Here is a 111,363-nt window from a genome sequence, read left to right as displayed (position 1 = left end):
GGCGCCGAGCCGGTCCATCGCGGGCCCGACCACGAAGGCGATCACGATGCCACCGATGGTCGTCATGGACGCGGCGGTCGCCAGAGTGCCGGCGGAGTAGCCGCGATCGGCAAGGATGGTCGGCATCCAGCTCTGCAGGCCGTAGAACATCGCCAGGTTGATCGCGAAGACGACCCACAGCAGGACCGTGCCAAGCAACTGGCGGCCGGAGAGCAGCTCGGTGACCTTGACCCGCTTGCCAAGGTCGGCGCTTTCCGCCTCGACCTGCGGCTTGTTCGTCTCCGGCAGCGTCCGGTCGATCCGGCGGCACAGGGCGTACGCCTTGGCGTTTTCCCCGCGGCGCAGCATGTAGGAGATCGACTCGGGCAGCTGCCAGACCAGTACGAGGAGCAGGACCAGGGGCAGCACGGCGCCGGTGACGAAGACCGAGCGCCAGCCGTGGGCGGGGATGAGCCAGTCGGCGGCATAGTTGGCGACCACGAACCCGAGTGAGAAACCGCAGTAGATCGCCAGGACCAGGCTGGCCCGCAGCCGCTTGGGGCTGTATTCGGCGGTGAGCGCGATGGTGCTCGGGGTGGCCGCGCCGAGGCCTATTCCGGTGATCACCCGCATGATCATGAGCTGGTCGGGACTCTGCGCCCACACCGAGAGCAGCGTCGAGAGCGAGAAGACCGCAACTCCCGCCATGACGAGCCGCTTGTGGCCGAACTTGTCGGAGAGCGGGGCCAGCAGCAGGTAGCCGATCATCAGGCCGACGAGTGCGGCTGAGAAGATCGTGGCCATGGTGCCCTTGGACACACCCCAGTCCTGGGTGATGGCCGGGGCCATGTAGTTGATCGCCTGGGTGTCGAACCCGTCGAGCAGCATGACCAGCCCGCACAACAGCACGGTACGCAGCTGGAAACCGCCCGGGCGGCGCCCGTCGATGAAGCTGGGGAGCTGAAGCGGCCCCCGCAGGCCGGGTACGGCGGCGGACGGGGATGAAGTGGTTTCGGACATAATGTGCTCCAGATGGAGAAGGGTTACTCGACGCCGGCGGGGGCGCCCACGGCCGAGACGAACGCATCGGAGTGGAACCGGTCGGGAGCCACATCGCGCTCGCGCGCCAGCTCCTGGGCGGCGGTTCGGGTCATTGCTTCGCTGCCACAGGCGTAGATGTGGTGGCTGCTCAGGTCGGGATAGTTCGCGATCGCGGCTGCTTGTACCCAACCGGTGGCACCTTCCCAGCCGGTGTGCGGCCGGGAGAGCACGGGGGTGAACCGGAACCAGGGGTAGCGCCGGGTCCACGCTTGGAGGGTGGTGCGGGCGTAGAGATCCTCGAGGGTGCGGGCGCCCCAGTACAGGTGGACTGGGCGGGTCAGGCGCCGGGCGATGTGGTCGAGGATGATCGACCGCATGGGTGCGTACCCGGTGCCGGTGGCGAGCAGGAGGAGGGGCTCGTCGCCGTCCTCGACGAAGAACTCACCGAAAGGCGCCTCGATCTCCACGGTGTCGTGGAACTCCAGATGCTGCAGGATCCGGGCTGAGAACACGCCGTTGGGTTCGTGCCGGACGTGCAGCTGGGCGAGGTCGTTGTGCTGGGGTGCATTGGCCAGCGAGTACGACCGGGTATCGCCGTCGTCGAGGATGACGTTGAGGAACTGGCCGGCCTGGAAGGGCGTCCGCCGGCCGATCGGGTAGCGCAGGTCGAGAACGGTGACGCCGGGGGCGACCTGGCGGCGCCGATACACCGTCGTGGTCAGCCGCTTACGCACCGGCGGGGTCCGCGCCGCGATCAGGCGCGGCGCGATCTCGATATCGCCGGTCGGCTGCGCCCGGCAGAGCCGGACCTCGGCCGGGCCGCAGACGGAACCGCTGCCTGGCATGTCCAGCGGGCCTGCGGTCACCAAGCCGAGGCAGGTGTCGCACACGCCCTTGCGGCAGGAGGACGGAATCGCCCAGCCGGCCGTCTCGGCGGCGTCCAGGACGTTCTGCCCCGGCTCGCAGCCGAAGGCGATATCAGAGTCGCGGACACTGATGGTGAAGGTCATCTCAGCCCTCCTAAACGGTCGGATCGAGCAGCTGGAGAGCTGCGAGAACGGCGCCCGGGTCGGCACTGCCCTGCCCGGCGATGTCGAAGGCGGGACCGTGGCCCACGCTGGAGAACGGCGCACCGGCACCGATGGTGACTGCGGCCGCAATACGTCCGGCCAGGACCTTGACCGGGATGTGCCCCTGGTCGTGGTACATGGCCAGGTACGCGTCGTGGTCGCGGGCGCCGCCGAGCAGGATGTCGGCTCCGGTCGGGCCCTCGGCGGTGACGCCGCGCTCGCGGAGAGCGGCCACCGCAGGCTCGGTGACCAGCTTGTCGTCGTCGCCGAACAGGCCGTCCTCACCGGCGTGCGGATTGATCCCGAAGACGCCGATCCGGGGATCGGCGATACCGGCTGCCCGCAGCACCCGGTGCAGCGCCAGCCCGGCGTCGGTGACCAGCTCGGGAGTGAGCCGCGCCAGCGCGTGGGGCAGCCGCTCGTGCAGTGTGACGTGCGCGATCCGCAGACCGCCGCCGACCAGCATCAGGAAGACCTTCTCGAGCGGGATGCCGGTGAGCTCCGCGATCAGCGGCGGGTAGCCGGTGAAGGCAATCCCGGCCCGGTGGACGGCGGTCTCCGAGTGCGGGCAGGCGACCACACCGGCGTAACTGCCGTCCATCGCCAGCCGTACCGCTGCGGCGGCGTACGCGATGGTGGCGGCGCCCGCGGGCGCGGTGACCTGACCCACCGCCAGGTCACCGGGGGCCAGGGCGCCGACGTCGACCAAGTCGCACACGCCGCGCTCGGCGGCCGCACCCGGCTGCGCCGCGCGCAGCGCGAGCCCCGCGCGCTCGGCGTACGGTTCGAGTACATGACGGTCGCCCACCACGACCGGCGCCCGGTCACCGAGCTCGGCGACCGCCGCGAGCGCGATCTCCGGCCCGATCCCGTTCGGATCGCCGGTGGTGAGCAGCAGCCTGGGCGTCCCGGTCACAGCGGCAGCACCAGTAGTGTGTCGGTACGGGAGCTGTCGCAGACCACGATCCGCTTCTTGATCAGGGCCCTGCCGTCCTCGAAGACGTACTCGTCGAGATAGCGGCCGCTGGCGAACATGTCGGTCGGCCCGTTCCCGGTGATGCGGATGACCAGGAACGAGGTCTCGCTGGTCGCGCCGGCCTCGCTCTCCTCCAGTACCGCGGGCTGGCCGAGCATGTGCCGGTAGGCGTGCGGCTCGTAGATGTTGGCCTCCTTCAGCGCGGAGACCCGGTCTTTGAGCATCGCCTTGCTGTTCGCCCAGATGATCCCGGCCGGCAGCCCGCGCCGGTGGTTGTCCGCCGTGGTGACCTTGTAGAAGGCGTCGTCGGCGAAGAACTCCGGCCAGTCCTCGATCGGGCCGTCATCGATGGCGCGGACGTAGTGCCCCTGGGCCCGGCTGATCAGATTGTGTGCATCCATCAGGCCTGCGCTCCCTTGCCCGCGCCGACGGTGAAGCCCATGGCCTCGCGGTAGACCTTCCAAAAGCCGCGGATCGAAGCCTCGGTGACCCGACTCTCGCTGGAGACCGCCTGGTCACCGCCCATCTGGACGGTCGCGCACTCCTTGCTCGCCCCGGCGATGCCCCGCTGCACGAAGCCGCCGATGGCGCCGTCCTCCATGGAGACATAGCCGGCCGGACCGACCAGGTTGGACTGCTTGAGGCGGATCAGCTGCTGCTCCTCGGTGTCGTCTTCGAAGCCGAGGTAGGTCCAGTGGAGGTCGGTGGAGTCGACCCCGGTCGGCAGCACCTGGCGTACGGCGACGGAGTTCTGGATCTGCTGGAGTACGAAGCCGGGCGAGACCGAGAGGATCTGCAGCGTGATGTCGTCCCCGACCTCGCTGAAGCTGTCGACCAGCGACGGGTCTTCGAGCTGGTACTCGGAGTCGGAGCGGATCTTCTGGTCCTTGTAGTGCTCCCCGGCCTCCGCCTCTCGGTTGATGGCCGACCAGCTCACGTGGTGGCCGCCGTTCTCCGAGACGATGATGCCGCCCTTCTGGTTCAGCTTGTTGAGCCCGAAGGTGGTGAAGAACAGGTGCAGGATGCTGGCGTGGTAGGAGTCCTTGACGTTCTCCATGTACAGCTTCCAGTTGTTCGGCAGGCTCTGGGTGAACCGGCCCAGCACGACCGGCTTGCGGCCGCCGAGGACCCGCTCGATCCGATCGAGGATCTCCTGGCCGAGGTACTCCTCGATCTCCGGCACGTCGTTGTCCAGGCTGCCGAAGACCAGGCCGTGCACATTGGCCAGCCGCAGCCGACGGGGGCTGTGGGCGGCCTTGCAGAAGTCCGGCGCCATGCCGCCCTTGCCGTTGATGCCCTCTTCGAAGGCGACACCGGTGAGGTCGCCCTGCAGGTTGTACGTCCAGGCGTGGTAGACGCAGGTGAAGTCCCTGGCGTGGCCGTAGTGCTCCATGGCGATCAGCGAGCCGCGGTGGGCGCACCGGTTCTCGAAGGCGTAGATCTGGCCGTCGTGGTCGCGGGTCACGAGCACCGGCTGCTCGCCGATGAAGGTGGCGCAGAAGTCGCCCGGTTCAGCCAGCTCGGCCTCGAGACAGAGGTAGTTCCACATCGGCCCGTGGAAGATCCGCTCCTGCTCGGCCCGGTAGACATCCTCGTCCTGGAAGACCCAGTACGGCACCTCGGTCAGGGACTCGGGCCAGCTTCGCTCCGAGATCCCGGCCGGCGCCGGAGCACCCGCCCCCGTGTTCCGCGCGCTCATGCGTACACCTCCAGCAGTCTTGACAGCTTTCGTTCGCTATGCGAACATGTGATTGTTTTCCGAACGCGCCGCCAGTAGATGTGCCAGCGGTCACATCTGTCAAGAGGGGGGCCACATGGCCGTCGAAGGAATGGCAGGGCTTGCCAAGGGACTCGCGGTCCTCGAGGCATTCGGGGACGGCGCTCCCCGGCTCACCATCAGCGATGCGTCCCGCGCCACCGGCCTGAGCCGGGCAACGGCACGCCGCTGCCTGAACACGCTCACCGAGCTCGGCTACGTGACCTTCGACGGGAAGTTCTTCGCGCCCACTCCCCGCGTACTGCGCATCGGCGCCACCTACGGCGAGTCCGCCTCGCTTCCTCAACTCGCCCAGCCGCACCTCGCCGCCATCCGCGACGCAATCGACGAGTCCGCCTCAATGGCCGTGCGCTACGAGAACGAATCACTGTTCATCGCGCGCAGCGAAGGCACCCGGCTCATCGACAACGGCATACGTGTCGGCGCCCGACTCCCCCTCTACGCCTCCTCCACCGGACAGGTTCTGCTCGGCGCCCTGGACGCAACCGAGTTGGCCGACTACCTCGCCGCCGCTCCGTTTCCCGCACGTACCCCGGAGACCCCCACCACGGCCGCCGCAGTCGAAGACCGCGTCCGGGCTGCCCGCGCCGCAGGCATGGCGATCAACTGCGAGGAGCTCGCCCTCGGGCTACTCTCCATCGCCGTACCGGTCCACGATCCGGCCGGGCAGCTGGTCGCCGCCATCTCGGTCAGCGCCTCGAGCTCCCGCGTCACCGTCGATGAACTCCGCGACCGGGTTGCCCCGGTGATGCAGCAGCACGCCGCATCGCTCGGCCGGCAGTTGTAAAAGACAAGATCCAGTCAACCTGTCAGTTTGTCGACGGCAGCCACACTCTGGGGTGAACTCGGCCGGTTCGTCGACGACGTCGGCCTGCGGAGGCTCTCTCGTACCCCGGGCATCTCCATCCACCTCGTCCTGCGTGCCCTGGTCCGCTTCGGCCTACCCTGCACCTTGCGCTGGCCACGGCCACCCGCATCCCCGCCACAGTATTCGGCGTGGACGAGAGCCTGGGCACCCTGCACGTGGGCAAGCTCGCGGACTTCGCCGCTGTCGCGGGGAACCCCTTCGAGGACTTCAACGGCCTCATCAAGATCACTACAGTCGCAGTCGGCGGAGAAGTCTTTGAAGTGCCCAAGCTCATCGACGCCTACGGTTCATAGAGCCGGACAGTGCCATCGCGGAGTGGGACATGTACTTCGAGGAGCCCGCGGCCGAGCTCCCGCCGATCGAGCAGCTCCTTGCATGGCCGTGGCCGGAGTGGGTCACTGCCCCCTTGAACGATGGTGTTGAGGTGTTCGCTCTGCCGCCGCGGTTGATCCGGGCATTGGCCGACGCCACCTCCGTTGAGCTGGAGGAGCTGGCAGATCGCTGGACCGCGAGGCTCAGGTCCGCCGACGGGGACGAAATGACCGACGATGATCTGCTGGCGGTCCTGCAGACAGTGTCCCGGCTTGCGGCGTCTGCGGTGACCACGGGCGGCGGCCTCTACAGCTGGAGCTTCTGACCGTCCGGTGAACCTCTTCTTGGGCGGCGGCGTCGCCGTTTCTGGCTGGGCGAGCCAGGAAAATGACACGGCGCTGGGAATCCAGCACATGACATGGCGTGGGAAGTCCAAGAACCGTCGAGGTCAGAGGTGCGGCAGATGACACGGGTCGCGGGAACCTACACCTCTTTTCGGCGCTGGCCCACACCGGCCGGGGCGATGAAGCTGCCGCAGGTGCCGCTTGCGTCCGTTGCCGGCTGAGTTGTGGTCCGGCCTGTCGGGGCCTGCCATCGAGTGTGGAGCGGTTACGGACTGCACCATCCTCATCGAGCCGGTCACGTTTCTCCTGATGGCGCTCGGGCGCCGGGGCCAGTGGGGTCCCCTCGCTCAGGGCCGCATCCTGGTCGGGGGGCGCAAGCCCTGGCTCGCTCCGCGTTTCCCGGCTCTGTTCAAGGCGCCCTGAGCGCGACGGGCCGCGGCGGCCCGACGGTGGCCGGCTGCCTGTGGTCGTACGGGCTCGGTGGTCACCCGGGTTCGGTGGTCACCCGGGTTCGGGGGCGGTGACGGCCGGGGCGGCGCCGAGGAGGCCGAGGAGGGTCTCGCGGTGGAGGTCCGCGATCGGGCCGAGGAAGTCCGGGTGGCGCAGCAGGGGGGCCGCGCGGTGGTCGCGCGGGCTGGGGATGGTCAGCCGGCGCGCGTCGCCCACGCTGTCGGGGCCGTGGTGGGTGGCGGCCAGGCAGGCGGCGGCCAGGGCGGCGAGGTCGGCGTCGGCCAGCAGGCAGGCCGCCCAGCTGACGACGGTCTCGTCGACCTGGGTGCGCCAGGCGTGGGTGGCGTCCGTCAGCGGGGGTGCGTCGGCGCCGGTGACGAAGTCCAGCCGGCCGGAGCCGCCGGGGCCGAGCAGGTCCAGCAGTTCGGCGTCCAGCGCGGTGGGGTAGCGCAGGGCGGCGGCGATGGTGGCCGCATGGCCTGCCTGGGCTTCGGCCAGGGCCTGGTTCAGCGGGCCGGTGGCCGGGGGGAAGGCCGCCAGCAGCCAGCGTGCGGAGGCGGCGATGACGGGCGAGAGCGCGGTGGGCATGGTGGACCGTCCTGTGCGTATGCCCGCCTGTCCTGGGTGTTCCGGTGTGGGTGATCCGGTCGCGGGCACTGCGCGCCCGGGCGGGGAGGTGCGGACAACGGTACGGCGGCCTCCCCCGGGGGCGACAGGAGCTGCGTCACAGCCGGGGATCACCCCCTGGCCTTCGGCACTGGCTCCCCACTCCTTCACCGGGGACGCCCGGGTCAGCCGGGCGCAGGTGACGTCGATGGTCGCCACCTACGTGTGGGGGAAGGGAAAGAGCGGCTCCCCCGGCGGCAGCGGACCAACCACCCTCCACAAGATCCTGGCCGCTGAGCACCTCCCGGACGAGGCGCTGGCCGGTGCGGTCACCGCGTTGAGCGAGCGCGGCGCAGAGGCGGCCTATGCGGGGCTGCGTGGCCGGATTCCCGGGTTCGGGGCGTCCTTCTTCACCAAGTTCCTGTACTTCGCGGGCAAGACGGTGAAGCCGGCGCACGGCCCCGGTCCGCTCATTCTCGACCGTGTCCTGGCCCGGCGGATGCGCTCCCTGGCCCGGGCGGTCGGCCAGGAGACGGGCCACGACCCCGACGGCTCGGTCGCTGCCTGGGTCTGGAGGGACCGGGACTGGTCGCCCCACCGCTACCAGGTCTACCTCTCCTTCATGCACGCCGCCGCCCGCCAGGCAGCGGCAACGGGCCACTGGCCCTCCAGCGCCTCCCCCGACCTGCTCGAGTACGCACTGTTCAGCGGCGCATGGGAGTAAGCCGCCTGCCGCCGCGGCCGCAGCCGCTGTGCCCGCCCGGGCGTCGCGCCGGTGACGGCGTGCTGCCCGCCGGGGTGAGCAGGCGCCGTCGCCGAGGTGGTGGGCGAGGGCGGAGGACATCACCCACCCGCTCGCGTCGCGTCCGGCGGATCACGGTCGGGCGCTTGTGTGGTGCACGTGATGGGGGGTGGCTCGTAGGCTGATGGTGCTCGGGGCCTGCTGCGGAGGTTCGTCATGCCCCGAACGATCTGGTCCGGCGCCATCAGCTTCGGCCTGGTCACCGTGCCGATCCATGTCCAGTCGGCGACCGAGGATCACTCGGTGCGGTTCCACCAGTACCACCTCGCCGACATGGGCCGCGTCCGCGTCCGAAAGATCTGCGAGCTCGAAGACCGAGAGGTGCAGCAGTCGGAGATCGGCAAGGGCTACGAGTACTCCAAAACACAGGTCATCCCCATCAGCGACGCCGAGCTGGCCAACCTGCCCCTGCCGACAGCGAAGGCCATCGAGATCGACGCGTTCGTCCCGCTGGAGACGATCGACCCGATCCGGCTCAGCGAGGGCTACTACCTCTCCCCCGACGGGCAGGTCGCCGCCAAGCCGTACAAGCTCCTCCGCCAGGCCCTCGCCCGCTCCGCCAAGGTCGCCGTCGCAAAATGGGCATGGCACGGCCGGGAACGCCTCGGCATCCTCCGCGTCCGCGACGACGTCCTCGTCCTCCACCTCATGCGCTGGCCCGACGAGATCCGCGACTCTGCCGAGCTCGCCCCGCCGGCCGTCGACATCGACGACACGGAGATCGAGGGCGCGCTGGCGTTGATGGACACCATGAGCCGCGACGACCTCGAAGGCGAGGAGTTCCGCGACACGTACACGGAGGCCTTGGAGCAGATCATCGAAGCGAAACGCGAGGAGAAGCCCCTGCCGGAGGCGCCGGAGCCGGAGAAGCCGGGGAAGGTCCTGGACCTGATGTCCGCCCTGAACGCGTCCGTCGAGAAGGCGAAAGCGTCTAGGGGCGAGCACGCCGAGGTCCATGAGATGCCGAAGCAGAAGACCACGGCCAAGAAGACAGCGAAGAAGACGGCCGGCAAGAAGACCACGGCGAAGAAGACCGCGGGCCGAAAGCCGAAGACCGCCTGAACCACTCCTCGCCCGCTCCCGTGTCACCCCTCCCGCACCCGCTCCCTACGCGCCGCCTCCAGAACCACCCCGGCGGGCCGCCAAGGGGGTCGCGTGCCTCGGTGCAGCCCGGCGAGCTGGGTGTCGTGGGTGAGGGCGGCGGGGTCGGCGAGGTGGGCCGCGCAGCAGGTGGTGCTTGCGGTGCCAGTCGGCGCCGTGGGGCAGGCGCCAGGTGGGGTCGAGGGCGGTCAGGGCGTTGGCGCGGGCCTGGTCGAGGGTGTTCTTGGCGGCGAGGTGGCGCTGTTCGGCGAGCCAGGCACCCTCCGGGGTGGCGGCGGGAGCGGCGAGGTGACCGTGGCTGCGCAGGTAGTCGGCGGCTGCGGCGAGGCGGGCGCGCCAGGCGGCGTCGTGCTTGTCCCAGATCATGCGCAGCGCGTCGAGTTCGGCCATCCAAAAGATGTCGACCTGAGCGATCTTCGGGAAAACCAGAGGTCAGATCCCATTTCCTGGCCCATTGCCATGCATGCGGGTGCCCAGGGCGTCAAACGAGCATCACGGCCGACAGTCCGTCCCTTCAACCCGGTCGCTTCAGCCTTCGCCAACACCCTGCTCGACGCGACCGGCGTCCGCCTCGACCAACTCCCGCTCACTCGCGACCGGGTCTGGCCGGGGCTGCGAGACGCGGGCCTGACGGATCGGTAGGTGAGCGACTCGTGGTGGAACGCTCCCGTCGGCCGGCCTGCTGCACCATGATCGCGTCGCCCACCCGGACCGTCCCGGCTTCAAGGACGTCCAGGTAGACACCGAGGCACGAGAGCCGCCCCAGGTCGAACGCGGGGACGCGGTGCTCGCGGGCGACCCCGCGCATGGTGCCGGGATCCGCCGGGAGTTCGTGGACGGTCGAAGTACGCGTCAGCTGACCCGAAGACCGACCGCCAGCGTCAGTTCAAGGACCCGGTGTGGCGATGCGAGATCCGGAAACAGCTCCCGCAGCTGCGACATCCGGTACCGGACGGTCTGGGGATGGACGAACAACGCCGCCGCCACCTCATCCCGCCTGCCCTGGTGCAGCAGCCAGGCCCGCAACGTCTCCTCCAGCCGCCGCGCGGTTGCGACAGGCAAGGACCGCAACGGTGCGAGGGCTCGGGCACGCAGGTCTGCGAACGCGTCCATGTCGGCGCTCAGCACCAGCTCGGGCAGGTGGTCCTCGGTGTCGCGAATATCAGAGGAGAGGGAGCGCGCGCGTACGGCTCGTGCGTACGAGGCGGACGCGCGAGTCCATGGCCGGGCCGGGCCGACCACGGCGGTGCGGTCGGTCAGCTGCCTCAAGAGATGTGATCGGTCGGCATCGGGGACGAGCAGCACACCGGTGGCGTCCGCCAGATCGTCGAGGACGAGGGTGTTCGGATCGAGCGTGCGGTAGGCAGGCCGGGCCTGGGCGGCGGGCAGCAGGACCGCGGTCAGCGAAGCCGGAGGCTGCCACCCGGCCCGTTGAGCAGAGACAAGCAGCACGTCCGGGCTCGCGCCGGCGAGGAGGTCGCGGGCCAGGTGTTCCAGGTGGCGCTCGTGGTCCCGGCCCCGGGCGGCCAGTTCGTCGGCGTGGCCCGCGGCGCTCGCGGCGGAGAGCTCGTCGATGTAGGCGAAGGTCAGCTCGGCGAACTTGGCGACCTCGGCGGCGGGCAGACCTGCGGATACGGCACCCGCTGCCAGGCACCGCCAGGCCACGCGGGCGCCGACGCGGTAGGCGCTGAGCAGGGCGTCCATCGAACGGCCGTCGCGTACCTCGCCGCGGCCCAGCTCGTAGGCCGCGTCACCGCCGTCGCCGCCTGTGGCGTTCCCGCTCGCGAGATCCAGGTAGTGCCCCAGGGCGGTGCGGACGGCTCGGCGGATGGTGGCGCCCATGTGGCCCGACAGGGCGTTGGCGTAGGGAGGGACTTCGTCGATGATCGCCTGGACGACCTCGTCGGCGGTGGTCTTCAGCGCGGTCCTCAGTGCGGTGACCGTCGTCTCGTCCAGGGCCAGTTCGCTGGCCCTCCGGATTGCATGGCTCATGTTTTTGTTCCCTGCGAACAATTTCACCGACCAGATTCACGTCCTACGGTCAGGACTTTACGCCCTGAGACGTAGCAAGCTGGAGTCATGACGAGTACAGCCCTGCGCAGCAGGGCGTGGAAACTGCTGGAGATGGTCACGACGCCGCTGCTGCCGTCGGACTACCTCGACCTGGTCAGCCCGCTGCGTGCGGGCGCCGACCTGCGGGGGCGCATCGAGGCCGTACACCCCGAGACCGGTGACGCCGCGACTGTCGTGATCAGGCCGGGGCGGAGCTGGCGCGGCCACACAGCCGGTCAGTACGTGCGGGTCGGGGTCGACGTCGACGGGGTGCGCCTGTGGCGTGCCTACTCCATCACCTCGCCGACAAACCGCCAGGACGGCTGCGTCACGATCACCGTGAAGGCGATCCCGGACGGCAAGGTCAGCAACCACCTGGTCCGCAGGGCGAAACCGGGCACGCTGATCCAGCTCGACCAGGCGACCGGTGATTTCGTGCTGCCAAAGGCCAAGCCCGCCAAGGTGCTCTGCCTGACCGCCGGCAGCGGCATCACACCCGTGATGGGCATGCTGCGCGACACCGAGTTCGACGACTTCGTCATGGTCCACTGCGCACCCCAGCCGCAAGACGTGATCTTCCGCAGCGAGCTGCACGACCTGGTCGCGGCCGAGAAGCTGCGGCTCACCGAGGTGCACACCGCCACAGACGGCATGCTCGACATCGCCCGTCTCGACGAACTCGTGCCCGACTGGGCCGAGCGCGAGACCTGGGCTTGCGGGCCGGCGGGCCTGCTCGACGCCGCCGAAAAGCACTGGAGCGAGCACGGCGTACAAGAGCGCCTGCACACCGAACGCTTCCGCCCCAGCATCGTCGTCGCCGGCGACGGAGGCGAGGTCACGTTCAGCGCCACCGGCAAGACCGTCGACGCGGACGGCGCCACGCCGTTGCTGGACATCGGCGAGGAGGCCGGCGTGCTCATGCCCTCCGGGTGCCGTATGGGCATCTGCTTCGGCTGCATCACGCCGCTCAAGGCGGGCGCCGTCCGCGACCTGCGTACCGGCGAGATCACCGAGGCCGAGCCGGGCGTCCTCATCCAGACCTGCGTGTCCGCCGCGGCGGGCCCCTGCGACATCGAACGGTAGGAGCACTTTGACCGCCATCGACCCCACCGACCACCTGACCGCGGAGCAGATCGAGGACCTCGGCCGGGAGCTGGACGCGATCCGCGACGAGGTGATCGCCGGCCGCGGGGAGAAAGACGCCGCCTACATCCGTAAGGTCATCTCGGCGCAGCGCAAGCTGGAGCTGGTCAGCCGGGGCGTGCTGCTGTTCTCGATCTTCCCGCCGGCGTGGCTGCTCGGCACCGCCGGTCTGTCCGTGGCGAAGATCATGGACAACATGGAGATCGGCCACAACATCCTGCACGGCCAGTGGGACTGGATGCGGGACCCGAAGATCCACTCCACCACCTGGGAATGGGATCACGTCTCGCCGGCCGACCAGTGGAAGCACTCGCACAACGAGCTGCACCACACGTACACCAACGTGATCGGCAAGGACAACGACCTCGGCTACGGCATCATGCGCGTCGACGAGGACCAGAAGTGGCACCCGTTCCACCTCGGCCAGCCGCTGTGGAACTTCATCAACGCCTGCTTCTTCGAGTACGGCATCGCGGCGTACGACCTGGAGCTCGGCAAGAACCTGAACAAGCGCCGCCGCAAGAACCCGGAGTTCCGCGCGCGGGCCAAGGCCGTGGGCCGCAAGATCCGCAAGCAGGTGCTCAAGGACTACGTGATCCACCCGCTGCTGTCGGGCCCGTCGTTCCTCCCCACGCTCGCCGCCACGTTCACCGCGAACCTGGTCCGCAACATCTGGTCCCACTCGGTGATCATGTGCGGGCACTTCCCCGAGGGCGTGCAGGTCTTCGAGCGCCGGTCCATCAAGGGCGAGACACGCGGCCAGTGGTACCTGCGCCAGATGATGGGCTCGGCGAACATCAGCGGCAGCAAGGCCATGCACTTCATGACGGGCAACCTGTCGCACCAGATCGAGCACCACCTGTTCCCGGACCTGCCGAGCAACCGGTACGCCGAGGTCGCTGTGAAGGTGCGCGCGCTGTTCGAGAAGTACGAGCTGGAGTACGTCACCGGACCGCTGCCCAAGCAGGTGTTCTCCGCGTGGCGCAAGGTCTTCCGGCTCTCGCTGCCGAACAAGAAGCCCGAGGTCAAGACGCCGGACCGCGAGGAGGTGCTCGTCGCGGCCTGATTCCCGGTACTGGTTCAGATCTTTCGGCCGTACCGGCGGCACCGCCGGGTTCGGTGAGATCCGTAGCGGACGGTGGGCGACCGCGACATCAGACCGTACGACACAAGATCCGCGGCAGCCCGGTGTCCGGCTGCGCTGCCTGACGTGCGCCAGGAGCTCAGCACACAGCCCACGGCGAGGCGTTGTAGTGCGCTGCCCTGTCCTGGTCGGCGACGGCAGCAGCTTCCCGAGCGCCGCCCACCTGGCCTCCCACGCCAGCCTCGCACCGGCCACCAAATCCTCGGGGACCTCCATACACGGCGCACGCACCCCCAGGCAACCGACAGCTCACACGCGCGATATTCCTCTCCGCGTTCAGCCGCCCTCCACGACCCCGCCTCCCGCACCTACTACGACCGCTGCCGAGCCCGAGGAAAGACCCACACCCAGGCCCTCCTCCGACTCGCCCGGTAAGTGATGAGGCAGCAGGCGACACGACCACCGATCGCTCCCGGGCATGACGGGTGGGCAGGTGCGCTCGCAAATCCGGCGCTCCTCCGAGAGCAGCACAGGAACAAGGACCGCGTAAGGCCGCCGACCGCATGGTGCGTGCCAGTGCAGCCGATCTCACGGCCCGTAGCCGCACCGGAGCGCTCCGGTGCGGCTACGTCGTCTCACGGCTCCGCACAGATGTCCCGTCAGACGTTCCCCGGCGGGTTCGCCGTATCACCCGCTACGGCACAGCTGTCACGAGATGGGCGGATCCTCCCGGAGGAGAGGGCCCTGACCTGCGGTTTCATGCCCGAGCTGGAGTAGCTGCACGCCCATGGACGGTCTCTACAACCTGGCCCTGGTCAACAAGTAAGAAAGACACATAAGGCTTGCGGACGGGCGGCACCGATGCCGGTGGCGCCGCCCGAGCCGCACCACGTCCTTGCCCGGCAACCCGTCTTGAAGGCAGGCAGGAGCGCCTCCGCGGACATGGCTGTGCCCCAGGGCCCGCGCCAGGAACTGACGTCTCATCAGCACGAGCGTCACGTGAGCGTCAGGGCTGCCCTGCGCGGCCCAGGCGACGACCGGAGGCACCACACGCCCGTCTTCCCGGCAATGACCGGAACAGCAGGTCAGAGGCGGTCGTACGACATGCGGCGTGCTCCACCCCTTGCACCCAGGCAAACAGGTCGACCCAACCCGCCAAGACCGACCTCATCCGCAAAAGAGCAGGTCAGGAGCACTTCTGGGCGGGCTCGAGAATCGCAACGCGGTCCCAGACTGCGACGGCCGACTGCCACTCGTACCGCGCGGTCAGAAACGCCCATGCAAAGACCGCAGCGCCTCAAGCTCGATCGTCGTCATTGTCGCCCGGTCGTCGAACGGCGGAAACCGCATGCGGAACGCTCCGACCCCGGCAGCTGCAAGACACTGTTGGCGAATCCAGGCAGTTGTGTCCACGGGATCTGCGGGGCATGAGGAAACCTGTGTCGGTTCAGCACTCGTCGGCAAAGGGGGCCAGCTTGCGCAGCCTGTTGGCCCGGTGGTCCGTGTGTGCGAGTACGGGGTTGTCCTCGGCCGATAGGCGCCGTGACGGTGTGTCAACGAGGGCGGGAGGTCCAGGCCTTGTTCGAGGGCTTTGAGACCAGGCGAGTCCAGGTCGATGAAGCATCGATTTTCGTTCGCTACGGCGGCGAAGGGCCGCCGGTGGTGCTGCTGCACGGCCATCCCCGGACATCTGCGACCTGGCATCGCGTCGCCCCGTTCCTCGTCCGACGCGATTTCACCGTGGTCTGTCCCGATCTCCGGGGATACGGCCGATCCAGGGGTCCGGCGCCTACCGCAGACCACGCGGGATACTCCAAGCGGGCCGTCGCTGGTGACGTGGTCGAGGTGATGCGCTCCCTCGGCCATGCCCGGTTCGCGCTCGCCGGGCACGACCGAGGAGGTAGTGTCGCGCTGCGTCTTGCCCTCGATCATCCCGACGCGGTCTCGCGGGTGGCGCTGATCGACTGTCTGCCCCTCACCGAGCACCTGTCCCGCATCACGACCGAGTTCGCCACGCAGTGGTGGCACTGGTTCTTCTTCGCCCAGCCGGACATCCCCGAGCGGGTCATCAACGCCGATCCGGACAGCTGGTACTGCGGTGACCCCCAGAGCATGGGGCGGGAAAACTATGACGAGTGGCGCGCGGCCACGAGAAACCCCGACGTGGTGCGGGCGATGCTGGAGGACTACCGGGCCGGTCTCACCGTCGACCGGCGGCACGAGGAGGACGACCGCGCGGCAGGGACACAGATCCAGTGCCCGGCGCTGATCCTCTGGTCGCTCCGGGACGACCTTGAGGATCTGTACGGCGACCCGGTGAAGATCTGGCGGCAGTGGGCACCGGACGTACGCGGCCACGGCATCGACTCCGGGCATCACGTGGCCGAAGAGGCTCCAGAAGCGCTCGCATCTTCCCTTACGGACTTCTTCGCCGGACGACCTGAGTGAGAAACCGCTGGGCCGCCTCCCGCAGAGCACCGTAGGGAAGTGCTCAGCGCACGAGCTCTACCCAGCCGGCCGCAGGGCTGCCAGATGGGAAGTGCGGGTGCAGGCCCTTGGGGTGCCGGTCCACCAGGCGTGGAGTCGGTGGAAGTTCATAGCGGTGGCAGTGAGCTGATGTTGTAGCCGGGCCTTGGCCACGCCGCGATACCGGCATTGCCGCAGACCGAAGGTCCGAACGCCCCAACGCCCGAACGCCCGAACGCCCGAACGCCCGAACGCCCTGGGAGATGGTGCCCTCGACACCGGCCCGGTGTGCATACTGCTCCTTCCACTCCTTAGAAGTCATCTCAATTGGTGGCTGATGACGTAGTTAGTCGCTGGCAGGCGTGCTGTGGGGACAGTTGAATGTCGTGGTGAGCGACTACTGGACACCCGCGCATCAAGCGGTCGAGCAGGAGGACGCAGAGGCCCTGGCCCGATTGCTGGCCGCTGGTTCCGATCCCGACGAGGTCTTCAGCAACATGACGCTGCTGACGCACGCGATCGACGCCGAGGGTGATGGCTCCCTGCAGAGCGGGCAGCCGTTGACTGTGCACACCACGGCCGTGTTGCTGGCCTTCGGGGCTGATCCGGAGCTCGCAGACCCAGACGGTCGTACCCCCATGGACATGGCCGATCACTATGGCCACGACCTGGCCGTGAAACTGCTGCAGGCCCACATCAGCAGACGAGCCGCCGATAACAGATGAGGGTGCAGGCGATGCTCGTGAAGGCGAGGAAGTGCTCGGCCTTGCGCTCGTAGCGGCGGTGCAGGCGGCGGCAGCCGGCGAGCCAGGACATGGTTCGCTCGATGGTCCAGCGGTGGCGGCCGAGCCGCTGCGAGGTCTCGGTCCCCTTGCGGGCGATGCGGTGCTTGATGCCCCGCCCTCGTAACCATCGGCGCAGGTGAGAGTAGTCGTAGCCCTTGTCTGCGTGGAGCTGTCCGACCTGCGTCGCCGCCGCCCGCGGCGGGAACGGACCGGAGGTATGCCCTTCACCAGCGGGATCAGTGCCTTGCTGTCGTGCACGTTCGCACCCGAGATTCCGACGGACAGGGGCAGACCCGCCCGCTCGGTGATCAAATGGATCTTCGATCCGTACTTACCCCGGTCGACAGGATTCGGGCCCGTATGGCCCCCCCTTTTCAGGGCCCGCATGTTCACCGAGTCGATTGCGCAGCGGGACCAGTCCAACTCGCCGCGGGAGCCGAGCTCGTCGAGGACCAGGCGGTGGAGCTTGGCCCACACCCTGGCCTTCGACCACTCGGCGAAACGGCGGTGAGCCGTCGCCCCCGACGGACCAAACGACGCAGTGGGCAACTGCTGCCACGTGCAGCCCGACGTGGCCACGAACACTATCGCGGCCAGCACCTCACGGTCGCCATGCCTACGGCATCCACCGCCCGGAGGCCGCGAAGGCGCCTCACCCTAACCCCCACCCCTGACAACACCCCACGCCCTGAGGGCGGTCATTCCACGCCGCCACTGACCCAGCACGACGGGGACGTCATCGTGGTGAGTGCGGCTACCACTGCGGCCAGGGCGCCCCGGCCTGCCGGCCCCACCCCAAACGGGCCCCCGCACCCCCAAACCCAGGGCCGAAAGCAAAACCGAACCACACGCACCAACCCGTACAGCGGGAGATCAAGCTCGGCTCGTGGACAGGCAACCAAAGCAACCGGGCCACCACGCTGACGCCGGAGCGAGTGGAGCAGCTCTCGGCGATCGGCATGCGATGGGCATCGCGGCGATGCAACCAGTCATCATCGTGGGGCTGGCGGCTCGTTACCGGGACAGCAGCGGCCATCTGGCGTTCCCGGTCGCGGGTGGGAGTGTGGGATGCCGTGATCGCCTGCCCCGTCGACTACTCCGAGAACCCTGTGCTTGACCGATAGACCGGGCAGTCTGCACGGCTCGTTCTGAGCCGCCGGCCCAGGTCTGGAAGTAGTGCGGGGTCGGCAGGGCCGCGAGGCCTGCCCGCGCGGTTCGGCAAGTGGAAAACGGTGCGCGACTGGCGTCGTCGATGGCCGGTTGAGGACACACGGACAGCATCCTGCGGTCCGTCAGGACGGCACTGACGCCGATGCCCGCATCGAGGGGACGAGGGTGGGCGTGGAATCGACCTCCCGCCAGACCCTCCGGCACGGGGCTGGCGCGCGTCAGCAGCTTTCGGACCTGGTTCGTGTTAGCCCGCGGGAATGATTCACCGGTGCCGCTGGGTGAACTGTGGACGGTGTTTCCGCGTCGGTGGCAGTCGTAGGCCCGCGGCCGTTAGCGTCGGCTCCTGTGCCGCACAGCTATGCATTCGTGAACCTCAAGCCCGGAGTGGGGAAAACGACCAGCGCCGTCTGGTTGGCCCACGCACTGCACGCCTCGGGCCTGTCACCGTTGCTTGTGGACAGCGACCCCGCGTCCTCCGCGCTGCGCTGGAGCGAACTAGCGGGCGGGTTCCCGTTTCCCGTGCTCGCTCTGCCGGTGGGCGACGTGCACCAGCGGGTGAACGACTTCCTCGACAACCGGCGGGCCGTGGTGTTCGACGCCCCGCAGATGGAGGACCACGCCCACATCGCCCGGTCCATCATGAGGTACGCGAGCGAGTGGATCGTGCCCGTGACCCCGGCTCCCATCGAGCTGGACCGCATGGCACCCATCGACCGGGAAATGGACGACATGCAGTCCCTGCGCACCCATCCGGCCCGCGCAGCTGTCCTGCTGAACCGCACCAATCGTCCCGACGCCACGCGGACCGGCCCCGATGCCGACGCCCGCGAGGCCCTCAGCGAGCGGGGTTTCGACGTGTTGTCCACGCACATCCCGCGGCTCGACCTGTACTCCCAATCCTTCGGCAGCCCCGTCGAGGTGAAGGGAACGGCCTACATGGACCTTGCCGACGAACTCATCAACCGTCAGGACTCCGTGTGAACCAGCGCAAGGACGCCTATCGAGCCGCGCTGCGGCGTCGGCCGGACGGCACCACTCCCGCCACCGACACCACTACCACCACCGCGGTCACGGCGCTGGAAACCCGCTACGTCAAGGTGATCATCGAATTGGACCACACCGTGGCGCGTGCCCTCAATGACTGCTTCGGACAACCGCTGTCCGCGCTCAAGCGCGCCGGTGCGGCGAGTCTGCGGCTGCTGAGACACAACCAGTAGCCATCACGCGCTCCAGGCCAGCATGGCCACAGGCGCCATGGCCACCGCTGCGCGGAGCACGTCGCGGCTCTGCTCGCAGGGAACCGGGGCGGCATGCCCACCATGAGTGACTAACGCACATTCAAGTCCCAACCTCCGTAGTCCAGGCATGCCCGGAGAGGCCGTCCGCGCAGACGTCGTGCCATCTCGACGCAGACGAACTCCCGGTGGGCGTCCTCGGCGAGGTGGGGCAGCGCGCGGTGGGGTCGTGTTCCACAACGACGGCATCGCTGTCGAAGCTGCGGCCAAGATCCGGACCGTTCCCGGACCACTGAGCCGCCTCAAACTTCGGTGGCACGAACTGCCCTGGGCACCAATCTTCAGTGACCACGCTCAGCCTTCGTTGCGACAGAGCAGCCGGCACGAGAAGGGCCGGGCTGGCGGCCGCAGTCCGGTTCGTGGTCGCCGCGGTTAAAGGTGTCGTGAAGCCTTGGCCATCACCTACGTCGTCGGGGAGATCGCCGCGTTCTCTGTGGCGTTCGCGATCAGCCCGAATCCGAAGGACGACAGTCCCGTGCCGGGGTTCCTGAGGGTGTTGCTGATCATCACGGCGGCGACGCACACCGCCCTCCTCGACAACGAGGAGATCACCGTGGGGAAGTAGCCCGCGCAGCGAGCGGCTCGCCGGACCTTTACCCAGAAACCGGCGGGCCGTACCACACCTCTGAGTGCGCCCCCGCGGGGACCAGCCACGCTCGCCAAGGCCACCGCACCAGGGAAAGCCGCGTAAGTGCTCCCACTGGTCGGGGCCGCCGCCCCGCCAGTCGGTCAGCTCGGCGATGTCCAGCTCGTCCCAGCCCTCCAGGCCGGCCCGCTCCAGGAACACCGCCAAGTCGTGCAGCCAAGAACGCGGACCCGATCGGCGTCCCGTCGACCGCCACCCGCCGAACCGCCTTTCTCGGCCGACGGGAAGACCACGACGCGCGCTGCCCTCATGCCCCAGCGACCCGTGAGGGTGACCGCCGCTGCAAACTCCGTCCGCACCAGCATGCGCTCGTCGCTCTCGCCTACCTGCGCAATCACGACACCCTCGCCCAGATCGCGGCGGGCTTCGGGATATCCGTGGGCACCGCTCACGCTTACTGGTCCACCTCAAGACCGACCAGAGGACGCTGAAGCGTCGCCTTGAGGTGCGGAACGGCGAAGACGGTGCCAACTCCGTCGCCGTGGATGAGGCGACCTGGCCAACTTCGAGGAACCGGACGGAGAGGGTGAGCAGGTCGTCGTGCGGTCCTCGACCTGAGGACCTGGCGTTGTAGGAAGAGAGGGCGCCCTCTCCAGCGGATGCCCATCTCGCTGCGAAGGCGGGCGCGCTCGCTGGTGGGCTGCCGAGTTGCGTGCTGCCCCGAGGTCAAGTAGACGACACCTGACAGTTGAACGCGTTCAAAAATGATGGGAGCATCCTGGGGGAGGCGGGAGGGTGCGGATGGGCGACAAGACGGTGCGTCAGGTAGGCAGACCGAAGGAGAGGCCCCCCGTCAGCGGGTTCTTCGCGGCGTCCCTGTTGTGGGCGGCGCTGGTCGTTGTCAGCCCGTGGATCCCTCTCGCACTGGACGTCACAGACCTGACGGGCATTAGCATCGGGCTGAGCATGCTGGCTGGCGGCTCTGTCCCGTCCCTCTTGTTGGGGATTCGCCTCGGGCGTGCACGCGCCTGCGAAGTGCTAGGAGTGTGCGCCGCCCTGGGGCTGTGGCTCTGGATCCTCGACTTCGCGGTCTTCGGTGACCCGAACGTTCACTCGCCCCACGGGGAAGACATCGTCGTCCCAGGGATTCTCGCCGCTTGCCTCGTAGTGGCTCCTCTTGCGGGAGGGGCGTTTGCGGGTTGGTGTTGCAGGCAATTCCGACCGGTCGAATGAGAGAAGGGTGAGCAGACGGTAGCCAATCAGCAGCGCCAGGATCCCAGTACCTCGTCGCCCCGGCTGGGCCGAGGACCTCCACCGCCATCAGGGCCTCATGGACATCCTGCCGGCTACCACCGAAGCCACGGCCGAGCAGACCTCTGACAGGGTGGACGGGCCCGGCTGGTGACGTCGGTGCCGTAGGGGTCCAGCTCCTCTGTCATCCACGCGCCGTGGATCTCACCCTCGGCAGCTGCAGGATGTCGACCGTACTACGCCGCGATGGGATACACACTGAGTGGCGTGTCCCTGTTCGCCGGGGGTGGTGCCGGTGTGGTCGCCGCCTGCGGCTCCAAGCTGCCCTACGGTGAGACCGCTTTCTCAGGAAAGGCGGACAGACAGTTCCCCGATCCCCTGCTTCGGTTCACCGAAGGACGCCCGGTCACAGTCGACGTCCACAACGACACCGGCATCCCTGAACTACAGGCATAGCCAGCGAATTCCCGCCCATGTGGACGGGGTCGCAGAGGAGGGCACCCCGTACCTCCCACGGGACGCGGCGCGTGTCGTTCCGGACCGGCCGGATTCCGCTCCCACCCCGGACACGGTGCGGTGGCTGGTCACATTCGCTGCCGATCAGTGGGCGGCGGCGAAGCAAACTCGATTCCGCCGACGCTGACCAGGCCCGTTTCATACATCATGTCCGACTGTCAATGCTGCGGCCACCAGCCCCGGATCCCGGCGTTCACGTCCGCGCCAACGTCGGGCCTCGTCGCGAGCGTCCTGCCGCGCCCCTCGCCGGGCCCGCACTCTGGTGCCAGGCTTACGGTGGCATGGCAGCCGAGCCTGTGCTGCTGCTCCATTCGACGGAACTGCGGTTACGGCTCGGACGGTGGATCGTTGGCTGTGTATGAGCCGAAGTCCCAGGTTCCGGGATCTGTCAGGGTCGCCGGCGTTCGACCAGCTCAGGGCGGAGCTGGCTCGCGCTGCCGTCTCGGTGGCTGGGGAGAAGTCCCGGCGCCGGAGAGTGGCCGAAGAATCGATTCGCCCGCTGGGTACGGAGACGGATGGCGAAGGTGGCGAGGCGACGCCGCCCGGCTCGGAATGACAACCGGTCGCGTTGGTCGCTGGTTGTCGGCAGTCTGCTGAGCCTGGTTCAAGGAATGGCGACAGTGATCGCGTCGGCGGTGAGCCGGTCGGTTACTTCTGCCTCCCAGCGGCTCGTCTGGTCTCGCGGTTCGCTTGGGGAGGCGCGGGTAGATCGCGCCAACCGAACGAGCTCTCGCCGTGATCGAGGTCGTCGATGACCTCACCCGCGCGTCGCGGCGACCGCTCCGCAGCGAGAAGGGGTATCCGCTGGGGCGACCGGCCGATGTCAGCGGTGGCCTGACCGCCCCACGCGGCACCAAGATGATCGATTCCAAGGGACCGGCTGCGCGCACAAGAGGAGGGAGCCCAACGTCGGTGTGTGCAGACAGAGTTGGACTCCCTCGCCACCGCACTCGGCCACCAGGACACCTGAAGCAGAGCGAAATCGTCCAGCCCGGGCCAGCAGGTCGGGGATGTCCCTGCGGTACAGCCGCGCAAGGCCGATCAGCGACAGCGGATCGGTTGCGGCAGCCTCTTCCACGCGGTGGTCCTGCTCCAGGGCCCGAGTTCTGGCCGAGATCGGCGACGACCGCACGCGCTCGCAGACGGTGGGCGAAGAACGACCCGCTCAACGACGCCTGCCATCTATGGGCCTTCGCGTCACATGGGCATCCACTGGGGCCAGCGCCCGCTACCGACGTCGGCGCGAACAAGGCGACTGGCACCCCGCCGCCCAGCGCAACCTCTTCAACCACATGACCCGACAGCTCCACCACTGCCTGAAACAGGGCAGGACCTATGACGAGTCCCTGCCTTCGGGGGCCCTCCCCCGAGACCATTGTCAGCGCGGCTTGAGCCGCTCAGCGGGGGGTGAGACAGGCTTCGAGAGCGGCTCGCTGTTGTGGGGGCAGGTGGTCGCCGAGGGGAACTTTGCGGGGGCTGTGATCGCCCTCGCAGAGCCAGCTCTGTTCGTCATCGTCGAACCACCAGTCCCCGGCGCCCCACATGGGGTGTCCCTGGAGCAGGCGTCTGGCCAACGCCTCGCTCGCTTCGGGCGCACCCTGAGCGGCCAGAGCCTCGACCACCCCGTCACGGCCTCCTCCGGAACCGCCGCGTCGCCGAGAACCGGCAGAAGAAGGAGGAGACGGGTGTGAGGGTCGGTAACGCCTCCCGCACCCGGTGGTGCCTCCAGCAGGGCGGTGAGCTCGGGCCAGCACAGCCCGGGGCCGATGCGGTCCTGATCGTCGCTGGCCAGGACGAGATCCTGGCTCCAGTCGGGATGCGTGAGGAAGTAGTCCGTGCTCGTGAACTCCTCGCCGCTGTTGTAGTGCAGGACGATCGTGAAGCCGCCGACCAGAGGCACCGTGAACATCGGCCACGCCGACGGATCGTGGAGTTGGTCCAGCATGGCGGCGGCGTCGCCCGCATCGGAGCCGAAGGCCTCTGGCGGGTGCCCCTCGGACAAGTCCGCCAAGTGCGCGGGCCAGAAGCCCGGCTCATCCAAGAGCGGAAGCCCGTCCACGACGGGCGACGAGGAGTACCAGTGCCGTGCCATCACCATGCCGGGATTCTCTCCAAGCCCGGTCACCACTGTTCGACGACCCCGGCCCTCACGGCCAACCGGCTTACGGCATAGCCGCGTCAGGTGTCCCTAGGCCGATCCGGCCGGCGTTCCCTGACCGTGGCCGGACGTCGCATGGGCCGGACGTCGCATGGCGTCGGCCCGCTCAGGTGGGTACTGATCGTCGTAGCCGAAGCGCGCAGCGCCCTCGATGGAAGCATCTGGCAGTAGGGGTGGTCGCCAGTCGCGTCGAGGCGATGGAAACGTTGCGTCGGCCGTCTCGCGTCTCGTTCGCCGACTGTGTCCGCCCGGGCCCCGCTTCTTATGGGGCTTGAGATTTGGCTGCGGGCGGCCAGTTTTCCTCGTGTTCGCCCTCGGCGCGTACATCCGGCGGGGTAGGCGCGGTGATATTCCGCTGTTCCGCGGAGCGTTCCTTCACCTCTTCGTCGATGTGTGAGGTGTCGTTCTCCTCGGAAGTGTTCATCGTTATGCCCCTTTCACCGGTTCTGCCGCACGTGGAGCACAGGTTCCCCGGGTCAGCCGCACCACACACGCTGTGGGCATCGACGCAGTGATGCGAAAGAGTGAGCAGGTATTTCAGGAGATTGCAGCGACGCCGATGCCGATGCCGATGCCGATGAACAGCCAACCGGTCCTCAGCTCCCAGCGGTGGCGGACCTTCGGGCGGGCGAGGAGGATGCGCGAGTAGCGCCACCGCGGCCATCGCCGCGGTCGGAAGGACCAGCCCCCAAGCGGGCGCTCCGGGATGGACGAGAATGGGGCGACGCTGAGCCCGGTGGTAGAAGTGCCCCACCCAACGCCCAGCGACGTAGGTGATGACGGCCAGGACCACCGTCGTCAGGAGCGCCCCCTGATCACGGTTGCGAAGGCGGCCGCCCATTCCCTCGTGTTCCTGCCGAGGTAACTGGCGTTCTTCCTCAAGTAGTCGAACTCGGGCGACCCAGGATCGCCCCCAGACAGAGCAGGAGGGTTCCCGCGACGCGGAACCCCCAGCCCCCGGGAGAACCGATGCCACCGCCTTGAGTAACCTGCCAGGCCAGCGCACCGGCGCCGTTGAGTTCCGTCTGGAGCGGCGAGCGGACGTCGGCCCCATGCCAGGCGGTCAGACTGGCGCCAGCGAAGCTGAGCAGGCCGATCGCCAGGGCCACCGCTTTCCCCGCGGTCGTGCCGAGCTTGCACCGCGCCCAGTCTCGGGGCGAGCGCCGTCCTGTCTCTTCGGGGGCCCGGAGTGCTCCGCGGAGCGTGAGGATGGTCGGTCATTCACGGATCCGTACCTCGGAGTGGAGTTCGAGTCATCCGTTCGCGACGTCGCGGCGCCCGGGAGTGGTGTTCCGAGGTGGAGCCGCCTCTGTGAGGCCCCGGCTCCCCTGCCAAACGGCCGTCGGTCCGCACCTGCCGCGCCGTTCCATTCTGGCACTCGGGGGCGGCACGCGCAGTTCGGGAGGCGCACACGCCGAGACGTCCCCGGCGTCTGCCACAAGGGATGAACCGGGGCGGGGCACGAGGGTTGTGGACCGCGTGGACCCATGCAGGATGACCCTATGGCGATCGAACTCATCTCCTCGCTCTCCGCCGACGTGAAGCTCGGCGGCCCCGGATGCGAGGAGGAAAGCGGGCGGCCGAGGCCGTGCTGGGGCATCCTCTTCCGGCGCCCTCCACGAACAACGCCGACACAGAAACCTAGATCAGCGCCCTGCTGGAGGCACACCCTCTTTCCAAAGTTCTGACCTCGATGCCGGGGATCGCGGTCAGGACCGCCGCCACGCTGCTGGTCACCGTCGGCGACGGCACCGGCTTCTCTACTGCCGCCCACCTGGCCTCCTACGCCGGCCTCGCCCCGACCAGGAAGTCGTCGGGGACCTCGATCCACGGCGAACACGCGCCCAGAGGCGGAACCCGGCAGCTCAAACGCGCGATGTTCCTGTCCGCAGCCGGGCGTCGGCTGACCGGCGTCCCGTGCCGTTTGCTCCGCTGTCGCCGTCGCCCAGCGTCCGGCGAGCCCCTGCCTGGAAGGCGTTCGCGATGTCGTCTTCGGCGGCCGCGACGACGACCAGGCCCGGCTCGCGCACGTGCGCCTCGTTGATCGGTGCCATGTACGAGCGGCATCAGTGTCTCCAGTCGACCGGGTACAGGTGTGTTCAGCGGTCGCCGGCCTGCGGACACCGCCGGAATTTCACTGGGCCGTCATCTCCAGATTGCCTTTGATGCCATGCGATGCTCGCTGTGATCCCGTCCACTGGAGCACCCCCCAACCGGACTTGAGAGAGGACGCACGTTGGGACGCATACACAAGCGCGGGCTCATCACGCTCGTCGCCGTCGGCCTTGCCTCTTCCGTACTGCCGGCCGCCACAGCATCGGCAGCCGACAGCCCACTGACGCTCGCCGTGTTCGGAGACTCGCCGTACGGCAAGTCGGCGTACACTCCCGCGGGCCAGACCGCCGACACCTCGCAGTTCCAGAAGACCCCTGCGTTCATCGGCACCATCAACAGCGATCCCACGCTCAGCGACGTCATCCAGGTGGGCGACATCCACTCGGGCAAGGAGTTCTGCACGGAGGACTACGACGCCTCGATCGCATCAGCGTGGCAGAGCTTCACCAAGCCGCTCGTCTACACTCCGGGCGACAACGAGTGGGCCGACTGCCACAAGGCGTCGAGCCTCAACTCGCCCGGCCAGGGCGGCGGCTTCTACGACCCGGCCTCCGGTGCAGTCCACTACATCGGTACCAGCGGTGTGTCCACCAACCCTGCGGACTGCGTCAGCTACCGCTGCGGCAACCCACTCGACAACCTCGCAAAGGTGCGTCAGGACTTCTTCGCGCAGCCCGGCCACACCCTCGGCAGCGGCACACGGAACGTGGTGTCCCAGGCCACCGCCCACGACCCGAGCCACCCGGCCGACGCCCAGTACGCCGAGAACGTGATGTGGGCCCAGAACGACATCGTCTTCGTGACCATCAACGTGCCCGGCGGCTCAAACAACGACACCGACCCCTGGTACAAGGTGCCGACCGCCACTCAGGCACAGAGCGACGAACGGACCAACCGGACGGCAGCAGACGTCCGCTGGCTCGATGCAGCCTTCACCGACGCCCGCGACACGCACGCCAAAGCGGTCGTCGTCTCGGCCCAGGCCGACATGTGGGACCTCGACGGCAAGACCAAGGACCACCTGACGAACTACGAACCGATCATCAGCGAAATCGCGGCGAAGACCACCGAGTTCCACCGGCCGGTGCTTCTACTCAACGGCGACTCGCACCTCTACCGCTCGGACAACCCGCTCTCGCCCACAGCAACTTGCACCGGCGAGACGGACCCGGCCACCGGCGCCGGCGTATGCGCCCACGACCCCGGCAACAACGCCTGGAACGAGCACCCGTACTACAACGTCCCCAACTTCCACCGCGTCGTCGTACACGGCAGCACCACCCCGCTGGAATGGCTCAAACTGACTGCTGACCCCAACGCCAACCACCCCGTGACCGACACCACGTTCGGCCCCTTCAGCTGGCAGCGGATGCCGCAGCCACAGCTGTAACCCGCGGACCGCACACCCCGGCCACGCAATCCGACACGGACTGCGTGGCCAGTCGCACCAGTGCGGTGCGGCAAAGGGGCTGTAAACGTTCGGTGTACCTTCCTGATCAAGGAAGATGCGCCGATGACCAGCGAGAACGTGACCGAGCCCGTGACCACCAAGGTGGCTGTGCTGCAGTCGTCGAAGTCCGTGGACGACCAGCTGATCGACGAGCTGGTGGGGCGGACCCAGGCTGAGGGACTTCAACTGACAGGCGAGGGCGGACTGTTGAAGCAGCCGACCAAACGGCTGCTGGAGCCTGCCCTGTCAGGCGAGATCACCGACCACCTCGGCTATGACAAGCACGACCCGGCCTGCAAGAACGGCGGCACCTCCCGGATCCGAGCCACACAGCTCATCCCCCACGTCTTGACTATGGCTCGCTGATACTGCGACGCGGGTCAAGCTATGAGCAGGCGGAGGCCGAGATCTGCCGCGTCGAGGTCAGAGAGGTCGCTGTTGCGCTCGGCCCACCAGCCGGAGTCGAGGTCGTCGCTGAGGCTTCGCACCACCCGCTGCTCGGCCTCCGGCCCGACCCTCGTCCACACCGACATCGCACGGCGCACGTGCTCCTCCAGATACGCCCGAGGTCGACGCCAGTACGCCTCGAACAGACCGTCAGCACAGTCCCACGGGATGGGCACCGGCTCAGCGCGGGCGCCGATCGCATCAGCCATCCCAACCAGCGAGGGAAACTCCGCGAGGAGGGCGGCGAACTCGGGCAGGTAATCGCGGGTAAGCCAGAACCGGTCCTGCCATCCGGGCTCGTCTGTGTCGAACGTGAGCACCACCACGCGGCGGGCTACACGTCGCATCTCGCGCAGCCCCGCTATCGGGTCCCCCCAGTGGTGCGGCGCAACTTCACCGCGGACGGGCCGAACCGGTTGTGGCTCACGGACATCACCGAGCACGCGACCGGCGAGGGCAAGCTGTATCTGTGCGCGGTCAAGGACGTGTACTCCGGCCGCATCGTGGGCTATTCCATCGACGCCCGGATGAGGTCCCGCCTCGCGGTGGCCGCGCTGGAGTCCGCCGTCGCCCGCCGCGGCCCCGCTGCGGGATGCATCGTGCACTCCGACCGCGGATCGCAATTGCGGTCCCGCAAGGTTGCCGCTGTCCTCACCCGGCACCGCCTGGTCGGCTCAATGGGCCGGGTCGGGGCCGCCGGCGACAACGCCGCAATGGAGAGCTTCTTCGCACTGCTGCAGAAGAACGTCCTCGACCGCCGCGTCTGGGCCACCCGCCAGGAGTTGCGGATCGCGATCGTCACCTGGATCGAACGGACCTATCACCGGCGCCGACGGCAACGATGCCTGGGCCGATTGACCCCCGTCGAGTACGAGACCACCATGACCCCACCCGCAGCTCTGGCTGCATAAACCCCGCTGTCACCCGATCCTGCAGCAGACCCCTCGGGGCCGGCCTGCGAACGGAAGGGGCGCGGTCAGCTCTCGCGTGTCTTCTCGCGTGCCAGGCGGGCCGTCCGCTGCTGCTGCCAGATCAGCTTCGTGCCCACGCCGGCGTGCTCGGCGATCTTCTCGCCGCTCCAGCCGTAGGGCTCCTCGGACAGGGCCAGTGCCGCGTCCCGCATGAAGACCACCGCGGCGGCGCGCCGGGCCCGTGCCGCGGAGACGACGCTGGCGAGACGAGGCAGCTCTTCGAAGGCGTTCTCGATGCGCGGCACACCGGCCCCTTCGGCGAGCTTCACCAGTTCCGGGCCGGTGACGTCGGGGACGGGCCGCAGCTCGTAGTGCCCGCTCTCGGTGCGCCTCCGGTCGATGCCGTACAGCGCCTTGCTCAGGATCTCCCGGTAGGCGGTGTTCGTGACGTCAATCGCGCGGGCCAGGCCGAGGACGTGCTCGTAGAACCACAGGGAGGCCACGGCCTTGTCGCGGTCCTCGATGTGCAGCGCGATCTCGGCGTCTGCCTGGCGGATGACGTCGGCCGCGCGCTCGATACGGTCGTCCGTGCGGGCGATGGCTCCCAACTCGTCCTTCACGGCGCTTTCCTCGCGCACGCGGAGGGCCTTGAAGTCGGTCGCCTCGACCTTCCTCTTCGAGTAGGTGATTCCGGCCTTGGGCATGGCTGCTGCTTCCCATCTCAAGCTGTGGCGCTGTGCTGCGCCTGACGTCGACTGGGGTAACGCCATGCCTGCGCACCGCCGAGAATGGTACAGCCACGAGAGTGGGCCCGGATGGTCGATCCGGGCCTGAGAGCATCGTGCACACAGACGGTCCCCGGAAATTTCCGATCAACCCACTACTCGTATCTCAGAAGTCGCCGGGGACCTGGCCGGTGCCCGACAGGTACTCCGCGAGGGAGCCCTGTCGTGGTTGACCGGTCCTATTTACAATGATTACTCCGATTATGCGAGGTGGTCAAAGGATCCGGCGAACTATTCCGCGCCGGCCTACTGCGGGGGAAGTTCGAAGCGCAGCAGTGCTCCGGCCTGGTGCGCGCGAAGGTCCGTCTCCGGCTCGATGTGCCGGACCTCGCCGCCGTCGTCGATGACGGTCTCGGTCAGTTCGTCGATGATGTCGGGGACCTCGCGCAGCCGCTCCCCGCAGAGCGGGCAGGTCTTTCCCGAGCGCGCAAGCAGCCCGTCCCGGTCGCAGACGACGCCTGGGGCAACCGCCTCCTCGTCCACCGCCAGCGTCCGGATCGCGGCCAGCGAGGCCGCCCACAGCGTCTCGTCGAGCCCGACGGCGCAGGGCCGCCGGGCCGCCCTGGCTTCGAGGATCTCGCCGACGAGCTGTCGATGCTCCTGGTGTGCGTGGTCGGAGACGAGCTCCTGCACCTTCTGCTCGATGTCCGCGGGCGTGGCGGTCTCGCGGTCGACGGTGAAGCTGCCGATGAGCCGGTCCCGCAGTTCGCGCGGGAGAAATTCGATGAAGACCGGTACCTCAGAAGAGTGGCCGCCGACGACGAGCAGGTCGAAGCGCCCGGTCCCGAACAGCTGCTTCAGCTCGCCGATGAGCCGCCGGTAGTGCCGTTTGCTGAGCTCGTCGGCCTTGTTGCGGACCCGGTCCTCGGCGAGCCCCGCGGCGTAGTTGGGCTTGCGCAGCGTACGGTCGCGGATCGTCTCCAGCTCCCGGGCCTCGTCGATGTAGTGCTCCCAGACCTGGCCGGTCCCCTTGTCCACGATGACCGCGCAGGTGCGGTAGTACTCGTCGAGCACGCCCAGCATCGGACGGACGTACGGATCGGCGTCCACCACGATGCGTTCCCGGGTGCTTCGCGGCAGCCACACCTGCTCGTAGACGCCGTTGCCGCTGCAGGAGAGGACGGCGACAGCGCCCGGTCTGTGGGGCTCCTCCTCGAGCGATTTCCCGATCTTCGCGATGTCGTCGCGGAGCGAGAGCCGCGCGGCGTGCTCAAGTGAGCGATCCTCCGCGAGGGGCCGGATGCGGTCCAGCAGGCTCGCCACCCGGGTCAGGAACTCGCGGCGGCCCGTCCTGTCCGGTTCCGAGGGGATGTAGAGCGAGACCAACGGAAGTCCGTTCCCGTCCAGCCGGAGAATTCGATCGACCTGGTCTTGCGTGATCATCGCCGCTCCTCGCGCTCCGTGAGCCTCGCTCCGCCCCGTTCCAGGTAACGCGGTGGGCACAGGAGCAGCAACCGCAGCGTGACTCCGTTCAGTCACTCCGGGCTGCCCGCGCCGGGCGGGTCAGGCGCCACCAGGCCCGGGCGGGGGATTCCCCGGGCCTGGTGGCGCGCGGCCGTCCTGCACTCCGGGCGCAGTACACCCGATCCGCAACGGCCCTCTGAGTCGACGAGTTCCCGATCTTCACTCCTTCGGGTGAGCCTGGTCCCGATCCGTGCCATCGACGGCCCACATCCGCAGTCGGTTGTAGACGCCTCGCCAGTTCCCGTACTTCTCCGGCAGATGGACCCACTGCGTTCCCGTCCGGAACTTGAAGGCGATCGCGTCGATCACCTCACGGTGATCCCGCCAACGGCCACCCCTCTTCGGCGTCCGGTCCGGAAGTAACGGCGCGACCCGCGCCCACTGGGCGTCAGTCAGCGCCATGCCCAGATCAACGTCCCACTGATCCAAACGAAACCGCCCAGCCTCGATCTTGCATGAGGGTCCGCCGACGGAGTCGGTGGCCCCTTTCGCATTCCGGAGCTGATGGTGGGCAGGCCGGCGGCCCGGCTGTCGCGTCGGGTGGGCGCCGGGTTCCACTGCCCGGGGCGGGTGATGTTGTCGTCGGGACGGTGGACGTTGCTGGTCAGCCGGGGTTTGGCAGGAGCGCGAGCCGTTCGAGTGCGGCGGTGATTTCGCCGGTCCAGGGCCAGTGCTGGGTGAGGCGGAGATCCTGCGCCGGCCGGTGGTGACGAGTTGGGCGGCCGCGGAGAACAGGCGGAATCGCAAACGGCGGGGTTCCCAGAGCCGGGCCTTGCCGGTGAGGGCGAGCATGGGCATCCAGGCCAGCAGGTCGAGGGCGATCTGGACGATCTCCAGCCTGACCTTGTTCTGCGCGGTGTGGTGCAGGGGCAGGTTGCGCAGGCCGGTGGCCCGGGCGGCCCGGATCCGGTCCTCGGCTCTGGCCCGCAGCCGGTGACGGAGTTCGAGTTCGGCGATCGGCCGGTCAGGGGTTTTGGTCGCGAAGCACGTGATCCGCATGCCGTCCGCGTCCGTGATCCTCAACTGGGCGCCAGGATGGGGCCGTTCCTTTCGGACGATCAGTCGCATGCCCTTGGGCCAGCCGTCCAGGAGCTTGCCCGTGAGCTCGGCGACCCAGGCCCCGTCACGGGCCTCGCCATCGGTCTCGACGGCCGGGGTCCAGGCCGAGGCGGGGACCTTCAGCACGTGTTCGTGGATCGCTTCGGTGACCGTCATGCCGACCGAGTAGGACAGCCATCGTCCTCGCTTCGCGAGCCAGGACACGAAGTCGTGGGTGCCGCCCGCGGAGTCCGTGCGGAGGAGGGTCTGACGCCCTCGCCGGTAGCGCTTGGGCATTTGGGCCAGGGCGAGTTGGGCGGTGGTGGTGTGGTCGGCTGCCGTGTTGGAGCCCGCGCTTGCCGGTCTCAGGGGGGCGGCGACGGGCTCACCGGTTCCGCCCGGTCCGTGGTCGAGGAAGGCAGTCAGGGGGTGATGGCCGTAGGTCTTCTTCCAGATCGGGGCCGCGTCCTCCTTGTCGGAGTGGGCGATCACGAGGACGCCGTCGAGATCGATGACGACCTGGCCGTCGGTGTTCGGGGCGTTCTCGCCGGCCAGCGACCAGGCATGGGCACGGGCTTCGGAGCGTGCGGACCGGATGGCCTGCAGGGCTTTCTCGCCGGAGGCGGCGAGGGTGTCGATCAGGCGGGAGACGGTCGGGTCGGAGGCGACCGGGCCGAGGAGGGCCGGCTCACACCGCAGCATCGCGACGTCCGCGAGGCAGTCTCCACCCAGTGCGACCGCCAGAGCGACGTCCAGGAGGGCCTTGCCGGGATCGTGGACGGCCCGCGGTTTGCGCCACGGAGCCAGGGCCTGGGACATGGCCTGGTCAAGACCGGTCTTGCGGACCGGTTCGACGAGCAGGACCGACCCGGCCTGGGAGACGACCTGGCGGCCGTCGTCCTGGACGCGGACGCGGGGGTAGGACCCGAGAGTGCTTCACCTGGGAAGTGCCTCCGCCGGTGGCAGGAACAAGGACCTCGACAATCCTCATTCTTGCAGGTCAGGGCAACTTTCTGCTTTTCTGACCGCCTGCCGGACAGCCCACCTCGCGAAAGCACGAGGCTAGTACCCCAGGCGCTGTTTGTACCAAGCGCGCAGTGCCTGACTGCTTGGAACCCCGACCTTCCGCTCGACCATCCACCCGCTGTCTTCGTGGCCTCCTCGGGCGTCTTCGGCAGAGAGAAGGGCCGCTCGACCCCCAGGGCCATGTGCCCCTGGATCCGCTCGGGATCGTAGGGCACCGCACACACCGTCACCGGAACTTCCCGGCTGCCCGGCTGCCCGCGGTGCGTCACCGGTGCAGGGACTCGGCGACGGCCGGGTCCTCGAGCACGGTGACGCACCAGGCGAAGTGCTCGTCACCGCCGCCCGGCGCGAAGGCGTCGCTCGTGGCCATCGCATAGGCGGCCCGGTACAGCAGGAGGTCGTCGACCGCGTAGCCGAACTCGTCGGCGAACCGCGTGGTGAGCTGCCGGGTGATCTCCGGGGCGTGCTCGGTGCCCGCCGGGAAGATGGCCGCGGCCACGGCGGCGTCGAACCGGGGGTCCCCGCCCGTGGACAGGAAGCCGTAGTCCACGAGGGCGAGCGGCCGCAGGTCGTCGTCCACCAGCACGGTCTCCGGGAAGACGTCACCGTGGACGACCGCCTCGTCGGTACGGGGCAGCGAGCGCAGCTTCCGGAGCAGCCGGGCGCGCGTGTCGTCGAAGTCGCGGACATGCGTGGAGAGCCGGTCCGCGCACCGGCTGACCCGCCGGTCCACCAGGTCCGCCAGGGCGGATCCGAAAGTGGTGTGGCCTTCCCACAGCGGGCGTTCCTCGTCCAGCACAGGAAGGTGCTTGACCTCGTCGACGTCATGGGCGTCCGCGAGGGCGCGCAGCACGCCGACCAGGCAGTCGACCGCTTCGGGCAGCACCTCGTCCGGGTCGTCGGTGCGGATCCTGCCCGCCAAGGGCTCGCCGGTCAGCTCCCGCTCCACGGTCATCGGGACACCGTCGATGTCCTCGACGGCGAGGATCTCCGGGGAGCCGAACGGCAGGTGCGCCGCGGCATCGGCGTAGAAACGCTGCATCCGCCGTAGTTCGGATCCCCGTCGGCGCTCCCACACCTTGGCCACCGTTCCGTCCCCGAGACGGTAGACGGCTCCCTCCACCGCCGCCTCGACGGGCCCGGCGTCGGGATATCCGGCGTCGACGAAATGTCGTACGCGCCGGGCCGTGGTGTCCCGTATCGCATCGGACATCTCGTGCCTCCTTCCGCCCCCGGCGTGAACGACCGGCCGGTCGGCGGGGCCGACGCCGGGACCATCTCCCACGGTAGGCCCCTCGCCCGCGCGACACCCGGTGACGGAGCGCTGCCAGCCACCGTCCGGCGTCCGCCCCGGTCCGAGGAACGCCGCGTGCGAGGTGCCGGCCGCAGCAGCGACCGCACGCCGGTCCGCGTCCGTCGCCGCCGGGTCGTCGTCGGTGACGGCCGTGGGGCTGCCGCCCCGGCCGTCGCGCCGCACGCACGCATCAACCACCGTGACATCCGGCCAGGACATCGGCCCACCTTTGACGCTCAACGAACCGGCAACCGGGAACGGCGTTCCGCCGATAGTCGGACCTGGCCGCAACGGCCGACCGAACGCGTCCCGGAGCGTACCGTCCTCTGCCTCAGCCGGTGCCGTCCTGCACCGGATAGTGGAGGATGACCGCACCGCCGGTGGCGTAGTTGGCGACATCGGCGGCCACCCGCTGGCCTTGCGGCGACGCCCGCGAAGCGGCCATGGCGGCGGCGTCAGCGAAGTCGCCTTCGAAGACCGCGAAATAGGGCGCTTCTCCCTTGGTCGCCGCCACGTCGAAGCTGTATCGCCACGCAAGCAGGCCGGGCAGATTCATGACCAGTGGAAGGTGGTTGGTCACATAGTAGTCGCGGAAGTGGTCAGGGTCGGCGGGCTTGGAATATAGGACCACCAATTTATGCATGACGACGTCCGTCCAGATCAGGGTCGGCATGGGCGCTTCGTGCCAGGCCGCGCGCCCCTTGGCTTCGAAGGTGAGCTGCCGGATCATTGTCCGCCGCCGTGTGCCGCGCCGTACTGCGAGAACCGTGCGGCCCACGCCTCAAGGGGGAGGCCCAGACCGTTGGTGATGTAGGAGACCGTGCGGTAGTAGCCGCAGAGCATCAGGATCTCGAAGAGTGCGTGCGGCGTGAAAAACTTCAGTCCGTCCTTCCAGTCCTCATCGCCCAGAGTGCAGTCGGCGTCGATTCCGTCGCACAGCCGTATGAGACAGCATTCTTCCTCGGTCCAGCAGCCGTCCTCGGGGCCGCCGCCGCAGGTCGAGGCGATCTGCTCGCGGGTCAGCCCGGCCTTCTCCGCGAAGCCGCTGACGTGCACGCCCCACTCGTACTCGCTGCCGCAGCGGGCGGTGATGCGCTCGATGACGATCTCGCGCTGCTTGAGGGTGAGGTGCCCACGGTCCAACAGGCCCCCGCCGAAGAACCGCTCGAAGAGTCGTTGGTCCGTGGCCAGGGTCGTGAACAGGACGAGCGGATCGCCGCCCGGCGGAGCCAGACGTGCGAGCCGCTCCTGGGCGTAATCGGGATAGGGCATGGACGCAGGATCGATACGAGCGGGCATTTCCTTCTCCCCTTGGTCGTCGTCTGCGGCGGCCGGACCTACGGTCCACGGTCGGCACCGCCGAACAGCCGCTTCTTTTTTCGAAGCGAGAAGAGGATGCTAGCGTTTCGAAAAACGAAGCACTAGAGGGGATGTCGGGCTACGTGACAGAGACACCCAGACCCGGGCGCCCGGTCCGCGGTTCCACTAGCGGTCGCCCGATCATGGCGGCGCTCGACCTGTTCGGGCGGCGCTGGATGCTGCGCATCATCTGGGAGCTGCATCAAGGCCCCACCGGCTTCCGCCCCCTGCAGCAGCGGTGCGACGGCATGTCCTCCAGCGTCCTGCGCCGGCGCCTCGTCGAGCTCACCCAGGCCGGCCTCATCACACAGCAGGACGACAGCGCCTACACCCTCACCGCCCTCGGCGAGGACGCCTACCGAGCCCTCAGTCCTCTCAACCGCTGGGCCGAGGGCTGGGCCGACACCCTCGCAGAGCAGACCACCAGCCACCAGGCGACCACGGACAAAGAGGTGTGATGTGACGGACGCTCCGGATTTGGCCCTCGCGCGAAAGGTCCTGACGGCCCAGCCCTTCGGACGGCAGCGAGTTCGCCACCCCTGCCCAGGTGCGTGTACCCGAACTCCGGATCGTCGCGGTGCGCGTCGAACAGGGCGTCGGCCCGGTATGCCTCGGCGAGTTCGGTGTCGGTGACCGGTGAGGCCAGCCATCGGTAGTAGGGCTGGCGGGCCAGATTGAGTACCCGGCACGTCACCGCCACCGGCACCCGGTGAGGGGCATCGGCGGCGGCCACCTCGCGGACGAGCGGGTACATCATTTTGCCGGCAGGTTCGCCGGCGACAGATACGCCGCGGCCCTGCGCAGCACCTCGTTCTCCTGCTCCAGCAGCCGGATCCGCTTGCGGGCCTCACGCAGCTCGGCGGACTCACCCGACGCCGTTGCGGGCCTGGCGCCCTCGTCGGTGTCGGCACGGCGCAGCCTCTTCGACAGCGTGATCGGGTGGACGCCGAAGTCGGCGGCGGTCTGTTCCAGCGTGACGCCGGGCTCGCGGCTGCGCGCGACCCGCACGACGTCCTCGCGGAACTCCTTCGGATACGGCTTGGGCACTGCAGCATCCTTCCAGGCCGCCTCTCAGCAAGCCAGGTCAGGTGTCACCCAACCCTGCAGCAGGCCCCGGCTGTGCCGATGACAGTTGGCGGACGCGAACGTCGACCTGAGGCTGGCCGCCTCCGCCCACGACAACGCCGCCGGCATCTCCCTGCTGGACAAGGTCGCCGCCGGGACCGACACCGTCCAAAAGTCCCTGGTGGATCCGGGGTCCAAGAACACCGTCGTGGACCACGGGGAGCAGGAGGGCATCGAGGTCGAAGTGGTCGGCAACCCGAAGGATGCCGGGTTCACGCCCCAGCCCAAGCGGTGGATTGTGGAGCAGACGAACGGGACCTTGATGCTCCACCGCACACTGGTCCGCGACTACGAGCACCGCCCGGCCTCGACGGAGTCCCGGGTGTACTGGGCGATAGGCAATGTGATGGTCCGTCGGCTGGCCGGCACCTCCACCCGGGCCTGGCGCGGGGCATGACCGGCGGGGAGCTGACCTTGGGGGCGGTGCCGGCACGCCTTCAGAATCGGGAGTGGGAGATCGCCGCGCAGGTCGAGGAGGCGAGGGAGCAGGTCGCGCAGCTGACCGCGCAGCTGGACGAACTCGGCCGGGCCGCGAGGAGATCCGGATCACCCGCAAGACACTCCTGGAGCTGCCCGATCCGCCACCGTCCGCGCCACCGGCCTCGAAGCTGCCGGATCATCCGACCTACCAGCAGATCATGGCGGTGTTCGCTGCGGCCGACGCCCCGCTGCGGGCACGGCGGGTGTGCGAGGCGATGGATCTGGAGATCGCGCCCAACAACATCAACAACACCCGCCTCCAACTCAAGCGGCTGTCCGAGCGCGGAATCCTGGTCGAGACCGAGCAGGGCTTGTTCACCCCTCACCCAGCCACGACCGTAACCGCCCGGCGACGCCGCAGCCGGCCCGCTTGCCATACGGACGTCAACTCACGTACCACTCTCTCAGTCCAGCCTCTTCCCCATGCGCGCTGAAAACTTCTCTGTGTCCTTTGTGTGCCACCACTCGAATAGGTGGGTTCGCACAAGCATCCCGAGGTAATTCAGGCTCTCTTCGGAGAGGTCTCCGCTCACCAGACTCGCTTCATGACCCTGGTAGTCAAGCGAGACTTCCCAGAGTTGCCCTGAGACGCTGACCTGGATTTCCAGAAGCAATTCAGGGAAGACAGACATCACCTTCACCTCAAGAACTTCAAGAGAGGTTCCTCCCCCCTCGCTCTGTAGTCCTGAAAGTCTTTGGGTGAGTGCTTCCCTTACTTGCTCCGGGGTGGCCATATGGATCCTCTCAGCACTTTGCCTCTGCACTCGCTGACGCTGCAGCTACGGCCGGGGTTGTGTACTCTACCGTGGCCGTAATGATTCCCTGAGGCGTCAGACCGCCCGGCATCCCTCCAAGGGGGCCCTTGTTGACGACCACCTTGAAGTTCTTCCTCGGCGGCTTCGAGGAGCAACCAGTGCCCACCTTGTATCGGTAGTACACCCCGGGGGTTCTCTCGTAGCCGTGGAAAAGTGTGTCGCTGATCTTGTTCTTGAAGCTGGTGCTCCAGCGTCCACGCTCAACTATGTGGTTGTAGCCCCAAGTTCTCGTTCCGCAGCGCAGAGGCATCTTGCTCGGGCCGATCCAGAAGGTATAGGCGACCTTTGAATAGTGCTGCGACTTGCAGGGGTTTGACGTGCTCGCCGTGGCTGCTGCGGGAACCTCGGTGGATGCATTCGCGGGTATAGGTGCGGTTAGCAGGATAGCGGCCCCCGCTGCCGCGATGAACGTCGCGGCGGACCTGCAGAAATACGTAGCGCGCACGTCTTCTCTTTTCGATGCCCGATGCTTCTGCATGTCTTCTGTGAGCTTCCTTATGCTCTCCTTCTGAGATTTGTATTTGCAAGGAATCAATGCGTGACCATGTTCACGTTCCGGAGTGGAACCGATACGCTGAGCTGTTCACCTTGCCCAGAATGCCTGGTGTGCTCAAGACCGTTCCCTATGTGGTGAGGCGGAGGAGTCGCTTGTAGCTGCACAGAACGGCGGTGACTCCGAGAAATGCCGGTAGTCCGTGAGACCTTCGGCATGGAATCGGTGGCCCTTGCTGGAGCGAACCGGCGAGACGACTCCCTGGACCTGCGCCAGCTAGCGCTGATCCAGGCCGTCCCGCCGATCCACGGCCAGCGCGGCCAGCCACTGCGCCGCCCCGAGCACCTGTACGCCGACCGCGACTCCGACGAAGAGGTCCACCGGGACAAGGTCCGCCGGTTACAGATCACCTCGCACCTCGCCCGGCGCGGCACCGGGCACGGCTCCGAGCGCGTGGCTCGGGAAGTCAACAGGTGCACTACATCTCCGGCCGGGGCACGGCCGACCAGTGGTGGACCTGTGGGGAGGCGTCGCCGACCCCGAGACCGGTCGTCCATGGACGCGGGACACACTCCAACTCGTCTACTCGGCCACCAAGGGGGGCGACTACGACCGCGGCGCACATGCTGGCCGAACGCGGTGCGCTGGGCCTGGACGCGCCGGTGGCAAAGTACTGGCCGGAGTTCGCCGCGAACAGCAAGGCGGACATCCCGGTGCGCTGGCTCCTGTCCCACGAGGCCGGCTTGATCGCGCTGGACCAACCAGTCCCGCTGAACGAGGCATTGGTCTGGCATCCGATGGCGGCCGCACTGGCCGCGCAGCGTCCCCTGTGGACTCCGGGCACGGCACACGGATACCACGGCCGGACCTGGGGCTGACTCGTCGGCGAGGTGATCAGCCGGGTGTTCAGCCACACGCCGGGCCGCTTCTTCGCCGACGAGATCGCCGCCCCCCTCGGGCTCGACTTCTTCATCGGACTGCCGGCGCATGAGCGCGACCGTGTCAGCCGCATGGTGTACCAGCGACCAGCCGTCGACCTCACCACCATGACTGCCGAGTCGATTCCCGAGGAACTCCGCGAACTCGTCGCCGCCTGGCGCGACCCGAACTCGTTCAGCAACAGGGCGTACGCGGTCACCGATCCTGCCGAGATTGACTTCGACTCGCCCGAGGTACAGGCCGCGGAACTCCCAGCGTCCAACGGCATCGGCACCGCACGGGGGCTGGCACGGGTGCGGATCCCTTCGGGGAAGGTCGATAATCAGGCCCCGGCCGCGCTGGCGACGGTCACCAGGCTGCCCGCCGCGTTCACCTCGGCCCGACCGAAGGTGGCTCTCAACGCCTGGCGTAACGCAGAGGCTGGCGGGCAGCGACATTCCCGTGTGCCGCGGGTAGCAGCCACCGGACCTGCGCTGCATCCTGCACGTGTAGAGGACCATCCGGTGCCAAGAGTGCAAGGGCAGCGTGAGAGGGGTGGAGCGCCCGACCACGAGACGCCGTCCGGTCAAATACCGTGTTCGTCCATCAGGCGCATCAGGTTCCGCTTGCGCCTTTGGGCAGTGCGCAGGGCGGTGACGTGCACGGCGAACTCGTTCAGTGTGCCCAGGCGGCGGTGGCAGTCGCGGATGCTCAACTGCAGGGCGACGAGCTGCTCGTAGACCCTGTTGCCGGTCTGGTTGGTCAACGGCTCGGCCAGACGCAGGTAGACGCCGAGCGCGTCTGCGGGACGGTCGGCCCGCGCCTGGTCGGCGAGGGCGAGCCACTGCCTGTCATGGGCGCCGGTGCGGGTAGCGGCCTGCCAGGCGGCGTCGACGTCCTTGTCGTCGAGCAGGGCGTCGACCAGGACCGGGCCGCCGTACCAGCTCTGTTGCCGTCGCTCCGCATCGGCCCGCAGTAGGGAAAGGGCTCCCCTGCGTTCGGCCGGCCAGCAGGCCGCGGCCCGTGCGGCAGCGCGCAACTGCTGGTACGCGGCCAGGGTGCGGGAGGCGCGGAAGTACTCGCGGCGCACATCGACGGCATCCGGCAGCCGGTCCACCTGGGCATAGCGGTCGCAGAGGTAGTCGATAAGAGCGGCGTCGACGCCGGCGAGATCCCGGGCTTCTCGGACACCGCGTTCCGCCCAACCCAGGGCCTCGTCGGAACGCCGGGCGGTGTCCAGCTCGCGGGCGATGACGAGATGCGTGCGGCCGTCCGGTGAGAGATCGGCCGCGTGCACGGCGATCAGCGCTTCGATATCGCCGCCCGCCTTGGCCAGACGCTCCATCAGGTGCTTCTCCGCCCAGCCGCGACGGTTGCCCCGCCACGCCTCGACCGCTGACTTCCGCAGGACGGCCATCCCCTCTTCGCCGAGGACGTCCTCGTAATCGAGCGGATCGATGTCGGTCAGGCCGTCGTCGATGTCGCCTAGCGCATGGCCGACCAGCCAGCGCGCGAGCTCCGCGGGGTCGGGGCGTGCCGCCTGGCACGCAGCGAGGTGGGCGTCGGCGAGGTCTGCTCCGATCTGCCCGAGCCTGCCGTCCGAGTCATCGACACTCTCCACCACCGCAGCCAGCTGGCGCATCATCTCCCGCACCAGGGTGATCGCGTCGGCGGCCCGGCCGGAGCCGGTCAGCGCCCTGATCGCGGACACCGCCGTCCCTGCCTGGTCGGCGTAGGCGCGGGCATCGGCGTACTCGACGTACCCGTACTGCGCGAAGGGGCCGATGTCGAGCAGGTCGCGGACACGGGCCCGGACCGCGGCGAGGTCACCGCGGGCGCTCGCGGCCCGCACTTCCAGGCGCCGCCGCAGCTGCCGGTCCTCGGCCACCTGATCCCGCAGCAGATCGAGCAACTCGTCCTTGGATTGGCTGGACAACCATCCGTCGAGATCCTGCGCACGTTCCCGCGCCGCCTCCCGTTGTCGCGGCAGGCTGTCCCGCTGGGCGAGCACCCGCAGGCCGAGGGCGACCAGGTGCTTGCAGAAGTTTCCCTCCAGGCCGTACGGGCAGTCGCACGCGCCGGCGAGGCCGCCCGGCCCGTCCAGGGTCAGCTGGACCTCGTACCGCTCCGTGCCATGAACGGTGGCGGTGACCCAGCCGTCACCGACCTCGACCCCGAACACCGCATCCGCGTACCCGTGGGCGCGCTCGAAGGAACGGGCACCGGCCAGCGCCCTGAGATTCGCCTCGGTGAGACTGCCCATGATCTCCGCCTGCTCCGGGGTGCGCACTGACCAGTCCGCCAGCTTAGTCGGACCTGGTCGCACTGCTATCAGGTTGCGGCGGCCCGCGGGCAGGGCGCCGGCCCAGAGGGTGAGGGGTGCCCGTAGTTCGTGGCCTACCTGATAAAGGCCAAGACCGACGCCGTGTCCTTTGAAGAGCGGGCGATGTGCCAGAGGGTGCAGAAGGCAGGGGCGGCGGAGGCGAGGGTGACGCGTTGGTGCCAGCCATTGAGGTGCGTCCTTCGAAAAGGGCTTGGCCCGGGGCGCATTGCATCTCCTGGTAGTCGTGCTCGACATACCGACGGAACTCGGCCAGCCGCACCAACGACGGCAGCGGCATGTGCGATAGCAGGCTCGACAGTCGGAGATCGCACCGGCTCCGACCTGGTGGCGGGCCCTCGACCAGCAGCCACGCTCGCAGAACTCCGTAGCTTCCGTGGCCTGGCGGATCGCGCCTCCGGCGGGACATACACGCAAGGCGACGAAACGCGAGTACATGCGCTTCAGGCTGCTGCGGCCTGTGCCCGGCCGGGAGCGCTCGCGCCAGGACACACGCCGTGGGCATGCCGGCGCCGGCCTCCATGACCAGGTTTGTCACCGGCATGAGCCTGTCCGGGTACTGCGCCGCCGGTGGGCGGCCGCTGCCCCTGATAGGCGGGGTGACCGGCCGGGCATGGACGGGGTGGGCGGTGAGCTGGGAAGAGATCCCGACTGCGTAGGGCAGTCTCCGTCCTTCAGACGCCGGCGGAAGGCTGTGGCATCGCCACAGTCGGCGTCCGCGACGACCAGAGGGACGCCCGCGGTCTCACAACCGGGTTTCATCGATCATGCCCAGTGCCAGTCGCCGTTTCTCTCCGTGGCCGAGCGAGCGGGGATCCCGCAACGATGCCGGCGGGCGACATCAGCGGCGGCTGCACGACGGAGGGCGCTGGAACCGGCCAGGGATCACGCAGCTCGCCAGGAGCGCAACCGGTCGGCGATCTGGTACGAGTCCAGCGCCAAGGCACGGATGTCCTTGATCAGATCGAGCCAGAGTTCGAACTTCGTATCGACGCGCACCCCTGAGATCTCGAGGTATGCGATGGCCAGACCGTATCCGAAGAGCTCGTTGCGGGCCGGGAGCGGACGCAGCAGAACGCATTCCTCCAGGAACACCGCGGCACGCCAAAAGGCATCCGGGTGGTGCTGGTCGTGGCGCGGCGGGTCGACCTTGTGGCGGGCCGCCATGCCTACCAGGATGGAGAAATCGTCGACGGTCAGGTCCTCCGGCAACAGCTCTTCCTGGCGCTCCAGGAACCACCGGTAGTCGACGTAGTACTCGCCCGGCACAGGTCAGGCCGCCCGCGGGGCGTGCTTGGCCGGCCTGGGGCCGCCGAACTCGGCATCGAACGCTGCCACGGTGGCCGGGTCACCGGTGACCCGGCGGAATGTCTCGGCTCCGGCGTTCAGAGCGCGCTCGCGCTGCTTTTCTTCGGCGACCCTGGCGAGGTAGTCCTCCAGGGACACTCCCTCGGTGTCGGCGAGATCCTGCAGCGCGGCCCTGGTGGTGTCGTCGATCTCGATGTCGGCCATGCTCCGAGTATGCCGTGCAACGCGCCACCAGGACCACCTTCTACAGAAGTAGCCGGTGAGCTGGTCTTTTACGGCGCTGCTTCCGGCCCTCGAAGCGGCCGAAAAACGGACCGGCGTCCAGCGTCCAGCGGGTCCTTCTACGAGGCGTCGATGGTGTCGTCGGGGCTGTCGTACACGGTATCGGCGAAGAGAGCGCGGACCGCTCCCTCCCTGGCCTCGTCGCGCTCGGAGAGCCAGACGCTTGCGCACGTCACGCAGGCCCGGAACGCATACAGCGACTGGTGACCTGGGGCGCGTGGACAGCGAGCGTCACGCTCCGCAGCGGCGACGGAAGCGCTGGACACATCCGGGGACTTCGTCGGCGATCACAGTCTCTGGACCGAACCGAGACGCCTCAGGCAGCGGCCGCCATTGGTCGGCCGCTGCGGGCACGGGCATTCCAGAGCTGGACGAGCAGACGCATGACGAGCGCCTCGATCACGGCAACCGCCACCTTGGTGAGGAGCGAGGTCAACAGATGCGGCACGGGGTGACACCTTTCGCGTGAATGCTTGACGTACATTCCCTTTGTCCGCTGTCGCGGCGTCCCATAGACGGATCCAAGATGACGACAGGGTTAACTTCGGGCGTCATGTCGAGGTGGGCAGTACCCGACAGCCCTGCACCGCGGGCTGCTTCGGCAAGCTCTGCCTCGTTTCAGCGCTATTCCTTCCGCCTGACGCGCACCAGCCAAGTTGCTCCCCTCTACAGCAGAGCGATCGGCTACTCGAGGGCCCCGTAACCGCGAGCACCCCCTGGCCCCATAGAAGATCATGTCGCTGGTGGGCGGGTACTCCAGTCCGGCAGGAAGATTGCACGCCGGGAGGTGTCGCCTACTGACCGGCCCAACGGACACACCGCCGTGCGCGCAGGCGCTGCGGTTCACACTGTTCCGGAGTACGCAGTGTGAACCGCAGCGCCGTCAGCAAGTCGACACTCGGTCTCCCCATGAAGACGACGAGCCTCAGCCTGGCCCAGCAACAAGCACGAAAGTAGATCTTGGTCATGGGTGATCAGGCTCTGTGGCGCATGGCGACCTGAGCTATTGACCCGTGGACCCGGCTGGGGCCGTTGCTGCCGAAGGGCATCAAGCCGGGCCGTCCGCCGGCGTGGACGCGGCTGCAGATGATAGACGGCATGCGGCGGCGGCCCCGGACCAGTACTCCTTGGCCAGGCTCACCAGTACCCCGCTTCCGAGGCCGTGGTCAGCCGGCTCGGTAGCAGGGCCGCCTGGCTGCTCCCTTATCCCCTCGCCGTCGAGCACGGGCCAAGGCCTCTGTCGGTGCTGATGCGGCTGGGCAGCAGGGTGTTTTCCCGCAGAGCAATGCTCAGAACCTGTGGGGCGGCCAGGGAGGACGTACCTTCTGCCGTCGCCACTGGTAAGCATCGGGGTGCGCATGCCTGGCAGCCGGGCCGCTGACCTGGCTATGGTCTTCAAGCTGGTCGAGTCCACCTAAAACCGGTGGCCCGCGGTGAACGCACCCCAACTGGTTGCCCAAGTCCGGGCCGGCGCCCGCTTCGAACGAGGCACGCTCGTCGAACGTTCCCATCCGGAGGCAGCGTGATCACTCTCAAGGCGGAAACCATCCGCACCGACCGGCTGACCCTACTCCCCGTGCAGGTCGGCCACGCCGACGAGATGGCCACCGTGCTGTCCGATCCCGACCTGCACACCTTCATCGGAGGCGTTCCGGAGAGCGCCCAGGCCCTGCGCGCCCGCTACGAACGCTGGGCCGACGGCTCGCCCGACCCCTCACAGGCCTGGTGCAACTGGGTGATCCAGCTCCGCGACGCGACCTGCCTGACCGGCACGCTCCAGACAACGATCACAGCCGACGGTCACGGAGCCACCGCGGAGATCGCCTGGGTGGTGGGAACTTCCTGGCAGCGGCGCGGCATCGCCACCGAGGCAGCCCAAGGCCTTGTCGCCTGGCTCCGGGAACACCCCGTGCACACGGTCACCGCCCACATCCACCCGGACCACAAGGCATCCGCCGCCGTCGCCACCGCAGCCGGGCTCACCCCCACCGACCAGTGGCACGACGGAGAGATCAGATGGCAGCTGACAACCAGCTGACCGTCTCCGCGCGGCAGGCGCCCACAGCAGGTTGCAGCACCAAACGGTCTGAGACTCACCGCAGGGTCATCTGCGGGGACAGCGAGTCCGAACCAGGCAGACCGGAAATCTGACGGCTCAGCCTTCCCAGGTTCGAATGCTGGCGCCGCCAGACGGGAAACAAAGGGCCCGTGCCCCCGGCGAGGCACCGACTGTCTCACTCTGTCTCGCCTTCGAACGTGCCGGATTCCTGGATGAGGCCGCCGCGCATGGGCTGAAACAGCCGGCCGTCGGGCGTCGTGCCGTACGCGGTGATGTGCCACCGCAGCACGGCAACCAGCTCCGGTGGAATCGGGACGTGGCGAACAGCCTTCCGAAGAGGGTGCTCAAGGCCTCGCGTGTCATGCGCTTCGCCGCTGTCCGTCCAGGCTGAGCCAGAGCGAGGGCGGGTCTCCCTCAATGTCGCCGGTGTCCGATGGCCGGATCGTGCACGCAGATCTACGCTCCGACCATCATGAAGTTCCGCGTCGAGTTCACCGAGCAGGCTTCGCGACTACCTCCCGCCCGACGACCGCCGATCACTGTTGAGTCTCGTCAGTAAGGTGGCCGAGAAACCTACGGTGCCGAAACTCACCTCGCCAACACGAACGACGACCTCACAAGGTCGAGTTGGTCTGATTCCGCCATGGTGAAGTACATCGTGGTCTCGGCTTGGAGTGTCATCTACGTCGTGGAAGCGTCGATGGATTGGAAAAGGGGAGCGGGGTCAGGTCGCGCGGCCCGGGGCGCGGCATCGGCGGCGGGGCGAGGTCCTTGGGCATGGGGACCATGCGCCCGTAGGTGTCGGGCACCCAGACGATCGGTCCGCGCTCCGCGGCCAGTTCGACGCGCGCCAGTACGGCTCGGTGGGCACCGAGTGTGTGAGCGTGGGCAGCGGCGGTTCGTTCACGGCGGTGCTCCTCACAGGTTGGGGAGTGCGTTGACGACGGCGCTCATCAGGATGTTGACGGTGTCGCCGGCGCCGGTGGACGCGAGGTAGAAGCCGAACATCACGGCGACGAATGCGGAGCCGTAGCCGAGGGTCTTCGTGCGCAGCAGGAAGAGCAGGACAAGCCCGGACAGGAAGACCATCGGGACGGTCACGGTCATGGGAGGCTCTCCTGCACATCAAGGCGGGCAGGAAGGCGAAGCGGTGGGGGAACGGATCCAGGTCAGCGCGCGGGTTGTGGAACGGGTTCGGCGGGACTTCCCGGACCCTGAAATCGCCGCGCTGTGGTCGAGCTGCTGGAGGAGTGGGGCAACACGTGGCCCGATTGGCAGGTCGACCGCGTCCAGTCCGCGATCGTGCTGTGCGCGGCGGGTGACGTGGACCAAGTGTTGACGCTGCTCGAAGTGGCGTATGTCGACTACCGGGACCCTGATCGCTACCGGCTTTGCCCGCGCAGACTGGCAGGAGCTCATGGACGCCGCGTTCGGCACGAAGTGAGCAGTCTGCCGTCATCAGCAGGTGCCGACGCGGTAGATGCGGGCCCAGCGGTTGCAGGGCCAGCGGCCGACGCGTATGCGCTTGCCGGTCGCGTGGCAGAGGCAGCAGTTCTTGCCACGCATGAGGCGTCCCTTGCGGTCGGTCTCCATCGTAAAGCCCCAGCCGGAGCACTTGCGGGAGGGCGAGCACTCCGTGCAGGACGGCGAGCAGATGGTGTTGCCGCCCTACTAGGGAATTGAGGAGCAGCTTTCCTCATCTCGTCAAGCACGTCAGCACGGCGGACATGGCTCTCTAGCGGCGCTTCCGCCGCGCTCGGCGCTGGCCTGCTTTACCACCAGATGCGCGTAATTTCTGGGCTTCAAATGGTCTACCCAGGGCGGTAAGTACCCAGGCGAGGTTCTCCGTGCAGTCTTGCGTGGCGGGGTGGTTTTCGCCCAGGGCGCGGCGGCTTCGGGTACGAACGTCCTTGAGGAGTCGCTCTGCCGCTGCGAGTTGTCGGAGATTAGCCAGGGCGGTGGCGAGGTTGTTGGCGGATTGGAGGGTGTCGGGGTGGTTTTCGCCCAGGACGCGGCGGCAGCGTTCGAGAGTGTCCTCGCCCATGCGGCGCGCCTCGGCGTACTCCCCGAGATGGCCCAGGGTGGCGGAGAGGTTGATGGAGGTTTGGAGGGTGTTTGGATGGTTTTCGCCCAGGACGCGGCGACGGCGTTCGAGAGTGTCCTCGCCCATGCGGCGCGCCTCGGCGTACTCCCCGAGACGATCCAGGGTGGCGGCGAGGTTGGTGGCGGATTGGAGGGTGTCGGGGTGGTTTTCGCCCAGGACGCGGCGACGGCGTTCGAGAGTGTCCTCGCCCATGCGGCGCGCTTCCTCCTCCTCCCCGAGATGGCCCAGGGTGGTGGCGAGGTTGGTGGCGGATTGGAGGGTGTCGGGGTGGTTTTCGCCCAGGACGCGGCGACGGCGTTCGAGAGTGTCCTCGCCCATGCGGCGCGCCTCGGCGTACTCCCCGAGACGGCCCAGGGTGGCGGCGAGGTCGCTGGCGGATTGGAGGGTGTCGGCGTGGTTTTCGCCCAGGACGCGGCGACGGCGTTCGAGAGTGTCCTCGATGATGCGGCGCCCCTCGGCGTACTCCCCGAGATCGGCGGTGGCATGGCCGAGGTATTGCGCGATGCCGAGGGTGTCGGGGTGATCTTCGCCCAGGGTGGTGACCCAGGCGGGGTGGAGGGTGCTGGCCAGGTCGCGGCCGGCGCGCGCCTGCCCGCTCACACAGAGGTAGCGCGCGGCGCGGATGAGTGTCTGGTGTAGTGGGGGGTGTTGAGCGGCGGCGTCCAGGCGGGCGGTGAGGTGGGAGGTCAGGGCGGCCCAGGTCGGCCAATCCGCTGGGGCGTTTGTGTCGTTGGGGGTGACGGCGGTCAGGAGGAGGGTGGTGACGTCGTCTTCTGCCGCGGTGGCGTCGGCTTCGCTGGTGTGGTCGCGGACGATGGCCTGGGTGAGCCGGTGGATCTGGAAGGTTTCGTGGTCGACACCGGCCAGGCCGGAGCGGGCCAGCGGCTGGAGCGCGGTCTGGGGCCACATGAAGTCGTCGGCGTCGACGGTGAGCGTGGCCAGCCGGTCACGGCCGGCCTCCAGCCAGGCCGTGGGGATGGGGTCGGGGCCCAGGAACGCGGCGAGGCGGAGCAGTTCGGCGGCCTGGGGGTGGTCGGCGGCCAAGCGGGTGGTGGCGATGTCCACCGTAGCCGCCAGGGAGGCGGGGTAGCCGGGCGGGCCGCCGTTGGCCATCAGGGCGGCGGTCTTGCCGGTGAGCAGGTGGCGGTAGCGGTCCGGGGTCATGCCAGCGGTGATGACCCCGGCGGCCTGACCAAGGGCCAGGGGCAGGTCGCCGAGGTCGTCTGCGAGTGCGTCGGCCTGCTGTGGGGCGATGTCGGGGATGCGGGTGGCCAGGTAGGCCACGGAGTCGCTGCGGGTGAACACGTTCAGTCCGTGGCTGGGGACGATGTCCTTCCAGCCGGGGTTGCGGGAGGTGATGAGAACGTGGCCGGGGCCGGTGGGCAGCACGGACTCGAAGGCGCTGGGGTCGTCGGCATTGTCCAGGACGATCAGCCAGCGATCCCGGGTCCGCAGATGCTCCAGCAGGGTGCGGGTGGTGTGGTCGGCGCCGGCCTCGGGTCTGGCGATGCCCAGCCGGGTGGCCAGTTCGGTGTAGTGGATGGGGATCTGGTCGGCTTGTTCGGCGTCGATCCACCACACGATGTCGTACTGGCTGGCGAAACGGTGGGCGTACTCCAGGGCGAGCTGGGTCTTGCCGATCCCGCCCAGGCCGTGCAGGGCCCGCACCACCGCCTGCCGGCCGCCCAGCAGCCCCTCCCGTACCCGCGTCATCATCGCCTCGCGGCCGGTGAAATGCGGATTGCGGCCTGGCGCGTTCCACACCGCCGGTACGCCCGTGCCGCTGGGCAGCCGCGGACGCCTGCCGGGAGCATCCTCGCCGGAGGCAGGCGCCGCTGCAGCTCCGGGGAACTGCGGGGCGGTGAGCGGGCCGGTGGGCCCGTCGAGGGCGTCCCGCAGTGCGCTGATCGCGGCCTGCTCGTCCAGACCGTGCAGGTCCTTGCGGATTGCCGCGGTCAGGATGTCGGGGATGTCGCTGCCGCTGAGGGGTTCGATCGTCAACGGGATGAGCCGACGTCGGCCCGCGACGATGGAGGTCCACTCCTCATGAGTCCAGCGCGCAGGATCGAAATAGCTGTTGGAGAACAGCGCCACCACAGCGGTGGCACGCCGCAGTGCCTGGTCCATGCGCTCGACGAAGTTGTCGCCGGTGCGCCAGTCCCACACGTCCAGCTCCACGCGGTGACCGGCCTCCCGCAGCTGCCACGCCACCCACTCAGCCCAGGCCCGGTCCACTCCGGCGTAGCTGACGAACACCGACTCCTCCGCCCCCGGCATCGCCTGTCCCTCCTGTGCGCTTGTCCCGGCGGCCGCCACGGCCCCCACCCATGATCCTGCCTATGCGGTGGGCCCAGAGCCTGAATCCAGAAACCCGGGCACAACAGGCAGGACGCCTCTAACGACGACTCCGGTCAGTTGGCTCTGGCTCCGCCAGGCGTCCCCCGAGAGCAAGACCTTGAGGAAAAGGTGCAGATCACAGCGAAGGTAAAACTACTGCGACAGGTGCCGATGCTCATCAACGACGGCGGACCGCGCTCCAGTGGACAGGGCCCCGCCCTGGGGCCGCTACCGCCCCGGGCAGGTGTGCTTGTCTCGGGACAGGGAGCGGGTGGAGCGAGGGTGTCGGTTGAATGAGGTCATCCAGAAGAGCGACGACTACGAGAGGACCAGCGCACGTCTGACCAAGTGGAGTTGCTTGGCGGGGCTGGTGCTCGCGCTGATGGGTGGTCGAGGAGGACCCGCTGGGGCCGCTCGCCGTCGAGCGGCCGGACCCCCTCGCCCTGCTGCTCCCGCAGCGCACCTGCCATGTGGCCAGCGCGGCCAAGACCTTGGCCCCGGGCCTGCGGGTGGGTGTGCTGACGGTTCCCGATGCCGCCCTCGCCGAGCTGGCCTCGACGGTGCGGGCGACGACGTGGCTGACACCGCCCCTCCTGGCGGAGGTGCTCGCCCGCTGGGTCGGCGACGGCACGGCCGACCGCGTCGTCGCGGCTCGCCGGGCCGCGACGACGGAACGCAACGCCGGGGCTCGCGAGATCCTCGCGGGTCTGGACGTGATCACCGACCCGGCGGCACCGCATCTGTGGCTGCCCCTCCCAGAACCCTGGTCGACGGGGCAGTTCACCGCCGCAGCGCGCGACGCCGGTGTCCTGGTGTCACCAGGTGACGAGTACACGCCCCGACGCGAGCAGGCGGCCTTCGGCGTACGCATCGGATTGAACGCCGACGTCGAAGACGACTCGCTACGCCACGCGTTGCCGACACTCGTCCACCTGCTCGGTACGGGTCCCCGTCCGGATGCCCTGGCCTGAAGAACCGGGCCCCGCGCTGCTTCCCGGTGGGCAAGGCGTCCCTGCCCCACTTGTCAGCAGCCCTGCTCGGGCTGCCTTCCAAGATCCGCACCGTGGGGTGATAGGGGCGTCACCGGCGTATGACGTGTGCCTCGCTGTTTCCACGCTCCGGGCGCGGGCACAGCCGGTGGGGCCGTGCCGCCGGTTCAGGAGCCGAAGTGGCCGCGCAGGGCCTTCTTGTCGAACTTGCCGACCCCGGTCCGTGGAATGGCGTCCATGACCTCGATGTGGTCGGGCAGTTGCCAGCGTGCGAAGCCGCTGCGTTCGAGGTGGTCGCGGACTCTGTCGAGGGTGACCGTGCTGCCGGGGCGCGCGGTGACGCAGATCAGCGGGCGTTCCTGCCATTTGTCGTCGGGTACGGCGATGACCGCGGCCTCGGCGACCTCGGGCAGAGCCATGACCGCCGACTCCATGTCCACCGACGAGATCCACTCGCCGCCGGACTTGATGAGGTCCTTGGCGCGATCTGCGATGACCATGTATCCGTGCGGCGAACCGACGGCGATGTCGCCGGTGCGGAACCAGCCGTCCTCGGTGAAGGCGTCCGCCCCGTCACCGCCGAGGTAGGAGCCTGCGATCCAGGGGCCGCGCACCAGCAGATCGCCCATCGACTCCCCGTCCCACGGCACCGGGTTGCCGTCGTCGCCGCGGATCTCCATCTGCACGCCGGGCAGCGGCAGTCCGGCGCGGGTGCGCACGGCGTCGGTGACGCGCTGCTCGTCCCAGTCGCGCATCCTCTCCTTGGGCCAGGCCAGCGAGGCGAGCGGCGAGGTCTCGGTCATGCCCCACACCTGGACCAGCGGGATACCGAAGTCACGCCGGTAGCGTTCGATCAGCGAACGAGGGGGGCGGGCGCCGCCGCACAGCAGGTGCTTGAGTTCGGGCAGTCCGCCGTGGGCGGCCATCGCGTCGGCGACCGACATCCAGATGGTGGGAACGCCGGCGGCGATGGTGACCCGCTCGGCGGCCATCAGCTCGACCAGGGCGGTGGGGTCCAGGGAACCGCTGGAGAAGACCTGCTTGGCGCCGTACGGGGTGGCGGTGTAGGGCACGCCCCAGGCGTTCGCGTGGAACATCGGCACCACCGGCAGCACGCTGTCACCGGGGCCGATGCGCATCGCGGCCTGGGAGGAGGCGGCGATGGCGTGCAGGACGGTCGAGCGGTGCGTGTAGACGACGCCCTTGGGGCGGCCGGTGGTGCCGGAGGTGTAGCACAGGCCGAGCGGGGCGTTCTCGTCGATGTCGACCGGCGCGTACTCCGTCGGCCGGTCGGCGATGATCTCCTCGTAGGCGACGACGTCCGGCAGTGTGGTCTCGGGGACGGTGTCGCCGAGGACGATCACGTGCCTGACGCCCGCCAGTCCGCCGCGCTCGTGCACCTTCTCCAGCAGGGGCAGCAGATCGGGGTCCACCAGAATCGCCCGGTCCTCGGCATGCCCGATGATGTACGTCAGGTCCTCCGGCGAGAGCCGCAGGTTCAGGGTGTGCAGGACGCGGCCCGTGCAGGGAACGGCCCAGTAGGCCTCCAGGTGCCGGTAGTTGTTCCAGGCCAGGGTCGCCACCCGCTCGCCCGGCTCCAGGCCGAGCGAGTCCAGGGCGTGCATCAGCTGCTGCGCCCGGCGGCCGAAGTCGGCGTACGTGTAGCGGTGCACGCGGCCGTCGGGGAACCTCGTGACCACCTCGGTGTCGGGGAAGTAGCGCGGGGCGTGGCCGAAGAGCAGCCAGGTGTTCAGCGGGGTGTTCATCATCGCCATGGCGGACATCGTCAGTCCCACCCCTACGACCCGGCCATGGAGGATTCCCACGGTCCGAGGGCCCAGGGAGTGGGGCGGGCCCACACCGGTCCCCACGCCCGGACACGGGGCTGGGAGGATCCCACACTCGCCGGGGACGTGGTGTGGAGGTTGTCTCCGTAGCCGCCCGGGATGGCCGAATTTAACGTCTGCGGCACATCGGCAACCGCCGACCCGACCCCCGTGCAGCCGAGGCCGTCATGAGACAACCGCGGGCCATTCTGACCACGCACCGCCTGTCCAAGGAGTTCCGGGGTTTCCACGCCGTGGACGAGGTGGACCTGAGCGTCGCCGAAGGCACCGTTCACGCGCTGGTCGGCCCCAACGGGGCCGGCAAGACCACCCTGTTCAACTTGCTCACCGGATTCCTGAAGCCGTCCGGCGGGCGCATCACCTTCGATGGTCGCGATGTCACCGGGCAGCCCCCCGAGCGCATCGCCTGTCTCGGCGTGGCCCGTTCCTTCCAAGTCGCCAGTCTGTTCCCGCAGATGACGGCCCGCGAGCATGTGGAGCTGGCGCTGCAGTCCGCGACCGGCCTGGGCCGCCGTTTCTGGCGCAGCGACAAGCTGATGCGCCGCTTCTCCGGCCGGGCCGGCGAACTGCTCGACGAGGTCGGTCTGGTTCAGCTCGCGGAGCAGCCGGCCGGCAGCCTGCCGTACGGGCGCAAACGGGCCCTGGAGTTGGCGATCGCGCTCGCTCTGGATCCCAAACTGCTTCTGCTGGACGAGCCGACGGCCGGGATGGGCCTGGAGGACGTCGACCGCACCACGTCCCTGATCGCCCGCGTCGGCGCGGGCCGCACCGTGGTGATGGTCGAGCACAACATGAGCGTCGTCGGCTCCCTCGCCGACACGGTCACCGTGCTCCAGCGCGGGGAGGTGCTCGCCGAGGGCCCGTACGACCGGGTCAAGGCCGATCCGCAGGTCGTCGAGGCGTACTTGGGAGCCGACGTTGCTTGAGATCGAGGGCGTCAGCGCCCGCTACGGCGAGGCGAGGGTCCTGCACGAGGTGTCCCTCACGGTCGGTGAGGGCGAGGTCGTCACTCTCGTCGGCCGCAACGGCGCCGGCAAGACCACGCTGCTGAACTGCGCGATGGGCCTGCACCGATCGGCGACGGGCCGGGTCCGGTTCGTCGGCCGCGACGTCACCGCCGCGCCGCCGCACCGCAGGGCCCGCCTCGGCCTCGGCCTCGTCCCCGACGACCGGGGCATCTACGCGGCCCTGACCGTGGAGGAGAACCTCACCCTCCCCCCGGTCAGGGGCACCTCAGCGTGGCCGCTGGAACGGATCTACGACACCTTCCCGGTACTGGGGGCCCGCCGCCGTTTCTCCGGCGCCAAGCTCTCCGGCGGTGAGCAGCAGATGCTCGCGCTGGCCCGGGTGCTGCGGGCCGGGGCCCGGCTGCTGCTGTGCGACGAGCCGACCGAGGGGCTCGCCCCGGTCGTCGTCCGGCGCATCGGCGAGATCCTGCTGGAGGCCAAGCAGCACGGAGTGGCCGTACTCCTCGTGGAGCAGAACCTGCGCTTCGCCACCACGGTGGCCGACCGCCACTACCTCATCGCTCAGGGCCGCATCGTCGAGTCCCTGGACAACACCGACGTACAGGAACGCGAGGGCGAACTCCTCGCCCATCTCGGACTGTGAAGCCTTTCCCGGATGGTGACAGCCCGTCATCGCAACTTCCCCCCACCTCCGCTCTGCTCTGCAAAGACGTACCGATCAGGAGGCACCACACATGAAGCGCACACTGTCGACCGGCGTGGCCCTGGCCGCGGTGGGGGCTCTGCTCGCCGGCTGCGGGGGCGGCGGCCCGAGCTCCGGTGGCGGAAAGATCAGCGACGACAAGATCGTCCTTGGCGTGCTCACCGACCTGTCCGGGGTCTACGCCGACATCGCAGGTTCCGGCTCGGTCCAGGCCGTGCAGATGGCCGTCGATGACTTCAAGAAGAAGTACGGCGACAAGGCGGTCACGAAGAACATCGAGGTCACCAAGGCCGACCACCAGAACAAGCCGGAGGTGGCCAATACCCAGGCGCGGGAGATGTACGACCGCAAGAGGGCCGACGCCCTCTTCGACGTCCCCACCTCCTCCGCGGCCCTCGCGGTGGCGACCGTCGCCCAGCAATCCAAGCGGCTGTACTTCAACACGGCCGCGGCCACCACCGAGCTCGCCGGCAAGAGCTGCAACCCGTACACCTACGAGTGGGCCTACGACACCTACATGCTCGCGCACGGCACCGGCGCCAAGGTGACCGAGCAGGGCGGCAAGAACTGGTACATGATCTACCCGGACTACGCCTTCGGGCAGGACATGCAGGCCAAGTTCACCACCGCCATCGAAAAGGCGGGCGGCAGCGTCGTCGCCAAGGACCCCACCCCCTTCCCCAGCGACAACTACTCCACGTTCCTGCTCAAGGCCCCCGGCCTGAAGCCCAGGCCGGACGTGCTCGGCGCCCTGCAGGCGGGCGGCGACCTGGCCAACGTGGTCAAGCAGTATGAGCAGTTCAAACTCAAGGACAAGCACATCAAGCTCGCCATCGGGTTGATGTTCGACAGCGACATCAAGGCGATCGGCGCGGACAAACTGGCCGGGACGATGTTCACCACCGCCTGGTTCTGGAACCTCGACGGCAAGGCACGCGCCTGGTCCGACCGCTACAAGGAGCGCACCGGCAAGCGGCCGACATTCGACCAGGCGGCCGACTACTCCGCAGCCACCCACTACCTGGAGGCCGTACAGAAAGCGGGCACCGACCAGGCGGAAAAGGTCTCCCAGCAGCTCGACGGCATGAGGATCGACGACTTCTTCGCCCGCAACGGCACCCTGCGCACCGAGGACCACCGGCTCGTCCACGATGCCTACCTGGTCGAGGTCAAGGACCCGGCCCAGGCCGGGGAGGACGGCGACTACACCCGGTACGTCGAGACCATCCACGCCGACGAGGCCTTCGACAAGGCGTCACCGCTCTGCCACATGAGCTGACCACCCAGACCGGCGCGCCGCCCGCGACGGTGCGGGCGGGCCGCCACCGGACAACAGGACCCCCATGACCTCGTTCCTGCAACAGACCTTCAACGGGCTGGTCAGCGGCAGTTTCTACGCCTTGCTCGCGCTCGGCCTCGCCGTCATCTTCGGCATGCTGCGCGTGGTGAACTTCGCCCACGGCGCCGTCTACATGCTCGGCGCGTTCGGCTCCGTCGTCCTCTCCGACGGCGCCGGACTCGGCTTCTGGTGGGCGGTGCTGCTCGTGCCGCCGACGCTCACCTCGGCAGGCATCCTGGTGGAGCGACTACTCATCCGCCGCCTCGCGGCCCTGGACCCGCTGTACAACTTCCTGCTGACCTTCGGCATCGCCCTGGTCTGCCAGGACCTGCTGCGCACGAAGTACGGCTCCCACTCCCAGCCCTACGCGCACCAGCCGTTCACCGGCTCCGTCGACCTCGGCCTGTTCGACTTCCCCCGCTACCAGGTCGTCGTGCTCGCCGTGTCCGCGGCCGTGTGTGTCACGGTGTGGCTGCTGCTGACCCGCACCCGCATCGGCACCATCGTCCGCGCCGCCACCGAACGCCCTGACCTGACACGGGCGTTCGGCATCGACACCGGACGCTGGGTGACCCCCGTCTTCGGCTTCGGCGTCGGCCTGGCCGCCCTGTCCGGGGTGCTCGCCGCCCCGATGCGGGCGGTCAACACCACGATGGGCGGCGACCTGATCATCACCGTGTTCGCCGTCGTCGTCATCGGCGGCCTGGGTTCCGTCTTCGGCTCGGTGCTCGCCGGCTTCGCCATCGGCATGCTCCAGGCCCTCTGCAACCTGTACGTCCCCCTCCTGTCCCAGACCTCCGTCTTCCTGTTGATGGCCGTCGTCCTGCTGATCCGGCCGGCGGGCCTGTTCGGCAAGGAGGAAACCGCATGATCCTCAACCTGATCGGCACTCTGCGCCGGTATCCCGCTGGTGTGCGGTGGGGCCTGCTCTCGGCGGGCGTGCTGGCCGCGCTCGCCCTGCCCTGGACGCTGTATCCGCCGGTCGCCGCGGACATCCTGTGCTGGGGGCTGTTCGCCGTCGCCCTCGACCTGCTGCTCGGGCACGCCGGCCTGCTGTCCTTCGGGCACGCCGCGTTCTGGGGCACCTCGGCCTACGCCACCGGACTGATCGCCATCCACGGTGGGCTGCCGTTCCCCGCCGCCGTCCTGGGCGGCGCCACGGCGGCCGCCCTGCTCGCCGCTCCCATCGGCTACCTCGCCGTGCGCCGCAGCGGGATCTACTTCGCCATGGTCACGCTGGCCTTCGCGCAGATGGTGTACTTCGTCGCCAATCAGTGGGGCGACGTCACCGGCGGCGAGAACGGCCTGCAGGGCATCCCGCGCGAGCTGGCGGGGATCGACCTGTCGGACTCGTTCGTCTTCTACTACGCCATGCTGCCCATGGTGCTGCTCGGTCTGGCCGCTGCCTGGCGGATCGTGCGCTCACCGTTCGGGCGCGTGGTCACCGGCGTGCGGGAGAACCCCGACCGGGTACGGGCGCTGGGCTACCCCGTCGACCGGTACAAGCTCGTCGTCTTCGTCGTCTCGGCGTTCCTGTCCGGCCTCGCCGGGGGGCTGTACGCCGTCAACCACGGCTTCGCCTCGCTGCAGGAGGTGCACTGGACCACCTCCGGCAAGGTCGTCGTGATGACCGTCCTGGGCGGCATCGGCACCCTGTGGGGCAGCCTCGTCGGCGCCGCCGCCGTCGTACGCCTGGAGGACTGGCTGTCCACGGCCGGTTTCGAGGAGACCGGTCTGATCACCGGCGGTGTCTTCATCGTCACCGTGCTGCTCTTTCGGCGCGGGGTGTGGGGCACACTCGCCCACCTGCTGCGCGACCGCGCCGCGCCGGGGCCTGCGGACCCCGGGCCGCACCTGGAGCGCGGCCAGGACGACCCCGCGCAGCGCGTGCCATCGTAGAAGGGCGTCCGTGGGCGCCGTCCGCAGCAGGGCAGGCGCGATCGTGCCCGCCCGAGCCGCCGGAGGGGAAACATGAGCACCGACCTGTCGCCGACGAGCCTGGGCACGGATAGCGCCCGCAGGCTGCTGCGTCTGCTGCGCGAGGGCGCGGCGCCCGAGGAGTACCAGGACTTGCTGAAGCGCTGCCCGGCCGCCGAGGTGGCGTCGCTTCGCCCGCTCGTGGAGGACGCACTGCACGTCAGGGCCCAGCTGGAGGAGCGCCGCCGCCGTGAGGACGAGCTGGCCGCGCTTTACGAGACCGCCGGCGACCTCTCCTCCCTGCGCAACCTGGAGGCGGTGCTCCAGGCGATCGTGCACCGGGCGCGCCAACTGCTCGGCACGGACGCGGCCTACCTGATGCTGAACGACACCCAGCACGGCGACACCTACGTACGCACCACCGACGGCATCCGCACCGACGCCTTCAAACACTGCCGGCTGGCCATGGGGGCGGGCCTGGGCGGGCTGGTGGCCAAGACTGCTGTGCCCTACAACACCCCCGACTACCTGCACGACCCGCGCTTCGACCATACCGTCGACGACGTCGTGCGCCCCGAGGGGCTGATCGCCATCCAGGGCGTGCCGCTCAAGCTCGGCGAGAAGGTCATCGGCGTGCTGTTCGCGGCCAACCGCAGCGCCCGCCCGTTCTCCGACCACGAGGTGGCCCTGCTGGTGTCGCTGGCCAACCACGCCGCCATCGCCATCGAGAACGCCACGCTCTTCCAGGAGGTCCAGCGCGCCGTCGACGACCTCACCGAGGCCAACGCCGTCATCCAGGCCCACAGCGCCTCCGTGGAGCAGGCCGCGTCCCTGCACGAGCGGCTGACCAGCATCGTCCTGCACGGTGGCGACATGGCGGACGTCGCGCAAAACCTCGCCGAGGTCCTCGGCGGGAGCATTCTCGTCCTCGACCCCGCCGGGGGCGTGACCGCGGCCGTGGGCGCGGATCCCGTGGTGGAGCAGGCGCGGCAGAACGGCCCCCTGCCTCAGGGATCACCGGAGGCCCGCGCGGTGCACGAGGCGTGCGTGCTGAGCGCCGAGTCGCGCCGCACCCGGCGCGTCCCCGGGTCGGGGACCCGCGCCTTGGCCTGCGCCACGCCGATCATGGCCGGCACCGAGGTGCTCGGCTCCCTCGCCCTGGTGCGCGACCGCCTCGACGCGAGCGACTTGCGCTCCCTGGAGCGCGCGGCTCTGGTCACGGCGCTGATGCTGCTCAGCGAGCGCAGTGTCGCCGAGGCCGAGCACCGGCTGCGCGGCGAGATCCTCGAGGATCTGCTCGGTGCCCCGCACCGGGACTTCGAAGGACTGCGCCGCCGCGCCGCCCTGATGGGCCTGGACCTCGGCCGCCCGCGCACCGTGCTCGCGGCCCGCTGCCGCGGCGGCGGGCACCGCCGGGCCATCGCCGACGCGGCCACCGCTTTCGCCGGGCAGGCCAAGGGGCTCGCGGGCGAGTTCCGGGGTGACGTCGTCGCGCTGCTCCCCGGCGAGCACGACCCGGCGGCGACGGCCCGCTCGCTGGCCGATCACCTGTCGCGCGCCGTGGGCGACGCGGCCACGGTGGGCGGCACCTCGGCGGCAGAGGGCGTCGACGCGCTCGTCGAGGCCCACCGGGACGCCGTACAGTGCCTCGGCGTCCTGCTCGCCCTCGACCGGGACGGCCAGGGCGCCTCCCCCGACGAACTGGGCATCTACGGGCTGCTTTTCAGCCAGGCCGGCCGCGAGGAACTGGAACGGTTCGTCTGCCGCGAGATCGGTCCTCTCCTGGACTACGACAAGCGCCGGAGCGGAGAACTGATCCGGACCCTCCTGGCCTACTTCGCCTGCGACGGGAGCCTCACCCGCACCGCGGCGGACCTGTTCGTCCACGTCAACACGCTCTACCAGCGCATCGACCGGGTCACCGCCCTGCTGGGGCCGCAGTGGCGCCACGGCGACCACGCCCTCCAGGTCCACCTCGCGCTCAAGGTGCACAGCGTGCTGTCAGCGGCATGACGACGGCCGACTGATGGATGGAGTCGCTCAACCAGCGTCGAACCAGCCGTTGACGGTTTCCGCGAGGGCGATCTTGTCGGCGATGACAGTGATCGAATCCACGGCAGCATCGTCGGCGCGTGGATACGGCCCCGCCATCGGTGCGTAGCGGCTACTGCGAATCCTGCGCCCGCAGGCCACGCAGCAGCTGATCATGGGCCACCTGCCCGCCACGCTCGTGCCCTCCGTCCTGGACGTGCTCGGCCCGGAGGCCGCCGCGCTGCCCGTCTCCGACGACGTGGCGAAGCTCACCGGCCGCCCGGCCCGGCCCTCACCTTCCGCCAGTGGGTGCAGGAGAACACCGACCGCTTCTGAGCCCCACCACACGCTGGAGGGCGCGGCCACCGTTCGGGCGGCTCGCGCCCTCCAGCGGCGTCCCGGCAGGAGGTCCGCACACCGGGAATAGCCGGCTCCGGCATCCTGTTCGCTTCCAATACCGAACCACTTGGTTCGTAAAACTGCGCACCACCTGGAGCACCTCATGAGCGCACCGCGCACCCTGATCGTCCTGGCCCACCCGAACCTGAGCGGTTCGCGCGCCAACGCCGCCATGGTCCAGGCGGTCGCCGACCTGGACAACGTCACCGTCCATGACCTGTACGCCACCTACCCGGACTTCCGTATCCACGTCGAGCACGAGCAGCAGCTCATCCGCGAGCACGACCGCGTGGTCTTCCAGTTCCCGTTCCAGTGGTACGGCGCCCCCGCCCTGCTCAAGCAGTGGATGGACACCGTGCTGACCATGGGCTTCGCGTTCACCTTCGACGGCAGCCCGTCCGAGATGCGCGGCAAGCAGGTCCAGCTCGCGGTGACCGTCGGCAACAACGAGGAGTCCTACACCGCCGAGGGACTCAACCGCGCGACCGTCGAGCAGCTGCTGCTGCCCGTGCAGCGCAGCTTTGAGATGTGCCAGGTCGACCACCAGGGCGCCTTCGCCCTGCACGGCCTGATGCTCGGCACGGTCAGCGACGAGGACCTCGCCCTGCACACCAAGCGCTACCGCAAGGCGCTCGCCGGCGGCGAGAACCCGGCGCAGGCCTGATCCGACGCAGCCACCGAGAGGGGCGGCGGGCGCCCCGCACACCGCCCGCCACCCCTTGCCCTACCCGCCCCTCCCGGAGACCTCCGTGACCCCCGATCCCGCCCGTACCACCGCGCCCGGCCCCGGACGCTGGCGCGCCCTGTCCGTCCTCGCCATGGTCCAGCTCGTCCTGATCCTCGATGCAACCGCCGTAAACGTGGCCCTGCCCTCCCTCCAGCGCGACCTCGGCTTCACCGAGAGCGGTCTGGCCTGGGTCGTCAACGGCTACGCGCTGACCTTCGGCGGCCTGCTGCTGCTCGGCGGTCGGCTCGCCGATATCGCCGGGCGCCGACGCGTGTTCCTGGCCGGCCTCGCGGTCTTCACGCTCGCCTCGGCCACCGCGGGCCTCGCGGCGGATCCCGCCGCCCTGGTCGCCAGCCGCCTCGCCCAGGGGACGGGCGCGGCGCTGGCCGGGCCGGCAGCGCTGTCCCTGGTCACCGTGATCTTCACCGACCCGCGCGAGCGGGTCCGCGCCCTGGCGCTGTGGGGAGGGATCGGAGCCTTCGGCGGCATGCTCGGCCTGGTGCTCTCCGGCATCCTGACCGAGCTGCTCTCCTGGCGCATGGTGTTCCTGATCAACCTGCCGATCGCGGCGGTGGTCCTCGCCCTCGCACCGCGGCTCATCCCCGTCGGCCGGACGCAGCGGCGTACCCGGCTGGACGTGCCGGGAGCGGTCCTGGCCACCGCCGGCGTCGCGCTGATCGTCTACGCCCTGCTGGACAAGCGGGACGCCGCCTGGACCTCGCCGGCCCTGCTCGCCCGACTCGCCGCCGGCCTCCTCGCCCTCGCGGCGTTCGCTGCCTGGCAGGCCCGTGCCCCGCACCCGCCGGTCCCACTGCGGTTCTTCAGCTCGCGCACCCGGGTCACCGCCTTCCTCGTCGGCGGCGTCATCCTGGCGACGATCATCACGATGTTCTTCCTGATGACGCTCTACATGCAGCAGGTTCTCGGCTTCTCCGCCATGCGCACCGGCTTCGCCTACGTGCCCTTCGGACTCACCGTGCTGACCGGCGTCACGGTCACCCGACGGCTCATCCCGCGCTTCGGAGTGCGCCCCGTGATGGTCACCGGGCTGCTGCTCGCCGCCACCGGCATCGCCCTTCTGTCCGCCCTCCCCGCGCACGGCCACTACGTGTCCGACATCCTCCCCGGCCTCCTCCTCCTGCCCCTCGGCACCTCCTCCGTGATCGTCTCCAGCACGGTCGCCGCCGTCCACGGCGTCGAGCCGGCCGAGGCCGGCCTGGCCAGCGGCGTGCTCACCGCGGCCCAGCAGATCGGCGCGGCCATCGGCGTCTCCGCACTCGCCTCTCTCGCCCTCACGCACGCCCACGACCTCGCGGCGCGCGGCGTCTCGCCCTCGGTGGCCACCGCGGCCGGCTACGACCTGGCCCTGCGCGTCCTCGCCGGCGTCCTGGCCATGGCCGCCGCAGCCGCGTTCGTCGGCATGCGCGCGCGGAATCGGACCGTGACCGTGCCACGGGCTGCGACCGCCGCACCGACGGCGACCGCCGAGCAGGCGGTCGCGACGCAGGTGTGAGCGACCGCCGCCGAGCCTGCTTGACCACGGCTGGCGGCCGCTGCGCCAACAGCCAGCGGTCCGCGTACCCGGCAGCGGTGTCGGGCAGGACTGCGTCCACCGTGCGCCGCGCCCACCGGTGCAGCGGGCCGTCGTCGGAGGTGGTCGGCGCAGACGGCGCCGAGCATGCGGAAACCAGGACCTCGGGGCCTGCGGAGGAGAGGAGGGACGCCGTGCTCGCGCGCCTGCTCCAGTGCGGCCCGCAGGGCGGCGCGGCGGGGCAGCACAGCGTTCTCGTGGAGCACTCGCAGCAGGTGCGGGGTGTGTGCGCCGTACCGAGGCAGCCTCCCGCGTCGTCTTCCGCATGGCGGCCAGCCCACTTGAAATACCGAACCGCTCGGTTTAGGTTTTGGACTGGCGGTGCACCTGGTGCCCGCCCCTCCCCACCCGCGTACGACCCGAAAGCCCATCTGCGATGCGTGCACTGGTCCTAGACCGCCCCGGACCGCCCGACTCCCTGCACCCGACGGGGCTGCCAGTCCCTGAACCCGGTCCGGGCCAGGTACGCGTGCGGGTGGAGGCGTGCGGGCTGAACCCGGTCGACTACCAGCTGGCCGCGGCCGGTCACCCCGACTGGTCCTGGCCCCACGTCCTCGGCCTGGACGTCGTGGGCATCGTCGACGCCCTCGGCGAGGGCGTCACCGGCACCCAGGTCGGACAGCGCATCGCCTACCACGGTGACCTGCGCCGCCCAGGCGGCTTCGCCGAGTACGCGCTCGCCCACGCGGCGGTCGTGACCGCCGTGCCGTCCGCGCTGGACGCGGTGAGCGCCGCCGCCCTGCCGTGCGCCGGCATGACCGCCTACCAGGCCGTCATGCGCCGCCTGCGCCTCGGCAAGGGGGAGACCGTCCTGGTCACCGGCGCGGCGGGCGGCGTCGGCGGCTTCGCCGTGCAGCTCGCCGCGCTGTGTGGGGCCCGGGTGATCGCGACCGCCTCGGCCCGCAACGCCGACCACGTGCTCGGCCTGGGCGCGACCGAGGTCATCGACTATCGGAGCCAGGACGTGGCGAACCGCGTACGGCAGCTGACCGGCGGCCGCGGCGTGGATGCCGTGATCGACAGCGTCGGTCCCGGCTCCGCCACGTCCAACCTGGGCCTGCTCACGTACGGAGGCCGGCTCGCCGCCGTCGCGGGCCGCCCCGATCTGGACTCGGTCCCCGCCTTCGCCCTCGCGCCCTCCGTCCACGAGATCGCCCTGGGCGCCGCCTACACCCACGGCGACGAGCGCGCCCGCGCCGACCTCGCCGCGATGCTCGCCGATCTGCTGGCCCTGGCCGCCGACCGGCGTCTCGACACGATGCTCGCCCGGACCATCGCGCTCGAGGAGGTCCCGGCCGCGCTCACCGAGCTGGCCGGCCGGCATGTGCGGGGCAAGCTCGTCGCCTCCATCACCTCCGGCCCCGTGTCCCCCACCTCTCCAGGAAGGCATACGCCATGAAGACCGGCCTGCACCTCGTCTCCTTCGACGTCCCCGGCGGCACCGAGGCCATCGCCCCGGTGCTCGCCGAGACCGCCGCTCTCGCCGAACAGGCGGGCTTCGCCTCGCTGTCCCTGATGGACCACTACCTGCAGATAGCCGGCATGGGCCTCGGAGAGGCGGACGCCCCAATGCTGGAGGGCTACACCACGCTCGGCTTCCTCGCCGCCCACACCCGCGCCGTACGGCTGCACCTGCTGGTCACCGGCGTCACCTACCGCCACCCCGGTGTGCTCGCCAAGATCGTCTCCACCCTCGACGTGCTCTCCGGAGGGCGGGCCGCCCTGGGCATCGGAGCCGCCTGGTACGAACGCGAACACAACGCCCTCGGCGTGCCCTTCCCGCCCGTGTCCGAACGCTTCGAGCGACTGGAGGAGACCCTCCAGATCGTCCGCCAGATGTGGAGCGAGGACACCGGCCCGTACACCGGCCGCCGCTACCGGCTCGCCGAGACCGTCAACTCCCCGCAGCCGCTGACCCGTCCCCACCCGCCGATCATCGTCGGCGGTGGCGGGGAGAAGAAGACCCTGCGCCTGGTCGCCAAGTACGCGGATGCCTGGAACATCATGGGCGACCTCAAGACCGTCGCCGCCAAGACCGACGTCCTGCGCGAGCACTGCGCCCGCGAGGGCCGTGACTTCGAGACGATCACCAAGACCCTCATGTACCTCGGAGCCCCGCCCACCGACGCGGCCTCCACAGACGCCTTCGTCGACGAGATGGCCGGTTATGCGGCCCTGGGCTTCGACGAGGTCTACCTCATGCCGTTCGGCCCCGATCCGCGCAGCGTCGTGACCCGGCTCGGCGAACACGTCGTCCCGCGCCTGGCCGCCCTCTGACACCGCCGTACCGAAGGAAGCACCGCAGCATGTCCACCCCGCGCACCCTGGTCGTGGTCGCCCACCCCGACCTCGCCGCCTCCCGCGTCACCGCCCACCTCGCCCAGTCCATACGCGACCTGGAACACGTCACCGTGCACGACATCGCGGCCGCCTACCCCGACAGCCGCATCGACACCACCCACGAGCAGCGGCTGCTGCGCGAACACGACGTGATCGTCTGGCAGTTCCCCTGGCACTGGTACTCCGTACCCGGCGTTCTGAAGACCTGGATGGACAAGGTCCTCACCCACGGCTTCGCCTACGGCACCGGCGGCACCGCCCTGCACGGCAAGACCCTCCAACTGGTCACCTCCACCGGCGGCCCCGAAGGCTCGTACGCCACCGACGGCTTCAACCGCTTCACGATCGACGAACTGCTCGCCCCGGTCCACGCGACCGCCCATCTCACCGGCATGCACCTAGGCGAGCCCGTGGTGCTGTACAGCGCCCGCACCGTGTCCGACGAAGACCTCGCTCTTCACGCCAAGCGGTACCGCGCGCTTCTCGCCGCCTGAGACCCGCAGTCACCCCTTCAAGGAAGGCAGTGCCATGAACGGCAAGACAGTCATGATCACCGGCGCCACCGCCGGCATCGGCCTGGCCACCGCACGCGACCTTGCCCGCCGAGGCGCCCGCGTGGCCGTCGTCGGCCGGGACGAGGCGAAGACCCGGCGCGTGGTGCAGGAGATCCGCACCGCCACCGGCAACACGTCCGTGGAGCCGTGGACAGCCGATCTGTCCTCCCAGACCGCTGTACGCCGCCTCGCCCAGGAGTTCACTCAGGCACACCCCGCACTGGACGTCCTGGTCAACAACGCGGGCGGCTACTGGGCCACCCGGCACACCACCGCCGACGGCCTGGATCACACCTTCGCCCTCAACCACCTCGCCCCCTTCCTGCTGACCAACCTGCTCCTCGACACCCTCAAGGCGGCCCCCGCCGGACGGATCGTCACCGTCAGCTCCGGCGCTCAGGCCAACGGCAGGATCAACTTCGACGACCTCATGGGCGAGCGCGCGTACAGCGGCATGCGCGCATACAGCCAGTCGAAGCTGGCCAATGTCCTGTTCACCTACGAACTCGCGCGACGCCTGGACGGCACCGGCGTCACCGCCAACGTGCTCCACCCCGGCGTGGTCCGCACGGACTTCGGCAAGGAGGACTCGGGTCGCGTCTTCCGCGCGCTGTACCCGCTCGTCCGTCTCGTCATGACCAGCCCTGACAAGGGCGCCGAAACCTCTGTTCACCTCGCCTCCTCCACCGAGGTGGACGGGGTCACCGGCCGCTACTTCGCCAAAAGGCAGCCCACGAAGTCCAGCAAGCTCTCCTACGACCGCGCTCTGGCCGCCCGCCTCTGGGAGGTCAGCGAGGAGCTCACCGGCCTCGCCGCACCACAGAGCACTGACGGCCTCGTCGACGATCCCGGCCCGAACCGCTCGGTGCGGTAGCCATCGATCCTGCTGCAACGCACGCGAACCAGGATCCGGTACGGACGCAGTTCCACAAACCGATGCGGGGGCGATGGCGAGCGGCCCGTCGCGACCACGCAGCGTGTCCATCTGACCTCGTTCCATAATGTGCGATTGCTCCAGGCGCCGTCATCGGCTGCAGACCGGGCCCCGGCAGCCGGCCGCCCGGGGCCGGTGTGGAGGTCTCCTCCACACCGGGCCGTCAACGACCCAGCGGATCCCCATACCCCCCGCCCTCCCCCGGTACCTAGCGTCGGAGAAGGCCGCACACGCCACCACACCTGGTCCGGGACACCTGGAGGAGACGGATGAAGGAGCGGGCACACGTCGCTGGGGTCGGCATGGTGCCGTTCACCAAGCCCGGCGCGAGCGAACCGTACGACCTGATGGGCGAACGGGCCGCGCGCGCCGCCCTCGCCGACGCCGGGATCGACTACGGCCTGGTGGAGCAGGCCTACGTCGGATACGTCTACGGCGACTCCACCGGCGGGCAGGCCGCACTGTACGGACTCGGGCAGACCGGAATCCCGATCGTCAACGTCAACAACAACTGCGCCACCGGTTCCTCGGCCCTGTGGCTGGCCCGGCAGGCCGTGGAGAGCGGGGCCGCGGAGTGCGTGCTCGCACTCGGCTTCGAGCAGATGAACAAGGGTGCGCTGCCGCTCGTATGGGGTGACCGGCCCAATCCGCTGCACCGATCCTTCGCCACGATGGAGGCGGCTCAGGGCCGCAACGAGCGGGCCCCGTGGGCGGCGGAGTTCTTCGGCGGCGCGGGCGCCCACTACGCTCGGCGGCACGGCACCGCGCCCGAGACGTTCGCGAGGATCTCCGTCAAGTCACGGCAGCACGCCGCGCACAACCCGTACGCCGTCTTCCGCACCCCGGTCACCGTGGACGAGGTCCTCGACTCCCCGCACATCCACGGGCCCCTCACCCGCCTCCAGTGCTGCCCGCCCACCTGCGGCGCCGCAGCCGCGGTCGTGTGCAGCCGCGACTTCGCCCGGCGGCACGGCCTGCGTACGGTGCGGATCCGGGCGCAGGCGCTCAGCAGCGACACCATGAGCAGCTTCAACGCCGGGGACATGATGAAACTGGTCGGCTACGACATGACCCGGGCGGCCGCACACGACGTTTACGAGGCCGCGGGCGTCGGCCCCGAGGACATCCGCGTCGTCGAGCTGCACGACTGCTTCACCGCCAACGAGCTCATCACCTACGAGGCACTGGGACTGACCCCGGAGGGAACAGCGGAGAAGTTCGTCCTCGACGGCGACAACACCTACGGCGGGCGTGTGGTGACCAACCCCTCGGGCGGCCTGCTGTCCAAGGGGCACCCGCTCGGCGCGACCGGGCTGGCCCAATGCGCCGAGCTCGTATGGCAGTTGCGCGGCGAGGCGGGGGCGCGCCAGGTCGAGGACGTGAACCTCGCGCTCCAGCACAACATCGGACTCGGCGGCGCCTGCGTGGTGACCCTCTACGAACGCGCCGACGCCTGACCCCGGCCCGTCCTACGTCCGAACACCTATGCGTGAAAGGGGAATCCGCCGTGGGCAACCTCGACGGCAGGACCGCCATCGTCACCGGCGCCGGGCGGGGCATCGGCCGCGCCATCGCCCTCAAGCTCGCCGCCGAGGGGGCAGTCGTCGTCGTCAACGACCTGGACCCCGGGCCTGCCTCCGAGACCGTCCTGGCCGTGAAGACGGCGGGCGGCGAGGCCGTCGCCTGCGCCGGCAGCATCACGGAGGACGGCTTCGCCGAGCATGTCGTCTCCACCGCGGTCGACACGTTCGGCGGGCTGGACATCATCGTCAACAACGCCGGCCACACCTGGGACGGCGTCATCCAGAAGACGACCGACGAGCAGTGGGACGCCATCGTCGACGTCCATCTCAAGGCGCCGTTCCGGATCCTGCGCGCCGCCCAGCCCTATTTCAGGTCCCACCCGGCCGAGTACCACCGCAAGGTCGTCAACGTGACGTCCGTCGTGGGGCTTTCGGGCAACGCCGGGCAGGTCAACTACTCCTCCGCCAAGGCCGGCGTCGTCGGCCTGACCCGTACCCTCGCCAAGGAATGGGGGCGTTACGCCGTGAACGTCAACGCGGTCGCCTTCGGTCTGATCCGCACCCGCCTGACAGAGGCGGCCGCCTCGGCCGGCGGCGCGGGCATCGAGGTGGCCGGCCGCGAGATCAAGGTGGGGATGAGCGACGAGTACCTCACCGCGGCCGAGCGGTCCATCCCGCTCGGCCGCGCGGGCAGCCCCGAGGAGGCGGCCGGGGCGGTCTACCTGATGTGCACGCCCGAGGCCGACTACATCACGGGGCAGGTCGTGGTGTGCGGCGGCGGTTTCACGGGCTGACCCGGGGCCGCCGCCGCGCGGGTCAGGACGGGCAGCCGGAATCGGAGACCACGTAGTAGCCCGGCGACGTCTCCTCCAGTGTGTGGGTCTCGTACACGTTGTACAGGCCCATGTACTGGTTGGAGCCGTTGGCGTACACGTAGCCCAGGCTCTGGTGCGCGCGACCCGCGGCGACCTGGTTGTAGTTGTTGTCGGTGTAGCACTGGTGGGTCGCGCCGCTCGTGGTGGCCTGTACGGCGGCGGAGGCCGCTCCGACCGACCCGGATCCGTCCGCGGCGGCGACGGTGTAGCTGTACGTCGTACCGGCGGAGAGGCCCGTGTCCGTGAACGAGGTGCCGGTCGGGGCGCCGACCTGGGTGCCGCCACGGTAGACGCGGTAGGAGGCCGCGCCACCGACCGCGCTCCAGGAGAGGGAGACCGAGGTGTCGGTGGTGCCGGTGACGGTCAGGCCGGTGGGCGCGGGCAGGCTGCCGCTGCCACCGCCGTCCCCTGCCAGGCCCCAGAACTCCCCTATGTAGTACGAGGCGCAGATGTTCACGTCCAGGATGTAGCTGCCGGCGACGCCGCACTGCGTGGCCCCACTGCCCGGGTCGACGGGCTGGCCGTGCCCCATGCCGGTGATGGAGTACGACTCGACGACGTCGTTGCCGGAGCCGTCGCGGTACACCTTGTGCGGGTAGCCCTGGACCGTGTCACTGACGTCGGCGGTCGCGTCCGTGCCGTGCACGTTGGTCCATTGCTCGACCAGTTCGGTCATGTTCATCGGCTTCACCGTGGTGTCGCTGGAGCCGTGCCAGACCGACATCGTGGGGTACGGACCCGCGTAGGAGGGGTAGGCGGCGCGCACCTTGTCCCCCCACTGCTGCGGGGTGAGGTCCGAGCCCGGGCTCATGCAGTTCAGGCCTTCCGTCGTGCTGCGGGCACAGTCGAACGGGATGCCGGCGACGACCGCAGCGCCGCGGAAGACGTCCGGGTAGGCGGCGGCCATGACCGCGGTCATCGCGCCTCCGGCGGACAGGCCGGTGACGTAGACGCGCGAGGCGTCGGTGCCGTAGTCGGCCGCCATCCTGTCGACCATCTGCTTGATCGACAGCGCCTCACCCTGGCCGCGCGAGAAGTCGCTCTGCTGGAACCAGTTGAAGCAGGAGTTGGCGTTGTTGGCGGACTTCTGCTGCGGCAGCAGCAGGGCGAAGCCCCAGGTGTCGGCCCACTTCGTCCAGCCGGTCTCGTCGTCGAAGCCGGACGCGGACTGCGTACAGCCGTGCAGGGCGACGACCAGGGGGCGCCCGGCGGGCAGTCCGTCGGGAACGTAGCGGAACATCTGCAGGTTGCCGGGGTTGGAGCCGAAGCCCGTCACCTCGGTGAGGGTCGCCGCCTGGGCTGACACGGGGAACAGGCCCAGCAGCAGGCCGAACAGACACAGGATCAGGCCGAGGACGGAAGCACGTCTGCCGCCTCTCCCGCCGGTTCTACGGGAAGGGGCGTGGGGTCGCAGGCGCATCGATGTCTCCTTGTCCGCCCCGGGGCAGCCGACTGCCCGGGGCGTCGGGGGGAAGGGACTGTCACGCCACCACCGGCCGCCGCACCGTGGGGTCGGCGAGGTGACCGGGGCGTTCCTGTGACGGTACGACCGCGCCTCATGCAGCGCTCATGGATGGATCGAACACTTCTGAGGTCGGCCGGGTGTGCGCCGGATCCACTGACGGCGGATCAGCAGACCACCGTGGCGCCGAGATGCGACAAGTCCGCGGTCCGCCACGGGACGCCTGCCCTCGTGGCAGCCGTCAACGAACGGCTGTGAAAGGCGTGCCGACCGGCGCACGAGCTGCTTCGAAGCGAAGGGTTCTGCTGTCGGCCGATGTGGTCGCGCCTCCCATGGCATGAGCGACAGGATCGTCACATGCGGCCGATCTTCGTTCTCGTGCACAGTCCGTCCGTGGGTCCCTCGACCTGGCACCCTGCGGCCGAACACCTGACAGCGGCGGGATGTCAGGTACTGGTGCCGTCCCTGCTGCACATAGGCGCCGGCGCTCCGCCCTTCTGGCCCCGCACCGTCAGCGCCGTCCGCGACCACCTCCGGCAGATCTCAGCCGACCGCCCTCTCACGTTGGTGGCGCACAGCAACGCGGGCCTCTTCCTCCCAACGATTCGCTCGGGCCTCGATCATCCGGTGACCGGCTCGATCTTCGTCGATGCCGCCCTGCCGGCGCGGATCGGACCGACCCCTGTCGCCACACCCGAAGTGCTGGACTTCCTCCGCCCGATGGCGGTGAACGGCAAGCTGCCGCGGTGGACCGACTGGTGGGACGAGGCTGACCTCGCCCCCATGTTCTCTGATCCGGTGATGCGGCAGACGGTCGTCGAGGAGCAGCCCTCCCTGCCCCTGTCGTACTACGAGCAGCACATCCCTGTTCCCGACGGCTGGGACGACCATCCATGCTCCTACCTGCTGTTCGGCCCTCCCTATGACGGCCTTGCCGCCGAAGCACGCGAACGCGGCTGGCAGGTGGCACACCTGCCTGGCGGACACCTGCACCAGATCGTCGATCCTGCCGGAACAGCCCGGCACCTCATCGAACTCGCCACTACGACGTGAGCAGCCGGGCGACGTCGAATCCGGAGCGTGCGACGGAACCCGCGATTCTGGCCGTACTTGACCAGGTCACCCCATTTCCACGCCGCGTCCTGTCCGGGGCGGACCCGGAACAGCCGTTCCGGCCTGCCTACTGGTTGGCCCCGCGTCTCCTGACGAGCCACCTGCGCGCCGACGTCCCAAGGGCCAGGGCTCCCGCGGCCAGCGCCCAGTGCTGCCAGCGCCAGAGCGGATTCTGCCACCGCCAGAGCGGCGCGGGTGCGGCCTCGACGGGAATCGCCTCGAGGTCGTTGCCGGGCACAGGGTCGCTCGGACCGTAGACGGCGATGTTGCCCTTGGCGCCGGGGATCCGCTTGTCGATGCGGATGTTGAAGACGACGGTCCTCGAGGAGCCGGGTAGAGGTGCACCCAGATACGAGAGGTCGCAGAGGAAGAAGGGGTTGTCTCCATCCTGCGGCGGCCGGCACGAGTATCTGCGATCGTCGTCGTCCCCCTCCCAGGGGATGGACGTGACCGTGGTCCCAGGGGGCGGCACGACGGCGAACGATCCGGTGTCGGGGGAACCAGGGCCCAGGTTCGTCACACCGAGCCGCACCGCGATGGTGTCCCCCACCCTGCCCCTGACCGCGCCGCTGACAGGGGTGTAGTCGGCCGGGGAGGATTGGGACACCCCGACGGGGAAGGCCGTGCCGGCATGCGCCAGGCCGTGGGCCGCGGTGGCGGGCAACACGCGGGTGGTGGCCCAGGGCCGTTGGGGCGGACTCCGGTCGCTGGTGGGCAGCCGCGCCCCGGTTCCCCTCAGGGCGCCGGCCTTGGGAAGCGCCATGGCGACCTCGGCATACAAGGGGGTCTGAACCCCGGACGCCGACTGGGGCTGCGCCCACACCGGCCTCAGCACCGTCCCGAGCGCGGCAAGGGACACGACGGCGGCGCCGACTTGGCGCACGACGCCGCGCTCAGCCATGGGGGCCGGACCCGTCTGCTCGCAACCCTGTCTCACATCCCGATGTGGTCGGTGCGTCCTGCCGCGGCAGTGCGGGGCAGGACGTAACCGCAGCGCGTGGCAGGCGCAACCGTACCCTGCCCGGAAAACCGCCCGACTGGAGCAGTTCACAGACGCCCGGAGCCTTCGTGTGCGCAGCGTCGGCGGGGTGCCGGCACGGCGGTACTCGCGCTGGTCGGCATAGCCGCCGTCGGCAAACTCGCCGAGTCGATGGCACACCTCGTCCCATCCAACTCCCGCGAGAGCCCAACCCGTCGAGCGACAGGCCTTCTCTTTCGGATCAGGAGGCCGGGGAGGCCGAGCTCGGTTACATGTTCCTGCCGGAAGCGTGGGGATGCGGATACGCCGCCGAGGCGTGCGCGGCGGCACTCGACTGGTTCGCCGACGCACTCCCCGGCGAGCCGGTGGTGCTCTGCACCCAGACCGCCAGCCACCGCTCGATGCGCCTCGCGGCGAAGCTGGCGTTCACCGAGGTGGAGCGGTTCGAGGAGTTCGGCGCCGAGCAGTGGTTCGGCGTGTGGTCCTCGGTCACGCCGTCCGGTTGAGCCAGGCCGCGCCATTGCTTGCGGCGGTGATGCGGCGCTCGACGATGTTGCGCTGTCTGTCGGCGTCGTGGTCGAACGCGGGGCGGTAGGCGTCCGGGTCCCCCCAGTCAGGAAGGCCGACCGGTCCCGTTACCGGAGGAGGTGCGGGCGAACCAGGTGCGCGCCTCGTCTCCGGACAGGACGCGGGTGAGTTCGGCCGTGCCCGGGAGCAGCGGGAAGAACCGGTCGGCGTTCCAACTGCGTTGGTAGAGCGGCTCGTCCAGCACGAGCAGGCGGTGTCCCTCCACCACGGGGATGTCGTCGGGCAGTCCCTCGTTCCAGATCCGCTCGCCGTCCGGGGCGAGGAGTTCGAAGGACCCAGTCGCGACGGCCTCGGTGCGTCCTCGGGCGGGCTCGGGGTCCGTGGCCAGGCGGACGCTCTCGGCCGAAGGCGCGGTGCCGGGCACGTGGCCGCCGCCGACGAGGACGTGGGCGAGCAGCGTGTGCAACTGGAAGTTGTCCCCGATGCCGCCGATGCGCACCTCGAACCCTCTTCCGGTCGGCCGATGCAGCACGACCAGGGGCTCGTCGTCCAGGACCGCCAGCGCGTGGGCCAGGCACTTGAGGTCGTGCCGTTCCAAGGCTGCCAGGTCGCGGCAGGCGGCCAGGAGCGTGGATGCATGCCGACGGCGCACCTCAGCGCTGCGGCACAGCACGGCCAGCGCGGGCGGCTGCCATTGATCGACCGAGCACCAGGCCAGCGCCAACCGCGTGGCCTGGTACGCGTCGCCGCCCAGGCGGGCCGGCAGCGCATCGTCGATGATCTCCTCGTCGGGCTCCGGCAGTTCGTCCTCGGTCCCTCCGGCGGCTGTCCAGCGACGGGCGAACTCCAATGCGTCGAGCAGGTCTTGGTGGACGCCGCCGAGGATCGGCTCCGCGCAGGCCGCCGGATCGGCCCCGCGCTCGACGCAGAAGCCGGCCGCCGACGCCAGCAGCGGGCGCGGGCCGGTGGGTGGAAAGGCCGGGAGCAGCGCGGCCAACCGGGGCCCGGCCGAGACGCATTCGGCGTCCGTCGCCCGCTGCAGCCTCCTTATCGCAGCGGTGAAGGCACGCTCGGTGCGGGCACCGTCGCGAGCGTCAACGGCCTGCTCCAGCTCGGACACGGCGGCGCCGAGGTCCGAGGCCTGCTTCCTCTTGAAGATCACCGGCACACCTTAGGCCCGAGGGCTGTCCGGCGTCATCAGGTGACGGACCCAGAAACGCTGGCACGCGATCACAGGCTCCCCCTCGTCACTCTGGTCCGCTCGGCGCCGGCTTCGACAACGGCGTCCTGGTCGAACGTGAGCGTGAGGAGGCCACAGTGGCCTGATCACACGCCACCCGATCCGGAACTCGAGCAAACGGACCGTCGAATCGCCGTCGCCTGCCGCTGCGCTCAAGAGGTCCGCGAGTTCATGCCCGACTCGACCGTCTGATCGAAGGCCTCCGGCCACCTTCAGGACGTCACGCCCATTCCGCATGACACGCCAGTCCATAGGTCTTGACGATTCCTCTCACCGAGGTCGAGCGGGGCGCCACGTACGCCAAGACAGCGATGCGGCCGTAGCCTGTGTCAGTGCCATGAGCGAGGATCAATGGCATGACTACGAACGCTTCCGACTACACGTGGTTCGAGGAGCGCTTCCCTGATCTCGCGGAAGCGTATTGCTTCACGCTGGTGCACGATCTGACACCTTCTGACCTGCTCCACCGCCTCGACGGCCGAGACGAACCCTCCCTAACGGGCATCGACGCGGTCGTGGACGCGGCGTTCGACCTTTTGCGCCAATCGGACGGCAAGCGGCAGCTCGTCGCCATGGCCACCATCGGGCTCTGGGCCCTGCTGATCGAGCCGAACGGCTATCTCGGAGTCACGGAGGCCAGGGCACTGCCCGCCTCGGCGGGAACACGCTGGATATCACACTTCGTCAACATCAATGGTCTCGACGCCTTTCTCTGGGCCGAGGACGCCGTGAAGCGCCTCTGGTTCGAGCCCATGTTCCCCGATGACCGCTGGGGCGCCACACCGGACGAACTACTGGACGTCATGCACAGCATCGGTTTCCACTTCGGGGAAGACAGCCTCGGAACCGACCTCTCCGGACCGGCCGCGTTCGCCCTCGCTGAGCACCTGTCCGGCATCGCAATCACACCGGAACTGCTTCGGAATACCGAGTTCATCTGCGGCAGCGTCGAGGTCAGGTGACAGCGCGGCCTCCCTGCGCCAACCAGCTACGGGAAGGAGAGGAAAAGGCCCCCGGAGAACGCCAATGCGAGCACGTCGCCTCAGGTCTCAATGTGGCCTGAAGTGCGACGTCAAGACACTGGGCGCCTTCGCCGGAGGACGCAGGGCAATGCTCTTCCGCACCTACCCCTGCCTGAGGGCCGGGTGTGACCGCCGGCGGACCGCCGTGGAACCCGGTACGCGCTAGAGGCCCAAGTCACCTGTGGGGCTCAACGCTGGGCACGGTGGACCTCGACGGAGCGCGGACGCTGGTCCTGGTGGGACGTGGCCTTGCGAACCGGGACAGCCTCAGCCCCAAGCACGGGCCCGGCGTCGGGCCGCCTGCTGCTTCTCGGCAGACTGTTCGCGGCTACCGTTCACGTGGCCCGAGGCGGCCTGGCCGCACCGGGCAGAAGGAGGACGTCCGCATGACCACGCGCACCCCACAGGAACTCTCCGTCCCCGTACGCGGAGGCGATCTCGCCGTGACCCGGTGGCCGGGAGAGGGACCGGTGATCATCGCGCTGCACGGCATCACGGCGAACGGCCTGGCCTTCGGCGCCGCCGCCGAGCAACTCGGCGACGTCGATCTGTACGCCCCGGACCTGCGCGGCCGGGCCCACAGCGCCGGTCTCCCGGGACCCTACGGCATTCCCGCCCACGTCGAGGACATCGTCGCCCTGCTCGACCATCTGGGCCTGCGGCAGGCTTTGCTCGTCGGCCACTCGCTGGGTGCCTTCATCGTCGCGGTGGCCGCCGCCCGGCATCCGGACTGCTTTCCGCGCGTGGTCCTCGTCGACGGGGGCCTCGGCTTCCCCGTCCCCGCGGGCGCGGACATCGACGAGGTCATCGAGTCCGTCATCGGCCCCGCCATGCGGCGCCTGAAGACGACCTTCCCGGACCGCGAGGCCTACCTCGCCCTTTTCCGGGAGCACCCCTCCCTCACCGCCCACTGGGGCCCGCTCGTCCAGGCCTACGTGGACCGCGATCTGACCGGCGAGCCGCCCGAGATGCGGAGCAGTTGTGTCCTGGACGCGGTCCGGGCCGACGGCGCGGGCCCCCTCGGCGACCCCGAGACACTCGACGCCATCCACCAGCCGCAGGTGCGCGGCACGCTGCTGTGGGCGGAACGCGGACTGATGAACGAGCCCCAGGGCCTCTACGACGAGGCGCGCCTGGCCGCCGGCGGCCTCGCCCCGGAACGGATCACCACCCGCCGGGTCGACGACACCAACCACTACACGATCCTGTTCGCGAAGAACGCGACGGCAGCCCTCGCGGAAACGGTGCACGCCGAGCTTGAACAGATGTAGCACCCCCACCTCCGCGGGTCGTCGGGCAGGGCCGTTTGTGCCTGACCGGCGAGGGGGGAGGGAGGCCCCACACTCAGCCCAGGGCAGCATCAGGTGCCGTCGGTGACGGGCACTGACCGGCGGCCCACGGTGAGCTGAGCGCGTCTCGACCACGGCTGACCTTTGTCTCCCCCGGCGCTTGCAGGGGACGCGGCGCGGCCCGCCCCTTGCCGCCCTCCCGATCGAGCGGACCGCGCTACGCCGGGGTAGGGGGCCGATTCCCGCCGCCGGGGCGGGAACGGATCTGCTCCCACCTCGTCGCGCGGCCCGGCGGCAACGACCGGGCGCGCGGGTGAGGCGGTGGGGCATCGGCTCGGACCGGTTCCCGCCCGGGAGCGAAGCACATGGGGCCAGCGCTGCGCCTACATGGGACCGGTGAACCTCAAGGAGCGACTCTGTCGGGAATCTTTAGGTTCGGGGTCTTTTACCCTGCCTTCACCACAGGGGCCGGGGCAGTCCTCGTTTGTCGAGGTAATGCTGGAACGCCGTGGGCGGGCGCGCGGGCCGCCATTCTGTCGCCGGGCACTGAGACGGCCATGGCCCACCACGCGCCGGAGGTGCTGGACGAGTACTTCCTGGTCGACGGGCGCGGCAGGTTCCGGCTGCGCAGCGAGCGCGATGGCCGGCCGCCGTCGCGGGTGCGGATCGAGGCCGCCCACGCCAGTCGACCATTTCCATAAACTATGAATATAAAAATGCTATGCTTCGAGCATGAGTCGTCAAGACACCGCTCCTGGCGCGTCCGCCGCCATCGGGGCAGCCCTCTACGGCCTGGCCACCAGGGCCGCGAGACGCCTGCCCCGGGACATGAGCCTGACGTCCGCCGCCACCCTGGCCACCCTGAACCGGACCGGCCCGCGGCGCATCACCGATCTGGCCGCGGTCGAGGGCGTCACCCAGCCCGCGATGACCGCCCTGGTCCGGGTGATGGAGGAGTCCGGCCTGGTCGAGCGGCGGGGCGACGCGTCCGACAAGCGGGTCACGCTGGTGTGCCTGACCGAGGCCGGCGCCTCCTATGTCCGGACGCGGCGCCAGGCGGGCGTCCACGCGTTCGAGCGGTTGATCGGCGAGCTCACCGGCGACGAGGTCGAGGCGCTGGTGGCGGCCCTTCCGGCGCTGAAGCATCTGGCAGAGCTCGAAAGCCAGGACCGCGAAGGGCCGAAGCGGTGACCGGGCAGCCGGTCGGCGGGGTCGCGTCGAAGGCGTTCCCGGTGGCGCGTTCCGAGGCGCGGCTGCTGGTCCCCGCCCTGATGTTCATCGCTCTGGTCGTGGCGGCGGTCGCCAGCCTCGGGACGCCGCTCATCACCAGCGTGGCGACCTCGTTCCACGTCTCGCTCGGCAGCGCGCAGTGGACGCTGACCGTCGCGCTGCTCAGCGGCGCCGTCGCCACGCCGGTCCTGGGCCGGCTCGGAGCCGGCCCGCACCGGCGGGCCACGATCCTCGCCACGCTGGCGGTCGTCGTCGCCGGCAGCGCGCTCACCGTGCTGCCGCTGCCGTTCGCGTGGCTGCTGGCCGGCAGGGCGGCCCAGGGCGTCGGGCTCGGGCTGACGGCGCTGATGATGGGCGTGGCCCGGGACCACCTCCCCGAGGAGCGCAGCGCGGCCGTGATCGCCCTGATCTCGGTGGTCTCGATCATCGGGGCCGGCGTCGGCTACCCGCTGGCCGCACTGCTCGCCGAACTCGGCGGGGTACGGGCCGCCTACGGCCTCGGCCTGGTCGTCACCGCCGCCGCCCTCCTGACCGCGTGGCGCTCCATGCCCGAAGCCCCCGAAGGCCGCTCCGCCCACGTGGACGTGGCAGGCGCGGTCGTCCTGGCCGCTGCGCTGCTCCTGGTGCTGTTCCTCGCCGGCGAACGGAATCTGTGGAGCCGGCACCTCGCCCTGGCGGCGGGCCTCGCCGTCGTCGCGGTGGTGCTGCTCTGCGTCTGGGCCGTCATCGAGCTGCGCAGCACGACGCCCCTGGTCGATGTGCGGGCGGTGCGGCACCCGGCGGTCGCCGGGGCGAACCTCGCCATGTTCGTCGGCGGGATCGGCATGTACCTCCTGCTCACGCTCATCACCCGGTATGCGCAGACGCCGCACGGCGCCGGCTACGGCTTCGGGCTGACGACCTTCGTCGCCGGGCTGGTCCTCATCCCGTTCTCGCTGCTGGGGTTCGTCGCCGGCAAGCTCACGCCGCGGGTCCGGACGCGGATCGCCGACCCCCTGCTCCTGGCCGGCAGCGCCGTCGTGGTCGGCGGCGGGTTCGCCCTGTTCGCGGCGGCCAGGTCGGACCTGGCCGAACTGTTCGCGGCGATGGGCGTGCTCGGCTTCGGCGTCGGCGGCTTCTCGGCCGCGATGCCCGGCGTCATCCTGGCCGTCACCCCCAAGGGCGAGACGTCGAGCGCCATGAGCTTCAACTACGTCGTCCGCAGCGTCGGGTACTCCCTGGGCAGCGCCATCGGCGGCCTGATCCTCGCCGCGGGCACCGGCCCCGGCCACCTCTTCCCCGACGACAGCGCCTACACCACCACGGCGCTGGTCGGCATCGGCGCCATGGCGATCACGACGCTGACAAGCCTCGCTCTCGCCCGCCGACGCTCGTCCGAGACCAACCCGTAAGTCAGATGCACTCATCCCGACACTAGAGGTTCCATGCCCAAGGGCTACTGGGTCAGCGCCTACCGCACCATTTCAGACCCTGAGAAGCTGGCTGCTTACAACAAGCTGGCCGGTCCGGCCGTCGAGGCCGGGGGCGGTCGGATCCTCGCCCGTGGCAGTCGGGTCGTGGCGCATGACGCCGGAATCGCCGAGCGCACCGTCCTGATCGAGTTCGACAGCTTCGAGCAGGCCATCGCGGCGCACGAGAGTGCGGCCTACCAGGAGGCGCTGGTCGCCCTCTCCCACGGCGTCGAGCGCGACTTCCGCATCGTCGAAGGCATCGACTGACCGAGGTCCAGTGGATCTTCACCGAAACTCAATGAACGACAGCAACCCGACGAACCGGTCGCGGCCGTCCTGCCACACGCCGTGCGGCTCCATCCCGTCACGGACCCGGGCTTCGGCCTGTCGGCGTGTGGCAGCTCGGGCCAGCACGTACACCCGTACAGCAGTTTCTGCGAAGCCGCCCGTTATCCTGCCTTGTCGTCAACTACTCGGCCCCTGAAGGGACCGAGCTTGGAAGCTGAGTCCCTGAGAGGGCTTTGCTTATGCTCCCGACTGCCCCCTACGACGGGACGGTCACGGGTCACATCTACGGTCCCCACACTATGCAGGGACCGGATCGGGCATGTTGACGAATACCCACGCCGTGGCCCCTCGCTGCGCGATGTTGACCCCGGCGACGTGATCGGCCGGGCCAGCGAGCCCGCACCGACGACAGTGGAAGTGGTCCCGAGTCGGGCGGTTGGCGCGCTCGGTGTTGCCGCAGCGCGGACAGCGCTGCGAGGTGTAGGCCGGGTCCACCTCGATGAACGGGACGCCGGCGCGCTTGGTCTTGTAGGCGATGAACGCGCCGAGCTGGTGGAACGGCCAGGAGGACTGACGTGCTCGCTGGTCGCGGGAAACCGTAACCCGCTCACGGATACCGCCCAGTCTTTCCAGGGCGATACCGCGTTCGGTGCGTTGGGCGACAGCAACAACAGTCTTGGAGATCTTGTGGTTGATGTGGGTGGCGTGCCGGGCCTCACGGCGGGCACGCTTCTTGAGAAGCTGCTTCGCGCTCCGGGTCCGCCTGGCCTGGAGCTCGGCTTTCTTGCGGGCCTGCCAGCGTCGGTAGCGGCCCAGACGGCGGCCGGTGTGGTTGTCCCCGTCACTGGTGGTGGCGAGGTTGTTGATGCCCCGGTCCACCCCGATGAAGCCCTTCGGCTCGTACAGGTCCGGCTCGCAGACGTCGATCGTGGCGACTAGGAACAGCTTCCCGTCACGCCGGATCAGGTCGGACTCGCCCTTGCGGCGCTCGGTGAGCTGCTTGAGCGCATCGGCTGAGCAGGCGAAGCGGACATTCTTGATCCGGCCCGCGAGGGTCCAGATGCTCACCGTCCGGGCGTCGTAGTTCCACGACAGGCACCGGTCGTCATAGGTGTGTGCCGCGTCGCGACGGAAGGCGATCGGCTTGGACTCCGCCTTACGGCGCCGCCTGGAGCCCTCCGGTCCGAGGTTCCCGGCCCGGATGTTCGCCCGCAGCGTGGTGTACGAGTCGGCGACCCGTTTGATGATGTGCTGCGCGGCCTGCGCGCCGAATCCCCGGTCCTTCAACTCGCTGTAGCACAGCTTCCGCAACTCCCGCACTGCCCCCTTCAGCCCGAAGCGCTCGAAGGAGACGGCTGAGACCCAGTTCGCGGCCTCGTTCGCCGCGTGCAGGGTGTGCTCAACAGCCGGCGCCTGCATGGCATCCGGCGTGAGCTTGACCTGCACGGTGATCTTCACACACGCATCGTAACATCGTGTCTATGTCACCACGCTGGGAACCAAACGCCGACATCCGCAGGGGCCGTAGCGTTGTCTACACCCTTCATGCGCATCTGGTCTTCATTCCCAAGTACCGGCGGAAGGTCTTCACCGACGCGATCCTCACCAGGTGTGAAGAGATCATGCGGGAGGTGTGCGCCAAGGCCGACGTCGAACTGCGGGAGTTCAACGGTGAGACGGACCACGTCCACCTGCTCGTGCACTACCCGCCGCAGGTCAAATTGTCCGCCCTGGTCGGCTCCCTCAAGGGCGTCTCCGCGCACTACCTGCGCAAGGAGTTCCCCGACCACATCAAGAAGTACCTCTGGGGTGAGCGCTTCTGGTCCCCCTCGTACTTCGCCGCCTCTTGCGGGGGCGCCTCACCGGCCGTGGTCAAGGAATACATCGAGAACCAGAAGCGCCCGGACTGAGCGCGGCGCCGTTGTGGGAGCTTCACGCAGCGATGCGGCGGCGCTCCGCGCCGCCCAGCTCAGGATGCGATTCCTCCCGAGCCCCTAAAGGGGCCGGGGTTCCTCGCAAGAACACGCTGAACCGTACGTCCGGTGGTAGGGGCTGACCGGCCGTACGACAGTGTTTCCCTGCGGGGACTGCGGCACGGTCATGACGCTCCTGTTCACCGTGGCCGGCGACGACGAGACAGGCGCCGTAGTCGGCCAGTGGGGAGAACTGCGCATCTTCACCTGCCCCGCCGACCACCACCACGCCCTCCAGGCAGACCTGCACTGACCTTGGGCGCACCGCCCGCACCTCGATCCACCGGACAGGCCGGCAATCACACGCGCAGCCAGGCGGATTGTGGGCTTCGGAGCCGCGGGAACGGCTGTGTCGGAGTCGTCCGGATCGTAGGATCGGTGATCTCTGGGGGAGGTGGTCATGGGCAGGCGGCACCCGGGCACTCCGACGCTGGAGGAGGTGGCCGCCCGCGCCGGAGTGGGCCGGGGCACGGTCTCCCGGGTCATCAACAACGCGGCGGGCGTCAAGGAGTCGACGCGACAAGCCGTACGGCGAGCCATCGCGGAACTGGGGTACGTGCCCAACCTGGCGGCCCGGTCCCTCGCCGGACGACGAGCCGACGCCGTCGCGCTCGTCATGGCGGAGCCGGACTGGCGGTTGTTCGCCGAGCCGTTCTTCTCCGAGATCGTCCGGGCGATCGGCGACGCGCTGGCCGACACCGGACCACAGCTGCTGCTGACCCTGGTCCGCTCGGGAGCCGAGCGGCAGCGCTTCCTGGAGTACGCCCGTGGCGGCCGGGTCGACGGCGTGCTGCTGATGTCCGTCCACGCCGACGATCCGCTGCCCGACATGCTCGCCGAGGCCCGGCTGCCGACCGTGCTGCTGGGGCGCCGCTCGGGCGACGAGCACGTCAGCTACGTCGACGCGGACAACGTCGGCGGGGCGCGCGGCGCGGTCGCCCACCTGCTGGCCACGGGACGGCGGTCGATCGCCACGATCACCGGGCCGCTCGACATGTACGTCGCCCAGTGCCGGCTGCGCGGCTACCGCGAGGCCCTGGCGCAGGCCGGCCTGGACGCCCGGCCGTCGTGGGTCGCCGAGGGCGACTTCACCGAGGAGAGTGGTCGCCAGGCCATGGCGCGGCTCCTGCGACGGCATCCGGAGATCGACGGCGTCCTCGCCGCGTCGGACACGACGGCCGCAGGGGCCCTGGTGACGCTGCGCGCGGCGGGACGCCGGGTACCGGAGGACGTCGCCGTCATCGGTTTCGACGATTTTCCCCTGGCCCAGCGCACCGAGCCACGACTGGCCACGGTTCGGCAGCCCCTCGAGGACATCGGCAGGACCATGGTCCAGCTGCTGCTCCAGGAGATCGAGGAGTCGTCGGTGGCCTGGCGCCACGTGATCCTGCGAACCGAACTGGTGCTGCGCGAATCGGCCTGAGCGCTGTCGGCGACGACAGGGACGTCCACGGCGGGCGCTCGCCGCGTCCCACGAGGGGGGCCGGCCGAAGCCGAACCCGCCGGTGAGCGGACGGCAGGGCGGGCACGATCCCCCGGCTGCGACGACGGTCCGCTGTCCAGAACCTAGTCGTCCGAGCCGGTGGCCGACGGCGGTACCTCGACGACGAAGAACAGGAAGCAGGGCTTGTTCGAAAGGTCGTGGAAGCCGTCGGGGAACAGCTCACGGGCGACCGGGTCGGGCTGCGGTTCGCTGATGGCGGAGAGGCGGAAGCCGGCGGTGGTGAAGGCGTCGGTCATCGCGTGCAACGGCTTGCGCCAGAACCTCATCGGGACGGACTGCCCGTTGAACGTCCAGTCGAAGGTATAGCTGGTGGTCGCGAAATAGTCGGGCCGAGGGTCCTGGATCGCGTAGGCCACGAAAGGGTGGTCCACCGACGCGATCAGTCGGCCGCCGGGCCTGAGCACTCGCCGTAGCTCGGCCAGCGTCGGCCCCCAGTCCTCCAAGTAGTGCAGCACCAGCGACGCGACCACGTCGTCGAACGCACCGTCGGCGAACGGCAGGCGGTCGCTCAGGTCGACCAGGTGCAGGACCGCGTCGTCACCGAGCCGCCGCCTGGCCAGTGCCAGCATCCCGGCGCTGGCGTCGATGCCTGTGACGACGGCACCGCGGTCGCGCAGCGCGGCGGAGAGGGGGCCCGAGCCGCAACCGGCGTCCAGGATCCGACGGCCCGACACGTCTCCGGCGAGGGCCAGCATCGCGGGGCGCGCGTAGTGCGCGTTCACGAGGTTGTTCTCGGTCTCCGCCGAGTACGCCTCGGCGAAGCGGTCGTAGTGATTCGCCGGAACCGGGTCCACAGGCCGGGCGACGCTCTCGGGCACGTTGGTTGCGCGTTCCATCGTCGCAGCCTATTGGTCACATGATCCAACGGACAGAACTCAGCAACGAGTTCGGGAGCGCTCCCAACTCGGCTGCTTGTCAATGGAGTTGGCCAGTCGCCTCTGACCTGCGCCTGCGAAAGAAACTCGACGGCTTCGTGTCCATCGCCTTGTCAAGGCCATGACCCTCTCCTACATTCCCCTCAAACGGAGGTAATGGGAGCGCTCCCACTCCAGTACGCGGCGACGCTCCCGCGATCACTCCCCCACCCCTCCGAGAGGACCCCCATGCAGATGTCATGGCACCCCCTCCCCCGCAGAGCCCACGGCCTGTTCGGCGCACTCCTCTCCTCGCTCGCCACCCTGGCGGCGCTGCTCGGCGGCGCCCCGGCGGCCCAGGCCGACACATCGATCTGCGAACAGTTCGGATCGACCACGATCCAGGGCCGCTACATCGTCCAGAACAACCGCTGGGGCACCAGCCAGACCCAGTGCATCACCGCCACCGACTCGGGTTTCCGGATCACCCAGGCCGACGGCTCGGTGCCGACGAACGGTGCCCCGAAGTCGTACCCGTCCGTCTACAACGGCTGCCACTACACCAACTGCTCACCGGGCACCGCTCTTCCGGCGCAGCTGAGCCGCATCGCCGCCGCGCCGACCGGCATCTCCTACGGCTACGTGAGCGGCGCGGTGTACGACGCGGCCTACGACATCTGGCTCGACCCCACACCCCGCACCGACGGCGTCAACCGGACCGAGATCATGATCTGGTTCGACAAGGTGGGCCCCGTTCAGCCCGTCGGCTCGCAGGTCGGCACGAGCAACGTGGCCGGGCGCCAGTGGCAGGTGTGGTCCGGCAACAACGGCTCCAACGACGTCCTCTCCTTCGTCGCCCCGGCGGCGATCTCCAGCTGGAACTTCGACGTCATGGACTTCGTCCGGCAGGCCGTCTCGCGTGGGCTGGCACAGAACGGCTGGTACCTGACCAGCGTGCAGGCCGGTTTCGAACCCTGGCAGAACGGCACCGGACTCGCCGTGACCTCCTTCTCCTCGACGATCGACACCGGTGGCGGGAGTCCCGGCGGGCCCGGCACCTCCTCGGCCTGCGCCGTGTCGTACGGGACGAACGTCTGGCAGGGCGGCTTCACCGCCGACGTCACCGTCACCAACAGCGGTTCCTCACCGGTCAGCGGCTGGAAGCTGGCGTTCACACTGCCGTCCGGACAGCAGATCACCCATGCCTGGAACGCCGGTCTCACGCCGTCGTCGGGAGGGGTCACGGCGAGCAATGCCGCCTACAACGCGGAGATCCCGGCCAACGGCAAGGCGTCCTTCGGCTTCCAGGGCACCTACGTCGGCGCCTTCGTCAAGCCCGCGGGCTTCAGCCTCAACGGCACCGCTTGCACGCCCGTCTGACACCTGGGGTGGCGCTCACGCCGCAGGAGACAGCGGCTACGCCGTAGGTCACGCGGTCTCCCGTCAGACCGCGCGCGCCAGTACCGCTCACCGAGGCCACAGGCCGCCACAGCCGGTCCACCGAACCAGGTCGATTCACACCGCCGTCTCCTCCGGCTCCTCGCTCGGGGAGCCGCCACCACCTCGTTCGGACGCCCGTCGCCGGGCCGGCCCGCACTGCATCGGCAGCCGCCCGGACCGGTCCCGGCAGCGCGCGCACCGCCCCACGCGACACACCCTTGCACCACCTTGCACTCCCCACAGAGCAACCTGAAGGAGGACACGTGACACACGCCCCTGGACGAGTGCGGGCACCCGAGCCGGGCCGGCCCCGGCGCCGGAAGACCTCACTCACCGCGGCGCTCGCCGCCCTGGCGCTGGCGCTGAGCATGGCGGGCCAGCTGACAGGGCATCCGGCGGCCGCTGCCGAGGCACACGCCGACAACCCGTTCGCCGGAGCCACCTTCTACGTCAACCCCGACTACGCCGACCTGGTCGGCACCTCGGCGGCGCAGATCGCCGACGCCACGCTCAAGGCCCGGATGCAGAGAGTGGGGACGTACCCCACCGCGGTGTGGCTCGACCGGATCGCCGCCATCAAAGGCGGCGACGCCAACGCCGGCCGCAAGAGCCTCGCCGACCACCTCGACCTGGCCCTGACGCAGAAGAAGCCCGGGCAACCGATCGCCGCGACCTTCGTGATCTACGACCTGCCCGGCCGGGACTGCGCGGCCCTTGCCTCCAACGGCGAACTCCCCCTCACCCAGGCCGGACTCGACCGCTACGAGAGCGAGTACATCGACGCCATCGCGAACGTCTTCAAGAACCCGAAGTACCAGGACGTCCGCATCACGACCGTCATCGAGCCCGACGGGCTGCCCAACCTGGTGACGAACACCGCCGACCCGGAGTGCGCCCAGGCGAAGAGCACCGGCATCTACGTCAAGGGCATCCAGTACGCCCTGGACAAGCTGCACGCCGTCCCCAACGTCTACACCTACCTGGACTTCGCGCACGCGGGATGGCTGGGCTGGGACAACAACCTCTCGCAGACCGTGCAGCTCTACACGGACGTCGCCAAGGGCACCTCGGCGGGCTTCGCCGGCGTCGACGGACTGATCACCAACGTCGCCAACTACACGCCGCTCACGGAACCCTTCCTGACCGACCCGGACAAGAACGTCGGCGGGAACCCGGTCAAGTCCGGCAAGTTCTACGAGTGGAACCCCAATTTCGACGAGACCGACTTCACCAGGAACGTGCACCGGGCGCTCGTCGCTGCGGGCTGGCCCGATGCGACCGGCATGCTGATCGACACCTCCCGCAACGGGTGGGGCGGCACCGGGCGCCCCAGCGCGGAGAGCACCAGCACCAGTCTCGAGACCTACGTCGGCGACTCCCGAGTCGACCGCAGGGCCCACCGGGGCCTGTGGTGCAACGTCAGCGGCGCCGGGCTCGGACAGCCCCCGCAGGCCGCTCCCGCCGGCTACCCCGACTCCCACCTCGACGCGTTCCTGTGGGTCAAGCCGCCGGGCGAGTCGGACGGCGCCGCCACCGACATCCCCAACGACGAGGGCAAGCGCCTGGACCCCATGTGCGACCCCACGTACACGGCACCCAACGCGGGCAACAACAAGACCGGCGCCCTGCCGAACGCTCCCCTGGCCGGGCACTGGTTCCCCGACGCGTTCGCGATGCTGGTGCGGAACGCCTACCCGACCGTGCCCGCGGACGGCGGCGGCACCCCGGGCGGTGACACCTCCGCGCCCACCGCACCGACCGCGCTGAAGGCGACGGTGTGGACCGCCACCAGCGTCTCCCTCGCCTGGACCGCGTCCACCGACGACACCGGGGTGAGCGGTTACGACGTCTACCGCGACGGCAACAAGGTCACCGTCACGCAGGTGACCGGCACCGCCTTCACCGACACCAAAGACCAAGTGAACGTGCATCACGAAAACACAGTGTCGGCCAGTCCTGCTGTTCTGCATCTCAGCCATCACCCGATTACGTAGGGTGCTCGGTATGCAGCTTCGGTACGGCTTCCGCCTGTACCCGACAACAGGCCAAGCGGACCGCCGAGCGGGCCTGGCTGGGCGAGGTCTCCGCGGTGGTACTGCAACAGGCGCTGCGCGATGCCGAGGCCGCCTACCGCAACTTCTTCGCCTCCCTCAAGGGGCAGCGCGCGGGGCCCACCAGTCTGGGCGCGCCGAGGTTCAAGTCACGCAAGCAGGCGCGGGGCCTCCCCCAGAGCGGCACCCTGGCCCTAGACAGGCCCCGGCCCAGGTGTGCGTACTGTGAAACGAGGAAGGTGTTTGGGCAAACAGGCACCGCAGCGCTGTCAGCAGCGCGGACGTCGCCGCGTGGCGCCGACCCGGATGCTGCCAGATAAGGAGGCCCTGCCCGTGACCCAGTACCCGCCAACGCCCACTACCCGCCCGATCACCGGACACCTTGCTCAGGACGTCGAGCAGCAGGCGATCGATGAGCGGAACCGGCGACTGGCGCGCGCCGGCGTCGCGCGCGCCGAACGGCTCCTTGTCACGCGCTACCGGCTCTCGTCCGCCAGTGAGGCATTCGACCTTCTGCGTCACACCTCCCAGCGGTTCAACATCAAACTGCACACTCTCGCCGAGACGGCCATCCGCGTGCCCGCTCCGGCGGCGGGCGCCGTGAACTGGGTCCCGAGCCGTCCGCACGGGGCGGCGCCCCCGCTGCCCGTACTGGAGACGAACGGGCAGGGGCTCGTCAGCCACAGTGCCGTCCTGAAGGCCGCACTGACCCGTACTCTGCACATCACCGGTGCCGAGATGGGCAATGTGCAGCTGGTGGAGAACGGCATGCTCCGTATGGAGAAGCACAGCGGGCTGAGCCGCCGCTTCACCGACTACTTCGCCTTCGTCGAAACCTCCACCACCTCCTGTGCGCAGGCCGCGGAGGAGAGTCGTCAGGTCACCGTCAAAGATGTCGCCGCCTCCGACGCCTTCGACGAGGGCTCCCGGCAGGTGATCCTGCAGGCCAGCAGCCGCGCCTGCCACAGCGTCCCCCTGCGCAGCCCGAACGGCACCGTGATCGGCATGATCTCCTCCCACCACGAGCAGACCCTGCACGACCTCACCCCTGCCCAGCTGGCCGAGCTCGATCAGGTCGGCGGCCAGGTCGGCCGCTGGCTGCTCTGGCACCGCAACACGGCCGTCTTCACCGCCCTCAACCATCTCCACGCCAACGCCATCCGCTGACTCGCGACAGGTGTCGGCTCACCGGCGGTGGGCACTCCGGCTGCAAGGGCTCGCTTGGGGACGCAGGCGAGAGTCGCCGGCCCAGCGGCCGGCGCCTGTGTGTCCGCCGGCCTCCACCCCAGGCGGCCGGCGGGCACACCCCCAGTCCCCGTGGCCGACGGAGCCGTCCGTCTCCGGCTCCGCGAATGACCCACCAGACGGCTTCCAGCCCTCCACCAACGCGGCCCCCAAGCGCGTCATGGAGGGCCGTGGGTCAGGTGTCTCCGGCCAGCTGGTCATCAGGAGGTGGTGGGCAGTGCCGACGACGGCGAGGGCCACGGTGTCCGGGTCGACGGTCTCCGCCACCCGGCCGAGCCTTCTTTCGGCCTTCAGATAGCCGGTGACGGCCTCCTGGATCGCGGTGAGGCCCGGCGCCCCGCCTTCCAGGGCCTGTCGGATGCGCAGCGCGGTGTCGGGGCGGCTGACGGCAAGACCCGAGAGAGCCGGGCGGGCCGAGTCGAACAGGACGAGGGCGACGGCGTTGAAATTCTGCGCCACCGTGTCTTGTCCGGCGAGCCCCGCGAGTTCCTGCGCCTTCGCCGCCGCCCGCGCGAACCGGTCGAGGCAGAGCTCGGCCACGAATTCATCGAGCCCCGCGAAGTGCGCGTGCAGCAGACCCTTGGAGCAGCCCGCCTCCGTCGTGACGGCCCGGCTGGTGAGCGCGCCGGGCCCGCCCCGCCCACGACGCGCTCGGCCGCCGCGAACAGCCGCTCGCGTACGTCCGGCGTCGCCACTCCGCGCGGTGCCTTGGGCCTCTCTCGTTCTCGCCCCAAGGGCATGCGCTGGGCCTCGACCTGTCCGGCCCGATGCTGGCCGCGGCGCGGGCCCGTGCGGAGAGGGAGGGCCTCGCCAACGCATCCTTCACGCAGGGAGACGCCCAGGTGTACCCCTTCGAAGCAGGCGCGTTCGACACGGCGGTCAGCCGCTTCGGGGTGATGTTCTTCGCCGATCCGGTAGCGGCCTTCGGTAACGTCGGCCGGGCGCTGCGGCCCGGCGGGCGCCTGGCGTTCGTCTGCCCGGCTGACGCCGCACTCAACGGCTGGGTGGCGGCGATGGCGTCACTGCGCGACCTTCTGCCCGTCGGCGACTTCGGGCGGCCGGGGCTGCCCGGCATGTTCTCCCTGGCTGCCCCAGAGCGCATCCACGACGTCCTCACCAAGTCCGGGTTCACCGGCATCAGCATCAACCAGGCGCAGGCGTAAGGGACATGGGGGCACGGAGCCGAGGACGCGGCGCGATTTCTGCTGGGTACCGGCCCCGGCCGCCACCTGATGGAACAGGCTGATGCACCCGCGCGGGCCCGAGCTTGCCGCAGCCTGACGGACCATCTACGCGCCCAGCAGGCGGCGGACGGCACGGTCCGGCTTCGCAGCACGTCGTGGCTGGTCACGGCGGACCGCCCGGCCGACCCATCCGACAGGCTCCAGCAGGGCAGCGGTGTGCTCGCTCATCAAGGACTTACTGCTCGACAGCCGGGGACGGCGCGCCTCCTCAGCGGGCGGCCCCACAGCAGCAGCGCAGGGGCGTCAGCGTCCCTGCCTGGAGCTTCGGCCGCGCGGCGGGCGCGGTGACCGCCGCGGCCTGCGTGCGGGCTGAGGGCCGGTGTCGGCGGCGCCCGCGGAGGAGAACCCTCCGGGAACACGGGGGACGTCCGGTGCCGGGACCGTCTCGGCCCGCTGCACGACGGGGGTGGGGCGTCGCTGGGCGCGGCCCACGACGGAGGCGTGCGGGATCAGCGGCGCGCAGCTCTCGCAGACCTCTTCGACCACCCAGACGCGGCCGACGGTTGCGTCGTGGCGCAGGATGAGCAGCACGCCGCCCGTGCAGTGGTGCACCGTGGCCTGCGGGTGCGCCTCGCAGTGCTCGGCGCGGCAGTGGCAGGAGGCGTTGGCGCGGACGGTGGCGGCCCGGGCGTGGGCGGCCGCATGCCGCGCGGCGAAAGCCCGCAGTGCCGCCAGGTCCCTGGAGCGCGCCGGCATCCGGCAGGCGGCGATGCTGCACGTGACGGTGGCCGTACGGTCGGCGTGCCCGGTGAGCCGTACGGTCCAGGACCGTCCGGGAATGCGCTCGGTGAGCGCTTCGCTGGAGGCGGTAGTCAAACGAGGCCGTCCGATCGTGGTGCTTGGAGTGATGGATGCGCGCGGGCGCGGTGCCAACCGTGTGGCCCCCGCAGGGCGACTGCGCCAGCAGCATTCTTCCCTCACAGGACCGGTCCCAAGCCCTGCATTCTGCGAACGCAGGTGGTTCACCGGCACGTGTGGCGGCCCGAGGAGCCGTGTGCGCAGGTTCGACTCCTGCCGGGGCACCCGGCACAAGGTGCCCAAAGGCCCCGTCACCAGCGGAAACGCTGAGGCCGGGGTCTTCGCGTATGTGCAGGCAGATGCCGCCGAAAACAGCCGTTTGCCACTGATCACGTAATGACGATGTAATGATCTTGATGGGCCTCACAACAGGTGGACCGGGTGCCCCGCCCGGACGGCCACCTCCGGTCGCGGTCAGCATGGCATGCGGGAGGGACAGCCCGGCGGGTCACAGCCATTCACCGATCGCGGCGATCAGGACGGTGGCCTCGAAGCGGACCGCGAGTTTGTCGAACCTGGTGGCCACTGCCCGATCGCGCTTGAGCCGGTTGATCCCGCACTCGACCGCGTGCCGGGCCTCGTAGTCCTCCCGGTCGAAGGCTGGGGGCCGCCCGCCCGTCTTCCCGCGCCGCTTGCGGTTCCTGGCCTGGTCGGCCGGCTCCGGAATCGTGCAGCGGATCCCGCGCTCTCGCAGGTAGGCCCGGTTGACGCGGGACGAGTACGCCCTTGTAAGCCCACTGGGCAGCGATGCCCGGTGCGTGTCTGACTGCGTGACGACGCCGACGCACAACGGCGGACAACCGCGGTTGCCCGCGGACCGTCACAGCAGGTGAGACGCGCAGCAGCTCAAGGAAGCACCCCCGCCCAAGTTGCTTCGGGACGAGAAGGTAGTGGGTTCAAACCCCGCGACCCCGGGCAGGTGAGAGGGCCATTCGCGTGTGTTGAGCGAATGGCCCTCTGTCGTGCGCAGGGGTCACACAGGAGGCCAGACGAAGTTGATCAGGCCACCACTTCGCCGTAACCCCTTTCGCTATCACGGGCCGTAGCTGTATGCGGAAGACCTCCTCCGTGGTGGCCCGACTGCTGTGACCGACCACAGGCGCAGACGTGTCAGTGGTCCTTCTTGTGTCTGCCTCCGATTTGGTACGGCCGCATCATCTCGTTGTCCTCGTGCTCGACGATGTGGCAGTGCCAGACGAAGCGACCAGGGCGGTCGAACGTTGCCTTCACCCGGGTGATTTCTCCCGGATAGGCGATCACGGTGTCTTTGAAGCCACGCTCCCAGCTCTCCGGCGGAATGGGTGGCCCATTGAACGGTTGCCGGTTCACCACCTCGAACGCCACCTCGTGGATGTGGATCGGGTGGGCGTCCGCAGTGAAGTTGTACAGCTCCCATGTTTCGGTCGCGTTCACCCTCGGGTTCTCCGTGACCGGGTCGGCCCAGCCGAGCAGCACCGGATTGCCGGCGGAGTCGACCGTGCCGAGCAAGGTCTCGACCGGCGTGTCAGGCGGCACTGGGGGGACGTTGGTTGATGTCACCTCGTTGAGGGAGAGCCGGCGAGTGACGCTCGGCGAGCCGAGTGGCCTGATCTTGGGCAACTTGAGCTTGTCCGGCGGGACGCTCTTGTCCTTGCTCACCAGCGGCCCGACCACGAATTTCATCACCTGCCCGGTAGTGTCCGGATCCGCCGCGTCGAAGGGAACGCCGCGGCCGCCGAAGGGCGAGTCCGGTCCCTCGTTGATGAGGTACAGCTCGGTGCCTTCCGGGATCCCGGTGAAGTCGACGATGACGTCGGCCCGCTCCGCGTTGGCCAACAGCAGCTGCTCCAGCTGTACCGGTGCGGGCAGGAACCCGCCCTCGTTGCCGATCTGCCAGAACGGTACAGCCGACTGGGCCGGCCGGGCGGTCGGATTGTCCGCGATCTTCAGGATCAGGAACCGGGCATTGCATCCGTTGAGGAAGCGCAGCCTGTAGCGGCGCGGCTCGACCTCGAGCTTCGGCCATGTCCGACCGTTGACCACCATGGTGTTGGCGAAGAATTCGGGGTTCCAGTAGGGCGATACATCGGTGGTGGGAATGTACGGCCCAGGGAACCCGTCGAAGAATTCCCGGCTCGTGGGGTAGAACAGCGAGCCGTCTGAGTTGAACGAGCGGTCCTGGATGGCCAGGGGGATCTCGTGGTACCGCGTGCCCGGCGGATCGCCGAAGGCGGGCGCCGGCCCGGGCAGAACCCCCTTGGGCAGATCACACTCGCCGCCACGCAGCAGATAGAATCCGGCGGGCCCGGCGTACACGTTGAGCCGGGTCATACCCAGGGTGTGATCGTGGAACCAGATGGTCGCCGCCCGTTGGCGGTTGGCGTACTGGAAGGTCGCGGTACCCGGCTTCCACTTCAGGCCGTGCTCATCGGCGAACTTCTCCCGGAACTCGTTGTAGAACGAGCCCACGGTGGCGAATCCAGGAGGAATATTGTTCGCGCGTGGCAGGTACCACGCTTCGGCGTAGCCGTCGCTCTCCTCGGCGGAATGCCCACCGTGCAGGTGAGTGACGATCGGCACGGGTCCGTCATACGGAGGCGGCGTATTGCTGAACGTCGGCCGGGAATCGCGCCCGACATTGCCGCCGGGCGGGTTCGCCCAGTGCAGGGTGGGGTCGACCGTCAGCAAGTGCGGGAGGAAACGGCCCTGGTCGTCGACGAGATCGTTCACCCAGGTGACCCGGACAGGCCGATCGACCCTGGCCTCGATGGTGAACGACGGATAGTTGAAGGTGTTGCTGTCCCCGAGCGAGCCGTATCCCCATACGGTGGTGGACGGCAAAGTGGGCGGCAATACCTGCTGGCTGAACTGCCGGACGCCGATGACGTATGTGTCGATGTCATGACGCTTCGAGTGGCGAGCCATCGGCATCACCGGCGGGATCACCAGGTCGGTGACGTATTTCGGGATGGTTGTGGGGTCCAGGGTGGGGACTGGGAATGTGCCGACAGACCTGGCGCTTGGGGCCACCACGGTCCCATTCGGGAGTGCCACCGCCCCATTAGGTCCTGGAAGGACCAGGGCCGCCCCGCCAACGGCCCCGACTACGAGCACGTCTCTTCGTGCAATCATTTCTCTCGCCTTCTGCGGCCCGCGGGCGTCGATCATCTCCTCACGGAATGTTAGGACGCATACACAATGGGTAGTGGGACTTGACTGGTGTGTCGTCAGATTGTCGGGGCTGATCGGCGTGCGGGCTTCCAGTTGTGCCAGGGTGGCAGTGATCACGCTGGTGAAGGGCCAATGCTTCGCGAGGCGAAGAGTGCGGCGGCGGCTGGTGGTGACCACTTGGGCTCCGGCGGAGAACAGCCGCAGGCGGAGCTGGCGGGGGTTTCCCGCAGGCGCGGCTCCGCGCCAGGACTCCAGGAACACCTCTGAGTCACGCCACTGGCTTCACCGGTCGACCCGGACACGGCTCAACTCTCACTGCGCGACGCCCGGCTGCCAGCACGTCCAACCGGCCGTATGTCCTCGCCACGGTCTGGACGATCCGCTCCGGCTCGCCCTCGGCTGTGAGGTCAGCCGGCAGCGGCATGATCCGGTTGTGTCCGGCCGCGGTCTCCTCCAGCAACTCGCTGCGTCGTCCGATCACGACCACATGGGCGCCCTCGGCGGCAAAGGCACGGGCCGTTGCCCGGCCGATGCCGGTGCCGGCTCCGGTGACGACGACAACTCTATTGCTCTGCGTCGCGGTGCTGTTCATGCTCGGCATCGTTCAACCCTGCCGCCAGCGGCAAGGTCAAGGGCTCATTGGGCAGCAAGCACCCCGCCCGTAGGTATGGAGCTTGACTCGGTCACTGAGACTCCGGCCGCGCGTCAATGTGCGGGCTCCAGGGTTGGGGCACGCAGATCGCCCCGGAGACCGTCGGCTCGCCGACGTGTGAGCACGAGCGGGCCGAACGCCGCAAGGTCAACGTTTCCTTGGGAAATAGCCGCGGGCCGCCCCGTGTTGCCGCAACCATGACGACAAACGCGCCGCGGCCCGAGGTGCTGCGATACACCGCCTTCTCCAGCGCCCCCGACGGCGGGAACCCCGCCGGCGTCGTTCTGGACGCCACCGGACTGGACGACAGCGCCATGCTGGCCATCGCCGCCGACCTCGGATACTCGGAGTCCGCTTTCCTGACCGCGCCCCCGGAGGATCTCGGCGGCCGGCGAGGAAGGGCCTACAGCATCCGTTACTTCAGTCCGAAGGCCGAGGTGCCGTTCTGCGGGCACGCCACCGTCGCGACCGCCGTCGCGCTCGCCGAGCGGACAGGTCCCGGGGAACTGCTTTTCGCGACGCCCGCCGGCACCGTGCCGGTGCAGGTGGCCGAGGAGGGCGGGACGGTCACTGCCACACTCACCAGTGTCGAGCCGTACGTCGAGAGGATCGCTGACGTCGACCTCGCGGAGGCGCTCGCCGCGCTCGGCTGGCCGGTCGCCGATCTCGACCCGGCCTTTCCGCCCCGTATCGCGTTCGCCGGTGCCCGCCATCTCGTGCTCGCGGCGGCGACTCGCGCGCGTCTGGCGGACCTTGCGTACGACTTCGCGCGTCTCGAAGCCCTGATGCACCGCCTGGACCTGACCACGGTCCAGTTGGTGTGGCGGGAGTCGGCCACCGTCTTCCACGTTCGTGACCCGTTCCCCGTCGGCGGCGTCATCGAGGACCCCGCGACCGGCGCCGCGGCCGCCGCGTTCGGTGCGTACGCCCGCGAGCTGGGCCTGGTCCCCGAGGACGCCGTTCTCAGCCTGCATCAGGGCGAGGACCTGGGCCGTCCCGGCGAGCTCACGGTGACGCTGCGCGCGGGTGACTCACGCGTCCGTGTCAGCGGAACGGGGACTCGCATCGGCTGAAGTGCCGACCACCACGGCATATTTGGCGGTCTCCGCCATATCCCGATCACCGTGGGTCAGGCAGTCTCTGGCCCTCGCCGCTTATCAGTGGAGTGAATGTCTGCCGCCGCGAGCGCGACGCCGGCAAATCATTGGTCGAGGGCCCCGACCAGCCCTGTCGGAAGGGATTGACGGGGCCCTCGACACCGCCGAACCTGATCCATCATCCATCGAAGACGGGTAGGTTCCCACGTGCAGCGCACAAGCGCCCGTATGAAGGTCAGTTGGATCTGCTTGTCCATCGTCGGTGCCGGCATTCTGGCCTTCGGCATCGTCACAGTCGTGGCGCCACCCTCCCCCGAACCACTCATGCGGGCTGACGGCATGGCGTCGATCGGCATGGGTCTGTTCGGGATGACGACGACACTGGGCCCGTTCCGCCGCCGGGATCAATGGGCATGGCTCACGCAGTGGTTCTATCCGGTCTTCTGGGTTGTGCACTTGGTGGCTCGGCTGCCGCCAGGCAAGGATCACATCCATCAGGTGGTCTTCATCGTCCTGTCGCTCACGGGTTTGCTCTTGCCAGTCCGTGAGTTCTTCCCGCGCCTCTGGCAGTCGGCGCCGAACGTGATGAAGTACGTGGACGATGGCGCAAGCGACCACGAACGACAGTCGTGCTGATCTCCGCGGAGTCGATGGACGCCGTTCCGTCGTTGCCGTCGAAGCGTCGGCTGGTGGGGCACCGCATGCCACGGCCGCGAGGCCACGGCATGCGGTGCTGCGACAAGGGTTCTCGGCCGGGCGCGTGGCGGCCCATCGGCCCGTACGTGATCGAAGGCCGCGTACGGGCCGCTCTCCGTGCACCGCCCGGGCGAAGCGTCTAGTCGTCGATCGCCGCACCGTAGCGCGCGTCCGTCGGCAGGCCGCCGAACGCGCTCGCGCCGTAGTTCCAGGAGCCGGAGGTGGTCAGGCCCGAGCTGCCCGCGGAGAACACCCAGACGTAGCCGTCGTTGGTGTTCTCCCCGGGTGCCGAGGCGAGCAGGCCGAAACGGCCGTCGTCGTTCGGGTCGGTGAAGGAGACCTGGCCGCCGAACTTGTCACCCTTCTCGACCGTGCCCGGGACGTTCGCGGTGCCCTGGGTCACGGACAGTGCGCCGGTGGACGTCATGCCCTTGGCCGAGCCACGCAGGACCGTGAAAGCGCCCGCGTCCGCGACGCTGCCGATGTCCTCGCCCGCGACACCGATCGCCACGTCCGCGTACCCGTCGCCGTTGCTGTCGCCGACGGAGAGGTCCGTGCCGAAGCCGTCGCCCTGCTCGCTCGCGCCCGGCACGCCCGCCGAGTTCTGGGTCCACCACACGGGCGGGGTTCCCGGCCCCTCCTGGCCGGCGGGCCCGTCGGCACTGCCGTAGTAGACGCCGACCATGCCGCCGGTCATGCTCGCACCGCCGTCGTCCGGGCTGTGCGGCTCTCCGGTGACCAGGTCGTCGTAGCCGTCGCCGTTGATGTCGCCGGACGCGACGACCGGGCCGCCGCGTACCGCGGTGACCGGCAGCGGCTCCTGGTTCGACGCGGTGCCGGGCAGGATGTACGACCAGCCGTAGCCCGGCTCGTCGCCCACGCTGGTGCCTGAGACGACCAGGTCGGCGAAGCCGTTGTTGTCGTAGTCGCCCGTGGTCATCGACTTGGGCTGGATGCCCGGCGCGTCGTCGGCAGAGGCCCGGCTGAGCGTCTTCCGGGGAGGCGAAGTGAGCGTGGTGCGCGACTTCTGCACCGGCCGCCGCGCCTGCGTGTCCGTGCTCTTGGCGCTGGGCTGGGGGGCGGGCTCGAAGGTGTAGACCGTCAGCCCGACCGAGTCCATGACGGCGAGGAGGTCGCCCGGGGTCGTGTCATCGAAGCGGGCCGCGGCGAGCGAGGCGCCGAACCGGCCGCCCGCGGTGGGGCCGTCCGACTCCAGCCAGTCGCTGACCGATCCGGTGAGGCCGTTCGGCGTGCCCCAGAGGATGACGGCGCCACCCGCCTTGGCGACGGTGCCGAGGTCCTCGCCGGGGATGCCGATGATCGCGTCGTCGTAACCGTCGCCGTCGAGGTCGCCGGTGGCGAGCGACGTGCCGAAGCCGTCTCCGGTCTCGGCGGCGCCGGGGACACCCGTGGAGTTCTGGCTGAAGGCCTTGGCTCTGGTCGTGCCGATGCCCTTGGGCCCGCCGTACTGCACGGTGACCATGCCGGCGCCCTTGTACCCGCCGACCGCCGCCCCGGGGCCGCCGACGAGCACGTCGTCGTATCCGTCTCCGTTGAAGTCGGTGTTGCGGTCGTTGGCCTGTGTTCCGCCGGGTGTTCCGGCGTAGGCGCTCGGAGCGGTCGCGATGACCGCGCCCGTCACGAGGAGAAACGATGCCGCCGCGACGGCGGCCGAGCGGTGCTTGCGCATGAGCGGCTCCTTGGCTCAGATACGACCGGCTTGCTCGGGGGCGCGGGGGGTGTCCGGACAGGTCCCGTTCCTGTCTCCGGTGCCGTGTTTGACGCCGGATGTGGAGGAAGGGTTGTACGGGAGGCATATCTGCCATGTGCTCCGGTACCGTCAACTGGTGCCGATCGGAGGGGCGCCGGTGCTGACGTGCAGGTTCACCTGCTCCCGGCGAGGAATACTGACACGACGCCGCCGAAGACCGCGTCATGTCGTTCTCCCACGAGCGGCCCGGGGCACGGGCGGTGCCCGATGAGTCCTGCCGCCCCGGGGAGTCATCACCGTCGTCACCGTCGTCGACAACGCAGGAGGAACACGTGCCGCAGCTACTGAGAGTCCAGAACTTCAGTGTCTCGAGCGACGGGATCGCTGCCGGTGAGGACCAGAGTCTCGAGAGGCCGTTCGGTCACGTCGAGCCCGAGAGGCTGTTCGCATGGGCCGGCGCCACAGCGAGCTGGCCCATGCGCAGCGACCCCGGAGGCAGCCGGGGCCTGGACGACTACTTCACGCGGGACTTCGCGCACAACATCGGCGCCGAGATCATGGGCCGCAACAAGTTCGGGCCCCAGCGCGGGCCCTGGCACGACCACGACTGGCGCGGCTGGTGGGGAGAGGAGCCCCCGTTCCACACCCCGGTGTTCGTCATGACCCACCACAAGCGTCCCTCGTTCACACTCTCCGACACCACGTTCCACTTCGTCGACGGCGACCCGGCCACGGTCCTCGAGCAGGCGCGGGAGGCGGCACTCGGCAAGGACGTGCGCCTCGGCGGCGGGGTCACCACCATCCGGAACTTCCTCGACGCCGACCTCGTCGACACCCTGCACGTGGCGGTCTCACCGGTGAAACTCGGAACCGGGCTACGTCTCTGGGAGTCCCCCGAGGAGCTGCTCGACCGGTTCCACCTCGACGTCGTACCCAGCCCGAGCGGCGTGACGCATCACCTGTTCTGGCGCAAGTGAACAGGGCGGCCACTCGTCTCCCCCCCCCCCCCCCGGACTGATCGCTTCCGGCATCGACACCCCCGTTACGATCACCCCGGTCCGGTGGCGGGCCTCTGGCGCAGACGTGACGCACAAGAGGATCGCCGGGACGGCTCCCCAGGTGGGAACACACCACCCGCCGCGCCGCTGTCAAGGCAAAAGACCAGTTCAGAGGCGGGCGGCGCCGGGGCTACGGGCGCTGGGGCGACCGAGCCGGAGCTATGGAGCGACGCGATACAGATCCATCCGTGGCAGCGCTGCGCCGCCGCAGCGCGGCGCCGGGTCTCACGCATCGAGTACGGCGGCCACGGCCTCGATCTCGACGAGCTGGTCCTGGTAGCCGAGCACAGTAACGCCCATCAAAGTGCTGGGGACGTCATGGTCGGCGAACGAGTCCCGGACCACCTTCCAGGCAGCGACCAGGTCCTCCCGCCGGGCCGATGCGACAAGCACCCGCGTACTGATGACGTCCCGCAGTGACGCGCCCGCGGCAGTGAGAGCAGCCTGCATGTTCTCAACGGCTTTCGAGGCCTGGCCCGCGTAGTCCCCGATCGCCGCGGTCGAGCCGTCGTCGTTCAAGGGACACGCTCCAGCGAGGAAGATCAGGCGGGACTCGGCGGGCGCCGTGGCCGCATAGGCGTACTCGGCGACGTCGGACAGGGAGTCCGAGCGGATAAGGGTGATAGCACGAGCCACGGTCGTCGCGTCCTTTCCAGCGAATGCGGAGCGCGGCCATCCTGCCAACCACGCACCGGCATCCGCCTTCTGATTTTCCCAGCAGCCGGGGAGTGCCGATCCGTCCGCCGTTCAGCGCGTCGCCCTCACGTGCACGGCTGACCATCCTCTCCGGCCGCGGAAGCGAGTTCGTGGAGCAGCGCGGCCACGGCGGCGTCGGTCAACCGGTAGCCGTCGGCGGTCTCCGCGATGTGGCCCGAGGCGAGGCGGGACTTCCACCACTGCTCCACGAAGCCGGGGGCATATCCGCCGGTGCAGAAGCCGTACGGATCGGAGGCGACGCCGAAGGCGATCATGAGCCCGTAGTACGGCTGCGCGTAGGAACGCTGAGACTCTGGAGGGTTCGCGAGGTAGCCCTCCAAGGAGCCGACCTGGTTGAAGCTGGTGAACAGCCAGAACAGGTAGTCGTACATCAACAGGGAGCGCGCGTCGGCGTGGAGGGCGAAGTACCCCTTGTCGCGTACGACGGCCTCCGCGAGCGCCCGCATGCGGCGGTCCGCGCCGGGCAGGACGTCCGCGACCTCGCGGAAGGCACGCAGCAGGACCGGAGAGAACTCGCGGAAGGCACGCAGCAGGACCGGAGAGAAACCGCCGTCGCGCACCGCGGCCAGGGCGGCGAGCCGGTCATGCTCCGAGGTGTCGTAGACGGATCCGTCGACCGGGCCCGTGATGAACGCCTCGAAGTTCTCAGCGACCAAAGTGATCGCGAAGTCGTACTCCTGGTCGACGTGGACCACAGTCGGCTCGCCGAGCCTGCCGCACGCGCGGTAGTCGAGGGCGAGCATGTCGTGGCCGGCGGAGGGAGTGGCGGCGAAGTAGACGCCGATGTCGGGGTAGTCCCACGTGTCGATCCAGAACCGGCTGCCGAACGTGCCGCGGAGCGACTGCGGCCGGGTCCCCATGTGCCAGTAGATCATCAGAGAGGTGACCGGCTTCGCCGGAGACCGATGAGTTCCGGTGCCCGCCGGGGTCTGTCTCCACGGAAGCGAAAGCCACGCACCAGCTCTGTGAGGGGACCATGACCACCCACGCCCTACCACCCGTCGTCGACGCCGCGACCTGGGAGCACCGGCTCGAGGCACTGCGCGCCCGGGAGAAGGCCGCGACTCGGGAGCTCGACGCCATCGCCGCCGAGCGCCGCCGCCTGCCGATGGTCGAAATGCCCGACTACACCCTCGAAGGGGAGGACGGCCCGGTTCGGCTCGTGGACGTCTTCGAAGGCAAGAAGCAGCTGATCGTCTACAACCACATGTGGTTCGCGGGCAAGGAATGGCAGTGCCCCGGCTGCACCGGGTTCACCTCGCAGTACACCCGCCTGGAGTTCCTGGACGCCTACGATGCACGGTTCGTCGTCGTCACCCAGGGCCCGATCAAGGAAGCCCTCGCCTACAAGCAGCGGGTCGGCAATCGGATGACGTGGTACTCGACCGCCAACAGCTCGTTCGGGGCCGACGTCGGCGCCCCGCCAGACGGAGGGTTCGCCGTCAACGTGTTCCTGCGCGACGGCGACACCGTCTACCGCACCTGGCACACCAACGGCCGGGGGACCGAGCAGCTCAGCCACACCTTCGCGCTGATCGACGTACTGCCGTACGGACGGCAGGAGGAATGGCAGGACTCGCCCGAGGGCTGGCCCCAGTCGCCCACCTACAGCCGGTGGGCGACGTCCCAGGACATCGCGGCGCGCTACGGCGAGGGGTGAGCATCACGGCGTCGGCGGCACGCGGCTCGTCGTGCCGCCGTCCCCGCATGTCCCTATGCCGTGCGAGGTTCTTCAACTGACCGGCCTGTATCGCCAATTGACCCGCGCGAGAGCCGGAAGTGGCACGATCCGGCCATGAACCTCACCGCGCGTCAGCTCGCTCTGGCCACCTTGGACCGTCAGCTCCTGCTCGGACGCCGGCGCCTCGATGTGGCGGATGCGGTTCGCCGGGTGTGCGCTCTGCAGGCGCAGACACCGGCGTCACCTTACCTGGCACTGTGGAACCGCGTGCAGGACTTCGCGCCCCAGGACCTCGATACGGCGTTCGCGGACGGCCGTATCGTGAAGGCGACCCTGATGCGCATCACTCTGCACGCCGTGCACGCCGAGGACTACACGCCCTACCGCGCCGCGATGCTGAGCAGTCTGCGGGCGTCGCGGCTCTACGACCGCCGCTTCACCGCGACGGGGCTGAACCCCGCCGACGCCGACGCGCTGCTTCCCGAGCTCGCGGGGTTCCTGGCGCGACCCCGCACCGGTGCCGAGGTGCAGAGCGAGCTCACGGGACGGTACGGCGAGCACGCGCACCGCGTGTGGTGGGCGCTGCGCACGTACGCGCCGCTGCACCATGCTCCGACCGGCGGCCCGTGGTCGTTCACACAGCCGAACACCTACCGGGACTCTTCGGCGACCCCCGGCTCCGCGTCGCAGGAAGCGAACGCCGGGGTCGAGCGGCTCCTGGTCGCCTACCTGCGGGCGTTCGGACCGGCGTCGGCCCAGGACTTCGCCCGGTTCACCCTGCTGACGCGCCCCGTGATCACCCGGGCCCTGCAGGAACTCGGCGACCGGGTGGTGCGGGTGACGGGTCCGGGCCGCGCCGCCCTGTTCGACCTGGCGGGTGCCACCGTGCCCTCCGAGGACACCCCGGCACCGCCGCGGCTGCTGCCGATGTGGGACAGCACCCTGCTGGCCCACATCGGGGCAGGGCGCGTGGTGCCCGAGGAGTACCGGCCGCTGGTCGTGCGGCGCAACGGCGACGTGCTGCCCTGCCTGCTCGTCGACGGTCACGTCGCCGGAGTGTGGCGCGCGGCCGACGGGGGACTGGAGCTGACCGCCTTCCACAAGCTCGGCAAGGCCGCGTGGCAGGGCTTGACCGAGGAGGCGCAGAAGCTGTCCGTGCTGCTCGCCGACCGCGATCCAGCCGTCTACCGACGCTACGGACACTGGTGGGACAAGGGGTTTCCCGACGTCGAGAGAAGGATCGTCAGGGGCTGACCGCGCCGTCCGGCTGTTCCGCCGGATGATGCAGCAACAGATCATGCCGATATGCGCTTGCGCCCCCACCTCACACAGGTCAACGTCGCTTGACACCTGACGTAGGCAGAGGAGACGAGACGACCGTGCAGAGCCACCCCGTCGACCGCGAACTGATCCAGACTGCGGCTCACGTAGCCCGCACTCGTTGCCGGGGTGACAACCACACCATGGCGGCCGCCGGCCGCGCTCAGGACGGCCGGATCGTGACGGCGGTGAACGCCTACCACTTCACCGGAGGCCCCTGCGCCGAGCTGGTGCTCATCGGGGCGGCGGCCGCCCAGGGGTTGTACGAGTTGGACACGATCGTGGCCGTGGGTGACCGCGACCGGGGGGTCGTCCCCCCGTGCGGCCGATGCCGTCAGGTCCTTCTCGACTACTTCCCGGGCATCAAGGTCATCGTCGGCGAAGGCGACCGCGTGCGCACCGTCGGTATCGCGGACCTGCTCCCCGAAAGCTACGTCTGGGCCGACCACCAGCTCGACGCCGAGTGAAAGCGGCTGGCGACCCACTACGGGATACACGCCGACCCCGATCTTGGCCGCCTTCGACTCGCAGGAAAAAGCCGCGCCCCAGGCTCGTCGATCGTCGGATCGGTGCAGCTGTCGAGGACGAGGGCGGTCAGGGCGGCGGGGAGTCGGTTCCGGCGACCAGGCGCACGAAGGGAATGGCCCTGCCGGCTTCGCGGAATCCGGCGTCGGTCCCGTTTGACGGCAGGCCCATGAACGCGCACAGGCGGCGTGCGAACCGAGGATGCCGGGCGGCGTAGTGCGCCATGATCTCGGCCCCGTCGTCCGAGGTGGGGAAGTGGGCCGTCACGGCGTAGTGGCGGTTGCCCACCTGGATGACGGTCTTAGGCTCCGCAAGCAGGTTGCGGTACCAGGCTGCCCCCGGACCGAAGCCGGAGGCGACGATCCAGCTGCCGTCGGACGGTGTGCCCCACTGCCTCGAGGATCACCTGTCGGTCGAGGCCCGTCACGCGACCTCTGTGGTGCAGGAGGAGCAGCCGTCCGCCGAAGACCCATCCCAGGCGGCAGCGGAAGAAGAGAAGCGGCAAGCGAGCGGCGAGGCGCCGCCAGCCGGTGGGGAGCGGGGGCCGGTCCGGCTCGGTCTGCCTGTCGGGCATCGTCGCCATCCAAGGGATCGGAAACGGCACTCGGCATGGATGAGCCGAGGAGCGCAGTCGGGTCTGCTTCATCGCAGAACCTTTGCATAGTCTAAACGTAGACGGTAGCGGTGGCCAGAAGCGCCAGAGCCGCTCTCAAGCACTGCTGTCCAGCGGAAGGACGCCATGACCATGGCCAAGTCGGCAGCCGGTGTCCCGGTGCTGTTCTGGATGCCGGTGGCGGTGATGGCTGTGGTGGCCGCGGCGGATGTCGTCGCCGGGCCGGGCATCGGGTTCCTGCCGCTGGTCTCGCTCGGCCCTGCGTTCTCGGGGCTGCTGGGCGGATGGCGGCGTACGGCGCTGATCGGCGTGGTGGCTCTGCTGGTGTGCGTGGGGCTCGGCCTGTACGACGGGCTGTTCGTGGAACGCCGGGGGTTCACGGCGATGGCGTCGGTCGTGGGTGTCACCGGCGCGGGCATCGCCGCGGCCGTGATGCGCTCGCACCGGGAGGAGGAACTGGCCGGCGTGAAGTCGATCGCGGAGGTGGCCCAGCGGGTGCTGCTGCGGCCGGTACCGCGGACCGCCGGGCCGCTGCAGGTGGCGGTGTCGTACACCTCGGCGGTTGCCGAGGCGCGCATCGGCGGTGACCTGTACGAAGTGGTCGCCTCGCCGCACGGGATCCGGGTGATCGTGGGTGACGTGCAGGGCAAGGGGCTGGCCGCGGTGGAGACCGCCGCCGTGGTGCTCGGAGCCTTCAGGGAGGCGGCTCACGACGAGCCCGACCTGGTCGGCCTGGGCGAGCGGTTGGAGCGGAGCGTGGCCCGGGAACTGAGAGGAGAGAAGTTCGTGACGGCCGTGCTGGCCGAGTTCGGCCCAGGGCACGACGTCGTCTTCCTCAACCACGGTCACCCGGCCCCGATGGTCGTCCGGGAGGGCGGCACCGTCGATTTCCCGCAGCCTCCCTCCTACGCCCTGCCCCTCGGCCTGGGCGCGCACGTGGGCGAGGCCCCGGAGCCATATCGGGTGGACTTCGGGCCTGGCGATCAGCTTCTGCTCTACACCGACGGCGTCACCGAGGCACGGGACGCACGCGGCTGCTTCTACCCCCTCCGTGATCGGGCGGACCTGCTCGAGGATCCCGACGCGCAGCGCGCCCTGGAGGCCCTTCGCGAGGACCTGGTGCGGCACGCTGCCGGGCCGCTTCAGGACGACGCTGCGATGCTCCTGCTCCGGTACCGCGGCCGACTGGAAGCAGAATCCGTTCCCCTGGCGTGCGAGGGCAGGGACTTGGCACGGTAGAAAGGACGCATGCCGGAGCGCGACACCCCCGTGGGGGCCATGGAAGACGTTGATGCGGTCACCCGGGCGGTGCTGACCGCCTCCAGGCTGCTCGTGGCCATCTCCGCCCGGTCTTTGGCCGAGGTCGAGGAGCGGGTGACCGTCCCGCAGTTCCGGATGCTGGTCGTACTGTCCACCAGGGGCGCCACCAAGCTCGTCGCGCTCGCGGACCTGCTCCAGGTGGCTCCGTCGACGGCCATGCGCATGGTGGACCGGCTCATCGCGGCCGGGCTGGCCGATCGGCAGGCCAATCCCGACAATCGCCGCGAGACACTGCTGCGGCTCACCGAGGAAGGTCGCCGCACGGTCGAGAATGTGACCGCCCGGCGACGCGCCGAGATCGCTTCGATCGTGGCCCGCCTCAGCCCGACGCAGCGGCTGGCGCTCATCGAGGCGCTCAACGCTTTCAACGAGGCAGGGACGGAGCCCCCGGCTCCAGCGGTGGACGCCCTTGAGCCGCACCCGCTCGGCTGGGTGGTGGACGCCACGGTGGCGCGCGACAGGTGACCCGTCATGGGTCCGGGGCCGGCCTCGCCCCCCTTCCCCGGACCTGCCATGTTTTTGCATAATGCAAGCGAATGGTGGGCTTGAGGCTTCGCTCGCCGGGCTCTGACGTGGCAGTGCGGGTCTTGCGAGTGCGCTTCGCCGGGCAGACGGGATCCGTCCGGCGCGGCAGGGCACGGGGCCGGTGATGGACGGGAAACGACGTTGCGGACGAGACAGGTGATGCGTCGACGGGGTGTGCACCGGTCCGCGGCGGAGCCACACCTGATGGCGCATATGCGGTCCGTGGTGTGGGGGCCGGCCGAATTCGTCGGTCTGCCGCCGAGGTGGCTGATGGTGGAGGGGATTCTTGCGGGAACCCTCGGAGCCGGAGCGATCGTCGGCACCACGGTGGTCGGCGTCTGGACCGGCAGACCCTCGCTGGCAAACGGCGAAGCCGGCCTCGCCTGCGCGGTGGCCCTCGTCCTCTATCTGCTCCTGGTGCGGGCCGGCCGCGCGCTGGTCGGCATCGTCGCCGTAATCGCCGCATTCCTTGCGCTTCAGGCCCCGCAGGCCGCCGCGGGCGTGCTGCTCGCGGCAGAGGGGCGGGTGCAGCCCGTGGTGGTGACATCCGTCGAGGCAGGGCGAGCGGCGGGCAACGGACGCGGCCGCTACCTCTGCTCGGTGGTGGACCCCGACGGCGCGCCGCTCACGGTGCGCATCTGGCGCGGCTGCGGTCGGGCAACGCGGCCTGGAGACGCTCTCGCCGTCCTCTACGACCCGAAAGGGCGGGTCGCCCCCCGTGGCCTGGGAGTCGGGACGACGCCGACGGGGCCGCTGCGCGACCTGGCCCCGTGGGTCGTCGCCCTCGTCGCCGGGAGCGCCGTCGCCGTGGTTCGCTCATTTCGGCTTTCCAGCCCGCCCGAACCAGCCGGCCGTTGACCGGCCAGGCGCCGAAGAAACCGACGATCATGGCGAGCTGCGACCCCTGTTTGGCGGGCGTGTGTCAGTGGTGGCTGCGATGCTCACGGCGTGATCACGTGGAACCTGCTTGATCTCGACCAGGACCTGCGAGCCGACTGGGCCGCAGACACCCCTGGCCGCAGGGCAGCATGCCGATGTCGTCGATGAGGAGGAGATGGCAGCGGGCGATCTTCGCGACGGCCTTGGAGACGGAGTGGTCGACGGTCGCTCGTCCGGGATTTCCGGGGTGGGCTCGTCGTCGGTCATGCGTGGGGGCGCCGTGGGAGCGAGCGGCGTCGCTATGCAGGCGTGTGCAGCGCGCGCAGCGCGCTCTGGTGGCTGAGCCAGCCGACCGGCTTGCCGTGGGCCGACTCGAGGACTGGCATGCCGGTCCCTCCCGTTGAGAGCAGGGCGTGCAGAGCCTGGGCCAGGGGCTGGTCGGCCGTGACGGAAGCGGGCGGCTCGGCGAGCTGCCCGACGAGCCTCGGTGCGCCCTCCGGCTGTTCCGCGAGCGCTTCGGCCACCGCCTGGGCGGTGACGACGCCGACGTAGTCTCCGGCCTCGTCGAGCACCGGGAGCGCTCCGTGGCCCGACCGGCTCAGCAGGTCGGCCGCGTCCGTCAATCCCGTGGCCGCGGGCAGGGGTGAGGGCAGGACCTCCATGACGGTGCTGACCTGCTGAGCGCCGATGCGCGCCCCGCGAGCGGGGCCCTCCAGGTCGATGCCGCGGCGGCGCAGTTTGAGGGTGTAGATCGTGTCGCGGGTCAGCAGGCGGCTGGAAGCGGTGGCGAGCACGATGGCCAGCATCAACGGCAGGATGATCGAGTACTCGCCGGTGAGCTCGAAGAGGATCACCACGGCGGTGATCGGTGCCCGCGCCGCCCCGGCGAACACGGCGCCCATGCCCACGAGTGCGTAGGCGCCCACCGGGCCCGCCGCGCCGGGCAGCATCCGGTGGACCCCGATGCCGTACGCCGAGCCCAGCATCGCGCCGATGAACAGGCTGGGCGCGAAGACCCCGCCCGATCCGCCGATCCCGATCGTCAGGCTGGTCGCCAGCATCTTGCCGCCCAGCAACAGCAGCAGGAAGCCGACCGCGTAGCCGCCCGCGGTCGCCTCCTGCAGCACCGGATAGCCGACGCCGTACATCTCGGGCAGGACCAGCAACAGCAGGCCCAGGGCGAGGCCGCCGACCGCCGGGCGCAGCCACTCCGGGCCGCGCCAGAGCCAATCGCAAGCGTCCTCGATCAGGTACAGGAACCGCGAGAAACCCACTCCGACCGCCGCGGCGACCACGCCCAGCAGTGCGACCAGACCGTACTGGGCGAGGTGCTCGACGCGGAAGGCCGGCAGGCGCAGGAAGGCCGCGTTGCCGAAGGCCGCGCGCCCGATGACGCTCGCGGTGACGCTGGCCAGCACCGCCGCACCGAACGCCTCGGCGGAGAGGGTGCCCAGGATCAGCTCCATGGCGAAGAAGACACCGGCCAGCGGCGCGTTGAAGGTGGCCGCGATCCCGCCCGCCGCACCGCAGGCGACCAGCAGCCGCATCCGGCCCTCGCTCACCTTGGCCACCCGGCCCAGCGTTGAGCCGAGCGCCGAGCCGATCTGCACGATCGGGCCCTCACGGCCCACCGACCCGCCGGAACCGATGGTCAGGGCGGAGGCGAGCGTCTTGACCACGGCCACCTTGGGGCTGATCCGTCCGCCGCGCTGGGCCACCGCGAGCATGACCTCGGGCACTCCGTGACCCCGCGCCTCCTTGGCGAAGCCGTGTACCAAGGGCCCGTACAGCAGACCGCCGATGACAGGAGCGAGGAGAAGAAAGTACGGACCGAGCCACGGCACATGCCCATTGCTCGCGCCGGCCGAGGCGGCGTAATCGGCATGACCGGAGAGGAGACGGGTGAACGTCGTAATGCACCAGCGGAAGACGACCGAGCCCGCGCCCGCCCCGGCGCCCACCAAGACGGCCAGTGCCATCAGGCTCGCTGGTGCGGTGCGAAGTCCTGCGAGCCTCGGCCCGCGTGTGAAGCCACTCGTCGCGCTGCTGGTCACTTGCTTCCCGTCCGCTGTCGCCGGTACGGCGCTCATCGCACCCCTTCCATACCTTTGCATTATGCAAAACGAGTCAAGTGGGCGGGTCCCGGGGGCACGGGGTCTCGGGTTCCTCGCATCTGATCGAGGTGGGCGTCCACGGGTCCGAGCCGAGCGGGGCCGCCGGGCCGCCCGCCAGAGGGAGCTCGTCGGTGCGACCACGACGGCGAATGCGGCGGCCCCTGGGCGCCGAGTGCCACCTGGTGCGGGGTATCCCGGCGATCCCGTTCCGGGGTGGGCTGCCTCGGCGACAGCCCGGCAAGCTCCACGCCGTCCCAAGCTGCGTCCGAACGGCCCTTAACGTTAGGCCGGCAGTAGCCTCGCGGCGCTATGCGCCGGGGTCGCGGAGGCCGACCGCGTCATGCCTCCAGAACGGTTCCGCATAGACCAGCGTCCCCGTCATCCACGTCTCGTACCCCGGCAGCCGGATGACCTGGAAGGCGCCGTCCGGAATGCGCAAGGACGGCTTCCGGAAGCCCTGGTCGCCGCCGGGCGCGAACCCCAAACGGGAGTAGTAGCCCGGATCGCCCTCCAGGAAGACGAGAGGGACGGCCCGATCAGCGAGGACCTTCAGTCCGCGTTGGACCAACGCCGATCCGACACCGCGCTTCTGGTGCTCGGGCATGACAGCCAGCGGGCTGAGCACCTGCACCGGAACCAGCCGACGAGGGGCGTCGAGCAGGCTGCGGGTGAACATGACGTGCCCGACGATCTGCCCGTCGTCCTCGGCGACCAGTGAGAGACCGTCCCCCGGGGTGACCGTGTCCCGCAGGGTGTCGACCAGGTCGGCCACGACACGGCCGTGGTCACCGAACGCGCGAAGGTGAATGTTCCGCACGGTCTCTCTGTCACTGGGAAGTTCCTCGCGAAGATGCATGCCCGCAGGGTAGGAAGCCCTCCCGCACGCTCGCACCGGATTTTGGAGCCCGGCCGACGCGGCGCCTCGATAGCTGCTCCACCTCGATAGCTGCTCCAGCCAAGCGTCCTCCTTGTGCCCCCGGAGCCAGCTCACGGGCCGGCTGCGGCCGGCTGTGGAGGGGGTGCGGTCGAGGAAGTGCGCAGTTCCGTCGTGGTGGCGCCCACGAAGGCGACGGCGCCGAGACACAGCAGGCCCCCGCTGACGAGGGCCGCTGCTCCCGAGGCGGCGTCCGCGACCAGGCCGCCGCGCATGTTGCCGATGTCGGGCCCGGCTTGCCCGACGATCTGTTCGGCGGCGCTGACGCGGCCGAGCAGTTCGCGGGGGGTGTGCGTCTGGACGACGGTGCTCCGGGACACGACGGAGACGGTGTCGGCGGCGCCGGCCACGGCGAGGAAGGCCAATCCGGTCCATGGGTCGGGTGACATGCCGAACAGGGTCAACGCCGCGCCCCAGGTGGCACATCCGCCCAGCATGACCAGGCCTGGGCGGGGCAGCCTGGTGAAGGTCCCGGAGAAGACGGACGCCGCCACTCCGCCGAGGGCGATGGCCGTGAGGAACAGTCCGAGCGTCCGCGGGTCGCCGCCGAACCGTTCCGCGTTGATCAAGGGGAACAGGCTGATGGGCATCGACAACACGGTGGTGGCCAGGTCGGTGAGGAGGGCCCCGCGAACGGCGGGAGTACGGCCCAGGAAGGCCAGACCGTCCAGCACTCCCCGCAGACCGGGCCGTGCGCCCTCGTCGCCGGCTTCCATGTGCGGCAAGCCGAACGCGCCGTAGAGCGCGGCGACGAACGTCAGGGCGTCGATCAGGTAGCAGCCGCCGACGCCCCACCCGCCCACGATCAGTCCGCCCAGAGCGGGACCCATCAGCATGGCGCCCTGGAAGGAGATCCGTCTCAGCGCCAGTCCCGCTGCCAACTGGTGCCCGGGCAGCAGGTGAGGAAGGAACGTGCGGGAAGCCGGGCCACCGCAGGCGACCAGGCAGGACTGGGCCGCGACCAGCCCCAGAACACCGGCCACGGGAAGATGTCCGAGGAAGCCCTGCAGCGCGAGGAGGAGCGAGCACACGGCCTGCCCGCCGGTCGTGAGCAGATACAACTTCCGGCGGTCCGCCCGGTCGACGAGCGATCCGGCGAAGAGCGCGAGCGCGAAGAGGGGAACCGCCTGCGCCAGCCCGATGGCACCCGTCCACGTGGTGCTCTTCGTCGTCTGCCAGACCTGGAACGTGACGGCGACGAGCGTCATCTGACTTCCGAAGCCGGACAGTGCCTGGCCGATCCACAACCGCCGGAACGCCGGTGACGACCGTAACGGAGTCACGTCGAGCAGGGTGCGTCTCAGCCCCATGCGGGGTCCTCCGCCAGCTTCTCGGCGATCCGGTCGTGGAAGGTCTTGCGCTCCAGAGCCTGCTCGATATCCACGACGACCCGCGAGAGCGGGTAGGGAAGCTCCGCTTCGAGGTCCGCGAGGGCGGCCTCGGTGGCACGCCATTCCGCCGCCAAGCGACCGATCACGCGGCGGGCTTGGTCGGTGAGCATCACCTTCTTGCTCCGCGCGTCGTCGCCCGCGACGGTCTCGACCCAGCCGGCCGCGCGCATCGCGGCGACCTTCTGGCTGAGTGCCGAATGCGTGCGGTGAACCGAGTCGGCGAGTTCGGTGATGGTCATGGGGCCGCGGGCGTGCAGCCGGAGCAGTTCCATGACGAAGCTCGGTTTGAGCCCGTCGATCCGCTCTTCGGAGTAGATCCGGGCGATGTCGGCGTCCATCGAGGCCTGGAGCAGACGCAGGGGCCGCCAGAGGCTCTGCCGCGTCGGGTCGGGTGCCTGGGGATCGATCATCAGTCCACTGTAACAGCGCTTATATAAGTGCTGTTGCTTTCCTCGCCCGCGCCTGCGCCGGTCACGTGCCGGCCGAGGCGCGGCCAGGAGAAGGCGCCCCCACCCACGGCATCCGGCACGTGACAGTCCCCCCTTTGGC

At 69.4% G+C, this 111,363-nt stretch carries 102 protein-coding genes and 15 pseudogenes (1 of these 117 only partly in view); 66 read left to right on the top strand and 51 right to left on the bottom strand.

Translation table 11 applies throughout. The features are described 5' to 3' along the window. The 5 genes in view from ACIQ9G_RS30280 to ACIQ9G_RS30260 are tightly spaced (at most 23 nt apart) and all read right to left on the bottom strand, a layout consistent with a single transcriptional unit that may run on beyond the window. On the bottom strand, window positions 1-999 hold the 5' portion of the coding sequence (locus ACIQ9G_RS30280; RefSeq protein ID WP_403615803.1) for an MFS transporter. Its footprint begins 372 nt before the window's first position; 999 of the gene's 1,371 nt are visible here — the first part of the coding sequence; the start codon lies at window positions 997-999; the stop codon falls past the left edge of the window. Between the two features lie 23 nt (window positions 1,000-1,022). Continuing rightward, on the bottom strand, window positions 1,023-2,030 hold the full coding sequence (locus tag ACIQ9G_RS30275) for an FAD-binding oxidoreductase (protein WP_403615801.1): 1,008 nt from the start codon (window positions 2,028-2,030) through the stop codon (window positions 1,023-1,025). A 10-nt stretch (window positions 2,031-2,040) separates the two neighbouring features. Beyond that, on the bottom strand, window positions 2,041-3,006 hold the full coding sequence (locus ACIQ9G_RS30270) for a PdxA family protein (RefSeq protein ID WP_403615799.1): 966 nt from the start codon (window positions 3,004-3,006) through the stop codon (window positions 2,041-2,043). Continuing rightward, entirely contained in the window at window positions 3,003-3,467 is a 465-nt protein-coding gene (locus ACIQ9G_RS30265) for an aromatic-ring-hydroxylating dioxygenase subunit beta (protein ID WP_403615796.1), read from the bottom strand. The genes ACIQ9G_RS30270 and ACIQ9G_RS30265 overlap by 4 nt, the downstream gene beginning before the upstream one ends. Further along, window positions 3,467-4,765 carry an aromatic ring-hydroxylating dioxygenase subunit alpha gene (locus ACIQ9G_RS30260; protein ID WP_403615794.1) on the bottom strand — a complete coding sequence of 433 codons (1,299 nt, stop codon included), beginning with the start codon at window positions 4,763-4,765 and terminating at the stop codon, window positions 3,467-3,469. The genes ACIQ9G_RS30265 and ACIQ9G_RS30260 overlap by 1 nt, the downstream gene beginning before the upstream one ends. A gap of 115 nt (window positions 4,766-4,880) precedes the next feature. On the opposite strand from ACIQ9G_RS30260, the gene ACIQ9G_RS30255 reads away from it, so the two are divergent. From ACIQ9G_RS30255 to ACIQ9G_RS30240, 4 genes and pseudogenes are all read left to right on the top strand, one after another. Further along, window positions 4,881-5,630, top strand: coding sequence for an IclR family transcriptional regulator C-terminal domain-containing protein (locus tag ACIQ9G_RS30255; RefSeq protein ID WP_403615791.1), 750 nt, complete (start codon window positions 4,881-4,883; stop codon window positions 5,628-5,630). Window positions 5,631-5,788: 158 nt separating this feature from the next. Continuing rightward, the gene (locus tag ACIQ9G_RS30250) at window positions 5,789-6,004 is read left to right on the top strand and encodes an amidohydrolase family protein (RefSeq protein WP_403615907.1); all 216 of its coding nucleotides are present in this window, start codon (window positions 5,789-5,791) and stop codon (window positions 6,002-6,004) included. A 29-nt stretch (window positions 6,005-6,033) separates the two neighbouring features. After that, entirely contained in the window at window positions 6,034-6,348 is a 315-nt protein-coding gene (locus ACIQ9G_RS30245) for a hypothetical protein (RefSeq protein WP_403615789.1), read from the top strand. Window positions 6,349-6,637: 289 nt separating this feature from the next. After that, window positions 6,638-6,790, top strand: a pseudogene (locus tag ACIQ9G_RS30240) (sterol-binding protein); the annotation flags it as partial. 78 nt (window positions 6,791-6,868) lie between these two features. On the opposite strand, the gene ACIQ9G_RS30235 reads toward ACIQ9G_RS30240, so the two are convergent. Beyond that, window positions 6,869-7,405: a hypothetical protein gene (locus ACIQ9G_RS30235; RefSeq protein WP_020937384.1), complete on the bottom strand. Its 537-nt coding sequence runs from the start codon at window positions 7,403-7,405 to the stop codon at window positions 6,869-6,871. A 226-nt stretch (window positions 7,406-7,631) separates the two neighbouring features. Here ACIQ9G_RS30235 and ACIQ9G_RS30230 point away from each other — a divergent pair, with 226 nt between their 5' ends. Together ACIQ9G_RS30230 and ACIQ9G_RS30225 are read left to right on the top strand one after the other, a co-directional pair. Beyond that, window positions 7,632-8,147: a hypothetical protein gene (locus ACIQ9G_RS30230; protein WP_403615787.1), complete on the top strand. Its 516-nt coding sequence runs from the start codon at window positions 7,632-7,634 to the stop codon at window positions 8,145-8,147. Window positions 8,148-8,381: 234 nt separating this feature from the next. After that, window positions 8,382-9,287 (top strand): Ku protein, encoded by a 906-nt coding sequence (locus tag ACIQ9G_RS30225; RefSeq protein ID WP_403615785.1) that lies wholly within the window; start codon window positions 8,382-8,384, stop codon window positions 9,285-9,287. 45 nt (window positions 9,288-9,332) lie between these two features. On the opposite strand, the gene ACIQ9G_RS30220 is transcribed toward ACIQ9G_RS30225, so the two are convergent. Both ACIQ9G_RS30220 and ACIQ9G_RS30215 read right to left on the bottom strand, forming a co-directional pair. Beyond that, the gene (locus ACIQ9G_RS30220; RefSeq protein WP_403615782.1) at window positions 9,333-9,716 is read right to left on the bottom strand and encodes a helicase associated domain-containing protein; all 384 of its coding nucleotides are present in this window, start codon (window positions 9,714-9,716) and stop codon (window positions 9,333-9,335) included. Between the two features lie 462 nt (window positions 9,717-10,178). After that, window positions 10,179-11,318, bottom strand: a complete 1,140-nt coding sequence (locus ACIQ9G_RS30215; protein ID WP_403615779.1) for a PucR family transcriptional regulator — start codon at window positions 11,316-11,318, stop codon at window positions 10,179-10,181. A gap of 132 nt (window positions 11,319-11,450) precedes the next feature. Between ACIQ9G_RS30215 and ACIQ9G_RS30210 the strand changes: the two genes are divergently transcribed. The 5 genes and pseudogenes from ACIQ9G_RS30210 to ACIQ9G_RS30190 all read left to right on the top strand — a co-directional run bounded on the left by ACIQ9G_RS30210 (window position 11,451) and on the right by ACIQ9G_RS30190 (window position 16,053). Next, entirely contained in the window at window positions 11,451-12,461 is a 1,011-nt protein-coding gene (locus ACIQ9G_RS30210; protein WP_403615905.1) for a ferredoxin reductase, read from the top strand. A gap of 7 nt (window positions 12,462-12,468) precedes the next feature. Further along, the gene (locus ACIQ9G_RS30205) at window positions 12,469-13,587 is read left to right on the top strand and encodes a fatty acid desaturase family protein (protein ID WP_403615777.1); all 1,119 of its coding nucleotides are present in this window, start codon (window positions 12,469-12,471) and stop codon (window positions 13,585-13,587) included. A gap of 58 nt (window positions 13,588-13,645) precedes the next feature. Then, window positions 13,646-13,720: pseudogene (locus ACIQ9G_RS30200) on the top strand (DUF6207 family protein); the annotation flags it as partial. A 66-nt stretch (window positions 13,721-13,786) separates the two neighbouring features. Then, a pseudogene (locus tag ACIQ9G_RS30195) lies at window positions 13,787-14,037 on the top strand (transposase); the annotation flags it as partial. A 1,146-nt stretch (window positions 14,038-15,183) separates the two neighbouring features. Next, the gene (locus tag ACIQ9G_RS30190; protein WP_403615774.1) at window positions 15,184-16,053 is read left to right on the top strand and encodes an alpha/beta fold hydrolase; all 870 of its coding nucleotides are present in this window, start codon (window positions 15,184-15,186) and stop codon (window positions 16,051-16,053) included. A gap of 57 nt (window positions 16,054-16,110) precedes the next feature. Here the strand turns inward: ACIQ9G_RS30190 and ACIQ9G_RS30185 are convergent. Continuing rightward, window positions 16,111-16,396 (bottom strand): annotated as a pseudogene (locus ACIQ9G_RS30185) (transposase); the annotation flags it as partial. A 64-nt stretch (window positions 16,397-16,460) separates the two neighbouring features. On the opposite strand from ACIQ9G_RS30185, the gene ACIQ9G_RS30180 reads away from it, so the two are divergent. Next, entirely contained in the window at window positions 16,461-16,796 is a 336-nt protein-coding gene (locus ACIQ9G_RS30180; RefSeq protein WP_403615772.1) for an ankyrin repeat domain-containing protein, read from the top strand. Here ACIQ9G_RS30180 and ACIQ9G_RS30175 read toward each other — a convergent pair. Continuing rightward, window positions 16,768-17,507: pseudogene (locus ACIQ9G_RS30175) on the bottom strand (IS5 family transposase); the annotation flags it as partial. The gene ACIQ9G_RS30180 and the pseudogene ACIQ9G_RS30175 sit on opposite strands and share 29 nt — an antisense overlap. A gap of 804 nt (window positions 17,508-18,311) precedes the next feature. On the opposite strand from ACIQ9G_RS30175, the gene ACIQ9G_RS30170 reads away from it, so the two are divergent. The 5 genes and pseudogenes from ACIQ9G_RS30170 (at window position 18,312) to ACIQ9G_RS30150 (ending at window position 21,614) form a co-directional block, all read left to right on the top strand. Beyond that, window positions 18,312-19,007, top strand: coding sequence for an AAA family ATPase (locus ACIQ9G_RS30170; protein WP_403615769.1), 696 nt, complete (start codon window positions 18,312-18,314; stop codon window positions 19,005-19,007). Further along, window positions 19,004-19,243, top strand: coding sequence for a hypothetical protein (locus tag ACIQ9G_RS30165; protein WP_403615766.1), 240 nt, complete (start codon window positions 19,004-19,006; stop codon window positions 19,241-19,243). Before ACIQ9G_RS30170 ends, ACIQ9G_RS30165 begins: the two co-directional genes overlap by 4 nt. A gap of 469 nt (window positions 19,244-19,712) precedes the next feature. Beyond that, window positions 19,713-19,886 carry a hypothetical protein gene (locus tag ACIQ9G_RS30160; protein WP_403615763.1) on the top strand — a complete coding sequence of 58 codons (174 nt, stop codon included), beginning with the start codon at window positions 19,713-19,715 and terminating at the stop codon, window positions 19,884-19,886. Between the two features lie 341 nt (window positions 19,887-20,227). Beyond that, window positions 20,228-20,365 (top strand): annotated as a pseudogene (locus ACIQ9G_RS30155) (transposase family protein); the annotation flags it as partial. 1,060 nt (window positions 20,366-21,425) lie between these two features. Then, window positions 21,426-21,614 carry a hypothetical protein gene (locus tag ACIQ9G_RS30150; RefSeq protein WP_403615761.1) on the top strand — a complete coding sequence of 63 codons (189 nt, stop codon included), beginning with the start codon at window positions 21,426-21,428 and terminating at the stop codon, window positions 21,612-21,614. 1,438 nt (window positions 21,615-23,052) lie between these two features. Here ACIQ9G_RS30150 and ACIQ9G_RS30145 read toward each other — a convergent pair. Both ACIQ9G_RS30145 and ACIQ9G_RS30140 read right to left on the bottom strand, forming a co-directional pair. Then, window positions 23,053-23,772, bottom strand: a complete 720-nt coding sequence (locus tag ACIQ9G_RS30145; protein ID WP_403615759.1) for a hypothetical protein — start codon at window positions 23,770-23,772, stop codon at window positions 23,053-23,055. A gap of 322 nt (window positions 23,773-24,094) precedes the next feature. After that, the gene (locus tag ACIQ9G_RS30140) at window positions 24,095-24,256 is read right to left on the bottom strand and encodes a hypothetical protein (protein ID WP_403615756.1); all 162 of its coding nucleotides are present in this window, start codon (window positions 24,254-24,256) and stop codon (window positions 24,095-24,097) included. Between the two features lie 1,221 nt (window positions 24,257-25,477). Here ACIQ9G_RS30140 and ACIQ9G_RS30135 point away from each other — a divergent pair. Then, window positions 25,478-25,723, top strand: a pseudogene (locus ACIQ9G_RS30135) (IS110 family transposase); the annotation flags it as partial. On the opposite strand, the gene ACIQ9G_RS30130 reads toward ACIQ9G_RS30135, so the two are convergent. Next, window positions 25,698-25,886: a DUF6207 family protein gene (locus ACIQ9G_RS30130; RefSeq protein ID WP_403615753.1), complete on the bottom strand. Its 189-nt coding sequence runs from the start codon at window positions 25,884-25,886 to the stop codon at window positions 25,698-25,700. The pseudogene ACIQ9G_RS30135 and the gene ACIQ9G_RS30130 overlap by 26 nt on opposite strands. A gap of 182 nt (window positions 25,887-26,068) precedes the next feature. Here ACIQ9G_RS30130 and ACIQ9G_RS30125 point away from each other — a divergent pair, with 182 nt between their 5' ends. Beyond that, window positions 26,069-27,337 carry a hypothetical protein gene (locus tag ACIQ9G_RS30125; RefSeq protein WP_403615751.1) on the top strand — a complete coding sequence of 423 codons (1,269 nt, stop codon included), beginning with the start codon at window positions 26,069-26,071 and terminating at the stop codon, window positions 27,335-27,337. Between the two features lie 123 nt (window positions 27,338-27,460). Then, the gene (locus ACIQ9G_RS30120; RefSeq protein WP_403615748.1) at window positions 27,461-27,763 is read left to right on the top strand and encodes a hypothetical protein; all 303 of its coding nucleotides are present in this window, start codon (window positions 27,461-27,463) and stop codon (window positions 27,761-27,763) included. Window positions 27,764-27,777: 14 nt separating this feature from the next. Here the strand turns inward: ACIQ9G_RS30120 and ACIQ9G_RS30115 are convergent, their stop codons facing one another. Beyond that, on the bottom strand, window positions 27,778-28,170 hold the full coding sequence (locus ACIQ9G_RS30115; RefSeq protein WP_403615923.1) for a hypothetical protein: 393 nt from the start codon (window positions 28,168-28,170) through the stop codon (window positions 27,778-27,780). Here ACIQ9G_RS30115 and ACIQ9G_RS30110 point away from each other — a divergent pair. Then, window positions 28,105-28,755 (top strand): IS3 family transposase, encoded by a 651-nt coding sequence (locus tag ACIQ9G_RS30110; RefSeq protein ID WP_403615902.1) that lies wholly within the window; start codon window positions 28,105-28,107, stop codon window positions 28,753-28,755. The genes ACIQ9G_RS30115 and ACIQ9G_RS30110 overlap by 66 nt on opposite strands. A gap of 65 nt (window positions 28,756-28,820) precedes the next feature. Here the strand turns inward: ACIQ9G_RS30110 and ACIQ9G_RS30105 are convergent, their stop codons facing one another. The 7 genes and pseudogenes from ACIQ9G_RS30105 to ACIQ9G_RS30075 all read right to left on the bottom strand — a co-directional run bounded on the left by ACIQ9G_RS30105 (window position 28,821) and on the right by ACIQ9G_RS30075 (window position 35,634). Next, window positions 28,821-29,459, bottom strand: coding sequence for a hypothetical protein (locus ACIQ9G_RS30105; RefSeq protein ID WP_403615745.1), 639 nt, complete (start codon window positions 29,457-29,459; stop codon window positions 28,821-28,823). Window positions 29,460-29,786: 327 nt separating this feature from the next. After that, window positions 29,787-30,923, bottom strand: coding sequence for a hypothetical protein (locus ACIQ9G_RS30100; protein ID WP_403615742.1), 1,137 nt, complete (start codon window positions 30,921-30,923; stop codon window positions 29,787-29,789). A 240-nt stretch (window positions 30,924-31,163) separates the two neighbouring features. Then, window positions 31,164-31,406, bottom strand: a complete 243-nt coding sequence (locus tag ACIQ9G_RS30095; RefSeq protein WP_403615739.1) for a transposase — start codon at window positions 31,404-31,406, stop codon at window positions 31,164-31,166. A 202-nt stretch (window positions 31,407-31,608) separates the two neighbouring features. After that, window positions 31,609-32,975 (bottom strand): annotated as a pseudogene (locus ACIQ9G_RS30090) (IS1380 family transposase); the annotation flags it as partial. A 358-nt stretch (window positions 32,976-33,333) separates the two neighbouring features. Continuing rightward, the gene (locus ACIQ9G_RS30085; RefSeq protein WP_361778580.1) at window positions 33,334-34,281 is read right to left on the bottom strand and encodes a phosphotransferase; all 948 of its coding nucleotides are present in this window, start codon (window positions 34,279-34,281) and stop codon (window positions 33,334-33,336) included. A gap of 412 nt (window positions 34,282-34,693) precedes the next feature. After that, the gene (locus tag ACIQ9G_RS30080) at window positions 34,694-35,092 is read right to left on the bottom strand and encodes an EthD family reductase (RefSeq protein ID WP_403615736.1); all 399 of its coding nucleotides are present in this window, start codon (window positions 35,090-35,092) and stop codon (window positions 34,694-34,696) included. Then, a complete protein-coding gene (locus tag ACIQ9G_RS30075) occupies window positions 35,089-35,634 on the bottom strand; it encodes a carboxymuconolactone decarboxylase family protein (protein ID WP_403615733.1) in 546 nt (181 codons plus the stop codon). The genes ACIQ9G_RS30080 and ACIQ9G_RS30075 overlap by 4 nt, the downstream gene beginning before the upstream one ends. 230 nt (window positions 35,635-35,864) lie before the next feature. Between ACIQ9G_RS30075 and ACIQ9G_RS30070 the strand changes: the two genes are divergently transcribed. After that, window positions 35,865-36,179 (top strand): winged helix-turn-helix transcriptional regulator, encoded by a 315-nt coding sequence (locus ACIQ9G_RS30070; RefSeq protein ID WP_403615730.1) that lies wholly within the window; start codon window positions 35,865-35,867, stop codon window positions 36,177-36,179. Window positions 36,180-36,474: 295 nt separating this feature from the next. Here ACIQ9G_RS30070 and ACIQ9G_RS30065 read toward each other — a convergent pair whose 3' ends face one another. Further along, window positions 36,475-36,768, bottom strand: coding sequence for a transposase (locus tag ACIQ9G_RS30065; RefSeq protein WP_403615727.1), 294 nt, complete (start codon window positions 36,766-36,768; stop codon window positions 36,475-36,477). Window positions 36,769-36,880: 112 nt separating this feature from the next. On the opposite strand from ACIQ9G_RS30065, the pseudogene ACIQ9G_RS30060 reads away from it, so the two are divergent. Continuing rightward, a pseudogene (locus ACIQ9G_RS30060) lies at window positions 36,881-37,243 on the top strand (IS5/IS1182 family transposase); the annotation flags it as partial. 241 nt (window positions 37,244-37,484) lie between these two features. Next, entirely contained in the window at window positions 37,485-37,760 is a 276-nt protein-coding gene (locus ACIQ9G_RS30055) for a hypothetical protein (RefSeq protein WP_403615725.1), read from the top strand. On the opposite strand, the gene ACIQ9G_RS30050 is transcribed toward ACIQ9G_RS30055, so the two are convergent. Then, window positions 37,731-38,060 carry a hypothetical protein gene (locus ACIQ9G_RS30050; protein ID WP_403615722.1) on the bottom strand — a complete coding sequence of 110 codons (330 nt, stop codon included), beginning with the start codon at window positions 38,058-38,060 and terminating at the stop codon, window positions 37,731-37,733. The genes ACIQ9G_RS30055 and ACIQ9G_RS30050 overlap by 30 nt on opposite strands. Window positions 38,061-38,070: 10 nt before the next feature. Next, the gene (locus tag ACIQ9G_RS30045; protein ID WP_403615719.1) at window positions 38,071-38,619 is read right to left on the bottom strand and encodes a hypothetical protein; all 549 of its coding nucleotides are present in this window, start codon (window positions 38,617-38,619) and stop codon (window positions 38,071-38,073) included. A 514-nt stretch (window positions 38,620-39,133) separates the two neighbouring features. On the opposite strand from ACIQ9G_RS30045, the pseudogene ACIQ9G_RS30040 reads away from it, so the two are divergent. Then, window positions 39,134-39,870, top strand: a pseudogene (locus ACIQ9G_RS30040) (serine hydrolase domain-containing protein); the annotation flags it as partial. 268 nt (window positions 39,871-40,138) lie between these two features. Here ACIQ9G_RS30040 and ACIQ9G_RS30035 read toward each other — a convergent pair. From ACIQ9G_RS30035 to ACIQ9G_RS30020, 4 genes are all read right to left on the bottom strand, one after another. Beyond that, window positions 40,139-41,815: an SWIM zinc finger domain-containing protein gene (locus ACIQ9G_RS30035; RefSeq protein ID WP_403615899.1), complete on the bottom strand. Its 1,677-nt coding sequence runs from the start codon at window positions 41,813-41,815 to the stop codon at window positions 40,139-40,141. A 963-nt stretch (window positions 41,816-42,778) separates the two neighbouring features. Beyond that, on the bottom strand, window positions 42,779-43,162 hold the full coding sequence (locus ACIQ9G_RS30030; RefSeq protein ID WP_403615716.1) for a toxin Doc: 384 nt from the start codon (window positions 43,160-43,162) through the stop codon (window positions 42,779-42,781). Window positions 43,163-43,165: 3 nt separating this feature from the next. Next, a complete protein-coding gene (locus ACIQ9G_RS30025) occupies window positions 43,166-43,405 on the bottom strand; it encodes an antitoxin MazE7 (protein WP_403615713.1) in 240 nt (79 codons plus the stop codon). A gap of 394 nt (window positions 43,406-43,799) precedes the next feature. After that, a complete protein-coding gene (locus ACIQ9G_RS30020) occupies window positions 43,800-43,931 on the bottom strand; it encodes a hypothetical protein (RefSeq protein WP_403615706.1) in 132 nt (43 codons plus the stop codon). A 1,074-nt stretch (window positions 43,932-45,005) separates the two neighbouring features. Here ACIQ9G_RS30020 and ACIQ9G_RS30015 point away from each other — a divergent pair. Further along, the gene (locus tag ACIQ9G_RS30015; protein WP_403615703.1) at window positions 45,006-45,521 is read left to right on the top strand and encodes a GNAT family N-acetyltransferase; all 516 of its coding nucleotides are present in this window, start codon (window positions 45,006-45,008) and stop codon (window positions 45,519-45,521) included. Between the two features lie 939 nt (window positions 45,522-46,460). Here the strand turns inward: ACIQ9G_RS30015 and ACIQ9G_RS30010 are convergent. The 3 genes from ACIQ9G_RS30010 to fxsT form a co-directional block, all read right to left on the bottom strand. Beyond that, window positions 46,461-46,649 carry a hypothetical protein gene (locus ACIQ9G_RS30010; protein ID WP_403615701.1) on the bottom strand — a complete coding sequence of 63 codons (189 nt, stop codon included), beginning with the start codon at window positions 46,647-46,649 and terminating at the stop codon, window positions 46,461-46,463. A gap of 351 nt (window positions 46,650-47,000) precedes the next feature. Further along, complete coding sequence (locus ACIQ9G_RS30005) at window positions 47,001-47,198, bottom strand: hypothetical protein (protein WP_403615896.1); 198 nt, start codon at window positions 47,196-47,198, stop codon at window positions 47,001-47,003. A 79-nt stretch (window positions 47,199-47,277) separates the two neighbouring features. Then, complete coding sequence (gene fxsT / locus ACIQ9G_RS30000) at window positions 47,278-49,923, bottom strand: FxSxx-COOH system tetratricopeptide repeat protein (RefSeq protein ID WP_403615698.1); 2,646 nt, start codon at window positions 49,921-49,923, stop codon at window positions 47,278-47,280. A gap of 446 nt (window positions 49,924-50,369) precedes the next feature. Between fxsT and ACIQ9G_RS29995 the strand changes: the two genes are divergently transcribed. Then, window positions 50,370-50,954, top strand: a complete 585-nt coding sequence (locus ACIQ9G_RS29995; protein WP_403615695.1) for an aminotransferase class I/II-fold pyridoxal phosphate-dependent enzyme — start codon at window positions 50,370-50,372, stop codon at window positions 50,952-50,954. A gap of 185 nt (window positions 50,955-51,139) precedes the next feature. Here the strand turns inward: ACIQ9G_RS29995 and ACIQ9G_RS29990 are convergent, their stop codons facing one another. Further along, entirely contained in the window at window positions 51,140-52,747 is a 1,608-nt protein-coding gene (locus tag ACIQ9G_RS29990; RefSeq protein ID WP_403615692.1) for a long-chain fatty acid--CoA ligase, read from the bottom strand. Window positions 52,748-52,986: 239 nt separating this feature from the next. Between ACIQ9G_RS29990 and ACIQ9G_RS29985 the strand changes: the two genes are divergently transcribed. The 6 genes from ACIQ9G_RS29985 (at window position 52,987) to ACIQ9G_RS29960 (ending at window position 59,759) form a co-directional block, all read left to right on the top strand. Beyond that, window positions 52,987-53,745 carry an ABC transporter ATP-binding protein gene (locus ACIQ9G_RS29985; RefSeq protein WP_403615689.1) on the top strand — a complete coding sequence of 253 codons (759 nt, stop codon included), beginning with the start codon at window positions 52,987-52,989 and terminating at the stop codon, window positions 53,743-53,745. Then, the gene (locus ACIQ9G_RS29980) at window positions 53,738-54,430 is read left to right on the top strand and encodes an ABC transporter ATP-binding protein (RefSeq protein ID WP_403615686.1); all 693 of its coding nucleotides are present in this window, start codon (window positions 53,738-53,740) and stop codon (window positions 54,428-54,430) included. Before ACIQ9G_RS29985 ends, ACIQ9G_RS29980 begins: the two co-directional genes overlap by 8 nt. A 91-nt stretch (window positions 54,431-54,521) precedes the next feature. Continuing rightward, window positions 54,522-55,769, top strand: a complete 1,248-nt coding sequence (locus ACIQ9G_RS29975; protein WP_403615683.1) for an ABC transporter substrate-binding protein — start codon at window positions 54,522-54,524, stop codon at window positions 55,767-55,769. Between the two features lie 64 nt (window positions 55,770-55,833). Beyond that, window positions 55,834-56,700: a branched-chain amino acid ABC transporter permease gene (locus tag ACIQ9G_RS29970; protein ID WP_403615681.1), complete on the top strand. Its 867-nt coding sequence runs from the start codon at window positions 55,834-55,836 to the stop codon at window positions 56,698-56,700. Then, window positions 56,697-57,728: a branched-chain amino acid ABC transporter permease gene (locus ACIQ9G_RS29965; RefSeq protein ID WP_403615679.1), complete on the top strand. Its 1,032-nt coding sequence runs from the start codon at window positions 56,697-56,699 to the stop codon at window positions 57,726-57,728. The genes ACIQ9G_RS29970 and ACIQ9G_RS29965 overlap by 4 nt, the downstream gene beginning before the upstream one ends. A gap of 72 nt (window positions 57,729-57,800) precedes the next feature. Then, window positions 57,801-59,759 (top strand): helix-turn-helix domain-containing protein, encoded by a 1,959-nt coding sequence (locus tag ACIQ9G_RS29960; protein ID WP_403615677.1) that lies wholly within the window; start codon window positions 57,801-57,803, stop codon window positions 59,757-59,759. A 27-nt stretch (window positions 59,760-59,786) separates the two neighbouring features. Here ACIQ9G_RS29960 and ACIQ9G_RS29955 read toward each other — a convergent pair whose 3' ends face one another. Next, window positions 59,787-59,954, bottom strand: a complete 168-nt coding sequence (locus tag ACIQ9G_RS29955; protein ID WP_403615674.1) for a hypothetical protein — start codon at window positions 59,952-59,954, stop codon at window positions 59,787-59,789. On the opposite strand from ACIQ9G_RS29955, the gene ACIQ9G_RS29950 reads away from it, so the two are divergent. The 9 genes from ACIQ9G_RS29950 (at window position 59,953) to ACIQ9G_RS29910 (ending at window position 68,639) form a co-directional block, all read left to right on the top strand. Then, entirely contained in the window at window positions 59,953-60,204 is a 252-nt protein-coding gene (locus ACIQ9G_RS29950; RefSeq protein ID WP_403615672.1) for a hypothetical protein, read from the top strand. The genes ACIQ9G_RS29955 and ACIQ9G_RS29950 overlap by 2 nt on opposite strands. A 75-nt stretch (window positions 60,205-60,279) precedes the next feature. Next, the gene (locus ACIQ9G_RS29945) at window positions 60,280-60,840 is read left to right on the top strand and encodes an NAD(P)H-dependent oxidoreductase (protein ID WP_403615669.1); all 561 of its coding nucleotides are present in this window, start codon (window positions 60,280-60,282) and stop codon (window positions 60,838-60,840) included. 85 nt (window positions 60,841-60,925) lie between these two features. Beyond that, window positions 60,926-62,416, top strand: coding sequence for an MFS transporter (locus ACIQ9G_RS29940; RefSeq protein WP_403615666.1), 1,491 nt, complete (start codon window positions 60,926-60,928; stop codon window positions 62,414-62,416). 454 nt (window positions 62,417-62,870) lie between these two features. Next, a complete protein-coding gene (locus tag ACIQ9G_RS29935; RefSeq protein ID WP_403615663.1) occupies window positions 62,871-63,893 on the top strand; it encodes a zinc-binding dehydrogenase in 1,023 nt (340 codons plus the stop codon). Further along, the gene (locus ACIQ9G_RS29930) at window positions 63,890-64,771 is read left to right on the top strand and encodes an LLM class F420-dependent oxidoreductase (RefSeq protein WP_403615660.1); all 882 of its coding nucleotides are present in this window, start codon (window positions 63,890-63,892) and stop codon (window positions 64,769-64,771) included. The genes ACIQ9G_RS29935 and ACIQ9G_RS29930 overlap by 4 nt, the downstream gene beginning before the upstream one ends. A gap of 29 nt (window positions 64,772-64,800) precedes the next feature. Further along, on the top strand, window positions 64,801-65,328 hold the full coding sequence (locus ACIQ9G_RS29925; protein WP_403615657.1) for an NAD(P)H-dependent oxidoreductase: 528 nt from the start codon (window positions 64,801-64,803) through the stop codon (window positions 65,326-65,328). A 34-nt stretch (window positions 65,329-65,362) separates the two neighbouring features. Further along, entirely contained in the window at window positions 65,363-66,262 is a 900-nt protein-coding gene (locus ACIQ9G_RS29920) for an SDR family oxidoreductase (protein ID WP_403615654.1), read from the top strand. 329 nt (window positions 66,263-66,591) lie between these two features. Further along, a complete protein-coding gene (locus tag ACIQ9G_RS29915) occupies window positions 66,592-67,779 on the top strand; it encodes a lipid-transfer protein (protein ID WP_403615651.1) in 1,188 nt (395 codons plus the stop codon). A 50-nt stretch (window positions 67,780-67,829) separates the two neighbouring features. Then, window positions 67,830-68,639 (top strand): SDR family NAD(P)-dependent oxidoreductase, encoded by an 810-nt coding sequence (locus ACIQ9G_RS29910; protein WP_403615648.1) that lies wholly within the window; start codon window positions 67,830-67,832, stop codon window positions 68,637-68,639. A 22-nt stretch (window positions 68,640-68,661) separates the two neighbouring features. Here the strand turns inward: ACIQ9G_RS29910 and ACIQ9G_RS29905 are convergent, their stop codons facing one another. Beyond that, entirely contained in the window at window positions 68,662-70,140 is a 1,479-nt protein-coding gene (locus tag ACIQ9G_RS29905; RefSeq protein WP_403615645.1) for a PHB depolymerase family esterase, read from the bottom strand. 399 nt (window positions 70,141-70,539) lie between these two features. Between ACIQ9G_RS29905 and ACIQ9G_RS29900 the strand changes: the two genes are divergently transcribed. Beyond that, window positions 70,540-71,235, top strand: coding sequence for an alpha/beta hydrolase (locus ACIQ9G_RS29900; RefSeq protein ID WP_403615642.1), 696 nt, complete (start codon window positions 70,540-70,542; stop codon window positions 71,233-71,235). Window positions 71,236-71,362: 127 nt separating this feature from the next. Here the strand turns inward: ACIQ9G_RS29900 and ACIQ9G_RS29895 are convergent, their stop codons facing one another. Next, window positions 71,363-72,196 carry a hypothetical protein gene (locus tag ACIQ9G_RS29895; RefSeq protein WP_403615639.1) on the bottom strand — a complete coding sequence of 278 codons (834 nt, stop codon included), beginning with the start codon at window positions 72,194-72,196 and terminating at the stop codon, window positions 71,363-71,365. 44 nt (window positions 72,197-72,240) lie between these two features. On the opposite strand from ACIQ9G_RS29895, the gene ACIQ9G_RS29890 reads away from it, so the two are divergent. Continuing rightward, entirely contained in the window at window positions 72,241-72,780 is a 540-nt protein-coding gene (locus ACIQ9G_RS29890) for a GNAT family N-acetyltransferase (protein ID WP_403615637.1), read from the top strand. A 107-nt stretch (window positions 72,781-72,887) separates the two neighbouring features. On the opposite strand, the gene ACIQ9G_RS29885 is transcribed toward ACIQ9G_RS29890, so the two are convergent. Next, window positions 72,888-73,964, bottom strand: coding sequence for a hypothetical protein (locus tag ACIQ9G_RS29885; RefSeq protein WP_403615635.1), 1,077 nt, complete (start codon window positions 73,962-73,964; stop codon window positions 72,888-72,890). 434 nt (window positions 73,965-74,398) lie between these two features. Here ACIQ9G_RS29885 and ACIQ9G_RS29880 point away from each other — a divergent pair, with 434 nt between their 5' ends. From ACIQ9G_RS29880 to ACIQ9G_RS29860, 5 genes are all read left to right on the top strand, one after another. Next, entirely contained in the window at window positions 74,399-75,004 is a 606-nt protein-coding gene (locus ACIQ9G_RS29880; protein ID WP_403615633.1) for a DUF6461 domain-containing protein, read from the top strand. A gap of 446 nt (window positions 75,005-75,450) precedes the next feature. After that, window positions 75,451-76,335 (top strand): alpha/beta hydrolase, encoded by an 885-nt coding sequence (locus ACIQ9G_RS29875; RefSeq protein WP_403615631.1) that lies wholly within the window; start codon window positions 75,451-75,453, stop codon window positions 76,333-76,335. 846 nt (window positions 76,336-77,181) lie between these two features. Further along, window positions 77,182-77,544, top strand: coding sequence for a MarR family winged helix-turn-helix transcriptional regulator (locus ACIQ9G_RS29870; RefSeq protein ID WP_403615894.1), 363 nt, complete (start codon window positions 77,182-77,184; stop codon window positions 77,542-77,544). After that, entirely contained in the window at window positions 77,541-78,974 is a 1,434-nt protein-coding gene (locus ACIQ9G_RS29865; RefSeq protein WP_403615629.1) for an MFS transporter, read from the top strand. Before ACIQ9G_RS29870 ends, ACIQ9G_RS29865 begins: the two co-directional genes overlap by 4 nt. Before the next feature lie 33 nt (window positions 78,975-79,007). Continuing rightward, the gene (locus ACIQ9G_RS29860; RefSeq protein WP_403615627.1) at window positions 79,008-79,301 is read left to right on the top strand and encodes a DUF1330 domain-containing protein; all 294 of its coding nucleotides are present in this window, start codon (window positions 79,008-79,010) and stop codon (window positions 79,299-79,301) included. Window positions 79,302-79,619: 318 nt separating this feature from the next. On the opposite strand, the gene ACIQ9G_RS29855 is transcribed toward ACIQ9G_RS29860, so the two are convergent. Beyond that, window positions 79,620-80,780: an RNA-guided endonuclease InsQ/TnpB family protein gene (locus ACIQ9G_RS29855; protein WP_403615626.1), complete on the bottom strand. Its 1,161-nt coding sequence runs from the start codon at window positions 80,778-80,780 to the stop codon at window positions 79,620-79,622. A gap of 23 nt (window positions 80,781-80,803) precedes the next feature. Here ACIQ9G_RS29855 and tnpA point away from each other — a divergent pair, with 23 nt between their 5' ends. The 3 genes from tnpA to ACIQ9G_RS29840 all read left to right on the top strand — a co-directional run bounded on the left by tnpA (window position 80,804) and on the right by ACIQ9G_RS29840 (window position 82,718). Further along, window positions 80,804-81,232, top strand: a complete 429-nt coding sequence (gene tnpA, locus ACIQ9G_RS29850; protein ID WP_403615623.1) for an IS200/IS605 family transposase — start codon at window positions 80,804-80,806, stop codon at window positions 81,230-81,232. Between the two features lie 190 nt (window positions 81,233-81,422). Further along, entirely contained in the window at window positions 81,423-81,548 is a 126-nt protein-coding gene (locus tag ACIQ9G_RS29845) for a hypothetical protein (RefSeq protein WP_403615621.1), read from the top strand. A 147-nt stretch (window positions 81,549-81,695) separates the two neighbouring features. Next, window positions 81,696-82,718, top strand: a complete 1,023-nt coding sequence (locus ACIQ9G_RS29840; protein WP_403615619.1) for a LacI family DNA-binding transcriptional regulator — start codon at window positions 81,696-81,698, stop codon at window positions 82,716-82,718. 143 nt (window positions 82,719-82,861) lie between these two features. Here ACIQ9G_RS29840 and ACIQ9G_RS29835 read toward each other — a convergent pair whose 3' ends face one another. Continuing rightward, window positions 82,862-83,635 (bottom strand): class I SAM-dependent DNA methyltransferase, encoded by a 774-nt coding sequence (locus ACIQ9G_RS29835; RefSeq protein ID WP_403615617.1) that lies wholly within the window; start codon window positions 83,633-83,635, stop codon window positions 82,862-82,864. Window positions 83,636-83,902: 267 nt separating this feature from the next. On the opposite strand from ACIQ9G_RS29835, the gene ACIQ9G_RS29830 reads away from it, so the two are divergent. The 4 genes and pseudogenes from ACIQ9G_RS29830 to ACIQ9G_RS29815 all read left to right on the top strand — a co-directional run bounded on the left by ACIQ9G_RS29830 (window position 83,903) and on the right by ACIQ9G_RS29815 (window position 88,311). After that, window positions 83,903-85,033 (top strand): cellulose binding domain-containing protein, encoded by a 1,131-nt coding sequence (locus ACIQ9G_RS29830; RefSeq protein ID WP_403615615.1) that lies wholly within the window; start codon window positions 83,903-83,905, stop codon window positions 85,031-85,033. Between the two features lie 323 nt (window positions 85,034-85,356). Then, the gene (locus ACIQ9G_RS29825) at window positions 85,357-87,087 is read left to right on the top strand and encodes a glycoside hydrolase family 6 protein (RefSeq protein WP_403615612.1); all 1,731 of its coding nucleotides are present in this window, start codon (window positions 85,357-85,359) and stop codon (window positions 87,085-87,087) included. Between the two features lie 47 nt (window positions 87,088-87,134). After that, a pseudogene (locus ACIQ9G_RS29820) lies at window positions 87,135-87,311 on the top strand (RNA-guided endonuclease TnpB family protein); the annotation flags it as partial. Between the two features lie 166 nt (window positions 87,312-87,477). Then, window positions 87,478-88,311 carry an ANTAR domain-containing protein gene (locus ACIQ9G_RS29815; protein WP_403615610.1) on the top strand — a complete coding sequence of 278 codons (834 nt, stop codon included), beginning with the start codon at window positions 87,478-87,480 and terminating at the stop codon, window positions 88,309-88,311. 207 nt (window positions 88,312-88,518) lie between these two features. Here ACIQ9G_RS29815 and ACIQ9G_RS29810 read toward each other — a convergent pair. Beyond that, window positions 88,519-89,129: pseudogene (locus tag ACIQ9G_RS29810) on the bottom strand (TetR/AcrR family transcriptional regulator); the annotation flags it as partial. Here ACIQ9G_RS29810 and ACIQ9G_RS29805 point away from each other — a divergent pair. Then, window positions 89,115-89,759 (top strand): annotated as a pseudogene (locus ACIQ9G_RS29805) (class I SAM-dependent methyltransferase); the annotation flags it as partial. The pseudogenes ACIQ9G_RS29810 and ACIQ9G_RS29805 overlap by 15 nt on opposite strands. 117 nt (window positions 89,760-89,876) lie before the next feature. On the opposite strand, the gene ACIQ9G_RS29800 reads toward ACIQ9G_RS29805, so the two are convergent. From ACIQ9G_RS29800 to ACIQ9G_RS29785, 4 genes and pseudogenes are all read right to left on the bottom strand, one after another. Beyond that, a complete protein-coding gene (locus ACIQ9G_RS29800) occupies window positions 89,877-90,449 on the bottom strand; it encodes a hypothetical protein (RefSeq protein ID WP_403615608.1) in 573 nt (190 codons plus the stop codon). A 430-nt stretch (window positions 90,450-90,879) separates the two neighbouring features. Beyond that, a pseudogene (locus tag ACIQ9G_RS29795) lies at window positions 90,880-91,158 on the bottom strand (transposase); the annotation flags it as partial. Between the two features lie 383 nt (window positions 91,159-91,541). After that, window positions 91,542-93,758: a multicopper oxidase family protein gene (locus ACIQ9G_RS29790; protein WP_403615606.1), complete on the bottom strand. Its 2,217-nt coding sequence runs from the start codon at window positions 93,756-93,758 to the stop codon at window positions 91,542-91,544. Between the two features lie 91 nt (window positions 93,759-93,849). Continuing rightward, on the bottom strand, window positions 93,850-94,173 hold the full coding sequence (locus ACIQ9G_RS29785) for an SDR family oxidoreductase (RefSeq protein ID WP_403615603.1): 324 nt from the start codon (window positions 94,171-94,173) through the stop codon (window positions 93,850-93,852). Between the two features lie 257 nt (window positions 94,174-94,430). Here ACIQ9G_RS29785 and ACIQ9G_RS29780 point away from each other — a divergent pair, with 257 nt between their 5' ends. Further along, window positions 94,431-95,306, top strand: coding sequence for a PhzF family phenazine biosynthesis protein (locus ACIQ9G_RS29780; RefSeq protein WP_403615892.1), 876 nt, complete (start codon window positions 94,431-94,433; stop codon window positions 95,304-95,306). A gap of 252 nt (window positions 95,307-95,558) precedes the next feature. Further along, a complete protein-coding gene (locus ACIQ9G_RS29775) occupies window positions 95,559-95,966 on the top strand; it encodes a hypothetical protein (RefSeq protein WP_403615600.1) in 408 nt (135 codons plus the stop codon). Between the two features lie 199 nt (window positions 95,967-96,165). On the opposite strand, the gene ACIQ9G_RS29770 is transcribed toward ACIQ9G_RS29775, so the two are convergent. Continuing rightward, on the bottom strand, window positions 96,166-97,716 hold the full coding sequence (locus tag ACIQ9G_RS29770) for an FG-GAP and VCBS repeat-containing protein (protein ID WP_403615597.1): 1,551 nt from the start codon (window positions 97,714-97,716) through the stop codon (window positions 96,166-96,168). A 353-nt stretch (window positions 97,717-98,069) separates the two neighbouring features. Here ACIQ9G_RS29770 and ACIQ9G_RS29765 point away from each other — a divergent pair, with 353 nt between their 5' ends. After that, window positions 98,070-98,714: a dihydrofolate reductase family protein gene (locus ACIQ9G_RS29765; protein WP_403615595.1), complete on the top strand. Its 645-nt coding sequence runs from the start codon at window positions 98,070-98,072 to the stop codon at window positions 98,712-98,714. Window positions 98,715-99,020: 306 nt separating this feature from the next. On the opposite strand, the gene ACIQ9G_RS29760 is transcribed toward ACIQ9G_RS29765, so the two are convergent. Further along, entirely contained in the window at window positions 99,021-99,431 is a 411-nt protein-coding gene (locus ACIQ9G_RS29760) for a RidA family protein (RefSeq protein ID WP_403615593.1), read from the bottom strand. A 125-nt stretch (window positions 99,432-99,556) separates the two neighbouring features. Then, on the bottom strand, window positions 99,557-100,372 hold the full coding sequence (locus ACIQ9G_RS29755; protein ID WP_403615590.1) for a hypothetical protein: 816 nt from the start codon (window positions 100,370-100,372) through the stop codon (window positions 99,557-99,559). A gap of 116 nt (window positions 100,373-100,488) precedes the next feature. Here ACIQ9G_RS29755 and ACIQ9G_RS29750 point away from each other — a divergent pair, with 116 nt between their 5' ends. From ACIQ9G_RS29750 to ACIQ9G_RS29740, 3 genes are all read left to right on the top strand, one after another. Further along, window positions 100,489-101,172 carry a DUF899 domain-containing protein gene (locus ACIQ9G_RS29750; protein ID WP_403615588.1) on the top strand — a complete coding sequence of 228 codons (684 nt, stop codon included), beginning with the start codon at window positions 100,489-100,491 and terminating at the stop codon, window positions 101,170-101,172. A 135-nt stretch (window positions 101,173-101,307) separates the two neighbouring features. Next, window positions 101,308-102,447, top strand: a complete 1,140-nt coding sequence (locus ACIQ9G_RS29745; protein WP_403615585.1) for a winged helix DNA-binding domain-containing protein — start codon at window positions 101,308-101,310, stop codon at window positions 102,445-102,447. Window positions 102,448-102,536: 89 nt separating this feature from the next. Then, window positions 102,537-102,980 carry a cytidine deaminase family protein gene (locus tag ACIQ9G_RS29740; protein WP_403615582.1) on the top strand — a complete coding sequence of 148 codons (444 nt, stop codon included), beginning with the start codon at window positions 102,537-102,539 and terminating at the stop codon, window positions 102,978-102,980. Between the two features lie 127 nt (window positions 102,981-103,107). Here ACIQ9G_RS29740 and ACIQ9G_RS29735 read toward each other — a convergent pair. Further along, a pseudogene (locus tag ACIQ9G_RS29735) lies at window positions 103,108-103,612 on the bottom strand (nitroreductase family deazaflavin-dependent oxidoreductase). 165 nt (window positions 103,613-103,777) lie between these two features. On the opposite strand from ACIQ9G_RS29735, the gene ACIQ9G_RS29730 reads away from it, so the two are divergent. From ACIQ9G_RS29730 to ACIQ9G_RS29720, 3 genes are all read left to right on the top strand, one after another. After that, window positions 103,778-104,890 (top strand): PP2C family protein-serine/threonine phosphatase, encoded by a 1,113-nt coding sequence (locus ACIQ9G_RS29730; protein WP_403615579.1) that lies wholly within the window; start codon window positions 103,778-103,780, stop codon window positions 104,888-104,890. A 9-nt stretch (window positions 104,891-104,899) separates the two neighbouring features. Next, window positions 104,900-105,436 (top strand): MarR family winged helix-turn-helix transcriptional regulator, encoded by a 537-nt coding sequence (locus tag ACIQ9G_RS29725; RefSeq protein ID WP_403615576.1) that lies wholly within the window; start codon window positions 104,900-104,902, stop codon window positions 105,434-105,436. 264 nt (window positions 105,437-105,700) lie between these two features. Then, a complete protein-coding gene (locus ACIQ9G_RS29720; protein WP_403615573.1) occupies window positions 105,701-106,354 on the top strand; it encodes a hypothetical protein in 654 nt (217 codons plus the stop codon). Window positions 106,355-106,674: 320 nt separating this feature from the next. Here the strand turns inward: ACIQ9G_RS29720 and ACIQ9G_RS29715 are convergent, their stop codons facing one another. From ACIQ9G_RS29715 to ACIQ9G_RS29700, 4 genes are all read right to left on the bottom strand, one after another. Beyond that, window positions 106,675-108,354 carry a chloride channel protein gene (locus ACIQ9G_RS29715; protein ID WP_403615570.1) on the bottom strand — a complete coding sequence of 560 codons (1,680 nt, stop codon included), beginning with the start codon at window positions 108,352-108,354 and terminating at the stop codon, window positions 106,675-106,677. Window positions 108,355-108,796: 442 nt separating this feature from the next. Next, complete coding sequence (locus ACIQ9G_RS29710) at window positions 108,797-109,345, bottom strand: GNAT family N-acetyltransferase (protein ID WP_403615567.1); 549 nt, start codon at window positions 109,343-109,345, stop codon at window positions 108,797-108,799. 131 nt (window positions 109,346-109,476) lie between these two features. Then, entirely contained in the window at window positions 109,477-110,733 is a 1,257-nt protein-coding gene (locus ACIQ9G_RS29705; RefSeq protein WP_403615565.1) for an MFS transporter, read from the bottom strand. Further along, the gene (locus ACIQ9G_RS29700; protein ID WP_403615563.1) at window positions 110,724-111,224 is read right to left on the bottom strand and encodes a MarR family winged helix-turn-helix transcriptional regulator; all 501 of its coding nucleotides are present in this window, start codon (window positions 111,222-111,224) and stop codon (window positions 110,724-110,726) included. Before ACIQ9G_RS29700 ends, ACIQ9G_RS29705 begins: the two co-directional genes overlap by 10 nt. Window positions 111,225-111,363 lie beyond the last annotated feature (139 nt).

Source organism: Streptomyces sp. NPDC096152, from assembly GCF_044763235.1.
Lineage (GTDB): Bacteria > Actinomycetota > Actinomycetes > Streptomycetales > Streptomycetaceae > Streptomyces.
The sequence above is the reverse complement of the archived record's forward strand: the minus strand, read 5'-3'. Positions and strand labels throughout refer to the sequence as shown.

Excerpts from the sequence above, each read along its gene's own strand:
- ACIQ9G_RS30255 (WP_403615791.1), top strand. The coding sequence starts at position 4,881 with ATGGCCGTCGAAGGAATGGCAGGGCTTGCCAAGGGACTCGCGGTCCTC.
- ACIQ9G_RS29745 (WP_403615585.1), top strand. The coding sequence starts at position 101,308 with ATGAACCTCACCGCGCGTCAGCTCGCTCTGGCCACCTTGGACCGTCAG.
- ACIQ9G_RS29830 (WP_403615615.1), top strand. The coding sequence starts at position 83,903 with ATGCAGATGTCATGGCACCCCCTCCCCCGCAGAGCCCACGGCCTGTTC.
- ACIQ9G_RS30100 (WP_403615742.1), bottom strand. The coding sequence starts at position 30,923 with ATGATCACGCAAGACCAGGTCGATCGAATTCTCCGGCTGGACGGGAAC.
- ACIQ9G_RS29880 (WP_403615633.1), top strand. The coding sequence starts at position 74,399 with ATGACTACGAACGCTTCCGACTACACGTGGTTCGAGGAGCGCTTCCCT.
- ACIQ9G_RS29785 (WP_403615603.1), bottom strand. The coding sequence starts at position 94,173 with ATGAACAGCACCGCGACGCAGAGCAATAGAGTTGTCGTCGTCACCGGA.
- ACIQ9G_RS30145 (WP_403615759.1), bottom strand. The coding sequence starts at position 23,772 with ATGGTGATGGCACGGCACTGGTACTCCTCGTCGCCCGTCGTGGACGGG.
- ACIQ9G_RS30225 (WP_403615785.1), top strand. The coding sequence starts at position 8,382 with ATGCCCCGAACGATCTGGTCCGGCGCCATCAGCTTCGGCCTGGTCACC.
- fxsT (WP_403615698.1), bottom strand. The coding sequence starts at position 49,923 with ATGCCGGGGGCGGAGGAGTCGGTGTTCGTCAGCTACGCCGGAGTGGAC.
- ACIQ9G_RS30220 (WP_403615782.1), bottom strand. The coding sequence starts at position 9,716 with ATGGCCGAACTCGACGCGCTGCGCATGATCTGGGACAAGCACGACGCC.
- ACIQ9G_RS29730 (WP_403615579.1), top strand. The coding sequence starts at position 103,778 with ATGACCATGGCCAAGTCGGCAGCCGGTGTCCCGGTGCTGTTCTGGATG.
- ACIQ9G_RS29775 (WP_403615600.1), top strand. The coding sequence starts at position 95,559 with ATGAAGGTCAGTTGGATCTGCTTGTCCATCGTCGGTGCCGGCATTCTG.
- ACIQ9G_RS29960 (WP_403615677.1), top strand. The coding sequence starts at position 57,801 with ATGAGCACCGACCTGTCGCCGACGAGCCTGGGCACGGATAGCGCCCGC.
- ACIQ9G_RS29965 (WP_403615679.1), top strand. The coding sequence starts at position 56,697 with ATGATCCTCAACCTGATCGGCACTCTGCGCCGGTATCCCGCTGGTGTG.
- ACIQ9G_RS29875 (WP_403615631.1), top strand. The coding sequence starts at position 75,451 with ATGACCACGCGCACCCCACAGGAACTCTCCGTCCCCGTACGCGGAGGC.
- ACIQ9G_RS30075 (WP_403615733.1), bottom strand. The coding sequence starts at position 35,634 with ATGCCCTATCCCGATTACGCCCAGGAGCGGCTCGCACGTCTGGCTCCG.
- ACIQ9G_RS29920 (WP_403615654.1), top strand. The coding sequence starts at position 65,363 with ATGAACGGCAAGACAGTCATGATCACCGGCGCCACCGCCGGCATCGGC.
- ACIQ9G_RS29705 (WP_403615565.1), bottom strand. The coding sequence starts at position 110,733 with ATGGGGCTGAGACGCACCCTGCTCGACGTGACTCCGTTACGGTCGTCA.
- ACIQ9G_RS30120 (WP_403615748.1), top strand. The coding sequence starts at position 27,461 with ATGACCAGCGAGAACGTGACCGAGCCCGTGACCACCAAGGTGGCTGTG.
- ACIQ9G_RS30070 (WP_403615730.1), top strand. The coding sequence starts at position 35,865 with ATGGCGGCGCTCGACCTGTTCGGGCGGCGCTGGATGCTGCGCATCATC.
- ACIQ9G_RS30025 (WP_403615713.1), bottom strand. The coding sequence starts at position 43,405 with ATGGCCGACATCGAGATCGACGACACCACCAGGGCCGCGCTGCAGGAT.
- ACIQ9G_RS30140 (WP_403615756.1), bottom strand. The coding sequence starts at position 24,256 with ATGAACACTTCCGAGGAGAACGACACCTCACACATCGACGAAGAGGTG.
- ACIQ9G_RS29990 (WP_403615692.1), bottom strand. The coding sequence starts at position 52,747 with ATGGCGATGATGAACACCCCGCTGAACACCTGGCTGCTCTTCGGCCAC.
- ACIQ9G_RS29845 (WP_403615621.1), top strand. The coding sequence starts at position 81,423 with ATGACGCTCCTGTTCACCGTGGCCGGCGACGACGAGACAGGCGCCGTA.
- ACIQ9G_RS30130 (WP_403615753.1), bottom strand. The coding sequence starts at position 25,886 with ATGGCACCGATCAACGAGGCGCACGTGCGCGAGCCGGGCCTGGTCGTC.
- ACIQ9G_RS29975 (WP_403615683.1), top strand. The coding sequence starts at position 54,522 with ATGAAGCGCACACTGTCGACCGGCGTGGCCCTGGCCGCGGTGGGGGCT.
- ACIQ9G_RS29870 (WP_403615894.1), top strand. The coding sequence starts at position 77,182 with ATGAGCCTGACGTCCGCCGCCACCCTGGCCACCCTGAACCGGACCGGC.
- ACIQ9G_RS29925 (WP_403615657.1), top strand. The coding sequence starts at position 64,801 with ATGTCCACCCCGCGCACCCTGGTCGTGGTCGCCCACCCCGACCTCGCC.
- ACIQ9G_RS29955 (WP_403615674.1), bottom strand. The coding sequence starts at position 59,954 with ATGATCAGCTGCTGCGTGGCCTGCGGGCGCAGGATTCGCAGTAGCCGC.
- ACIQ9G_RS30105 (WP_403615745.1), bottom strand. The coding sequence starts at position 29,459 with ATGCCCAAGGCCGGAATCACCTACTCGAAGAGGAAGGTCGAGGCGACC.
- ACIQ9G_RS29725 (WP_403615576.1), top strand. The coding sequence starts at position 104,900 with ATGCCGGAGCGCGACACCCCCGTGGGGGCCATGGAAGACGTTGATGCG.
- ACIQ9G_RS29700 (WP_403615563.1), bottom strand. The coding sequence starts at position 111,224 with ATGATCGATCCCCAGGCACCCGACCCGACGCGGCAGAGCCTCTGGCGG.
- ACIQ9G_RS30265 (WP_403615796.1), bottom strand. The coding sequence starts at position 3,467 with ATGGATGCACACAATCTGATCAGCCGGGCCCAGGGGCACTACGTCCGC.
- ACIQ9G_RS29935 (WP_403615663.1), top strand. The coding sequence starts at position 62,871 with ATGCGTGCACTGGTCCTAGACCGCCCCGGACCGCCCGACTCCCTGCAC.
- ACIQ9G_RS30055 (WP_403615725.1), top strand. The coding sequence starts at position 37,485 with ATGGCGGTGTTCGCTGCGGCCGACGCCCCGCTGCGGGCACGGCGGGTG.
- ACIQ9G_RS29860 (WP_403615627.1), top strand. The coding sequence starts at position 79,008 with ATGCCCAAGGGCTACTGGGTCAGCGCCTACCGCACCATTTCAGACCCT.
- ACIQ9G_RS30095 (WP_403615739.1), bottom strand. The coding sequence starts at position 31,406 with ATGGCGCTGACTGACGCCCAGTGGGCGCGGGTCGCGCCGTTACTTCCG.
- ACIQ9G_RS30260 (WP_403615794.1), bottom strand. The coding sequence starts at position 4,765 with ATGAGCGCGCGGAACACGGGGGCGGGTGCTCCGGCGCCGGCCGGGATC.
- ACIQ9G_RS30045 (WP_403615719.1), bottom strand. The coding sequence starts at position 38,619 with ATGCAGAAGCATCGGGCATCGAAAAGAGAAGACGTGCGCGCTACGTAT.
- ACIQ9G_RS29715 (WP_403615570.1), bottom strand. The coding sequence starts at position 108,354 with ATGGCACTGGCCGTCTTGGTGGGCGCCGGGGCGGGCGCGGGCTCGGTC.
- ACIQ9G_RS30050 (WP_403615722.1), bottom strand. The coding sequence starts at position 38,060 with ATGGCCACCCCGGAGCAAGTAAGGGAAGCACTCACCCAAAGACTTTCA.
- ACIQ9G_RS30085 (WP_361778580.1), bottom strand. The coding sequence starts at position 34,281 with ATGTCCGATGCGATACGGGACACCACGGCCCGGCGCGTACGACATTTC.
- ACIQ9G_RS29780 (WP_403615892.1), top strand. The coding sequence starts at position 94,431 with ATGACGACAAACGCGCCGCGGCCCGAGGTGCTGCGATACACCGCCTTC.
- ACIQ9G_RS29710 (WP_403615567.1), bottom strand. The coding sequence starts at position 109,345 with ATGCATCTTCGCGAGGAACTTCCCAGTGACAGAGAGACCGTGCGGAAC.
- ACIQ9G_RS30010 (WP_403615701.1), bottom strand. The coding sequence starts at position 46,649 with ATGACCGTGACCGTCCCGATGGTCTTCCTGTCCGGGCTTGTCCTGCTC.
- ACIQ9G_RS30215 (WP_403615779.1), bottom strand. The coding sequence starts at position 11,318 with ATGAGCCATGCAATCCGGAGGGCCAGCGAACTGGCCCTGGACGAGACG.
- ACIQ9G_RS29950 (WP_403615672.1), top strand. The coding sequence starts at position 59,953 with ATGGGCCACCTGCCCGCCACGCTCGTGCCCTCCGTCCTGGACGTGCTC.
- ACIQ9G_RS29895 (WP_403615639.1), bottom strand. The coding sequence starts at position 72,196 with ATGGCTGAGCGCGGCGTCGTGCGCCAAGTCGGCGCCGCCGTCGTGTCC.
- ACIQ9G_RS29945 (WP_403615669.1), top strand. The coding sequence starts at position 60,280 with ATGAGCGCACCGCGCACCCTGATCGTCCTGGCCCACCCGAACCTGAGC.
- ACIQ9G_RS30230 (WP_403615787.1), top strand. The coding sequence starts at position 7,632 with ATGGTCGCCACCTACGTGTGGGGGAAGGGAAAGAGCGGCTCCCCCGGC.
- ACIQ9G_RS30245 (WP_403615789.1), top strand. The coding sequence starts at position 6,034 with ATGTACTTCGAGGAGCCCGCGGCCGAGCTCCCGCCGATCGAGCAGCTC.
- ACIQ9G_RS29915 (WP_403615651.1), top strand. The coding sequence starts at position 66,592 with ATGAAGGAGCGGGCACACGTCGCTGGGGTCGGCATGGTGCCGTTCACC.
- ACIQ9G_RS29750 (WP_403615588.1), top strand. The coding sequence starts at position 100,489 with ATGACCACCCACGCCCTACCACCCGTCGTCGACGCCGCGACCTGGGAG.
- ACIQ9G_RS29970 (WP_403615681.1), top strand. The coding sequence starts at position 55,834 with ATGACCTCGTTCCTGCAACAGACCTTCAACGGGCTGGTCAGCGGCAGT.
- ACIQ9G_RS29755 (WP_403615590.1), bottom strand. The coding sequence starts at position 100,372 with ATGGGGACCCGGCCGCAGTCGCTCCGCGGCACGTTCGGCAGCCGGTTC.
- ACIQ9G_RS29840 (WP_403615619.1), top strand. The coding sequence starts at position 81,696 with ATGGGCAGGCGGCACCCGGGCACTCCGACGCTGGAGGAGGTGGCCGCC.
- ACIQ9G_RS29900 (WP_403615642.1), top strand. The coding sequence starts at position 70,540 with ATGCGGCCGATCTTCGTTCTCGTGCACAGTCCGTCCGTGGGTCCCTCG.
- ACIQ9G_RS30275 (WP_403615801.1), bottom strand. The coding sequence starts at position 2,030 with ATGACCTTCACCATCAGTGTCCGCGACTCTGATATCGCCTTCGGCTGC.
- ACIQ9G_RS30035 (WP_403615899.1), bottom strand. The coding sequence starts at position 41,815 with ATGGGCAGTCTCACCGAGGCGAATCTCAGGGCGCTGGCCGGTGCCCGT.
- ACIQ9G_RS29835 (WP_403615617.1), bottom strand. The coding sequence starts at position 83,635 with ATGGAACGCGCAACCAACGTGCCCGAGAGCGTCGCCCGGCCTGTGGAC.
- ACIQ9G_RS30080 (WP_403615736.1), bottom strand. The coding sequence starts at position 35,092 with ATGATCCGGCAGCTCACCTTCGAAGCCAAGGGGCGCGCGGCCTGGCAC.
- ACIQ9G_RS29985 (WP_403615689.1), top strand. The coding sequence starts at position 52,987 with ATGAGACAACCGCGGGCCATTCTGACCACGCACCGCCTGTCCAAGGAG.
- ACIQ9G_RS29770 (WP_403615597.1), bottom strand. The coding sequence starts at position 97,716 with ATGCGCAAGCACCGCTCGGCCGCCGTCGCGGCGGCATCGTTTCTCCTC.
- ACIQ9G_RS30235 (WP_020937384.1), bottom strand. The coding sequence starts at position 7,405 with ATGCCCACCGCGCTCTCGCCCGTCATCGCCGCCTCCGCACGCTGGCTG.
- tnpA (WP_403615623.1), top strand. The coding sequence starts at position 80,804 with ATGTCACCACGCTGGGAACCAAACGCCGACATCCGCAGGGGCCGTAGC.
- ACIQ9G_RS29905 (WP_403615645.1), bottom strand. The coding sequence starts at position 70,140 with ATGCGCCTGCGACCCCACGCCCCTTCCCGTAGAACCGGCGGGAGAGGC.
- ACIQ9G_RS30210 (WP_403615905.1), top strand. The coding sequence starts at position 11,451 with ATGGTCACGACGCCGCTGCTGCCGTCGGACTACCTCGACCTGGTCAGC.
- ACIQ9G_RS29930 (WP_403615660.1), top strand. The coding sequence starts at position 63,890 with ATGAAGACCGGCCTGCACCTCGTCTCCTTCGACGTCCCCGGCGGCACC.
- ACIQ9G_RS29720 (WP_403615573.1), top strand. The coding sequence starts at position 105,701 with ATGGCGCATATGCGGTCCGTGGTGTGGGGGCCGGCCGAATTCGTCGGT.